Source organism: Pseudoalteromonas sp. SW0106-04 (assembly GCF_001293805.1).
GTDB classification, from domain to species: domain Bacteria; phylum Pseudomonadota; class Gammaproteobacteria; order Enterobacterales; family Alteromonadaceae; genus Pseudoalteromonas; species Pseudoalteromonas ruthenica.
In genome coordinates this window covers 1-101114 of sequence record NZ_BCAI01000015.1, presented here as the reverse complement: position 1 = coordinate 101114, position 101114 = coordinate 1, and the positions used below count along the sequence as shown (strand labels likewise).

Annotated in this window: 92 protein-coding genes and 10 tRNA genes; 45 read left to right on the top strand and 57 right to left on the bottom strand. The window is 47.0% G+C overall.

Annotation, left to right across the window (positions count from 1 at the left end):
- Window positions 1-20 precede the first annotated feature (20 nt).
- From W04_RS15785 to dnaQ, 4 genes are all read right to left on the bottom strand, one after another.
- Window positions 21-97, bottom strand: a tRNA-Asp gene (locus W04_RS15785).
- Between the two features lie 25 nt (window positions 98-122).
- Window positions 123-199, bottom strand: a tRNA-Asp gene (locus W04_RS15780).
- A 100-nt stretch (window positions 200-299) separates the two neighbouring features.
- Complete coding sequence (locus W04_RS15775; RefSeq protein WP_053911555.1) at window positions 300-1670, bottom strand: TIGR03503 family protein; 1371 nt, start codon at window positions 1668-1670, stop codon at window positions 300-302.
- Window positions 1671-1694: 24 nt separating this feature from the next.
- Complete coding sequence (dnaQ, locus tag W04_RS15770; RefSeq protein ID WP_022946716.1) at window positions 1695-2408, bottom strand: DNA polymerase III subunit epsilon; 714 nt, start codon at window positions 2406-2408, stop codon at window positions 1695-1697.
- 66 nt (window positions 2409-2474) lie between these two features.
- On the opposite strand from dnaQ, the gene rnhA reads away from it, so the two are divergent.
- Together rnhA and W04_RS15760 are read left to right on the top strand one after the other, a co-directional pair.
- Window positions 2475-2945 carry a ribonuclease HI gene (gene rnhA / locus W04_RS15765; protein WP_053911550.1) on the top strand — a complete coding sequence of 157 codons (471 nt, stop codon included), beginning with the start codon at window positions 2475-2477 and terminating at the stop codon, window positions 2943-2945.
- Window positions 2946-3035: 90 nt separating this feature from the next.
- The gene (locus tag W04_RS15760) at window positions 3036-3857 is read left to right on the top strand and encodes an MBL fold metallo-hydrolase (RefSeq protein ID WP_053911549.1); all 822 of its coding nucleotides are present in this window, start codon (window positions 3036-3038) and stop codon (window positions 3855-3857) included.
- Here the strand turns inward: W04_RS15760 and W04_RS15755 are convergent.
- On the bottom strand, window positions 3805-4563 hold the full coding sequence (locus W04_RS15755) for a class I SAM-dependent methyltransferase (RefSeq protein WP_022946713.1): 759 nt from the start codon (window positions 4561-4563) through the stop codon (window positions 3805-3807). The genes W04_RS15760 and W04_RS15755 overlap by 53 nt on opposite strands.
- A gap of 54 nt (window positions 4564-4617) precedes the next feature.
- On the opposite strand from W04_RS15755, the gene gloB reads away from it, so the two are divergent.
- Together gloB and W04_RS15745 are read left to right on the top strand one after the other, a co-directional pair.
- Window positions 4618-5385, top strand: coding sequence for a hydroxyacylglutathione hydrolase (gloB, locus tag W04_RS15750; RefSeq protein ID WP_053911548.1), 768 nt, complete (start codon window positions 4618-4620; stop codon window positions 5383-5385).
- 92 nt (window positions 5386-5477) lie between these two features.
- Window positions 5478-7037 (top strand): LysM peptidoglycan-binding domain-containing protein, encoded by a 1560-nt coding sequence (locus W04_RS15745; RefSeq protein WP_022946711.1) that lies wholly within the window; start codon window positions 5478-5480, stop codon window positions 7035-7037.
- Window positions 7038-7077: 40 nt separating this feature from the next.
- On the opposite strand, the gene W04_RS15740 is transcribed toward W04_RS15745, so the two are convergent.
- Genes W04_RS15740 through W04_RS15730 form a run of 3 tightly spaced genes read right to left on the bottom strand, consistent with a single transcriptional unit; the run spans window position 7078 to window position 8624 of the window.
- Window positions 7078-7527 carry a flavodoxin gene (locus tag W04_RS15740; protein ID WP_053911547.1) on the bottom strand — a complete coding sequence of 150 codons (450 nt, stop codon included), beginning with the start codon at window positions 7525-7527 and terminating at the stop codon, window positions 7078-7080.
- On the bottom strand, window positions 7528-8316 hold the full coding sequence (gene truC / locus W04_RS15735; protein WP_053911546.1) for a tRNA pseudouridine(65) synthase TruC: 789 nt from the start codon (window positions 8314-8316) through the stop codon (window positions 7528-7530). It abuts the gene before it with no gap.
- Window positions 8313-8624, bottom strand: a complete 312-nt coding sequence (locus tag W04_RS15730; RefSeq protein ID WP_053911545.1) for a YqcC family protein — start codon at window positions 8622-8624, stop codon at window positions 8313-8315. Before W04_RS15730 ends, truC begins: the two co-directional genes overlap by 4 nt.
- Before the next feature lie 106 nt (window positions 8625-8730).
- Between W04_RS15730 and W04_RS15725 the strand changes: the two genes are divergently transcribed.
- On the top strand, window positions 8731-9765 hold the full coding sequence (locus tag W04_RS15725) for a DUF3549 family protein (RefSeq protein WP_053911544.1): 1035 nt from the start codon (window positions 8731-8733) through the stop codon (window positions 9763-9765).
- Window positions 9762-10061, top strand: a complete 300-nt coding sequence (locus tag W04_RS15720) for a DUF3301 domain-containing protein (RefSeq protein WP_022946706.1) — start codon at window positions 9762-9764, stop codon at window positions 10059-10061. The genes W04_RS15725 and W04_RS15720 overlap by 4 nt, the downstream gene beginning before the upstream one ends.
- A 526-nt stretch (window positions 10062-10587) precedes the next feature.
- On the opposite strand, the gene W04_RS15715 is transcribed toward W04_RS15720, so the two are convergent.
- Window positions 10588-11223, bottom strand: coding sequence for a GNAT family N-acetyltransferase (locus W04_RS15715; RefSeq protein WP_022946705.1), 636 nt, complete (start codon window positions 11221-11223; stop codon window positions 10588-10590).
- Window positions 11224-11293: 70 nt separating this feature from the next.
- Between W04_RS15715 and W04_RS15710 the strand changes: the two genes are divergently transcribed.
- From W04_RS15710 to W04_RS15700, 3 genes are all read left to right on the top strand, one after another.
- A complete protein-coding gene (locus W04_RS15710; protein ID WP_022946704.1) occupies window positions 11294-11524 on the top strand; it encodes a DUF2789 domain-containing protein in 231 nt (76 codons plus the stop codon).
- Window positions 11525-11655: 131 nt separating this feature from the next.
- The gene (locus tag W04_RS15705; protein ID WP_053911543.1) at window positions 11656-11922 is read left to right on the top strand and encodes a hypothetical protein; all 267 of its coding nucleotides are present in this window, start codon (window positions 11656-11658) and stop codon (window positions 11920-11922) included.
- Between the two features lie 3 nt (window positions 11923-11925).
- On the top strand, window positions 11926-12699 hold the full coding sequence (locus W04_RS15700; protein ID WP_022946702.1) for a Zn-ribbon-containing protein: 774 nt from the start codon (window positions 11926-11928) through the stop codon (window positions 12697-12699).
- Between the two features lie 3 nt (window positions 12700-12702).
- Here the strand turns inward: W04_RS15700 and syd are convergent, their stop codons facing one another.
- Window positions 12703-13245, bottom strand: coding sequence for a SecY-interacting protein (gene syd, locus W04_RS15695; protein ID WP_053911554.1), 543 nt, complete (start codon window positions 13243-13245; stop codon window positions 12703-12705).
- A gap of 58 nt (window positions 13246-13303) precedes the next feature.
- Here syd and queF point away from each other — a divergent pair, with 58 nt between their 5' ends.
- Entirely contained in the window at window positions 13304-14152 is an 849-nt protein-coding gene (gene queF, locus W04_RS15690; protein ID WP_053911542.1) for an NADPH-dependent 7-cyano-7-deazaguanine reductase QueF, read from the top strand.
- Here queF and W04_RS15685 read toward each other — a convergent pair.
- The 4 genes from W04_RS15685 to W04_RS15670 are packed head-to-tail and all read right to left on the bottom strand — an operon-like array spanning window position 14139 to window position 21285.
- A complete protein-coding gene (locus tag W04_RS15685; RefSeq protein ID WP_053911541.1) occupies window positions 14139-14990 on the bottom strand; it encodes a peptidylprolyl isomerase in 852 nt (283 codons plus the stop codon). The two genes, queF and W04_RS15685, sit on opposite strands and share 14 nt — an antisense overlap.
- On the bottom strand, window positions 14987-15841 hold the full coding sequence (locus tag W04_RS15680) for a hypothetical protein (RefSeq protein ID WP_053911540.1): 855 nt from the start codon (window positions 15839-15841) through the stop codon (window positions 14987-14989). Before W04_RS15680 ends, W04_RS15685 begins: the two co-directional genes overlap by 4 nt.
- A gap of 3 nt (window positions 15842-15844) precedes the next feature.
- Complete coding sequence (locus tag W04_RS15675; protein WP_053911539.1) at window positions 15845-19555, bottom strand: translocation/assembly module TamB domain-containing protein; 3711 nt, start codon at window positions 19553-19555, stop codon at window positions 15845-15847.
- The gene (locus W04_RS15670) at window positions 19552-21285 is read right to left on the bottom strand and encodes an autotransporter assembly complex family protein (RefSeq protein WP_053911553.1); all 1734 of its coding nucleotides are present in this window, start codon (window positions 21283-21285) and stop codon (window positions 19552-19554) included. Before W04_RS15670 ends, W04_RS15675 begins: the two co-directional genes overlap by 4 nt.
- Window positions 21286-21486: 201 nt before the next feature.
- Between W04_RS15670 and W04_RS15665 the strand changes: the two genes are divergently transcribed.
- Window positions 21487-21810: a ribonuclease E inhibitor RraB gene (locus tag W04_RS15665; protein ID WP_045980333.1), complete on the top strand. Its 324-nt coding sequence runs from the start codon at window positions 21487-21489 to the stop codon at window positions 21808-21810.
- 30 nt (window positions 21811-21840) lie between these two features.
- On the opposite strand, the gene W04_RS15660 is transcribed toward W04_RS15665, so the two are convergent.
- The 3 genes from W04_RS15660 to W04_RS15650 all read right to left on the bottom strand — a co-directional run bounded on the left by W04_RS15660 (window position 21841) and on the right by W04_RS15650 (window position 24342).
- Complete coding sequence (locus tag W04_RS15660) at window positions 21841-23580, bottom strand: DEAD/DEAH box helicase (protein WP_082342264.1); 1740 nt, start codon at window positions 23578-23580, stop codon at window positions 21841-21843.
- A gap of 49 nt (window positions 23581-23629) precedes the next feature.
- On the bottom strand, window positions 23630-23935 hold the full coding sequence (locus W04_RS15655) for an H-NS family nucleoid-associated regulatory protein (protein WP_022946197.1): 306 nt from the start codon (window positions 23933-23935) through the stop codon (window positions 23630-23632).
- 197 nt (window positions 23936-24132) lie between these two features.
- Window positions 24133-24342, bottom strand: coding sequence for a cold-shock protein (locus W04_RS15650; protein WP_022946196.1), 210 nt, complete (start codon window positions 24340-24342; stop codon window positions 24133-24135).
- A gap of 349 nt (window positions 24343-24691) precedes the next feature.
- Here W04_RS15650 and W04_RS15645 point away from each other — a divergent pair, with 349 nt between their 5' ends.
- On the top strand, window positions 24692-25237 hold the full coding sequence (locus tag W04_RS15645; RefSeq protein ID WP_022946195.1) for a DUF4136 domain-containing protein: 546 nt from the start codon (window positions 24692-24694) through the stop codon (window positions 25235-25237).
- Window positions 25238-25255: 18 nt separating this feature from the next.
- On the opposite strand, the gene W04_RS15640 is transcribed toward W04_RS15645, so the two are convergent.
- On the bottom strand, window positions 25256-25504 hold the full coding sequence (locus W04_RS15640; RefSeq protein WP_022946194.1) for a YkgJ family cysteine cluster protein: 249 nt from the start codon (window positions 25502-25504) through the stop codon (window positions 25256-25258).
- 126 nt (window positions 25505-25630) lie between these two features.
- On the opposite strand from W04_RS15640, the gene W04_RS15635 reads away from it, so the two are divergent.
- The 4 genes from W04_RS15635 to W04_RS15620 all read left to right on the top strand — a co-directional run bounded on the left by W04_RS15635 (window position 25631) and on the right by W04_RS15620 (window position 31750).
- Window positions 25631-26308: a DUF1826 domain-containing protein gene (locus W04_RS15635; protein WP_053911537.1), complete on the top strand. Its 678-nt coding sequence runs from the start codon at window positions 25631-25633 to the stop codon at window positions 26306-26308.
- A gap of 54 nt (window positions 26309-26362) precedes the next feature.
- Window positions 26363-27274 carry a GTP cyclohydrolase FolE2 gene (gene folE2 / locus W04_RS15630; RefSeq protein ID WP_053911536.1) on the top strand — a complete coding sequence of 304 codons (912 nt, stop codon included), beginning with the start codon at window positions 26363-26365 and terminating at the stop codon, window positions 27272-27274.
- Window positions 27275-27412: 138 nt separating this feature from the next.
- Window positions 27413-28585, top strand: a complete 1173-nt coding sequence (locus tag W04_RS15625) for an efflux RND transporter periplasmic adaptor subunit (protein ID WP_053911535.1) — start codon at window positions 27413-27415, stop codon at window positions 28583-28585.
- Window positions 28586-28588: 3 nt separating this feature from the next.
- The gene (locus W04_RS15620; RefSeq protein ID WP_053911552.1) at window positions 28589-31750 is read left to right on the top strand and encodes an efflux RND transporter permease subunit; all 3162 of its coding nucleotides are present in this window, start codon (window positions 28589-28591) and stop codon (window positions 31748-31750) included.
- A 307-nt stretch (window positions 31751-32057) separates the two neighbouring features.
- On the opposite strand, the gene W04_RS15615 is transcribed toward W04_RS15620, so the two are convergent.
- The 4 genes from W04_RS15615 to W04_RS15600 form a co-directional block, all read right to left on the bottom strand.
- Window positions 32058-33014, bottom strand: coding sequence for a Shedu anti-phage system protein SduA domain-containing protein (locus W04_RS15615; RefSeq protein WP_053911534.1), 957 nt, complete (start codon window positions 33012-33014; stop codon window positions 32058-32060).
- 103 nt (window positions 33015-33117) lie between these two features.
- A complete protein-coding gene (locus W04_RS15610) occupies window positions 33118-33465 on the bottom strand; it encodes a hypothetical protein (protein WP_053911533.1) in 348 nt (115 codons plus the stop codon).
- A gap of 133 nt (window positions 33466-33598) precedes the next feature.
- On the bottom strand, window positions 33599-34324 hold the full coding sequence (locus W04_RS15605) for a hypothetical protein (RefSeq protein WP_053911532.1): 726 nt from the start codon (window positions 34322-34324) through the stop codon (window positions 33599-33601).
- A gap of 121 nt (window positions 34325-34445) precedes the next feature.
- Window positions 34446-35018 (bottom strand): hypothetical protein, encoded by a 573-nt coding sequence (locus W04_RS15600; protein ID WP_053911531.1) that lies wholly within the window; start codon window positions 35016-35018, stop codon window positions 34446-34448.
- 86 nt (window positions 35019-35104) lie between these two features.
- Here W04_RS15600 and W04_RS15595 point away from each other — a divergent pair, with 86 nt between their 5' ends.
- Window positions 35105-35404 (top strand): hypothetical protein, encoded by a 300-nt coding sequence (locus W04_RS15595; protein WP_053911530.1) that lies wholly within the window; start codon window positions 35105-35107, stop codon window positions 35402-35404.
- A 61-nt stretch (window positions 35405-35465) separates the two neighbouring features.
- On the opposite strand, the gene W04_RS15590 is transcribed toward W04_RS15595, so the two are convergent.
- Window positions 35466-36611, bottom strand: coding sequence for a tetratricopeptide repeat protein (locus tag W04_RS15590; protein ID WP_053911529.1), 1146 nt, complete (start codon window positions 36609-36611; stop codon window positions 35466-35468).
- A 384-nt stretch (window positions 36612-36995) separates the two neighbouring features.
- Between W04_RS15590 and W04_RS15585 the strand changes: the two genes are divergently transcribed.
- From W04_RS15585 to W04_RS15580, 3 genes are all read left to right on the top strand, one after another.
- Window positions 36996-37352 (top strand): hypothetical protein, encoded by a 357-nt coding sequence (locus W04_RS15585; RefSeq protein WP_157576483.1) that lies wholly within the window; start codon window positions 36996-36998, stop codon window positions 37350-37352.
- 118 nt (window positions 37353-37470) lie between these two features.
- Window positions 37471-37806, top strand: a complete 336-nt coding sequence (locus W04_RS18910; RefSeq protein ID WP_157576480.1) for a hypothetical protein — start codon at window positions 37471-37473, stop codon at window positions 37804-37806.
- Window positions 37796-38437, top strand: coding sequence for a hypothetical protein (locus W04_RS15580; protein ID WP_157576477.1), 642 nt, complete (start codon window positions 37796-37798; stop codon window positions 38435-38437). The genes W04_RS18910 and W04_RS15580 overlap by 11 nt, the downstream gene beginning before the upstream one ends.
- A 706-nt stretch (window positions 38438-39143) precedes the next feature.
- Here the strand turns inward: W04_RS15580 and W04_RS15570 are convergent.
- The 7 genes from W04_RS15570 to W04_RS19155 all read right to left on the bottom strand — a co-directional run bounded on the left by W04_RS15570 (window position 39144) and on the right by W04_RS19155 (window position 46923).
- Window positions 39144-39440, bottom strand: a complete 297-nt coding sequence (locus W04_RS15570; RefSeq protein WP_053911525.1) for a hypothetical protein — start codon at window positions 39438-39440, stop codon at window positions 39144-39146.
- Between the two features lie 48 nt (window positions 39441-39488).
- Window positions 39489-40505 carry a S66 peptidase family protein gene (locus W04_RS15565; protein ID WP_053911524.1) on the bottom strand — a complete coding sequence of 339 codons (1017 nt, stop codon included), beginning with the start codon at window positions 40503-40505 and terminating at the stop codon, window positions 39489-39491.
- A gap of 127 nt (window positions 40506-40632) precedes the next feature.
- Window positions 40633-41109 carry a transcription elongation factor GreA gene (gene greA, locus W04_RS15560; RefSeq protein WP_053911523.1) on the bottom strand — a complete coding sequence of 159 codons (477 nt, stop codon included), beginning with the start codon at window positions 41107-41109 and terminating at the stop codon, window positions 40633-40635.
- Between the two features lie 46 nt (window positions 41110-41155).
- Window positions 41156-44374 (bottom strand): carbamoyl-phosphate synthase large subunit, encoded by a 3219-nt coding sequence (carB, locus tag W04_RS15555; protein WP_022946184.1) that lies wholly within the window; start codon window positions 44372-44374, stop codon window positions 41156-41158.
- A gap of 18 nt (window positions 44375-44392) precedes the next feature.
- On the bottom strand, window positions 44393-45529 hold the full coding sequence (gene carA, locus W04_RS15550; RefSeq protein WP_022946183.1) for a glutamine-hydrolyzing carbamoyl-phosphate synthase small subunit: 1137 nt from the start codon (window positions 45527-45529) through the stop codon (window positions 44393-44395).
- A 209-nt stretch (window positions 45530-45738) separates the two neighbouring features.
- On the bottom strand, window positions 45739-46545 hold the full coding sequence (gene dapB / locus W04_RS15545; protein WP_053911522.1) for a 4-hydroxy-tetrahydrodipicolinate reductase: 807 nt from the start codon (window positions 46543-46545) through the stop codon (window positions 45739-45741).
- Between the two features lie 255 nt (window positions 46546-46800).
- Complete coding sequence (locus tag W04_RS19155) at window positions 46801-46923, bottom strand: hypothetical protein (RefSeq protein WP_268838372.1); 123 nt, start codon at window positions 46921-46923, stop codon at window positions 46801-46803.
- Between W04_RS19155 and W04_RS15540 the strand changes: the two genes are divergently transcribed.
- The 3 genes from W04_RS15540 (at window position 46922) to yeiP (ending at window position 49717) form a co-directional block, all read left to right on the top strand.
- A complete protein-coding gene (locus W04_RS15540; RefSeq protein ID WP_022946181.1) occupies window positions 46922-48235 on the top strand; it encodes a Na+/H+ antiporter NhaC family protein in 1314 nt (437 codons plus the stop codon). The genes W04_RS19155 and W04_RS15540 overlap by 2 nt on opposite strands.
- A 78-nt stretch (window positions 48236-48313) precedes the next feature.
- On the top strand, window positions 48314-49108 hold the full coding sequence (locus W04_RS15535; RefSeq protein WP_053911521.1) for a nucleoside-binding protein: 795 nt from the start codon (window positions 48314-48316) through the stop codon (window positions 49106-49108).
- Between the two features lie 42 nt (window positions 49109-49150).
- Window positions 49151-49717 carry an elongation factor P-like protein YeiP gene (gene yeiP / locus W04_RS15530; RefSeq protein WP_045980321.1) on the top strand — a complete coding sequence of 189 codons (567 nt, stop codon included), beginning with the start codon at window positions 49151-49153 and terminating at the stop codon, window positions 49715-49717.
- Window positions 49718-49782: 65 nt separating this feature from the next.
- Here yeiP and W04_RS15525 read toward each other — a convergent pair whose 3' ends face one another.
- Genes W04_RS15525 through W04_RS15515 form a run of 3 tightly spaced genes read right to left on the bottom strand, consistent with a single transcriptional unit; the run spans window position 49783 to window position 51555 of the window.
- Entirely contained in the window at window positions 49783-50199 is a 417-nt protein-coding gene (locus W04_RS15525) for a hypothetical protein (protein WP_053911520.1), read from the bottom strand.
- On the bottom strand, window positions 50189-50752 hold the full coding sequence (locus W04_RS15520; protein ID WP_053911519.1) for a hypothetical protein: 564 nt from the start codon (window positions 50750-50752) through the stop codon (window positions 50189-50191). Before W04_RS15520 ends, W04_RS15525 begins: the two co-directional genes overlap by 11 nt.
- Before the next feature lie 8 nt (window positions 50753-50760).
- Window positions 50761-51555, bottom strand: a complete 795-nt coding sequence (locus W04_RS15515) for a M48 family metallopeptidase (protein WP_053911518.1) — start codon at window positions 51553-51555, stop codon at window positions 50761-50763.
- Between the two features lie 246 nt (window positions 51556-51801).
- Here W04_RS15515 and W04_RS15510 point away from each other — a divergent pair, with 246 nt between their 5' ends.
- Window positions 51802-52995 carry a multidrug effflux MFS transporter gene (locus W04_RS15510; protein ID WP_053911517.1) on the top strand — a complete coding sequence of 398 codons (1194 nt, stop codon included), beginning with the start codon at window positions 51802-51804 and terminating at the stop codon, window positions 52993-52995.
- 30 nt (window positions 52996-53025) lie between these two features.
- On the opposite strand, the gene grpE is transcribed toward W04_RS15510, so the two are convergent.
- Together grpE and W04_RS15500 are read right to left on the bottom strand one after the other, a co-directional pair.
- Entirely contained in the window at window positions 53026-53613 is a 588-nt protein-coding gene (grpE, locus tag W04_RS15505; RefSeq protein WP_053911516.1) for a nucleotide exchange factor GrpE, read from the bottom strand.
- Between the two features lie 49 nt (window positions 53614-53662).
- Window positions 53663-54616: an HrcA family transcriptional regulator gene (locus W04_RS15500; RefSeq protein WP_053911515.1), complete on the bottom strand. Its 954-nt coding sequence runs from the start codon at window positions 54614-54616 to the stop codon at window positions 53663-53665.
- Window positions 54617-54704: 88 nt separating this feature from the next.
- Between W04_RS15500 and nadK the strand changes: the two genes are divergently transcribed.
- From nadK to recN, 3 genes are all read left to right on the top strand, one after another.
- On the top strand, window positions 54705-55589 hold the full coding sequence (gene nadK, locus W04_RS15495) for an NAD(+) kinase (protein WP_022946172.1): 885 nt from the start codon (window positions 54705-54707) through the stop codon (window positions 55587-55589).
- Window positions 55590-55740: 151 nt separating this feature from the next.
- Complete coding sequence (locus tag W04_RS15490; protein ID WP_082342260.1) at window positions 55741-56247, top strand: hypothetical protein; 507 nt, start codon at window positions 55741-55743, stop codon at window positions 56245-56247.
- Window positions 56248-56316: 69 nt separating this feature from the next.
- Window positions 56317-57990 (top strand): DNA repair protein RecN, encoded by a 1674-nt coding sequence (gene recN / locus W04_RS15485; RefSeq protein ID WP_053911551.1) that lies wholly within the window; start codon window positions 56317-56319, stop codon window positions 57988-57990.
- Between the two features lie 91 nt (window positions 57991-58081).
- Here recN and W04_RS15480 read toward each other — a convergent pair whose 3' ends face one another.
- The 5 genes from W04_RS15480 to W04_RS15460 form a co-directional block, all read right to left on the bottom strand.
- The gene (locus W04_RS15480) at window positions 58082-58690 is read right to left on the bottom strand and encodes a LysE family translocator (RefSeq protein ID WP_053911513.1); all 609 of its coding nucleotides are present in this window, start codon (window positions 58688-58690) and stop codon (window positions 58082-58084) included.
- Between the two features lie 141 nt (window positions 58691-58831).
- The gene (locus tag W04_RS15475) at window positions 58832-60247 is read right to left on the bottom strand and encodes an FAD-dependent oxidoreductase (protein ID WP_053911512.1); all 1416 of its coding nucleotides are present in this window, start codon (window positions 60245-60247) and stop codon (window positions 58832-58834) included.
- Between the two features lie 8 nt (window positions 60248-60255).
- A complete protein-coding gene (gene gltB / locus W04_RS15470) occupies window positions 60256-64713 on the bottom strand; it encodes a glutamate synthase large subunit (protein ID WP_053911511.1) in 4458 nt (1485 codons plus the stop codon).
- Between the two features lie 338 nt (window positions 64714-65051).
- A complete protein-coding gene (locus W04_RS15465) occupies window positions 65052-65966 on the bottom strand; it encodes an ABC transporter substrate-binding protein (RefSeq protein WP_053911510.1) in 915 nt (304 codons plus the stop codon).
- 193 nt (window positions 65967-66159) lie between these two features.
- Window positions 66160-66498 (bottom strand): Grx4 family monothiol glutaredoxin, encoded by a 339-nt coding sequence (locus W04_RS15460; protein ID WP_022946165.1) that lies wholly within the window; start codon window positions 66496-66498, stop codon window positions 66160-66162.
- Between the two features lie 354 nt (window positions 66499-66852).
- Between W04_RS15460 and W04_RS15455 the strand changes: the two genes are divergently transcribed.
- The 4 genes from W04_RS15455 to W04_RS15440 all read left to right on the top strand — a co-directional run bounded on the left by W04_RS15455 (window position 66853) and on the right by W04_RS15440 (window position 72431).
- Window positions 66853-67437 carry a superoxide dismutase gene (locus tag W04_RS15455; RefSeq protein ID WP_053911509.1) on the top strand — a complete coding sequence of 195 codons (585 nt, stop codon included), beginning with the start codon at window positions 66853-66855 and terminating at the stop codon, window positions 67435-67437.
- A 231-nt stretch (window positions 67438-67668) separates the two neighbouring features.
- Window positions 67669-69591, top strand: a complete 1923-nt coding sequence (locus tag W04_RS15450; RefSeq protein WP_022946163.1) for a PrkA family serine protein kinase — start codon at window positions 67669-67671, stop codon at window positions 69589-69591.
- A 29-nt stretch (window positions 69592-69620) separates the two neighbouring features.
- Window positions 69621-70907 (top strand): YeaH/YhbH family protein, encoded by a 1287-nt coding sequence (locus W04_RS15445; protein ID WP_053911508.1) that lies wholly within the window; start codon window positions 69621-69623, stop codon window positions 70905-70907.
- A gap of 15 nt (window positions 70908-70922) precedes the next feature.
- Window positions 70923-72431, top strand: a complete 1509-nt coding sequence (locus W04_RS15440) for a SpoVR family protein (RefSeq protein WP_053911507.1) — start codon at window positions 70923-70925, stop codon at window positions 72429-72431.
- Here W04_RS15440 and W04_RS15435 read toward each other — a convergent pair whose 3' ends face one another.
- Together W04_RS15435 and W04_RS15430 are read right to left on the bottom strand one after the other, a co-directional pair.
- A complete protein-coding gene (locus W04_RS15435; RefSeq protein ID WP_022946160.1) occupies window positions 72432-73397 on the bottom strand; it encodes a diguanylate cyclase in 966 nt (321 codons plus the stop codon).
- A 3-nt stretch (window positions 73398-73400) separates the two neighbouring features.
- Window positions 73401-74405, bottom strand: a complete 1005-nt coding sequence (locus W04_RS15430; protein WP_022946159.1) for a response regulator — start codon at window positions 74403-74405, stop codon at window positions 73401-73403.
- A gap of 213 nt (window positions 74406-74618) precedes the next feature.
- On the opposite strand from W04_RS15430, the gene tpx reads away from it, so the two are divergent.
- Entirely contained in the window at window positions 74619-75206 is a 588-nt protein-coding gene (tpx, locus tag W04_RS15425) for a thiol peroxidase (RefSeq protein WP_022946158.1), read from the top strand.
- 52 nt (window positions 75207-75258) lie between these two features.
- Here tpx and hemH read toward each other — a convergent pair whose 3' ends face one another.
- The 3 genes from hemH to W04_RS15410 form a co-directional block, all read right to left on the bottom strand.
- The gene (gene hemH / locus W04_RS15420) at window positions 75259-76263 is read right to left on the bottom strand and encodes a ferrochelatase (RefSeq protein WP_053911506.1); all 1005 of its coding nucleotides are present in this window, start codon (window positions 76261-76263) and stop codon (window positions 75259-75261) included.
- Between the two features lie 100 nt (window positions 76264-76363).
- Window positions 76364-77008, bottom strand: coding sequence for an adenylate kinase (gene adk / locus W04_RS15415; RefSeq protein ID WP_022946156.1), 645 nt, complete (start codon window positions 77006-77008; stop codon window positions 76364-76366).
- Between the two features lie 180 nt (window positions 77009-77188).
- Entirely contained in the window at window positions 77189-77902 is a 714-nt protein-coding gene (locus W04_RS15410) for a SapC family protein (RefSeq protein ID WP_053911505.1), read from the bottom strand.
- Window positions 77903-78070: 168 nt separating this feature from the next.
- On the opposite strand from W04_RS15410, the gene W04_RS15405 reads away from it, so the two are divergent.
- Window positions 78071-78766, top strand: a complete 696-nt coding sequence (locus W04_RS15405) for a DUF6445 family protein (RefSeq protein WP_053911504.1) — start codon at window positions 78071-78073, stop codon at window positions 78764-78766.
- A 17-nt stretch (window positions 78767-78783) separates the two neighbouring features.
- The gene (locus W04_RS15400; RefSeq protein WP_053911503.1) at window positions 78784-80331 is read left to right on the top strand and encodes a tryptophan halogenase family protein; all 1548 of its coding nucleotides are present in this window, start codon (window positions 78784-78786) and stop codon (window positions 80329-80331) included.
- Here W04_RS15400 and W04_RS15395 read toward each other — a convergent pair.
- From W04_RS15395 to pgi, 5 genes are all read right to left on the bottom strand, one after another.
- Entirely contained in the window at window positions 80328-81848 is a 1521-nt protein-coding gene (locus W04_RS15395; protein ID WP_053911502.1) for a tryptophan halogenase family protein, read from the bottom strand. The two genes, W04_RS15400 and W04_RS15395, sit on opposite strands and share 4 nt — an antisense overlap.
- Before the next feature lie 67 nt (window positions 81849-81915).
- Window positions 81916-84564, bottom strand: coding sequence for a TonB-dependent receptor (locus W04_RS15390; RefSeq protein WP_053911501.1), 2649 nt, complete (start codon window positions 84562-84564; stop codon window positions 81916-81918).
- 762 nt (window positions 84565-85326) lie between these two features.
- Window positions 85327-86037 carry a 6-phosphogluconolactonase gene (gene pgl / locus W04_RS15385; RefSeq protein ID WP_053911500.1) on the bottom strand — a complete coding sequence of 237 codons (711 nt, stop codon included), beginning with the start codon at window positions 86035-86037 and terminating at the stop codon, window positions 85327-85329.
- Window positions 86037-87509, bottom strand: coding sequence for a glucose-6-phosphate dehydrogenase (zwf, locus tag W04_RS15380; protein ID WP_053911499.1), 1473 nt, complete (start codon window positions 87507-87509; stop codon window positions 86037-86039). Before zwf ends, pgl begins: the two co-directional genes overlap by 1 nt.
- A 439-nt stretch (window positions 87510-87948) precedes the next feature.
- Window positions 87949-89589, bottom strand: a complete 1641-nt coding sequence (gene pgi, locus W04_RS15375) for a glucose-6-phosphate isomerase (RefSeq protein WP_053911498.1) — start codon at window positions 89587-89589, stop codon at window positions 87949-87951.
- A 488-nt stretch (window positions 89590-90077) separates the two neighbouring features.
- Here pgi and W04_RS15370 point away from each other — a divergent pair, with 488 nt between their 5' ends.
- The 9 genes from W04_RS15370 to gloA all read left to right on the top strand — a co-directional run bounded on the left by W04_RS15370 (window position 90078) and on the right by gloA (window position 98013).
- On the top strand, window positions 90078-91106 hold the full coding sequence (locus W04_RS15370) for a LacI family DNA-binding transcriptional regulator (RefSeq protein WP_022946148.1): 1029 nt from the start codon (window positions 90078-90080) through the stop codon (window positions 91104-91106).
- Window positions 91107-91227: 121 nt separating this feature from the next.
- Window positions 91228-91809 carry an electron transport complex subunit RsxA gene (gene rsxA / locus W04_RS15365; protein ID WP_022946147.1) on the top strand — a complete coding sequence of 194 codons (582 nt, stop codon included), beginning with the start codon at window positions 91228-91230 and terminating at the stop codon, window positions 91807-91809.
- 1 nt (window position 91810) lies between these two features.
- Window positions 91811-92365 carry an electron transport complex subunit RsxB gene (rsxB, locus tag W04_RS15360; RefSeq protein ID WP_022946146.1) on the top strand — a complete coding sequence of 185 codons (555 nt, stop codon included), beginning with the start codon at window positions 91811-91813 and terminating at the stop codon, window positions 92363-92365.
- A 10-nt stretch (window positions 92366-92375) separates the two neighbouring features.
- Window positions 92376-94553 carry an electron transport complex subunit RsxC gene (gene rsxC / locus W04_RS15355; protein ID WP_053911497.1) on the top strand — a complete coding sequence of 726 codons (2178 nt, stop codon included), beginning with the start codon at window positions 92376-92378 and terminating at the stop codon, window positions 94551-94553.
- The gene (gene rsxD / locus W04_RS15350; RefSeq protein WP_053911496.1) at window positions 94550-95608 is read left to right on the top strand and encodes an electron transport complex subunit RsxD; all 1059 of its coding nucleotides are present in this window, start codon (window positions 94550-94552) and stop codon (window positions 95606-95608) included. Before rsxC ends, rsxD begins: the two co-directional genes overlap by 4 nt.
- On the top strand, window positions 95605-96246 hold the full coding sequence (gene rsxG / locus W04_RS15345) for an electron transport complex subunit RsxG (protein WP_053911495.1): 642 nt from the start codon (window positions 95605-95607) through the stop codon (window positions 96244-96246). The genes rsxD and rsxG overlap by 4 nt, the downstream gene beginning before the upstream one ends.
- Window positions 96243-96941, top strand: coding sequence for an electron transport complex subunit E (locus tag W04_RS15340; RefSeq protein ID WP_022944718.1), 699 nt, complete (start codon window positions 96243-96245; stop codon window positions 96939-96941). Before rsxG ends, W04_RS15340 begins: the two co-directional genes overlap by 4 nt.
- Window positions 96942-96975: 34 nt before the next feature.
- Window positions 96976-97614: an endonuclease III gene (gene nth / locus W04_RS15335; RefSeq protein ID WP_053911494.1), complete on the top strand. Its 639-nt coding sequence runs from the start codon at window positions 96976-96978 to the stop codon at window positions 97612-97614.
- Complete coding sequence (gloA, locus tag W04_RS15330) at window positions 97615-98013, top strand: lactoylglutathione lyase (protein ID WP_022944716.1); 399 nt, start codon at window positions 97615-97617, stop codon at window positions 98011-98013.
- Window positions 98014-98184: 171 nt separating this feature from the next.
- On the opposite strand, the gene W04_RS15325 is transcribed toward gloA, so the two are convergent.
- The 7 genes from W04_RS15325 to W04_RS15295 form a co-directional block, all read right to left on the bottom strand.
- A tRNA-Glu gene (locus W04_RS15325) sits at window positions 98185-98260 on the bottom strand.
- Window positions 98261-98427: 167 nt separating this feature from the next.
- Window positions 98428-98503, bottom strand: a tRNA-Glu gene (locus tag W04_RS15320).
- A 167-nt stretch (window positions 98504-98670) separates the two neighbouring features.
- Window positions 98671-98746: transfer RNA gene (locus W04_RS15315), tRNA-Glu, on the bottom strand.
- A gap of 167 nt (window positions 98747-98913) precedes the next feature.
- A tRNA-Glu gene (locus tag W04_RS15310) sits at window positions 98914-98989 on the bottom strand.
- Window positions 98990-99130: 141 nt separating this feature from the next.
- Window positions 99131-99206 (bottom strand) — tRNA-Glu (locus W04_RS15305).
- Window positions 99207-99406: 200 nt separating this feature from the next.
- Window positions 99407-99482 (bottom strand) — tRNA-Ala (locus W04_RS15300).
- A 265-nt stretch (window positions 99483-99747) separates the two neighbouring features.
- Window positions 99748-100554 (bottom strand): class III extradiol ring-cleavage dioxygenase, encoded by an 807-nt coding sequence (locus W04_RS15295; protein ID WP_197275975.1) that lies wholly within the window; start codon window positions 100552-100554, stop codon window positions 99748-99750.
- 269 nt (window positions 100555-100823) lie between these two features.
- On the opposite strand from W04_RS15295, the gene W04_RS15290 reads away from it, so the two are divergent.
- Window positions 100824-100899 (top strand) — tRNA-Val (locus tag W04_RS15290).
- A 32-nt stretch (window positions 100900-100931) separates the two neighbouring features.
- Window positions 100932-101007: transfer RNA gene (locus W04_RS15285), tRNA-Val, on the top strand.
- The last annotated feature ends 107 nt before the right edge of the window (window positions 101008-101114 follow it).

Below are 101114 nucleotides of genomic sequence, written 5' to 3'. Positions count from 1 at the left end.
AATAAGGCTGTTTACTTAACTGGCGGAGTGGACGGGACTCGAACCCGCGACCCCCGGCGTGACAGGCCGGTATTCTAACCAACTGAACTACCACTCCAACGAGTAAGCAAACACTGGATAACTGGCGGAGTGGACGGGACTCGAACCCGCGACCCCCGGCGTGACAGGCCGGTATTCTAACCAACTGAACTACCACTCCGCGATATCCAAACTGCCAGAAGCTCTGCCCTGACAGCGGCGTGAATGATACGAATCACCCCTTGGTGAGTCAATAGTTTTTTTGAATTTTTAGGGCTTTTTTAGTCATCTGACATCGAAAGGTTTAAAATTTCACCTGATTTATCACTTTTTGAGCCATTTTTATCTGAGTTAGCTTCAGAGCTGTTTGTTTCTTGCTCATCACTTTGGGCACTTTTTTTCTTCCAGAACAATAAATTAATATTGCCCAAAAGTGGCTTTTTTTGCACTAACACGCGAATGGCTGCCCATCCAGCGAGCAAAATAAACACATTCCCTAACACCACTAAGCTGTAGAATAACGCATTGCTCATCGCACTTGGCTGATCACTTTGCTCTGCCAATTCGGTAGGCCCTTGGCTCACCGGGGGCGCTATTTCTTCGACCTTTTCTATGGGCCGAGCAATGGCAAATTCATAATCAGGCAGGGCTGCCATAAACTCACGGCCATTACTGTTCGTGCCGTACAGCTCTATTTGCAGCGAATAACGCCCCCATCCGTAATTGCTAATGGTGATCACGCGCGTGTTATCTTGCTCAGCTGGCAATGAAAAGGCTTGTTCATCGTTATTGGGATAAAAGATCTTTCCTTGGAGCAAAACCGATTGCGGATCGAGTAGCTGCTCATCAAGGGTAATGTGTAACTCGTGGCTTTCGCCTTTGGCTCCCTCATGAAGCTCATAAGTGAGCGGCGGCTCTTTGACCACCACTGGCTCTTGCACCACTTTACGTTGGATGATGGGCGTGGTGAGGGCTATCTCTGGCCGCCACTGCCCGGCGGCAAAATCAAGACGAAACTCCCCCGTGAAAATCGCATCACCCGGGCGCTCATCAAAACCTCGGCCATCATCTTTAAAGTTGGCAACATGCTCTGTGCGGGCACCAAAGTTACTGTATTCATTATTATTAGTACTAACGAAATCAACTTGCATGTTAATGACATCACGGAAGCGGCCAATTTTCACCTGCTCACCATCATTTAACACCTTCCCCGTCAGTTTAATAATTTCGCCACGAAAAAGCAGAGGGGGAAGTTCATCAACTTGAAGAGAGATATCGCCAATAACCATAATACGGCTGTCCGGCAAGATTTGCCCAACCACTTGCCAAGGCCCTGGCATCGGTTTGTTGAGCACGATTAAGTCGTAGCCGAGCTCATCATGCCATTGTAGGTTGTCGTCATTGAGTGAGTGGGTGGCATAAATTTTACTGCCATCTGGGCGCACCAACACAACGGCGGGTGAGCCTTGGCGGCGAAAAAAGAGCAGCGTAATCTTGTCAACATCGTGGTCAATCCGAAAGCGGTTATCCAACAGCGGGATTTCATTGCCCTCGGCCAATACGGTCAGCTTTTCCTGCTCATCGCCCAGTGCCGACGCACTGACACCGACACCAAGTAGCAGCACCATACTGATGAGAATTAATTTTGCCATCACCACCCTTTTCACCTTTTATCTCTACTGAGTGCGCCACAAACAATGACCGCCCTCTTTCTCTACCAAGTCTAGACGCTGCTCATGTGCCGCCAACTCTTGTTCGTCGGCACGCAGCACCGTTAAGGCAGGTCTATCTGGGTTTAAACGAATGATGTCACCATCGTCGCCTTGGTTTTGCTGTTCATTATGTTGCGCCAAATTAAGTTTCTTCTGACCGCCGGTCATCGCTAAGTAGACGTCAGCAAGAATCTCAGAATCCAGTAATGCGCCGTGCAACGTTCGCTTTGCATTATCAATATCATAACGGCGGCAAAGCGCATCGAGGTTATTCTTTTGTCCGGGATGCATTTCCCGGGCCATGGTTAAAGTGTCGAGTACTTGGCACACCTGCTCAGTATTAGGGTAGCCTCGATTCAGCATGGCAAATTCGTGGTCCATAAAGCCCACATCGAACGGGGCATTGTGAATAACGAGTTCTGCACCACGGATATAGTCAAGAAACTCATCGGCTATTTGGTGGTATAGCGGTTTATCTTGCAAAAACTCGTTGGTGATCCCGTGCACGTCGATGGCCTCGTCTTCGATGTCGCGCTGGGGATTAATGTAAACATGAAAATTGTTACCGGTTAGCCGGCGGTTGATCAACTCCACACAACCAATCTCAATAATGCGGTGCCCCTCTTTCGGGCTAATGCCTGTAGTTTCGGTATCAAGCACTATTTGTCTTTGCGCCATATCAGTTTACGCTCATATTTGCTATCTTTGCTGCTTCGTTCATTGTACATAATAACAAGGTAAAGCGTGCAAAAAAGCGTAGAAATTTATACCGATGGCTCGTGTTTGGGGAATCCTGGTCCTGGGGGATACGGTGTTCTTATGCGTTACGGAAAGCACGAAAAAACGCTAAGTCAGGGGTATCAAACCACGACCAATAACCGCATGGAATTACTCGCTGCAATTGTCGCTTTGGAATCGCTCACCCGCCCCTGTGACATTGTCCTTACTACCGACAGCCAATATGTAAAACAAGGCATAGAAAGTTGGTTAGCGAATTGGAAAAAACGCGGCTGGCGTACCGCCAGCAAGCAACCGGTTAAAAATGTTGATTTATGGCAGCGCCTTGACGAGGCTTGCCAACGCCACACCATCGATTGGCGCTGGGTTAAAGGCCACAGCGGACATAAAGAAAATGACATTGTCGATGAGCTCGCACGCACTGCCGCAACCAGCACATCGTTGTTAGAAGACACCGGCTATCAACCAACAGATTGACGGTGTTGAGGCACCCACCTTGTCCCTCTTTACAGACGCCGACATATAATATAAGTTTTGGTTATATCATATACCTAAAGCGGATTAACTATGTCTCTCACCGTGGTGCCTTTTTATCATTCTCCTAGTCACACGTTAAGTTATGTGCTGTTTTGTCCAACCACGCGACATGCAGCGTTGATTGATGCGGTCGCAGATTACGATGCGGCAACAGACACACTGAGTTTTGCCAGTGCTGATATCATTATCCGCTACCTTGAACGCCACCAATTAACACTTAAATGGCTCATTGAAACACATGTGCACGCCGACCACTTCAGTGCATGTAACTACGTTGGTGAGCAATGTGGTGGGCAAACGGTGGTCAGTCAACATATCCGCAATGTGCAAAAAACACTTAAACCCATATACCAACTAGCATGTGCCACTAATGGCGAGCAATTTGATAAGCAAGTCAATGATGGCGACCGTCTACCCTTAGGCGATTACGAGCTCAAGGTCCTTGCAACACCTGGGCACACTCCAGATGGCATTAGCATTTACGTTGATGGCCATGTGTTTATTGGCGATACCTTGTTTATGCCCGATTCTGGGAGCGCGCGCTGTGACTTTCCTAAAGGCAGTGCTGAACAGCTCTACCATTCAATCCAAAAGTTGTTATCTCTACCCAGTGACACTAAGGTGTGGGTGTGTCACGACTATCAACCTGAGGGGCGAGCTTTAGACTACCACAGCACCATTGGCTGTCAGCGTGAACAAAATGTGCACTTACAACAATCAGCAGCGCAGTTTATCGCACAGCGTCAGCAACGTGATGCCACCCTCAATAAGCCTAAGTTAATGGATAAAGCTGTGCCATTTAATCTTCAGGGTGCGCGCGTCGGTGCCGCCGACTCACCTCAACGCCTTTAATAGCAGGTTTAAAACTTGGCCGTGCGTGCCATTTAGGCTTAATGGGGGTCAGGGGTGTCACCCGCTTACGTGCCACCAGCATATACACACTGCCCATGGGTTTTAAATATTGACGGCAAAAACTGCGCCAGCGGGCAAAGCGCGATAAACGCGAGCCTCGTGCCAAAGAAGCATGTAAAAAGCGCTCATCAGCTATCAGCTCAAAGCCCAATAGGTCGAGCCAGTCTTTGACTCGGGAAGGAGTAAAGAAGCGCCCGCTCCAAGGCAGTTTTTGACGGCTAAATGGGATCAGGCTAGCAGCGCCACAAAAGCTAAACGGATTAAAGCCGGTAATAACAATGTAACCGCCGGCGATCAGTGTGCGATGGGCCTCACGCAAAATATGATGGGGGTCGCTGTTATATTCCAAACACAGGCTCAGAATACACGCATCCACACTGCCTTCATAGAAAGGAAGCTCATCGACTTCGGCAAGTACGCCAGCTTGTTGTGAACGCGCAGCCACCCCAACTTGATGCTTTATGGGGCTCGCAGATGTATCTAGCTGGACGCTCAGATCGCCTATTTTTAACAGATGATAACCGAACATGCGCTCTAACCACGGCTGCATCTTACGTTCTACGTCATTTTGCAAGTAGTCACCATGAGGAAACTGCTGCCAGGTATAGGGCGCAGGATGTTGTTGAAAGCTTAGTGCTGGTTTCACAGATTTAGCTCGTTATACTAAGGGGCATAAGTTAACGATATAGAGCTATTCGCTATGGTGCAAGTCGACGCAATCAACGCCTTTAATGATAATTATATTTGGGCCCTGGTGCACCCCACCAAACCTCACGTTTATGTAGTCGATCCAGGGGATGCTGAACCCGTAATGCGCTACCTCGAACAGCATGACTACCAGCTGGCGGGGATACTAGTTACTCATCACCATTGGGATCACACAACAGGTGTCGCCGCACTGAAACAAGCCTTCCCAGAGGCACCGGTGTACGGACCACAGAATAGCCCATTCACGGGCATCGAGCACACGCTCGCAGATGGCGATAGCATTGACGTATTTGGGCTCAATTTCTTAGTACGTGCCACCCCGGGGCATACCCTTGATCATATCAGCTACATCAATGAGCAGTTGGTCTTTTGTGGGGATACATTGTTCAGTGGCGGATGTGGCCGCCTATTCGAAGGCACGCCAGAGCAAATGTGGCAATCAATGCAAACCTTCCTTACCCTGAGCGACGATACCTTGGTGTATTGCACGCACGAATATACTCAGGCAAACATGGCCTTTGCCTCAGCAGCGCAACCTGAGGATGCAGAGGTGCAGCGCTACACAAACAAAGTCAATGCATTACGTGAGCAACAACAGATGACCCTCCCTAGCACTATCGGCCAGGAAAAACGCATCAACCCTTTCCTTCGTGCCGATAAAATATCGCCACAAGCACTCCCTACGGCATATCGCCCCGCTACCAGCGGTGAACCCAGTGCAATCTTTGCAGGTCTTCGTGCTTGGAAGGACAATTTCTGAGTCTCTAACTGCGGTACAATTGCGCAAAATTTGTAGGATCTCATCAATTTTTGCTAGTATGCGCCGCAGTTTTGCCCAAAGATTAACAGTTCATGAATAAACATATACTCATCGCAGCGGTGTTATCTGCGTTTTTAAGTGGTTGCCAAACCACCTCTAGGGATGTTCCAATCACTAAACTCCCTAGCAATACTGCGTCCCCGCAAGAGATAAGCGATGCGCTAACAATCGACACCCTAGGCGGCGATGAGGTAGTTGAACAGCTAGAAGAAGCACCTGTATTTGACGATGTCTGGGAGCGGATCCGCTATCAGCTCTCAATAGAAGTTCCGCAAAATCGTCCTGTGGTTGCTGAGCGTAATTACTATGCGCGCCATCAAGCTTATATGGATCGCATTGCCAAACGTGCCGAGCCCTATTTATATTACATTGTTGAGGAAGTCGAAAAGCGTAAAATGCCGATGGAGATTGCGCTGCTGCCGATTGTCGAGAGTGCTTTCGACCCCTACGGTTATTCTCACCGCAGTGCCAGTGGTATTTGGCAGTTTATGCCACAAACGGGCAAACGCTTTGGCTTAAAACAAAACTGGTGGTACGACGGGCGTCGCGATATTGCCGAGTCAACCCGCGCCGCGTTGGATTATCTTTCTTATTTGCATAAAACCCTTGAAGGCGACTGGCTAAACGCAATTGCTGCCTATAATTCCGGTGAAGGGCGAGTCATGCGAGCCATTAAGAAAAATCGCCGTAAGCACCTGCCTACCGATTTCTGGTCACTTGATCTGCCACGGGAAACCACCGCCTATGTGCCAAAACTATTGGCACTGGCAGACCTACTTAAACGCCATGATGAGTTTGGCATTAAGTGGAACAAAATAGTTAATGCCCAAGTGATTGACCGTGTCGATGTTGGCTCACAGATTGACTTAGCTTTAGCAGCAGAAATGGCAGGTATTTCGCTTTCCGAACTATATCGCCTCAACCCGGCATTCAACCGCTGGGCCACCGATCCACAGGGGCCACATCACTTACTATTGCCGCTTGATAGCATCACGCCATTCAAACAACAATTAGCGTCGGCGAAGTTGCAAGACCGCTTACGTTGGCAACAGTATGAAGTGGCTGCGGGCGATAGCTTATCGGTGATCGCTAAAAAGTTTAATACCAGTGTTGGCGCTATTCGCACTTTAAACGCATTAGAGTCAAGCACCATACGCGCAGGGCAAACGCTAATGGTGCCTTTATCTGACAAGGCGGCCTCGCACTTACCAGAAAAAGTGCGTTTAGCGGTCAATGGGACGACATCACTAACACGTAGCCATACCGTAAAGTCCGGCGATACGCTGTGGGATCTCAGCCGTGAGTACAACGTCACCGTAGCACAGCTAAAGGCCTGGAATAATCTTGGTAACAACGCCATGTTACGGTTAGGGCAAAAACTAAAAATTCGCCAATCCACAGGCCAAGCGCTACCGCAAACGACCAACCGCACCATTACCTACAAAGTTCGTCGCGGTGACTCACTATCACGCATTGCTAAGCAATTCGGGCTGCGCGTTGGCGACATTCGCAAATGGAATAACTTAAACGGTAAAAAATACCTCTACCCTGGGCAAAAGCTCAAACTCATTGTGGCTGTAAAACGCGGCTAAGAAAAGCGCTCATAGAGAGCGCTTGTTTTTCGACATTATGCTACTTGGCTATTGCACCAGCAAACTGAGCCAACCAAGGCTGCGCCACCGGCTCGGGATCAAAGTCCTCTAATGCATCAATATCTAAGCGTGGCAGCAGCGGTTTACCTTGAAGCTCCAGCAACAGCTCTTCAACTTGCTTACCCGCGCCACAAAAAGTGTCGCCATAACTGCTATCACCCATGGCAATGACGGCAAACGGGGTGCCACCCAATAAAGGAAACTGGCTTTGCAAAGCAGCAAACAGTGGCATGAGGTTATCGGGAATGTCCCCTTGTCCTGTGGTCGATGTGATCACCAATATATACTCGCTGTTACTAACATCTTCCACTTTCGGGTTATCGATCACTTTGGCTTCATGGCCGTGCTTTTGTAGCTGCTCCTCGGCACTGTCGGCTAGACGCTCCGCACCGCCATAGACACTGCCGTAAAAAATATTAATCTTGGCCATTTAAAACTCCTTCGCATAATAAGCTTGCTCACACACCGGCCACCCGAGGCGCTCAAAAACGGCGAGTGCGTGTTCACCCAGTGGTGCATTAATGTGAATCAATTCTTCGCTGTAAGGATGCCCAAAGTACACATCGGTTGCAAACAGCATTAGCCGCGAAACCTCGAAGTGCTCGGCAAAAAAGTGATTTTGCGTATTATCACCGTGGTTTACATCATTAATCAAAGGGTGGTTAATGCCCTTCATATGGCGACGTATCTGATGCTTACGCCCTGTTTTAGGCCAACACTCCACCAGCGAATAACGTACGCTCGGAAACTTCCCTAAGGCGATAGGCAGGCTTGCTTGCAACAAGCAGCGTATATCAGTGCGCGCTGGTTGTGCTGGCTTGTCTTGTTGCGCGTATTTATCGGCAATTTTATCTAGTTTTTCCTTTAGCGGCCTGTCGATACATTGCTGCTCAGGGGCAAAACCTCTGACTAACGCAAGATAACGTTTGCGCACCCCTCCTTCACTGAACAGCTGTCCTGCACGATTAGCGGCGGCACTGCTAAGCGCAAACAATAATACACCGGATGTGGGCCTGTCTAAGCGATGCAGTGGATACACATGTTGACCGATTTGATCGCGCAGCATCTGCATTGCAAATTGGGTTTCATGCTTATCCAAAAAAGAGCGATGAACCAGTAGTCCCGACGGTTTATTGATAGCGATGTAGTGCTCATCACGATATAGAATATCGAGCGGCTGTACGGATGCAACCTTTGCCGAATCTGTTAAGTCGCTCACTCTCCCCCTCCGAGAGTAATATCTATGCGCTTAAGCACTGTGTGCAATTGCGCATACTGCCCTGACCAATAGATCTCAGCCATGGGTGTTAAGGCTATAGCCGAAGGCAGAGGGTGTCTTGCGTGTATTAGGGCACGCATTTTCGGAATAAAGACGAACTGCAGCCACTGTTCGAATCTCAGGGTATCAACACAAAAGGGTTGGCTGGATTGCAATAAATGCTCAGCAACGGGCTTATCTTGCCATAAGCCTGCATTAGCTAATTCACCTTGCAACTGCGTGAGCAATTGAGTGATGGAATACGACATAACACGGTTATTGCGGTAACTTCAAAAACGCTATATTAGCATTTCTCTTGGGTTGATGACGCAATATGCCTATAATTTGCGGAATTTTATTTTCCAGGAGCCTTGTATGAGCGACAACATCGCCACACTGGCACAATTACTAGATGCCGCCGGCACCACATGGCGTGTATTTGACATTGGTCGTCGGGTGCAAAAAATAGATAAAGCAACCTTTGCCGATATCGAGTCGACAACTATTCCTTATCCATATCCACTGGCACAGCATGCGCTACTGGCGATTCAGTTTTGGGACCCAAAAGCATCGAGTGAGCCTTATGTTTGGTTTTTGAAAATGCCGTTGGATGAGCAAAGTAAGCTGGTAGCAGCGAGTCGTGACCATTTTGCCAATATGGTGCTAGAAGCCATTGGCACATCGTTAACAGGGGCTGAGGGTGAGCAAAGCAAACTCGATAACAACCCTTATGTATTTACTCCCAATGCCAATAAGCGCGCCGCTTTCAATGCCCATATCAAAGTAGAGTTACGGCAAAGCGCATCGCAGTACTATGAGCATGCACAGCTATATTTGAGTGGCGAGTTGGGCTGGCAAGACTGGCAAAGCGTCGCTGTGCAGGGCCTTGCAGATTTTGCCGCGCGCATTGACCATCAAGATAATGAAGCCCTGCTGTGCCAAGCATGGTTGCAGTTACCTGCACAAGTACGCCAACCTCTCGCTGCCCAGCTCGAAAATAGTGAGCTAGGTACTGAAGCAGCGCAAACCCTGCTCACAAGTATCAATCAAGCGATTCAACATCAGGATAAAGCGCTACTTATCGATGCGCTTCGCGCCATCAGCAGTGCACGCGCAGTGGGGCTAGTTGAGCAAGCGCTGGGGCAGGTAATGAACAGTGATTACGGCCAAGATGCTGACATATGCCAGGTCATCGCTGGGCGACTTTGGGCTTATTTAGAAGCACCGCAAACCTTAGTACAGTTCTTAGAGCACTGCTGTCGAATAGACACTGAGCAGCCATTGTTCGCCAGTATTTTTGCCGACTTAGTTGCAATCCCAATACTGCGCCCTCATGTATTAGCTATATTACGGTCTGAGCAGCGTTCTGATGCGCTTTCTCGTGCAATTGGTGGGTTATTTTCGTCGTGAAAACCTTATGGATTCTGCTGCTGTGTGGTGGCGTGATAGCGTTGTTTTGGTATCGCCGTAAAGTGGCAGAAACTGCGCGCTTACATGCTCAGCGTCAAGCTGAACAATTAGGTGTGCAATTTGTTAGTGTTGCTTGCAAACAGTGGCGTTTAGCGATTTTAAGTAATGGTAAGCTTGGGATCCGCAGCCGCTTTATGTTTGAGTTTTCCAGTGACGGCGAAACCTTATACGAGGGAGAGTTGTGGATGGAGAATGAACGTTTACGTAAGGCCGATATCCCACCGCACAGAATCTAAAAAAACTAAGGCGTGACTGTAAGTCACGCCCTAATCTGCATCATCCTTGCGCGGTATCCATCACCGCTGACCTTAAGGTCGTCCCTTTTGCTTTCCTTGCTCGATTACCCTATCTAACCGATGCACATCCTGTGCTTTGTTCCTTGCTTCATCCTGAAGTGTTCCTCTTGCCTCCTTGGCTATTCCTAGGCATCCCGCCTTCCCTGCACTTCCTGTGCTCCTGTCCTTTAACGGCGTCCGTTACCGTCTATTCCGTTACTATTCCTGCATTACTTTGCGTGGTTGGCCTACATCCGTTCCTTAGCCAAGTGCATCCTGCACTGTTGTCGTCCTGACAATGATAAGTTTAGAGAAAAGCCAAAAAGATGCAGCAAGTGCTTTGCAAAAAGTTTTATTGCAATAATGTAGAAACAATGAAGCAGCCTATATAAATCAATAGGTTGAACTTATTATAGAGCTAAAGGTAGGGACATATTCATCGTTAAACCCACACCAATGTGAGAGATCTCTCACATTGAAATTTCCATTAAACGCAATGTGGACTTTTTTTGAATAACAACTCTCCACTGACTTTGCTAAATTGCAATGTTTGCATGGTCTCAAAACCGTGGTTAGCAAAGAAAGTTTGATGCTGAGACTGAGTAACAAACACTGCAAGTCCTTGCGTTTCGTTATCTTCCTCAACAAGATTATCAAGGCCTTTGAGGAGATAGTGACCATAACCTTGGCGTTGATAGTGGGGGTCCACCGCGATAAAGGCTAAAAATAAGTAGCGCCCCATCGTTTTTAAGGCGTTACGAATGGTCTTTTCCTTTTCAATGAGCTGCTGAGTCGTCAAATAACCAGCACTGAGCATCAGTTTCAGTCGCCAGTGCCAATAGCGATCCGCCTGCATGCTGGCGTCAGATTGAAATACACAAGCAATAGCACGCAGAGCATCATCAACATACAAGCCAACTAGTGGTTGTTTGGCCTGCCAAAAACTGTGTAGCTCTTCACGGATGAGCGCACGTAACTTTTTTTCATACTCTTGGGTTTTACTGCTCTCGGCGCTAAATATTTCTCGCATTAGCGGGTCGTCATGATAAGCCTGATAAATCAGGCTCGCAGCTACGTTCAAATCTTCTGGAGTAAGATACCTAACTTTATAGTCGCCGAGCATGGTATTTCCTTGTTATCGTTGTTGTTCTATAGTTAACCATAGCCTTTTATGAGCACAATGGAAACATTATATGGATACCTCAAAACATACGATGACGACCCTTTTTCAACAGCTCGGCCTGCCCAGCAGCGATGAGCAAATTGAACAATTTGTGACTGACCACAAGTTAAGCCCTGAGCTCAAACTCGCTGATGCGCCGTTTTGGTCACAGGCGCAGCGCCACTTTATTACTGAATCTTTGGAGCAAGACGCGGATTGGTGCGAATTAATTGACGAGTTAGATGCCCAATTAAGGCATTAATACAGCGATAAAGCTCGCCCAAGACAGGTGTGGTTCATACTTTCTTCGTTAATATTGCACATCCAAAATTAGGGTCCTTGCGGCCCTTTGCTTTATACTGTTCAGCGATTAAAAAGAAGGAATCCATTTGTATGAACCCTGTGGTTTTTGACGCCATCAAAGCCTTATTAGCACAAAACAAAACACCTACCGTAGCAATGACCAAAGCGATGCTCAAAGAGCCCGTGCCGATGCCAATGATTATTGCCGCTGTGAGCCAATATAAAAATAACCCCGAAGCATTCAAAAACATGGTCATAGAGCCACAATTGCCGAATAACGAACAAAAGTCGACACAACTTGATCGCATTGAACAAAAACTTGATAAACTACTCGCTTTGCTCGAGAACTCAAAATAGCGAATGTTTGTTGTAGACCTCACTTTTGACTGTTACCAAGACACCCAACTCAGCGCTGCCGAACAGGCGATAAATCAGACGGTGGTGGCGCTTCGAGCCAATGGCCAAATCATCGGCGATGAATTTCCAACGGTATTGAAAGAAGGCTTCTTCGTGACTCGGGTAATGTGCCCAGAAGAGGATTCATTGCATCCGCTCAACCACAGTCCGTTTGTGAAGTTTGCGCTTGATAAGTTAAACGATGCCGGGTTGTTAGCACCCAAGGTCAAGGTAATAGGGCAAGATATTCACGCCAATAGTGCAGATAACTGTGCTGCACCGAGCAGTTATATTCTTTACACCACCTATTTGCATACGTGCAGCCCGTTGTATTGTGGTGATGATTTTTTACCGGTGCCGCTGTATCACATTCCTGCTATCGCCAACGGCGATTACAAGACACTAATAAAATGGCAAGAAGACTGGCAGGCATGCGATCAAATCCAAATTAATGGTGCAACACGCTGCGAATTTGCGGCGCTGCATGAGATCAGCGCCTTTGATAGCGACCTGACTCGTCGCGGCTTGGACTTGGCAAAGCGGATCCGTTATCTAACGAAAAAGCCAGTCTACTATTACTTGTACCGTGTCGGTGGCGAGAGCCTGACAGCCGAGCAACAGCGTCGCTGCCCAAGCTGCGATGGTCATTGGCATCTAGCAGAGCCGTGGTTTGGGTTGTTCGACTTTCGCTGTGAGCAATGTCAGTTGGTATCTAATATTTCCTGGGATCATCAATAGTGTTTACAGCACGTCTAATTGCTGTAACAACGAGCTGATATCATCCGCCAAAACATGGTGCGGTTCTTTACCAACATATTCTAAGCAGACTGCACCATCGTTCAATCGCACGCTCAGCAACAAATCATCCTGCTCGGTCAGCCCAATAAACACGGTGTCTTGCTGCTTTAACCGACGTTTCATTAATACATGACCGGTTATATTTTGCTGTAACCGTATAAAGTCGTCCTCGTTCCAAGGTAAAAGGAGCTCTACGCCATGACCGTCGATGCTCGCCGGCAGATTACCACTGTAGTAACTGCCAAATAATTCGCTCAGTTGTTGTGGGAAAGGCACTTCCAGGGCTGCTGCCAATTCATTTAAGTCAGCACTGGGGGTACGCTCATGAAGTTGCCATTGAACTTGCTGTTGTTGTTCAGTGCCGGCAATGGCTGCAGGGCTTGGCGAGTCCGGGTCGAAAAACGCCAGCGGGTTACGGCCATACTGTTGTTGCTCGTTGCTAATGTGTGCCTGTAAACAGCGCTGAAGTTCTGTGCTTACGCTCATGCATGCCTCAAATAATTTAGGTATAATTACGCCATATTGTAACGCCAAATAGCACAGCATGACAGATTACAGCAACGCCCCAGAATTAAAAGCCAGCCTACTCGGCAAGGCAACTGAGTATAAAGACAGCTACGATCCATCCCTACTTTATCCCATAGCACGCAAGCTTAATCGTGATGATTTGCAAATAGATGAGCGTGCCCTGCCCTTTAAAGGGGAGGATATTTGGACCGGTTACGAGTTATCGTGGCTTAATCCTAAAGGCAAACCACAGGTCGCGGTGGCCGCCTTTACCTTCCCTTGTCAAAGCCCGGATATTATTGAGTCTAAATCGTTTAAGTTGTACTTAAATAGCTTCAATCAAAGCCGTTTTGAAAGCATGCAAGCAGTACAGCAAACCATGGCTAAAGACTTAAGTGCAGCGACCCAAAGTGACGTACAAGTAACACTGTATGGCCCTGAGGATTATCAGCGCTTCGCAGCCACAGCGTTACCAGGTCAGTGCATTGATGAACTCGATATCACCGTCGATACCTATGAGTTGACGCCTAGCTTATTGCGCCTAGCCGACGATGCGCAGCAAGTTGAACAAACCTTGCATAGTCACTTATTGAAGTCTAATTGCTTGATCACCTCACAACCCGACTGGGCCAGCGTGGTCATACGCTACCAAGGCCCCGCTCTTTGTCATGAGTCGCTGCTGCGTTACCTGATTTCATTTCGCAGCCACAACGAATTTCACGAGCAGTGTGTGGAGCGCATTTTTACCGATATTATGGCCTGTGCGCCCATGCAGTCTCTGGAGGTCTATGCCCGATACACCCGCCGTGGCGGCTTGGATATTAACCCTTACCGCGCCACGCACAGCGATAAAACTTTATTTGACGTGCGCATTAACCGTCAATAATCGTCGGGACACTCATAGCGCAGGTATCAATATAATCAGGCGTGGCCACAAACCACGCCTCGGGGCGGTTTTTTCGCGCTGCAACGAGCGCTGCAAAGCTGTGTGAGTCGGTACGCATTACTTTAATTACCGGGCGCTGCTTGGCAGGCAGTTGATCAGCAAATTGGATATCAACAATCGGGTTAAAAGGCTGCCCCGGCTTTGGCGAGCGCTGTAGCTGCTGTATATGGGCCATGCCCGCAAGTACGCGACCAAATACGCTAATGTTCTTATCCAAGTAACGCGGTGCCTGACCAAGCACTACAAAAAATTCACTGGTTGCGCTGTCGACTCCATTGCCCCGCGCCATACCTAATGCGCCAGGACAGTGAATTTGCCACGTTTGTGTGCCCTGCTTATTTTGGCCGACGGCAAAGCCATTAATAAAGCCACTGCGCGCGCTGTAACCATCATCTTCGTTGATGACGATATCTAACGGCCGCGTTGTTTCGCTGTGACTGACAAACTCGTTTTTCAGCGTCGGCACATCCGTGTCTTTGTCTCCAGCGCCGCCTTGGGCAACAAAGCCTTCGACAAAACGATACATACTCAGCCCACGATAGAAGCCTTGGCCAGCTAGTGAGCGCAAGCGCTCAACATGCGCCGGCGCCAGCTCTGGATTTACCTCCAGATACACTACCCCTGTCGCTAAGGTAATCATCATTAGGTTTTCATCAGTAACGGCTCGCCATTCGCTGGCATCGGCGTTATCAATAATGGTTGTAGGAGAGGGATTGTCGTCTGCACTGGTAGTCGCGCTTAAAAATAAACTCACAACTATAAGTAGGCGTGTGATCATTGGCGAGTTCCTTGTTTATTGTTATACCAATAATGGGAAATATGTAACGGTGCTGAGGCGGGTAATAACGGATTGGTCAAGCGAATATAATTGCGTGTTGCCAGTTCCGCCGCATCAATATTAGGGACTAAATGGGTGTGTAGTAAGCGCTCTATGGTGCCATCTGAAAATAAGCTTCGCAGCGCCGAGCTCAGCAATTGGTGGCGCTGTTTATCACCTTTTGCAACAAACAAGTACACCGCCGACGGGTAATAAAAGACATTGTGTTTGTCGTACATCAGCCCCCTAGGCAGTGATTGGGGGTCAAATGCTGTGAGCTCCTCAGGCAGAAAGTCGAAGCGGCCTTTTCTCAGCATATGGTAATGAGACGATGATTTAGAAAATGCATCCACCGTGAAACCGTTACGGCTGAACACGTTGGCATCCGGCCAATCTTCACTTAGACCCACTCGTAATGATGAAAAATCGCTTATATACTTTTTTTGCGCCAGGATATCCGGATTATCAGAGCGCACTAGCGCAATGCGATAACCCAGTAAGCCTTTGGCTATTGGGATTAAAATCGCCCACCCTTGTTGCTCCCGCTGCTGCGAAGTCACACCCCAGAATAAATCAATACCGTGCTCATCCCCCAACAGTTGAATCGCTCGTTGCTGTGATGGCAGATGGTCAACATACTGGTATGTGACCTGCTTTTGATGCAAACACTTAATGCGCTCAGCTAGTTTAGTAAATAACGCCTGCATATAAGGATGATCGGCCTGTGCGACACGCATCGTCACCGACTGCTGCGCACCACACTCGCATATCACCAGTAATAAAGACAATGCCCATAGCCAGCATTTAAACATGCGTTAGTCCACATCAAACCGATACAATATATCTAAGGTATCATAAAGCCCGCTGGTTACCTCTATATATAGTTTTTGCAGTATTTGGTAGCGCACAGCCACTTCACTGATAGACTCGAAGACACCAACACTGTATTTTACTTGGATCCCCGGCGCGATATAGCCAGCAATTTCAACCTTAGTATCATCACCACTGCCTTTTGAGTTTAAGGTTATATCGCTAAGGCCAAATGTTTCCCCTACTCGCGATACAAACCCTTCACTGCGATTGAGACCTTGGGCTAGAAGAATCTGCGTGAGCATGGCATCGGTGTTCGTATCACCATCACCAAGCGGCTGCCCGTTAAGCACGTAAGAAAGCGCTTGTGAGCGATCCATGGCCGGCTCCGAGAACACGTTTAATGTCGGTTGTTCAACATTTCCGATTAATTCGATACCCGCTATCACCCCGTTGGCAGTGGTGTCTGGATTACGGATCGCGCGCACATTTAAGTAAGGTTTATCAAGCGCACCACTGAACCCAATTTGCCCTGTACGGATCACTAAATCTTGGCCAAATGCACGGTATTTACCATCCACCAGCTTTAACTCGCCACTTGCCAATGGCGGGCTTTCATTACTAGCGGTTAGCTTCAAGTCGCCCATGATGTAGGACTTCAGGCCAAACGAGTCTATATACACATCATCATGTACGCCCACATCTAACTGCACTTGATATGCGAATGGCGCACTTTGCTGCTTTTGTGGGGCATCTACAATGATTTCATCATCACTGACCTGTACAGCCCCTTTAGGCAACTCTTTGATTTTGATACGTCCGTAAGGAACATCGACGCGACCATCAACCTGCACACTTTGGGCGCTAATATCTATATTTAAATCTGGAGAAATCGCGACATTGACCCCTTGCTGCGGCACCACCATAAAGCGCTCGCCCGAGAGCGAAATGGTAAGTGCCGGATTGTCACTGAGCCACACACCTGAGCCGTCAATAGCAAGCTTGCCGCCATCGGGCGTGAGCAACTCCCCCTCCAAGGTCATACTCTCCCCATCCAGTTCAGCTTCGAGGCGAGAATTAGCAAGTGCTACGGGCAGTGCATCCCCTTCAATTGCCAATTCATGCGCCTTGAGCTCACCGTTGAGGTAGGGCTGCGCTAACGTGCCACTGAGAGTTAGGTTCGCACTTAACCTGCCCGCTAACTTCCTCACATCAGGCACAAAGTGAGCGAACTTACTGATGTCGGTATCTGTTAGGCGCACCTCTCCAGAGAGTTGTTGCGCTTGGGTGATATCCTCTACGGCTAAATCAGCGTCAATACTGCCAACCACTGAGGAGTCTATGTTTAGCTTAGCATTGGCATTTTTTGCGTCACTGCTCAGCTTTATCATTAAGGTTTCCACAGGCAATCGCTGCAACTGCCCTTGGTTTCGATACAATCCTTGTAATTGCTGAGTATGGAGCTCAGCATCAATCTGCATTGCTTGGTTTTCTTGCCATGCCAACTGCGCATGTCCTTGCGCTTGCCCCTCTACACCCAGGTTAGGTCCCAGCAAAGTGGTAAGCGACTGTAAGTGAAAGTAGTCAAGCTTAGCGTTGACGTGTCCCTGCTTGGCGCTGATATCACTGGGCTCTATGCACAAGTGCATGGCATTGCCCTGCAAACAAAAGGGCTTAGTGCGCACGCTCTGCTGGGCCAGATCAATGTCCAACTCGGTACTTTGCTCCAGTGCAACCTGATACTCGTCGCCGCGCAATTCCAACTCGGTAATAGCCAAGCTCAATTGCTGCTGTTGCAGTTCAGACTGAAACGCCAACTGCGCTTGCCCTTGAGCTAATCCAGCACGAACATAGTTTTGTTGGTGATGTTGTGAGCCCTGAGACTGTACTTGAATGCCTTTGATAACTTGGCCATCAAGGCTAACGTTAGCTACTTCTGCATCCAGGTCATATTCTAAGTCGGCTTGTTTATATTGCCCTGTAATATCTAATGTTGCGTCGCTCACTCGCAATCCCTCACCTTGCAGAGTCGCTAGTTGCAATTGCAATTGCAGCTTAGGTGATAAACGTTGCCCTTCGATACTAAACTGAGCGTGTCCCTGTCCTGAATAACCTTGATAAAGTGGCGATGATGATGACAAATTTAATTCGCCGGCTAGCTGCCACTGCTCATCAATGCGGCCATTGATAACCAATGTATTCTCGCCTTGGCGCACACTAAAAGCATGAATATCGCCACTGAGATCGCTATCAATATTCAGTTCGGCATTAAATGTGAGCGGTTGCTCGTTTATCGTGCCTGATAATGACGACGGTTTAAGCTCCACCAACCACTGCTGGGGTGATTCAACACTCACTCGGCCTTGTAACTGGCCCGATAGGTCGCTGCGCACGGTGTCTAATAAGTACTCACTGTGCAAGTTAGTTAGCTGCGCAGAAAAATCGGCGCTAACACCATCGCGCCAGGCTACCGATGTTGTTACCTCAACGTGGCTATCATTCGCTCGCAATTGCAACGGCGCAGCGTTGATGCCGGTAAGGCTTCCTTGAGCCTGTAAAGAAGTGCTCACTTGTGGGTATGCTGCTAGCTGTGTCAATGCATCGATATCTACGCGGTAGTTATCTAAAGTACCCGATGCATTTATGTTGGTGCGTTCTATCTGTAACGGCTGGCCTTGCACCTCAAGCTGCCAAGGTGCGTGTGCAAACGCCAATTCAAAAGGCCAATTTCGCTGTCGTAATTGTGCCTGTGCGTCTAATTCGAAGGCATATTTGCCTTGATTACGCGCCTGAATATTAAGCTCATCTAGACTGCCTGTGAATGAAAGCTCGCTGCGCTCGCCCAAGGCAGCTAATTGCAGCGACATTGTTAAAGGGTTGCCATCAGCAAAAGAGAATTGCCCCTGAGCTTGGGCCTCAAGTGTATCCCCTTCGTTTGTCGCGATATCAGCAGGCAATTGGTAGGCGGCTGATAGTTGTGAAACGCTCAACTGTTGTTGTTGCAGTGCCACAGCCACTTTTAAATCACTGATACGATGGCTTTGCTGCCCTTGAGTGATAATAATGTCAGCAACCTGTGCACTTTTAAGCTGCGTATTGATGCCCAAATCAAAAGCGATAGGCGGTAACGGTGGCAGCGTCTCAAGTGGTGCTGAGGAAGGCTGCTGCTCACTCTCAGGTAAAGTAAGTTCAAGCGAGCGCAGGCGCAACGGCTGCACCTTCACGTCTCGTTGATGCGCCTCAAGCGCTGATTTAAAATCCTGTGCTGACACGCTAAGGCCCGCAGCATGGATATTGGCTTGTCCTAAAAATAGACTTTTGATGGTAATAGTCGGCAATGATATTGGCTCGCTGGCCGGCGGCTGTGCATCAGTCGTTGCCGCCTTATCGTTTTGCTGATCAGCCACTTGCACCGTCAGCGACTCAGCCCCAACTTGGCGAAAGCACAGCCCAGCACAGCCCAAAAGCTGCCAGTCAATACGCACAGCCTCAGCATCGATGCTTATCTGTTCGCTGGTAAAAGAGACATCAAATGGGTCATCATATAAAAACCGCCCCTCTTTGAGCGAAATGCGCAACCCATCAACGCTGTGATTGGCCACATAAGCAATGCCCTTGTTACCCACCTCTGTAAATAACAAACAAAACAAGGTCACTAAAATAGTGCCCACAAGGCCGCCACACCATCGGAGAATACGCTTATATCCTTTGCTCATAATTCCGGCCCCACAGTAATGCTCAAACGAGTGGTGTTATTAGGTGTGGATAATGCCCACGCGTGATCAATACGGATGGGGCCCACTGGGGTTAAATAACGCACTCCGAAGCCGGTGCCAACCGACCATGATTCAGAGAAGTCATTGGTGGCGGTTCCGGCATCAACGAATAGCGCCGCCCGCCAATTCTCAGCAAACTGGTAATTATACTCCAAGGTCCCGGTGGCTAGGTATTTACCACCAATATTATAGCCATTACGCTCAGGCGAGATAGACTCATATTTATAGCCGCGAATACTCTGATCGCCGCCGGCAAAGAAGCGCATAGAAACCGGCACGTCATTAATATCATCCACGTAAATAGCACCCAGATTGACCCGGGTAAAAAACATATGGCGCTGCCAATAAGTGTTTAACCACGCATACTGTAGCTGTACTCTGACTATATCGGTGGTCGACGCCAAGTGCTCAGTGCCCACTTCGGTGCTGATTAACCATTGCTCACCCCAAAACGGCGTGGTGCCTCCTTTACTTTGCTTGCGGGCAAAGCTCACTCCGGGTAGCAACATCTTAGTGCGCTGATGCTGCTCACCAATGCGAAACTCTTCATACTCTCGGCGCAAAAATGCGGTGCGTATCCAATCTTTTCCCACTTTCCACTGCCTTTGCACTAAGCCAGTCAGTGTTTTCGAGAAGATATCCGTATCGACATTATCTTCGAGCTTGTAGCCCAGACTAAAGCGCCAGATATCGTCATTGGGGTCGTCCACCGGCACGGTGTAGGCAAAACTGATGTCTTGCTGACGTTTGGAAATATTCAGGTTACTCTCAAGATAGTGACCGTCTTCGGTGATCCAAGGACGAGACCATTTGAATCTGGCTTTGGGGCCTAAGTCCGTTGAATAGCCGCCCCCCACTTCAAAGCTGTCTTGTGGTTTATGCAAGACTTCCACACGAATCGGCACCTCGCCATTAGTCCGAGCAGGAATATCAGCATAAACGCGGACGCTGCTAAAGTAAGGCGTTTGCGATAACGCGAGATTGAATTCTGACACCTTAGTAGCACGGTAGGGCTGGCCAGTTTTAAAATGCGCCAGAGAATAAATATAGTTGCTAGCTGGTGTATCAGAGCTGATGTTAATCGGCCCATAATCATAACGTGGGCCCGTTTGCACATGCAGCACCACCTCTGCACTGTGTTGAGAACGATTAATCGCCAACTTAGATTGTTGCCACTTAGCGTCAAAGTAGCCAAGCTCTAACAATTGCCTATCTATGGCTGATTTAGCACTATCATATTGGCCATGGTGTACAACCTGCCCTTGCTGCAGAGGTAAGCTATCAAGCACCGCCTTAAGCTGCTGATCGTCTTCTCCGGGACCACTAAATTGATAATCCAATCTAGCGATGCGCGTCGCTTTGCCAGGTATGATGTTCGCAATTACTTGCGCTTTGCCTTCGCTGCGCTCTAAGCTGAGTTCTACTTCGCTATGGTAATACCCCAGTGCGCGCATACTCGCTTTAACTTGTGCGCTTGCATAGCGCTGTAATTGCCTGGAGGGGACCTCGCCTTTTAATTGCACTAAATAAAGCGCAACATTTTCTTCTAACTCTCCTGATAACCCGTTAATGCTGTAGCCGGTGATAGTTGTTGCTTGTTGCACAGCAGCATGTGCAGTGACAGCAGGCCATATTAAAATAGATAGAAGTATGAAAAAGCGGCAGAAAATCAAACGACTAGAACTCCATGATCTAAGAATACTGCAACAATGAATGGTCAGATCACTCATACGTCCCAGAGTGGGTCCATCAGTTTAACAAATGCCACTGACTTCGCGCACCCACTGAATAAATAAAATTTGCCTTCAAGGCTTTTTATTTCTTACAAGATAATAGACAATTTATCGATTCTTAAAAAAACGAGACAAGGTATGCAATTTCCCGACGACGACACCGGACACATGTTACAGCAAATACACGATGAAGGTGTGGACTTGACAGGCTTTCATACATTGGACTTCTTTATTCTATTTGAAAAGCAAGAACATGCTATTAGTTACCAAGAAGCACTGAAAAGTTCCGAACTAAGCGCCGATTCACAATTGGGAACTTGCCCGGACACTGGCGTATTTGAAGTCAAAGTAAGTATCAAAATGGTGCCGCAACATGATGTGATCATGGATACCGAAGCCTATTTGGAAAGTCTAGCTGATAAGCACAATGGTTATGGTGACGGCTGGGGGCTAATGGCTTAAAGCATTCCGTACAGGAGCATTTCACACGCCCTAATACAGGGCGTTTGCCTTTCGAAAAGCGCCCTCATAGTCAAAGAGTTTGTCACTCACCTGCCACCCATATCGTTTCGACTTTCGCGCCACCACAAAATCAGGTGCTTGCAGGCAGTGCTGATGGTCAACCACCTGCTGAGCATCGTGCCAGTTTGTGACTCCGCTAACGGTGTGCCGCTTAGCGTAAAAGCGATTAAATCGAGCCACTACCTTGGCATTATTAAAGTCATAGCTCTCATCGACACTGGCCCCATCTTCATCAAAGTAGGTAACTTTGAGTTTGCTTGGCTGAGTAATTTGACAACTCAAGCCACTACAGCGCAGTACCATGGCTTCTTTTAAATTAAGTGCTTTTCGCAGTTTATCGTCTGGGTCAACCAGCTGATGTTGGCAGGCACTGCATTCGCGCGCAGCAATGTCATTTTCCCTGCCGCACTGCGGGCATTCTTTAAATTTAAAGCGATAGTCACACTGCTGCGTTTGCTCACCATCATCAAGCAGCCCCTGACAGCGCCGACCATGATGCTCAATAACTTGACCACTGGCATCCGTTTTTCCCCAAAAAATATTGGCAAACCCGCACCCAGGGCATACGACTTGAACGGGTTCACTCAATGGGTCGGGGCGCTTCGCTCCCACTTCTGGATAAAATAAGTCAAAGCCATTGGCAGCATAATCGATCACGAGGCAGTCTTTTTTTCCTTCGCACAAACGCAGACCTCGACCCACAATTTGCTGATATAAGCCAACCGACTCGGTGGGCCTTAAAATGGCGATGAAATCCACATGTGGAGCATCGAAACCCGTGGTTAATACCGATACATTAATAAGGTATTTTAGCTCTTTGCGTTTAAACCTAAGGATAATTTCATCACGCTCAGCCGCCGGTGTCTGACCCGTTATAACCGCGACTGACTCACTACTCAAATAGTCAGCTACTTCATAAGCATGTTTGACTGTGGCAGCAAATATCATCACTCCTTGTCGAGCATCTGCTTGCGCTTGAATATCACTGACAATACTTTTGGTTGCCCGGGTACTCGATTGCAATAGTGTATTCATATCGCCTTCACTGGGTATACCTGAGGGGCCGGATGCCAGTGAATTAAAGTCATAATTTTGCACTGCAGCATCAACGCAATTAGGCGGGGTTAAATAGCCTTTATTGATTAAATACCGCAGCGGCAATTCATATATACACTCGCTAAATGGCGCATCTGCCGAGCCACGTACAAAGCCATGATAGTGGCGGTGATATATCCATCCTGATGTTAAGCGATATGGGGTCGCGGTTAGACCTAGCACTTTCAATCTGCTATTTGCTTTTTTTAAATGCTGAATAAGCTGTGAATACTGACTGTTTTCATCGTCACTAATACGGTGACACTCATCGACTATAATAAGTGAGTATTGCCTTTTTAGCTTATCTCTACTTTTAGCGAGAGATTGAATACTGGCAAAGGTGACTTGCTGGTTTAACTCTTTCTCGTTAAGACCTGCAGAAAAGATCCCCGGTGTTAATCCCAATGCTTTATATTTTTCGGCATTTTGCTGTACTAATTCTTTAACATGAGTTAGTACCAAAATAGGGAATCGCGCAAGGCGCGCAAGCTCAGCAATAACTACACTTTTGCCACTTCCAGTGGGAAGCACAATCACGGCTGCACTATCTGAGCGGCGAAAGTGGGCTAAGGTGCTATCAACGGCTTTTTGTTGGTAATCTCTGAGTGTAAACACAACTAACACCCAAGTAAGTAAAAGGCCCGAAACCGGGCCTTGGAGGTTATTATTTTGCGAGGTATTTAGTTAGGTCAACATCTTGGAATGCTTTCGGACGCTTACCACGGCCTGACCATTCAACTACTTTTCCTTCAAACTCGCGACGATACTTAGGTTCAACCTTAGTTCGTTTGTCCTGTTTCGAGTCAACAATATCATCCACACTGAGCCCTTTTTCCTTCATCAGTTCGAGAACTTCCTGTTTCGCTTTTTCCTGCTGTTGCTGACTTTCGAGCGCAGTATTCAGAATATTAATTGCTTTCTCTAACTCATTCATCGATGCCGTTTTGGCAAAGGCTCTGATCTCTCTCACTATGGTCTCTTTTAATTGTTGAACAAGGAGATTAAATAATAATTGAAGATTGATAATATATCAAAAATAAAAAGGCACTATACGCTGGGAGGGCTTATTTTAAATTAATATGACAAAGAAGGTGTAATTTGAGAGGGGAAAAGTGAAGCCGAGTCGACTTCACCAATTACTCGCTCACAGGCGTGAGCAAATAAGCATTAAACGGGTGTTACATTTTCCGCTTCTGGTCCCTTTTGGCCTTGTTTGATGCCGAAAGTTACCTGCTGGCCTTCGTTAAGAGTACGAAAACCGTTACCGTTAATGGCACTGAAGTGAACAAACACGTCTGGACCATTTTCTTGTTCGATAAAGCCAAAGCCTTTTGCTTCGTTGAAAAACTTTACTTTACCTTGTGCTTCTGCTGACATACTTAGTTTTCCTGTAAGTCAATTTGTATCAATCGCCTAAAATTAGGCACTATCCTCCCTGAGCCAGTGTCGCCGCCGATGGGTCAGGTACAGTACTAAGGGCACACTAGCTAAATAGTCACTCTTACAGCATTGGCCGCACAAAACCGTCACATTACACGCCTTAACTCAAGGCAAGTTAAAGACTACCACAGAAAAATATAATTAGCTTTAAATAAATTCGAATTTTCTCTTTACCGGGAACTAACTGCTGCGATAAAAAACTAACAGACTACGCAGTTCTCGCTTTCCAAGAACCTGTGTTATGTTATTCGTAGGACTTACACTTTGCCCAACTAAGGAGCATTCAATGAAAAACCTTCTGCTAGCCGGTTTGGTACTATTACTGGGCGCGTGTGCTTCGCACCCGGATTTTGACTACGACAAATCGGTCGATTTCTCGCAATATAAAACCTTCGCATGGATCCCCAATGCCAGCCTCACCAAAGGCACTAATAATTATCAAATTAGTGAGCTAATGGAACGCCGCGTGCAACAAGCGGTCAATGATGAGCTTCGCGCCAAGGGCATGGAACTGGTATCCCCCCAACAAGCAGATGTGTTAATTAATTACCATGCATCCGTTGATACCAAGGTGGATGTCGATACGTTTTCTACCGGTTACGGCGCTCGCTGGGACTATTGGGGCATTGGTTACAACGTGCAAACCACCACGCGTGAGTATGAGGTAGGTACGTTAGTCATCGATGTCGTTGATAGGTCTTCAAACCAGTTAGTGTGGCGGGCAGCTAAAGAGGGACGCCTGAAAAAGAATCAAACCCCGATTGAGCGCACCGAAGTGGTACGTGAATCAGTGGCAGATATTCTCAGCAACTTCCCTCCTCAAGCGCAGTAAAGCTCAAACAGAGGCGCTTTACGTGAGCGCCTCCAATTGGGTGATGCGCCACATTGCTTGGGCATCAGTGCGACCACACACATCCGTTGTGGCACTAAACTGACTGCATACAGCGGGCCGCGAAGGTTGGTTAAACAACTTACATAAGTTGTTAGTATCCAGTTGAACACAACGCTCTCCCGCTTTCTTGCCGTTCGGCATACCTGGAATGGCGCTGGAAATACTCGGTGCGATGCAGCAAGCGCCACACCCTAAACGGCAATCCATCTATCGCTCACCTCTTCATGATACAAATTCGCAGTATACCATAGCCCGCTTCGAGCCATGACCCTGTCTATGCAGAGCACAACATAAATGCTATGTTATAACAAACCACAAATAACGAGAGATGCTATGCAAGTAACACCGTCCCATGCCCCTGATGCGCCCCCCGTGCATCAGCCAAAAACAGCGAGAGCGTCAAGCAATGTTGATGTATTACCTTCAATTTACCAGCCAGCTCATAACATCGTCATTTGGAAGCGCGCACTCGACTCAACGATACGCGGGCAAATCCAAACCCTTATTCAGGCGCAGCCAAATCTCGCATTGACTTCAACGGTGAGTGCAAAGTCAGTACTTCACACCTTACAAAGTAACTTTGATAACCACCAAGATTATCAGGCTTTGTTCAGCGATATCTCCACATTAGTGGATATGTTCAGCTGTTTGCTTGACTGTGAACACGTTGGTTTACGGCTAAAAGTGCTTAGCCAAGCCATGTGCCCTCGGTTTCACGTTGACCGCGTGCCCGTGCGCTTAGTAACCACTTACCAAGGCCCGGGGTCGCAGTGGCTAGCCCACGCCGATGCAGACTACAGTAAGCTTGGCAGCGGCAATCAAGGGCTCAGTGACGCAAAATCAGGGCTGTATCGCCATGCTGAGCATATTCATCAATTACAGGCAGGTGATGTGGCACTGCTCAAAGGACAACTTTGGCCTGACGGTGAGCACAGCGCATTGGTGCATCGCTCACCCCCACAACATGATCAGCAACCGAGGCTATTACTGACTCTCGATGGCATTTTTTAGCCCTGTATAACTGCATTTAATAACCCCCACACCGACTAACCAAATGAGGAAAAAATGGGCCATTTACCTGATATTACTGCAGTGCAACCAGCAGATACCGCTTTAACGCTGAAATGGGTCGGGATGGAGCACATTGCCCTACCCATACACGTTCCAATTTCCAGCTCGCAGATACAGCAAACTCATGCACAAGCGGATGTTTTTGTCAGCCTAGATAGTAAGCAGGCAAAAGGGATTCATATGTCACGGCTTTATCAAATACTGAACCAGCATTTGAGCAACAAAGCGATGACGCCCCATCGCTTAGAGCATCTGCTTCGCGAGCTTATCAGTTCGCAGCAAGGGCTAAGCCACAGTGCCAAGCTGCAGCTGAGTTTTGACCTTATACTCGAGAAAAAAGCCTTAATCAGCGATAAGAGCGGGTACCAAGGCTACCCTGTGACGCTACATTGTGAATATCACCAAGGCCAGTTTACTATTGAGCTCGGCTTGTCTATTCCTTATTCCAGCACCTGCCCTTGCTCCGCTGCATTATCGCGCCAAGCATTGAGCGACGCTATTGCCTGCGAGTTTACAGACGATGCCATCGACAAGAACACATTGCTCAACTGGCTAAGTAGCGAGCAAGGCTCTATCGCTACGCCGCACAGTCAGCGCTCATTCGCCTATATTCACATGCAGATGCAAGGTCATACCTTGGGCTATATCAGTGATCTTATCACCGAGTTCGAGGCGGTCATTGCCACTGCCGTGCAAACCGCAGTGAAAAGAGAGGACGAGCAAGCCTTTGCCAAGCTCAATGCCGAAAACCTGCTGTTTTGTGAAGACGCCGCCCGGCGTATAAAACAGGCGTTGCAGCACAAACCCAGGCTACTCGGTTATTGGTTTAAGGTTGAACATCAAGAAAGTCTGCATGCCCATAACGCAGTCGTCGTTGACTATAAACGGATGTCAACGCTGGAATAAACAGCGTTGCATTGACGTTACCGCCTATCATTTGCGCGCTGCTGACACACAATTCATGGTTTGTTACATCTTCCACATACCTGTAAACATCATTCACGATAGTATTAAGCTGTCATCGAAATATACGGGAGCAACACTGTGGCTAGTAAAAAACAAATATTTTTGCCGCTAGGGGTATTGGCAGGCGCCATTGGGGTGTTTGTCGCCCTCAGCGCCATGAAGTCGCCACCACCACAAAAAGCACAACAGGATATCGCCCCTCTGGTTGAGGTAACGCCAGTGGAATTAACGGATGTAACATTAAAAGTGCATTCATATGGCGAGGTTATGGCGCAAGAGCAAACGGAGCTTGTGGCGCAAGTAAGCGGTCAGGTAGTCTCTGTTTCTGAGCAATTTGTAAAAGGGGGCTTTGTTGCCAAAGGCGATGAGCTGCTACGTATTGACCCGAATGATTATGAAGCGGCGCTCATTGAGGCGCAGGCAGGTCTAGCTCAAGCTCAATCAGCACTAGAAATTGAACAAGCACAGGCACATGTGGCTAAAGCTGAATGGCAGCGTATTAAAGACAATGCCAATGAGGTGATCCCCTCCGAGCTGTATTTACGCAAACCGCAACTAGCAGAAAAGCTAGCCAACTTTAGAGCTGCACAAGCGCAAGTGAAACGCGCCAAACGCAATTTAGAGCGCACCTCGATTCGTGCTCCCTTTGATGCCTTAGTAACAGCAAAAAATATTAGTTTAGGTAGTGTTGTCAGCCCAGGTAGTAAACTGGGTCAGGTCGATGCCACCGACATTGCCAAAGTGCGTTTACCGGTTGCCAATCATGATATGCAGTATCTTGTCGACGGCGGCGTCGGCGCGAAAGTCAGTTTGCAAAGCGATATTGCTGGCAAAGCGGTGACTTGGCAAGGCACTATAGTGCGTAATGAAGGCGTGGTTGATAAACGTTCACGCATGACCTATCTGGTCGCCTATGTAAACACTCCTTACCAACACAGCGTACCGCTGCGTTTTGGTGCCTACACCAATGCGACTATTACCGGCAAACAACTGCGAAATGCGGCAATAATCCCCAGCCACTTAATCAAAAAAAATCGCGTCGCACTGTTGAATAACGACAATACCCTGGAATTCAGTGCCCTTAATGTTATTCGCGAACAAGACGGTATGGCTTATGTTGACACCGGTTTGACGACCGGAGAGCAACTCATTACCTCAGCGCTTGAATACCCTACTGAGGGCATGGCGCTGCGCTTAAATGATGAGCCAACCCAGAAGCCACACACGCAATTGGCACTGAAAGAGGACTAAGTGATGACGCAGCAAAGAGAAAAAGGCTTAATCGCTTGGTTTGCGCGTAATCCGGTGGCAGCCAACTTATTGATGGTATTCATCATTGTTGGCGGTATCCTTAGCGCCCTATCTATTCGCAAACAAATGTTCCCACAGTTTGAGAATAACTGGTTAAGTATTCAGGCGGTTTATCCCGGTGCCGCCCCTCAAGAGGTTGAAGAAGGGATCACCATCAAGGTTGAGGAGTCTTTACAGGGATTGGAGGGGATCAAACGTTTGATCACCTACTCTAATCGTGGCTACTCACAAAGCTGGATTGAGGTCGAAGAGTCTTACGACCCGCAAGAAGTGCTCGATGAAGTAAAAATGCAGGTCGATGCAATTTCCAGTTTCCCTGCGGAGATGGAGCGCCCTAATATTCGCCGGCAAAAGTTTACTCAGGAAGTCATGATTTTGGCTCTCTACGGCGATATGAGTAATTATCAGCTTAAGGAGCTCGGGAATAAGCTGCATGATGAAATGCTCAGTCTGCCGTTAGTGAACTTAGTCGAATTTAACTCCGGCTTGGATTACGAGATAAGCATTGAAGTCAGCCCCGATAAGCTGCGTGAATATGGCCTTACCTTCCGCGATATCGCCACGGCGGTGCGTAACTTCTCGGCCAATATGTCTGCCGGACAAATCCGCTCCGATAACGGTTACATTTCCATGCGCGTGGAAAAACAAGCCTATCGCGGTAATGAATTTGAGAAGCTGCCATTAATTACTCTTGAAGATGGCGCACAAGTCTTTTTGGGGGATGTGGCCACTATCCAAGACGGCTTTGAAGAAGGCCTACAATATTCGAAATACAATGGTAAAAACTCGCTGATGTTCGAGGTGGCAGCCTCCAAAGATCAAGATATCACCCGCGTTGCTGCGGTGATGGATGACTACCTCAAACGCAAAGAAACCGAGTTACCCGCAGGTGTTAAATTAACGCCTATGGTCGATTTAACCTACTACCTCGAAGGGCGTCTCGATATGATGATCGAGAATATGATTTGGGGCGGTGTGTTAGTCATGCTGATGCTAGCCATGTTCCTGCGCATTCGGTTGGCCTTTTGGGTGATGATGGGGTTACCGGTGTCCTTTCTCGGCGCTTTCCTGATGATGCCCGTGGGGCTAGACATCACCATTAACCTTGCCTCACTGTTCGCTTTTATTCTGGTTCTGGGGATCGTTGTAGACGATGCCATCGTGGTGGGCGAGTCGGCCCATGCGGAGATAGAAAAGCATGGCCAGAGTTTAGATAACGTCGTACGCGGCGTAAAACGTGTCGCCGTGCCCGCCACCTTTGGTGTGCTCACCACTGTGGCCGCTTTTTTACCGCAAACACTCGCTTCCGGCCCAGGCGCGGCATTCAGTAAGGCCATAGGCGGCGTTATTATCCTCTGCTTGCTGTTCTCCTTGGTGGAATCAAAACTGATCCTTCCAGCGCACTTGGCGGCGATGAAAAACCGCCCGGTTAACCCACGCAACCCGTTGCATCGTTTGCGCAGTCGCTTTGATGCGGGGTTAAAGTATGTGATTGAATCACTATACCGCCCTGCGGTTACCTGGTGTATTCACTACCGTTACACCGTCATTGTGGGCTTTTTGGGTATTTTAATTGTCAGTGCGGGGCTATTCGCCGGTGGACTCATTAAGTTTATCGCCAACCCAAAAATCCCGCATGATTTCCCTGGCATTAATATCGAAATGAATCTCGCCAGTTCAGAGAGCGCAACCTTGGCAACGGCTCGCAAAATTGAGCAAGTGGTGCTCGATGTTGAAAAACAAATTGAACAGCAATACGGCCAGCCAATGATCCGCGATATTTCTGTCAACATGCAAGGGCGCACTAACGCTCGCTTGATGATGGTATTGGTAGAGCCGCATTTGCGTCCTATGGATACCTTTGCGCTCAGTGCTCTGTGGCGTGAAAATATGCCGCCACTGCCGGGACTGAAATCAATGACCATCGACGATAGCATCATGAATGGCGGCGGTCGTGATGATGGCGATATCAGCTTCCGTTTAGAGGGTCGAGATAACGAACAGTTGAAAGAAGTGGCCGCCAAACTCAAAGACAAACTTGCCACCATGGCCGGTGTGGGTGATATCAATGACTCTATGCAAAGTGCCACCGAAGAAGTACAGCTGGATTTAAAACCTATTGCCTACAGCTTAGGGCTGACCTTGGCCGATGTTGCATCGCAGGTGAACTTTAGCTTTTACGGTTTAGAGGCGCAGCGCATTCTTCGCGATGGCGAAGAGTTAAAAGTGATGATCCGCTACCCCATTGAACAGCGAAATTCCATCAGTGAAATTAATGATGTGCGCATTATCACGCCTGCTGGCGCAGAAGTGCCGCTGGCAGAAGTAGCCGAGGTAACGCTGGTCGACGGTGTTAACCGCATCCGTCGCGAAAATGCCAAACGCACGGTTAACGTGTGGGCTGCGGTAGACCCCAATCAAGCTGAACCTTTCACCATTGCCCGAGAGATCCGTGATGAATATCTGCCAGCCTTATTGAAGAACTACCCCGGCGTACAAAGCAAGGTTGCTGGACGCGTACAAGAGGAAATGGAAAGCGTTGCCGAGCAAATCCGCGACTTAGTGCTATCACTGATGATTATCTTTGCATTATTGGCGATTCCTTTGCGCTCTTACACCCAGCCCTTGTTGATCATGTCGGTGATCCCCTTTGGCGTGGTCGGCGCAGTTTATGGCCATGTGTTTATGGGCATGACCATGAGTAGCCTGTCATTTTTTGGCATCATCGCCGTGGCCGGTGTGGTGGTTAACGATTCACTGGTCATGGTGGACTTTGTCAATAAAGCGCGTGCCCAGGGCATCGCTATAAAAGATGCGGTGGTCGAAGCAGGTTGCAAGCGTTTTCGCGCTATTTTGCTTACCTCAATCACCACCTTTATCGGCCTTATCCCGATTATCACTGAAACCAGCTTGCAGGCACAGATTGTGATTCCTATGGCGGTTTCCTTGGCTTTCGGGGTGCTCTTTGCAACGGTGATCACCTTGGTACTCATTCCTTGCCAATATGTGGCACTGGAAGATGCCAAGCGTCTGATGCGCAAATGGTTCTCTCACCCTGAGCCAGGCACCGAAGTAAGTGATAAACCAGCTACACAACATAATTAAGCATTGTTACTAACCCAACCATAAAGCCCCGCATCGCGGGGCTTTTTTTTGAGCGAGTCATTTTTGAGAGGTTATAAGCTAATCGCTGCAGGCCAGTTATAACGGTTTTTACTTAAAGGCTGTTAAGAGCGAGGAGCAAACAGCTACTCTAAATCATTATTGGACAGAAACACGTTAGAGTATTTATTCTGTAACGCCCAACTAAGGTGTGAAGCACGCAATGACCAAGCCACCGCATAGCACTTCAACACCGAAATAACCGCATACCAAAAATGCCACGCGTGCTGAATCACTCTTAAATTGTTTGTTAGCAGCGTTTTCCAAGTATACGCTTTGCCCTTTCTAACACATGGTCAAACGTCATAATAGTCAAGTTGTGGTAACTACTATTTAAAACTCGAAATGCCTGCTGCTGCTCTCGATTCCAGTCATTTGAACGACCGTATATTAACGTACATCGAGGCTTAATCGTCTTCACATAACCAACCCTTTCCATGAATTTGACACTATTTGCCTCTAGCTCGATTTCATGTATGTAAGACTGGGATTGTGTAATCGCCTTAATTAAGTCAGAGTGCGGGTAATAATTATTATGATCAAGACCTGAAGCCCAGAACTTTAAACCGCCTTCTGGTCGCTTAATTTCAACAACATCGAGGAAGCCGTCATAACTTTCCATTAGAAAGTCTGAAATGTTATGGATATCTATTGCTCTTTCATCTAAAACTTTGACAAAATCGCTACCTAGAACCCAACTATTAGTTTCAAACCAGTTTTGCCATACGTTTTCAGTAAAGTCAGACTCTAGTAAATATTGAAACTCATCTATTGCACGAGATTTTCGCGCATGCTCTAAGCCCAGTTCCAAGTCTTCCGGTATTACGTCGTTGTCCAATAGAAACTGAAGCATCCCTTGTTTGTCTGGTAAATTTAAAAGTTGTTTGATTTGCTCTGCATTTGATGTGTCGTACGGGTTATCTAAAGGTAAAAAAGCTTTCGTACCCTGTTTGAAAGGCTCGTAATTGGTTGAAATAAAATCTATCAGATTACTGAATTCTTCACTATCGAGAGTGAGTTCACTTTTGGGGTTATCTAATTCTAGTGTTTCACCCTCAAGCCAACCTTTTGGCTTATTATACCGACCAAGCTTCAAGAACACTTCGTCTTCAGAAGTGTTATGAGGGATTTTCCAAAATATTGCTCGGGTCAATACTCTAGGTTTATCACGAATAATTTTAGCTAATCTATCTTTAATTTTTGCCATGATACCTATTTATCTCCTCATAGCTGCTAACGCTTCAATAACCGGCGTAGCTTTGCTGCGTCCGGCGCCGAAGGCGCGTAGTTAATTGACTTGTTAGCATGCTTTACTCCGCACTTAGTTCTGGCAATGATAATTTTTGTTGTAGCCCAGAAAATGCCTCATGCGTATACGGACCAAATACAAATTCTGTAGGCTCTGCAAATTTATGGTCTTTGATGCGATCTATGTAGTAATAAGCACAACTGCCTTCCGGGCAAGCACATACTGATATGAATTTTTCATTTGCATTAATAACCCTAGGCTCATCAATACGTCCGATATATGCTCCATCCCCGATGTTAAAACCAAGACTTTTAACACCGTCTATCCAATAAATCTCGTATGGCCCCTCACTCCACGATGGGGAGCAGCCAACAAGCAATACAACAACTAGTAATGAAACGTGTTTCACAGTATCTCTTGCGTGCTAACGCCCAATTAAGGTGTGAAGCACGCTACCACAACACTCAAATTGGACGCCGTAAACACTAAACTAGACCCAAACCAAAAATGCCAAGCGTGCTGAATCACTCTTAAATTGTTTGTTAGGCATTTGGTTTCTCAGGCTTTACGGTGACAGTGTAAGTTTCAGTATCTGTTGCGCTTTCTATTTGAGAGGCTGTACCAATATCACTGATAGCTCGGCTGGTATAAACGGTAAAGCATACTATTAAAAGAGTAAATCCACAGAATATCTGGTATATGGTGAGAAACTGAACAAGCCAATAGCTAGGAGAAACACTACTATCCGCGAGGGTTGTGATCGTTGCTGCACTATAAAATAACGCATCACTTACACTTACTAAGTCTGACTGACAAACGCTATTGCTAGCCTCACACCAATATGAGGTCGGAGTCAGCATATATATAAAAGCAAAATTGATAATTAGCTCTAGGTAGCTATGCAACGACAATTTTAAGCGTTCAAAGAACTCTAAAGAGCTAGTGCTATCAGTCCTTTTTAGCTTATCTGCGGCATCATCTAAAAATGCAATAAAAATTTCGTTACAGCGCGAAATTAAGAAATACCCCCAAAAAATACGATATCCGAACGGCAATAACTCATACAGAGAGCTAACACTCTCTCCTGCTTTTAACTCCCACTCTGACTGGAAAAACGCAATCGGGACAATCAATATAATTGCGAGCACTAAATAGAAACTATTCAGATTCTTCAACAGAGTTTTCCGTTCATCACCAACTTTCTTAGCTTTGAGTTGTTTCGCCAAAAACCATGTCGGAGATAAAACTGCTTTGAACAATATAGTCATCTAATCTCGTAACTCCATAAAAATGCCTAACGCCCCATTCAGGGGCTTTTTACTGTTGGCTAAAATAACGAACGCAGTGAGGAAAGCCAACTGTTAAAAGTCCCGTCACTGCAATGGCTTGTTAGGTTTTACATCTCGTTCTATTGGTATTTACACCTTTTAGTGTCAGCTGCATGTGTGTTGCCTTATCTAGCGTTTGCAGCCCTTCAATAGGTTCAGTCTGATCTTGGTTCAATATAACCCCTGTCTTAGTTGGGCAAGCAGACCAACTTACAGAGTTAATAAATGAGTATGTTTTATCAGATTCTGGTGTGAATATATATTTTGATGTGCATTCATAGCCATTCACTGGGTGTATTAAGCCGAAAGCTAAAAAAATTGGTTTGTTAGACTTTACTTTTACAGTGGCAGGATTTCCTAATTTTAGTTCTGTAGATACCTCTACGTCACCTACATACCCAAACGAAATGTCTTCACCTTCACCGGTGCATTGTTCGTAAATAATTGCAGTATGAGGGTAAGGTGCGAAACCAAAACCATCTGTTTTTTGCTCTGTTTCTAGGTGTAAATAGGCAATATTGGGTCCTGTTGGCTCAATGTATTCATATGAACCTCCTGAAAAACTAACTCCATTATCAGTACTTGCGCACCCAGTAATAGCAACACAAAAAATGAATAGAATAAAGTTTCTCATAGCGACTCCTTTCTTAACAGTGAAACCTAACAGCTTATTAGTGAGACCTTGCAAGGTATGCTACCTTGTAAGGTAGGAGATTACCTATGTATAGACACACTAATAAAGCTTCAAAAAATTATCGTAAATCATACACTAATCGAAAATTTGCTATAGAACAAGAAAGCTTTGTAGAGCCACAAAACATTCCTGAACTAAGAAGAATAATCGAAATCACCGATTACGATAGTGGTGAACCCATTACTCATAAACTTGAACTGTATAAAACTGATCGGATCGATTGTTATAAAGTTTTAGTCGACGGAAAGCTTTGGAAAAAGCGTATTGGTTGGAGCAACATCTTGGCAGGAATTAGAAAAGCCCTCCCTAGATTAGCTAGAGAGTGACAGTCCGTTTTGGGGCAAAACGAGTTAACGTGCGAAGGTTCGCTTCTCAATTAATTGAGATTCAGTTATTAGCTTCAGCTATAAACTTTTCTAAAAACCTACGATGCCTTTTTTTATGCCATGTGAGCATAGTGTCTGCTATTTTGACTGCATCTTTTTGATACTTAACGGCGGTATCATAGTCGCCCATTTTAGCATAAGCTTTAGCTAAATTGTGGTGACTATATGCATCCAATGGATAGCGTTTGACCATTTCTGCAAAAATCTTGAGCCCTTCCTCTGGAGCTCTTTCCAGCAAGTAAAAACCTAAATTGTTAATCGACTTTTTTGGAGAGACGTCAAACCCATACTTTTGTTTCGATAAATAATCATAATGCTGAACTATAGAAGCAATACCTTGCTGAGATATATCAGACTCAGGAGCTAGACCATTATTAATATCATTGAACATCTTTTCTACTGCAACTATTACAGACAGGAGTGGAAGAGACATAAAATAATTTTCATCGAAATGCTTGTAATGCCAATCCAGTGATTTGGGAGCATGTGATTCTAATACTTCTTTTAGCTGGTAATAAGACTCTACTTGATGCTCCTCCTTTATGGTCGTGCCGTGACTGAATAATAGGAACTTAGGATCATCTTTTATTTTCGCTAACTTTGGTTGTGTCGTAGACAGTATTTTTGCGTAGTCATCTTTAATTTCTGGGCTTATGGCTATATACGCATCGAACATATCGGGTTTGTTTATTAGAGCCGATAGAGTAATTGTTCCGTTAACTCTAAACCCACTCATTATTTTAAAACCATTGGTTCTATATCTCTTATCTATTTCAGGAAGAAGCTGGGTTTCAAAAAAGTCTAATAATGGTGTCGTTTCTCCTGATGGATCAAAAAGCATCCCAGCTCTATTTCCTAGAGCTGGAGTTACAATAATTGTTTGTAACCACGGCCATTCACTATTATGACTGAGCCAATCATGCATACCTCTGAGGTATGTATCTGCATTGGGGTGGAAATCAAACATTAATATGTAAGACTTCTCTTTGTTTTTGCTATAACCGGACGGCAAGGCAACATTAAACTTTAAAGGAGCTTTGAAGTTTGGGTGATTGAGCTGAATCTGATCTTGTGAGCTTTTAGTTGACGCATAGGTGTTAATGCACGATAAAAATATGACTATCGTTAAAAAGCGTATTGAAAACATATCATTCCCTTGACCTTAGTTGACTATCTCAATGCTACCACAGTTGATGATAAAACAACCAACCCAACCTTTAGGAAGTTAATAACCCGCCACGGCATTAAAGTATTCGGTTCAACTATTGCATCGTGAAAGGTATTCGCTCTCGCACCCACTTATGCATTATATATTTTCACTGCCGAAGTCTGCGGTTTTAATCACCCTTCTAAGTTTTGGAGTACCTCCGGCAAGAACTAAGCCTTCCTGTTGTGAATTGTGACTATTTCGATTAGTGTATGATTTAACTATTTTTTTAAGTTTTATTAGTGTATCTATACATAGTTCACCTCCTACCTTACAAGGTTGTGTACCTTGCAAGGCCTCACTAATAATTTGTTATGTGCACAAATGAGTATTCTGAAATATTTAACTTCTCAGCTATCACTGTTAAAAGATGACATCAAATATAGAAAGTTGAATTCAACTTCTTCTGGTGTCTACTTGTCAGAAAAGCTCCTTTTTGAATGGGGAGATGTTACCTATGTTGAAGCTTACAAACGAGACATGGTTACTGAGGATTTAATTTGTCTCGATATAGGTTTGCTGTCTGGTCGTGTTGTAACGCTTCATGAAGAGTTAAAGGGTTATGAAGCGTTCAAAAGTATGATGCACAGTCAATTAGAGCTTATCAATAAAGAATGGATGGCAGACGTAATGTTACCGCCGTTTGAAGAATGCCGCACCAAAGTGTATAAGTGCATATAACAAGGCCATTATGGCAATTGGATGCAAAACGCTTGGCTTGCGCTCATTCTTCGCTAATTTTAGCCAAGCATTTGTGCGCCCCATATGGCGGCGTTATATGCTTGTGGTAGCTTGAAAAATGGAAGTATTTAATAGCAGAAAATGGATGTATTGTGGTGCTGTCCTTGTTTTACCTACAGCAGCTCTTTTTAAATCACTTATAGAGTGGGCTGTTCCGCTATATTTAGTAGCAATTTTATTAGTTTTTCTCGACCCCTATTTTAAGGAATTACGGTCTCAACATACTTCAGCTAATAGATACATAACTGTTATTTTGTCTTCTGGTCTTGTTGCTGGGATTATTTCAAATGTATTTCCACAAGCACATACATGGCTTGTATCTGGTTGGTTTTTATTTTTTGTAGTGTATGGTTGGCCAATAGCAACAAGGATAGATCGTAATAATGGCTCTTAAAGCAGCGCATATAACAACCCAATCAACACACTCATTACGTTCGCTGGGACGCATACATGCGGGGCGGCTTCGCCATTATGCCCCACATGCCTGCGCCCGTTATTGGAAAGTTAATTTTAACAAAGGGAGTTGTATGAAAGTCCAAAGATTATTAATTTTATTATTAGTGTGTTTTCACTCTTTTCTATATGCAAGCGAGAGCCATAACCATAGTCATAAGCAGATAGTTGAGGTTGTTGATGAGTTTATGTTGGCTATCAAAAATAAAGATGAGCAGTCTTTTACTGACCTGTTTTATAGCAATAACGTACCGTGGCTTGGGGTAAACCCTGAAAAGAGAAAAGGAAACCTACCAAGTAACGACGGGATTATATATGCGACTCACCTTGGCTTTATTGGCTGGGTTGCTTCATCCGAAGAGAATATTGAAGAGAAGTATTGGGATCTAACTATAAAATCAGATGGTGAAATTGCTTCGGTATACTTTAAGTACAGTTTTCATATCGGGGATTACAAAATGAACTGGGGTGATGAAACGTGGGATCTGATCAAAACCATAGATGGATGGAAAATAGTGTCTGTTATTTATTCAGCTACATATAATCCAAATCCGCGCTCTGATAAGAACTAACAGAGATTAAAAGTGATAAAACTGCCAAACTATTTTTACCCATTGACCAAGCGTTAGGTGCGCATGATATTAATTGGCAGCAGTGAAATGAACATATTAGCATAAAGCTAAACTCAGAGTTTCCCTCTGATGGCATGGCGCAGGCTGCCGTTAATATGCGAGTGAATGGATTTATAGCGGAAGTATCAGCCTAATTAGATTTATATGCGTTGCAATCATTTCAAAGCTCTTTAACCGTACTTACTCAAAAGCTTAAAGGGGTCGCAACACTCTTTCCTCTTGAAGACTAGTTTACTGTCAAATTAGCGGGAGAGGGTAAAGGTCATATTGCGGTAACTGGGCACGTATTTGCACAAGCCGCATAGGGTTCTTGTTTGATATGAATTTGGCATTGACCAAACATATTTGCCAGGCATACTTTCATCAATAAATGCGTCGTTAAAATAATCAACATTGGTGCACCTAACAAGCGCCTTAAAAAATGGGCGTAAAAGCGCTTGGCTTGCGCTCCTTCGTCGCTAAGCATTTGTGCGCCCCATATGGCAGCGTAACCCCCACCCGTAAATGCCACGAAACTGAGACTGTAAGATCTTCTGTGTAAGTGGCTGTTAATCATAGTGATACACGGTCACTGTACATAATCATAAACTGAGCAGCCGGCCTATTTCCATTGTATTAGTACAACATAAAATTACCGATATAAAGCTTAGTCCTTGTGCGACAACAGTGAATACAGCGCATCGATACGTTTATTAATGCGCTTGTGTTGATTGTGCATGTCAAAGCCCTGAGCGAATATCAAAATCACCAGCACATAGAGTACTGGTTCGCTCAGCACCTCTGGGTACATGGCTTGTAATATCAGTACCACCAGCAAATTGCTAAGCAAACGCGCCACCCAGCTTTTCCATGTTGGCCGCAAATGATTAAACGTGGCTAAGTGTTGTTGTTGACGGCGTTGCTCTTCTAAACACCACTGCGCCATCGCTTTGTCCTTTTGCATTTATTAACTCCTTAAAAAATTATATATCAGCCTTTGTATATCGCGCTGTTAGCGATAGTGCTGCACCAGGCTAAGTTCACCCTGTTTAAATTCACATTCAGTATCGGCACCATTAATCATTACCCAGTTGGGCGCAACATGACCAATATCAGCATCGAGAACAACCGGGCACGTCACCCCTTGAAGGGCGTAATCAAGGGCATCATAGTAGCTAAAATCTCCCTGCCCTAGGCACAACGAGCGCCCGAGAATAATGCCACTGAGATTCTCTAAGCTTCCAGTGGCGCGCATCGCCAATAAGCCTCGAGCAAATTGTGTCGGGCTCAGCTCGGCATTTTCCAAATACAAAATCACACCTTGATTGTGATGTGCTCGCCACTGCTTTAGATCTAAAAGTGAGCTGCATAACAGCGGAAACAATGTATCGGCGCAGCCACCGATTAAACGTCCAGCAAACTGCGCAGAGTGCGACCCTGATAACCCGCGCGTGTGAGTTGGCGTATCTCCCTTAAAAACGGCTTTGGGATGCGTACGGTAGTTGGGGTGTGTCGCCTGATAATATTGGCTACTGCGTTGTTGCAATTGCTGGCCTAAGCTCAAGTTCAGCGCAGTAAATACTTGCTCAACCTGAGCACTGCAGTCATTGATGCCTAATTGCATTAAATTAGCGCAGTGCATGGTTGCCCACTGGCAGCGATAGCTTAATACGGCGCTCATGGTGCTGATATCGGAAAACCCTGTTAACCACTTAGGTGCGGCATTGGCTAAGGCATCAAAATCCAAGTGGGGCAATAAATCTAAAGCGAAATCCCCACCCCAAGGCGGCATAATTGCAGCCACCGTCTCATCCAATAGCAGTGTCATCAGCTCGTTGGCGCGCGCTTCAGGAGAGGCGCTCACTAACCCTTGTTTTCGTAGCGAGTCGCCCTCTCGTACTTGAAAGCCGCGTTGCTTAAGGCCCTCCAGTACATAATCCAAACGTGGCCAAAAAGGCGCATCGACACCCGAGGAGATCGCGGGAACGGCGATAGTATCACCGGGTTTTAACGGTGCAGGATAACGCATGGGAGCTTCCTTGTTGAGTCATTTGCGCAGGCTATGATGCGCAGTACACGGTTTCCCTGCGTAAGAGCATCACTGCCATAAAAAAACCCGCGTCAAGGCGCGGGCTTTTTAGAATAAATACGCTCGTTTAGAGGTATTCAACTTCAATAATTTCGTATTCCACCGCACCATTAGGTGTTTCAATGTTCACGCAGTCGTCGAGCTGTTTGCCGACAAGACCGCGAGCAATGGGTGAATTAACCGAAATCAGGTTATTTTTGATATCCGCTTCGTCGTCACCAACAATGCGATAACGTACTTCTTCGTCGGTATCCACATTTAATATGGTGACCGTGGTGCCGAAAATCACTTTGCCGTTGTTCGGCATTTTAGTGACGTCGATAATTTGCGCATTCGACAGTTTCGCTTCAATTTCTTGAATACGACCTTCACAGAACCCCTGTTGCTCACGGGCAGCGTGATACTCAGCGTTCTCTTTCAAATCTCCGTGTTCACGCGCTTCGGCGATATCAGCGATGATCTTTGGACGCGTTACTGTCTTTAATTCGTTTAACTCTTCACGCAATAGCTCTGCACCGCGTGCGGTCATTGGAATTTTTTGCATAGTTTTCCCACTTACGGTAGGCCGCAGCAACACTGCGGCCAAGCGCTTAGTTTACTCGTTGGTGTAACTCTTGAACTGACGCTACGTGGCCACGATCGTCTGCTGAGTTAGCCGTACAGTTGGCAAACGCAGCATTCAAGGTGGTGGTGTAGTTTGTCTTGTGCATCAAGGCGCCACGACGTAACACTTTGGAATCCTCAATCGCTTGGCGACCTTCGGTGGTGTTTACGATGTAGCTGTACTCGCCGTTTTTAATGCGGTCAAGGATATGAGGACGGCCCTCAAATACCTTGTTTACACGGCGAACTGCGATGCCCGCATCTTCAAGCGCTTGCGCTGTCCCTGAGGTTGCGTCTAGTTCAAAGCCTAGTTCAGTCATGGTTTTAGCAAGCTCGATAGCTCGCGCTTTGTCACCATTACGTACTGATAGTAACGCGCGACCACCGCGTGGTAAAGCATTACCTGCTCCAAGCTGCGCTTTTGCAAAGGCTTCGGCGAAAGTATCACCAACGCCCATCACTTCACCGGTAGAACGCATCTCTGGGCCACGAATTGGGTCAACACCTTGGAATTTAGCAAAGGGTAACACCACCTCTTTAACACTGTAATAAGGTGGAATGGTTTCTTTGCTGATGCCTTGACTCGCTAGGCTTTGACCAGCCATACAACGCGCCGCTACCTTAGCTAGTGGCACTCCCGTCGCCTTTGATACAAACGGAATCGTACGCGCTGCGCGAGGGTTCACTTCAATCAGGTAAACTTCACCATCTTTAACCGCGAACTGAGTATTCATAAGACCAATTACGCCCAGCTCGAGCGCCATGTTGCGCACTTGCTCACGCATAACATCTTGAATGTCTTGGCTCAGGGTATGGGCAGGTAGAGAACATGCCGAGTCACCAGAGTGTACCCCTGCTTGCTCGATGTGCTCCATAATACCGCCGATAATAACGGTTTCACCATCACACACTGCGTCTACGTCAACCTCAATGGCATCATCAAGGAAATGGTCCAAAAGCACTGGGGCTTCATTAGACACCGATACCGCTTCATTCATGTAGCGACGTAGGTCGTCTTCATCATAAACGATTTCCATCGCTCGGCCACCCAGTACATAAGAGGGGCGAACCACCAGCGGGAAGCCAATTTCTTTTGATTTGGCAATCGCCTCTTCTTGCGACGTGACGGTGGCATTTTCAGGTTGCAGCAGGTTCAAACGCTCAACCATTTGCTGGAAACGCTCACGGTCTTCTGCACGGTCAATGGCATCCGGTGAAGTACCAATGATTGGCACACCGTTCGCTTCTAGAGCGCGCGCCAGTTTCAATGGCGTTTGTCCACCGTATTGCACGATAACGCCTTTTGGCTTTTCAACACGGGCAATTTCCAGAACATCTTCAAGGGTGATTGGCTCGAAGTATAGGCGATCTGAGGTATCGTAGTCTGTTGACACTGTCTCAGGGTTACAGTTCACCATGATGGTCTCATAACCGTCTTCACGCATCGCCAGTGCTGCGTGCACACAGCAGTAGTCGAATTCGATACCTTGACCAATACGGTTTGGACCGCCACCAATAACCATGATTTTATCTTTGTCTGAAGGCGCCGCTTCACACTCTTCATCATAGCTTGAGTACATGTAGGCGGTGTCTGAGCTAAACTCAGCTGCACAGGTATCCACGCGCTTGTATACGGGCAGAATATTCAGCTGCTGACGCTTTTTACGGATTTCTTTTTCCGACACACCGGCAAGCTCAGCAATACGCGCATCGGCAAAGCCTTTACGTTTTAAAGCGCGTAAGAAGTCGCCAGTAAGGCCAGCTAGGCCGCCTTCTTTGACTTTTTCTTCGTCTTTGATGATGTCTTCAATTTGCACCAGATACCAGCGGTCAATCTTGGTTAAATTAAATACATCTTCCACACTCATACCATGGCGCATCGCATCGGCGATATACCAGATACGCTCAGCGCCCGGCTCACGTAGCTCGCGAGTGATTTTCTCAATCGCGCCTTTTTCACCAATAGGCAATACCGGGTTAAAGCCAGTCGCGCCTACTTCTAATCCACGTAGTGCCTTGTGCAGTGACTCTTGCTGATTACGACCAATAGCCATTACCTCACCCACCGACTTCATCTGTGTGGTTAGGCGGTCATTAGAGCCGGCAAACTTTTCAAAGTTAAAGCGTGGAATTTTCGTAACAACGTAGTCAATAGACGGCTCGAATGACGCCGGTGTTTTGCCACCGGTGATATCATTTTGCAGCTCGTCCAGGGTATAACCCACAGCCAGTTTGGCAGCGATTTTTGCAATCGGGAAACCGGTCGCTTTTGAAGCCAATGCCGATGAGCGTGACACTCGAGGGTTCATTTCAATAATGACCACGCGGCCGTTATCTGGATTAACGCCAAATTGTACGTTAGAGCCACCGGTTTCTACGCCGATTTCACGCAGTACCGCCATCGAGGCGTTACGCATGATTTGGTATTCTTTGTCGGTCAGTGTTTGTGCCGGCGCTACAGTGATTGAGTCACCGGTGTGTACGCCCATAGGGTCGAAGTTTTCAATTGAGCAGACAATGATGCAGTTATCATTTTTGTCCCGCACGACTTCCATTTCGTACTCTTTCCAGCCCAGTAAGCTTTCGTCAATCAACAGCTCATTGGTCGGCGATAGGTCAAGACCTCGGGTACAGATTTCGTCGAACTCTTCCATGTTGTAAGCCACACCGCCGCCGGTGCCGCCCATAGTAAATGACGGGCGAATAATACATGGAAAGCCAATGCGCGAAAGCACATCGTGGGCTTCATCCATAGAGCGCGCAATTTCCGCACGCGGACACTCAAGGCCAATATTTTTCATCGCGGCGTCAAAGCGTTCGCGGTTTTCCGCTTTATCAATGGCATCCGCCGTGGCACCGATAAGCTCAACGTCATACTTAGCAAGCACGCCGTGCTTATCCAGCTCGAGTGCACAGTTCAATGCGGTTTGTCCGCCCATGGTTGGCAGCACCGCATCGGGCTTCTCTTTGGCGATGATTTTCTCTACTACTTCCCAGTGAATAGGCTCGATGTAGGTGGCATCGGCCATTTCTGGGTCGGTCATAATCGTAGCAGGGTTAGAGTTAACAAGGATTACCCGGTAACCCTCCTCTTTAAGCGCTTTACAGGCTTGAGCACCCGAGTAGTCAAATTCGCAAGCTTGACCGATAACGATCGGGCCTGCGCCTAAGATAAGAATGCTTTTTATGTCAGTACGTTTTGGCATTATTACTCCGGTCTTAAATTAGTTAGATTGCGCTTGCATCAGTTCGATAAAGTGATCGAACAACGGGGCTGCGTCATGGGGGCCTGGGCTAGCTTCTGGGTGGCCTTGGAAACTAAACGCAGGCTTATCGGTGCGGTGGATACCTTGTAAGGTGCCATCAAACAACGATTTATGTGTCGCTCTCAGGTTCTCTGGCAAGCTTGCTTCATCCGCCGCGAAGCCATGGTTTTGCGCTGTGATCATCACTACCCCACGGTCAAGGTCTTTTACCGGGTGGTTACCACCGTGGTGGCCAAATTTCATTTTTGCAGTGCTTGCACCTGAAGCCAGTGCTAATAATTGGTGACCAAGGCAAATGCCGAAAATAGGGATGTTTTTATCAAGGAAGGTTTTAATGGCGTCAATGGCGTAAGTACAAGGTTCTGGATCGCCGGGGCCGTTAGAGAGGAAAATGCCATCGGGATTAAGCTTTAACACCTCTTCGGCCGAGGTTTGTGCCGGCACCACCGTGAGCTTACAGCCTCTATCCACCAACATCCTGAGAATGTTGCGCTTTACGCCAAAGTCGTAGGCAACCACATGAAACTTTTCGTCCTCAGCGCTTAGGGTTTTAAAGCCCTCACCCAGTGTCCAGCTCGTTTCGCGCCACTCGAATGGCTCGCTGGTACAGACTTCTTTGGCTAAATCCATGCCTTTCAACCCAGGGAAGGCTTGCGCCGCTTCCAGGGCTTTATTCTCATCAACCTCATCGCCCGCGATGATACACCCGTTTTGCGCCCCTTTATCGCGAAGGATACGAGTCAACTTACGGGTATCGATATCGGCGATGCCTAGAATGTTACGTTCTTTTAGGTAATCGTCGAGCGATTGTTGGTTGCGGAAATTACTCGCTAGCAGTGGCAAATCGCGGATAACTAGGCCTTTGGCCCAGATACGTGCCGCTTCTTCGTCTTCGCTGTTAGTACCCGTGTTCCCGATATGCGGGTAAGTCAGGGTAACGATTTGTTCGGCATATGACGGATCAGTCAAGATTTCTTGGTAACCAGTCATCGACGTGTTGAATACTACTTCACCCACTGACATGCCGTCAGCGCCGATCGCAGTACCGCGAAACACTGTGCCGTCTTCTAGGACTAACAGAGCGGATTTAGTCAAGTTAACCTCCTAACAGTAAAAAACGGGAGTAAAAATGACCGATTTACTACCCGTTTGCAGCGCTTGGTTATACGCATTATGAAATTTTGGCAAATTGACGATATTCTACACGAGAGTCGGAGAAAGATCTAATTAAAAGTTTGTAAATATAAAAAACAGCACCTATTCAATGAAAAACTCCCGAAACTCGTAAAAACACCCTTAAAGTTCTATAGTTCGAGCACATCTTGCATAGTATAAAAGCCAGGTTGCTTATTTTGCACCCACTTCGCAGCCCTCACTGCTCCTTGCGCGAACGTCATTCTTGAGCTTGCTTTGTGTGTTAATTCAAGCCTTTCACCCATTAATGCAAAGTAAGCCGTATGTTCACCAACTATATCACCACCTCGTAGCACCGAATAGCCAATTTCCTTTTGAGATTTGGCCTGTTCACTTTGTGAGCGGTCATACACAGCGACGTCATCATGTTGCCATTGTTTGGCTTCGGCAATGGCTTCACCAAGGGCTAATGCAGTCCCTGATGGTGCATCAATCTTATGGCGGTGGTGAGCCTCGAAAACCTCTATGTCGGCGTCATCACCAATTTTCTGCGCTGCCGTTTGCACTAAATTAAGTAATAAATTAATACCGACGCTAAAGTTACGGGCAAAAACAATGGGGATATGCTCACTGGCATCATACAAACGCTGCATTTGTTGCTCATCAAGCCCGGTGGTACCAATCACCATCGGCGTGCCTTTAGCAACGGCGATATCAAGGTGGGCCAGCATGCCAGCAGGAAGGGTGAAATCAATCAGCACGTCACACTGACTTTGCTCATCGAAGGCGCTAAAAGCTAAGCCCTCAGCGTGTTCGCTTAGGTCTTTAACTACATTGTTGACGTTGACACCGAGCAGTTGCGAATGCGCGCGTACATAAGCGCCTGCGAGCTGCGTGTCACCATCATTATTGGTTGCAGCTAATAACACTTGCCCCATTCGGCCATTGGCACCGAGTACCCCTACACGAGCAGACATATATTTTCCTTCAATCAATGAAATACTGATAGCTTCTATGCTAACGCAGATGCACAGGGTGCGCGAGTGAGAAAGATTCAAAACAACATCCTGTGGCCATGTCGTGTGCGATTTCATTTTAGGCCTAGGGTAAGCCCGCTAATTATGGCTAAGCGCTCGATAATGTTAATTTTTTGTGTTACTACTGAGTAAAATAACAACAACCACAATGAACGCCGTAGACTTTAGCCGTCCATACGTATAAACTGCCCAAAATTACGCGCCGATTTGGTCTTTGGCTTGCGGGCGCACGCAGGGTTTGATGGACAAATCATGCGAAAGAAATACAGCTAAAAGAAGAACTTTTGGCTGTTGGCGATCATTTTTTGAGGTATTCATGCAGCCTACTTACAACGCAACAACGGCAAAACTGTCGTTGCTTCCATTGCTTATTTTTGTCGCGCTATTTTTGGGCACTGGATTGTATTTGCAATCGCAAGGTGTCGATTACGCGTTTTACCAACTCCCTGCCCCAGTCGCGATTCTACCCGCCATCGTTATCGCCTTTTTGATAACAAAACAAAGTATTAATGCCTCGGTGGAAACCTTTATTCGTGGTGCCGGGCATAGCAACATCATCACCATGTGTTTGATTTATCTATTGGCTGGCGCATTTTCCGCTGTTGCTGGAGCCACCGGCGGCGTTGATGCTGTGGTCAATGCCGGCCTGTCTTTTATTCCTGCAAGTATGCTATTACCTGGGCTGTTCCTAATAGCCGCGATAGTATCGACGGCCATGGGCACGTCTATGGGCACCATTGGCGCCATCGGCCCAATCGCTCTTGCCGTTTCGGCGAAAACAGGCATCGACCCTGCACTTATGGCGGGCACCATCGTCTCCGGCGCCATGTTTGGTGATAACTTATCGATCATTTCTGATACCACCATTGCGGCTACACGCACCCAAGGCTGCGAGATGAAAGACAAATTCCGTGAGAATTTAAAAATCGCCCTGCCTGCCGCCATTTTAACTATTACATTATTAGTTATGCTCACACCGCCGCCACAACAGGTAGAAGTAGCGGAGTTTGACTGGCTCTTAGTGTTGCCGTATTTCTTTATTCTTGTGCTTGCGGTGATGGGACTGAATGTCTTTGTAGTACTCTTTAGCGGCATAATCTTCGCAGCAATAATGGGCTTTACAGGGGACTACCAAGGCGGTGCCTTTGTAAAAGACGTTTATCAGGGTTTCAGTGACATGCAAGAGATTTTCTTGTTATCCATGTTCATCGGTGGCCTGTCGGAGTTTATTCGCCGAGGTGGCGGGCTGGATTACCTTGCCAATAAAATTCAAGCGTTGACCAAAATCATTGCCCGTTTCAATCGCAAGGTGGCTGACCAAATTGGTATTGCGCTGCTGGTGATGACATCGAATTTGTGTATTGCCAATAACACGGTCTCCATTATTGTCGCAGGCCCGGTGGCTAAGAAGCTCGCAGACGATGGCGACATTGCAGCAAAGCGTTCGGCCAGCTTACTGGATATTTTCGCCTGTGTACTACAAGGCTCATTGCCTTACGGCGCCCAAGCCCTGTTACTAGGGGCAACATTTAGCATTAGTCCATGGCAGGTATCAACCTCGGCTTATTACTGCTTTATCTTGGCTGTTACGGCAATTATTACCATCATACTGCGGCGCCATCGCGGTTAAATCAACGCCATGCAGATGGTGGTTGTTCGCCATCATCTGCTATAATTGCGTTGACTTTCCTTTTAGAAACATCTTGTTATGAAAATCAATACACGTAACCTTGTCGCCTGTGCATTGACAGGCTGTAGCTTGGCGACCATGCCAGCGGTCGCGGCCAATTGGAGTCAGACTCAACTGCACGTGAATTATGGCGACTTTAAAAATCCTTTCTCGGGCCAAAAAGCAGATACCAGCGTCGTCTCTTTGCAACACGCGTCGGCTTACGATTACGGCGATAACTTCTTTTTTATCGATGTTATTCATGATGACCTTGATGATGGCTACCAAGACAGTGATTTCTACGGTGAGTGGTACTCCAATTTCAGCCTATCAAAAATCTCTGGCGAAAATATCAGTGCCGGCCCTCTCAAGGATGTCGGTTTTGTAATGGGCTTTAATGCCGCAGGCGATGCCAAAGTATTGAAGTACCTACCCGGGGTGAAACTCGACTGGCAGGTGGATGGTTTTGACTTTTTCTCTACCTTAGTCACGGCTTATATTGATGATAGCGATGGCGTTAGTGCCGGTGGCGCGCCAACCGAAAGCGACAGTTGGATGCTGGATATTGCCTGGGGCGCACCTTTTAGCCTCGGTGAGCAAAAGTTCTACTTTACCGGCCACGTTGAGTACATCGATGGACGCACTAACGAGTTTGGCGAAAAAGTACAAAACTGGGTACTAGCACAACCGATCCTGCAGTGGGATTTGGGCCACGCGCTTAACGCCAAAGAGCGCACCTTGATGCTAGGTATCGAATGGCAATATTGGCACAATAAACTGGGCACCAATACCTCTGAGTCGGTTCCGCAAATTCACTTGGCTTGGACCTTTTGATCAGGTAACTTACAGCTCTTAGATAATCGAGGAATAATAATAATGCCCAAGGCAAGTGAGATAAAAAAACACGCGGCGATTGAGTATCAAGGTCGGGTGATGATTGTACGCGACATTGAGCGCTCTGTGCCTCAAGGCCGCGCCGGTGGAAGCCTTTACCGTATGCGTATGTATGACGTGGTTGATGGCACCAAGGTGGATGAAACGTTCAAAGCCGAAGACATGCTTAATTTTGCCGATTTACAGCGTCGTGCTGCGATGTTTTCGTATGTTGACGGTGATGAGCATGTGTTTATGGATGAAGAGGACTACACCCCCTATCATCTCAACAAAGACAGCATTGCTGAACAGCTACTGTTTATTGACGAGTCGACTAAAGGCTTACAGGTAGTATTAGTTGAAGGACGCCCTGTGTCTATCGACCTACCAACTAGCGTTGAATTAGTGATTGAAGACACCTCACCATCCATTAAAGGGGCATCGGCCAGTGCACGCACAAAACCGGCAACCTTGAGTACAGGGCTGGTAGTACAAGTGCCTGAACACATTTCCAGCGGCGATAAGATTAAAATTAACACCGCTGAGAGCAAGTTTATCAGCCGCGCTTAGCGCTGATTTATTGTAGAGGTGAGCGCTCGCTTACCTCTTTGTTCCAGAGTCCCCTGCCCCATTGGCTATTCATTACGTGTATACACCTGAAGCAGTGGGTGGTCATACTGCGCAAAATCAACGGTAATAGACAAACGTTGTCGTCCCGTAAATAATTGCTTAAAAGCCTCTGGTGAGCGCCGCATACCATCTGCAAAAAGCCCCATGACCTGCTGATGATTCAAACTGCGTTGGCCGCTTTCGGTGTTTTCAATGGTCAGCATCGCCACACGACGCCCGGAGCGACTACTCATAGGCACCACATTTAATACTTTAAAAGCACTAATATCCGGCTCAATATTATTATCGTTGGCAAAGGCCAACGCTAAGCTTGTTGGCAAACTAGGGTCTAGATGTAAAGCGCTATCACTGTCCTTGGCATCGCTAAAGCCGCTATAACTCGCCATGGCTATCAATAGTGTCACTAAGTAATTATTGGCCACAGATTTCTCCTGGTGATGGCAATGCATGGTCAGTGCCTTGCACAAACCATTGTTTATCTCGCTGGACTAACAGCATCGCAGGAAGCCCAGGCTGGCGCTGAACCTCTGTTAAGCGGTAAAAACCCAGTGCTTTAGGGCAATATACATAGAGCGCCTGCATGTAGCCGGGCTCGTTATCATTGTGCTGTTGCGCCAAGATATAAGGGCCAATTTGCTCATAGTGCTTTGATTTATCGATCACACTCTGCATACCCACAAGCAGTAAAATGCCATGTAAGGCACTCATTAGCATGACTGCTTGCGCGGCGATAGTAGCCAAAGGCCTGTAGCTGCGCTTTTCTATCGCCCACCACAAATAGGCGCTCAAACCACCAGCCAGTACTAACTTAACCGAGCTAAACACCACACCGATACGATACATCAGCATGGGGCTGTGCCACTGTATGGCAAATACCGGCGCGCTAATCAAACTATCAATGATAAGCACAAGCGCCAGTAACAGTGGGATAAATACTGGCGGCCTTTGCTTAAGTTTTTTATAGGCGCTGAGCATTTAAGCGACTAACGGCATTGCGGGCGCTTGCCTTGTTTTTGAGCACTGTTATACAAGCTTTGTGCATTGGTCATTTGCTTTTGCAACTGCGTAATGCGACTTGATGGCGCCGGGTGGGTTGATAAAAACTCTGGCTGACGAGCACCCCCTTGCTTGGCCATATTCTGCCACAATGCCACTGACTGTTGGGGCTCAAAGCCCGCTTTAGCCATCAACTCAAGACCGATTTCATCGGCTTCGCTTTCATGAGTACGACTAAAAGGCAACACCACACCAAATTGGGCTCCCAGACCCAAGGCCTGCATAATCTCATTGCGATAGCTCACCTCGCTCATATCCAGTGCCACGGCGCCTAACTGCATACCTGTTTGCAGCAGTTGGCTCTGCGAAACGCGTTCGTTTGAGTGCTCAGCAATCACGTGCCCCACCTCATGACCCAACACCGTCGCGAGTTGATCTTGATTCTGCGCGACATCCAATAGCCCGGTGTGCACACCAATGTAGCCACCTGGTAGTGCGAAGGCATTCGCCGAGGGTTCATCAAACACCACCACTTCCCACTCTTGTTGCGCGTATTGCTGCGGTAGAACGGTGATCACCGCATCAGCCACACACTGCACATAGGCATTGGTGGCCGGATCTTTGTTGATCTTCTGTTCTTTTTTCATTTGTTCAAAGCTAGCACCGCCGAGTTGGCTCATCTCACTGTCTGAATATAAAGCCACTTGGGTGCGCCCTGTGGGCGATGTTTTGCATCCACCAAGCGCGGCGACAAGCGCCAGCGCGATTAAAGCATGTTTCATGATTTGTTCCCTATTTACCGAATGAGGTTAGCATAGCAAAGTGTGATGGGGCTCGCCTAGCTCTACGCAAAAGTATAAAACTGTATAATTAACATTATCTTAATAACATTTGGCTGTTACCTACTGGCAGCGGGTGATATAGTGAACAAACCAAGGTGTTTTATCCGTCTGCGCTGAACCCCAATACGTTAAAAGTATCAAGCCAGCCTTGGTTTCTCCACACTATCAAATTGAAGACTGAATTCTATGTCCACAGACGATATAAGAACGCCTAGCCGGCGTTTATTACTGCCGCTGTTAGCCAGTATTGTTGCTATTACCCCGCTTGCGGTGGATATGTATCTGCCAGCGATGGTGCAAATTGCCGCTGATTTAGGCGCGACCATGCCACAAGTACAAATTTCACTGAGTGTGTACTTAGGTGGTTATGCGTTAGGTATGCTGTTTTTTGGCCCCATAGCCGATCAAATGGGCCGTCGTCGCCTTGCCCGCATTGGCCTTGGACTATTTGCGCTGTGCTCAATGGCGTTGGCATTTTGCCAAGACATCCATCTTTTTTGGGCATTACGTGCTGCGCAAGCCTTTACCGGGGCTGCTGCTACCGTTGTGGTGCCTGGCATTATTCGTCATATCTATCAGCAAAATACCGCTAAAGGCATGAGCTATGTGTCGATGATTATGATGATTGCGCCGCTCATTGCCCCGAGTATTGGCTCGCTGATCCTCGGCCTTGCGCAGTGGCAAGTGATTTTCTTAACGTTGGCGGGCTATGCCGTATTTATTCTTGTGTGGGTGCAAATGCACCTGATCGACATTCCCATTTATCGCAGCGAAAAGCGTGGCTTGAGGCTGTTTTTTGAAAGCTACTCGGTAGTACTGAGCGAACCTAAAGCCCGGGCAGATATACTCTCCTCAATGTTGGCGTCATTCGCTTTCTTTTGCTTTTTGACCTCGGTGCCGTTTATCTATTTAGATTACTTTGAAGTGTCAGAGCAATTATTTGGGGTGTTATTTGCCTTTAACGTAATAGCGTTGATGATAGGCAACTTCGTCAATACCCGTGTGGTGCCAAAAGTGGGTTCTCGGCGCATGTTGTTTATCGGCTTAACTCTGGCTTTTATTGCCGGCGGCACCTTACTTACAGTGAGCCTAATGCAGCAATCACTGTACTTTATCGTCTTTAGTATTGCGCCATTAATGATGAGCTTGGGTATCATTGCCAGCAATGCCGATGCCCTTATTTTAATGGAATTTGAACGCAACTCCGGCACGGCAACCGCCGTGATTGGTACCTTGCGTTTTGGTAGCGGCGCGCTTGTAGGGCCTATTCTCGCCCTGATCCACCCTGAAAATGCGGTGCCATTTTCAAGTATGATGTTCAGTGCCTTAGTGCTTATTCTGCTTACCCAATTTTGGCATCACAAAAAAAATGCCCGCTAAGCGGGCATTTAAAGCATTATCTAAAGGCTATTACGGTGCCTTTGACACCATCACCATAGCCGGGCGCAATAGGCGACCGTTGAGTGTGTAGCCCTTTTGCATCACTGCAAGCACAGTATTAGGTGCTACGTCTTCACTGGGTTGCATACTCATTGCCTGATGTAAATCAGGGTTGAATGTTTCGCCTTGTGGCTCAACCACTTCAACGTTAAATTTGCCAAGCGCTTCGACAAAGCTTTTCGCTGTCATTTCAACGCCTTCGAGCATAGGCTTAATAGCCTCGTTGTCTTTATCAGCGAACTCAATGGCACGTTCAAGGTTATCGAGCACAGGAAGCAGATCACCGGCAAACTTTTCCAGTGCAAACTTGTGCGCCTTGTCGACATCTTGAGCTGCACGACGGCGAATGTTTTCCACTTCGGCAGCAGCGCGAACAACGCTATCTTTTTGATCTTCTATAGTTTGCTTCGCAGCTTCTAATTCTGCGTGAAGCGCAGCGATTTCAGCTTCTGCGCTGTTATCATCGCCTTGAGCTTGTTGCTCACTCGCCTGCTCTTGTTCCACCGCTTCTTGCGGGTTGTCCTGTTCGTTTTCTTTCGCCTTTGTTTGCTCGGACATTTATCTGTTCTCCAAAAACTGCTTAACTGCGTTTCATTATGGGGATGGTTTAAGTGGTTTCAAGGTCCACTTCTTCGATTTGCGCAAATTCTTGAATAATTGCTTCGATCTCTGCTGATTTCGGGGCAATCACACAAAACCGGCTTTGGTATTCGTGATTCGCAAAGTAAGCCAAACTCAATATTAAGAAGTCATCAAATCCTGGCATCGGCACACTGTTACCTAGTAGCACCGACACACCATTGCGAAAGGCCAGCTTATCTTCAACCGCGTGTAAAAAGCGTACTCCAATAGCATATTCTTGGTCGTGCTGGCTGTGAGCGTAGAGATTATTCTCGCCTACCACGATGCTGTTATCAGTTCCCAATTTATTACCCAGCTCTCGCGTCCACTGAGCTAGCGAACCATGACAATAATGCGGTGCAGTGCGACTCATTGCTTTCATGCGGTGGATCCCCTCGAGCAGGTTTTGCTGAGCAAACACCGAATTCAGCCAAGTTGCAAACTGATAGCGAATATCGTCATTGGCTTCGACGGGCTTGGTAATAAGAATATTATGACTTTGCCCGTGCCGGTCAAGCAGCAGCACCAGCCAATGTTTGCGGTCAAAATCAAGTACTTCAACTCGAAATACAACTTGCGTCGTTACCTGTGGTAGACCGACACAAACGCACACTTTAAAGCGCCGCGCGAGGTGATGGGCAAACTCAATCAGTTTGTCCTGCGGGGGCTGCCAATACAAACCGAGTTGGTCAAGGTCGAAATAACTGTCAAACCAAAACGCAAACCCCTGCTCGGTAGGAATACGCCCCGCAGAGGTATGAGGTGAGTACAGTAAACCGAGCTTTTCAAGTCGAGACATGGCATTGCGCACGGTGGCACTGCACACCGCCATGCCTTTTTGTTTGGCAATACGCGTCGAGGCGACAGGGTTACCTTCGCCGTCGCAATACAAGCTCATTACAGCAGAGAAAATCTGCTCGTCACGTGGTGATAATTTCATATAGTTATAATTTAGGCTCTTTGCCTCAGTTTCAACACCCTGACTTTTGCGTTACTCTATAAGGAGTTAGTTCGGTCTTGGCACATTTATGAGCGCATCTTTTAAAACCATAGGCTTAATTGGTAAAGCCAATCATGAAGGCGCGGCGCTGACATTACAACGCCTCTATACCTTTTTGCAAGCACTAGGCTACAAGGTTTTGGTCGAGCGCCACTATGGCGGCCAACTTGAAGACGCGAAAGAAGCCACTTTGGTGGACTTAGTGGAGTTGGGTGAACGGGCCGATTTGGCGATTGTTGTCGGCGGTGATGGTAACATGCTCGGTGCCGCTCGGGTGCTTGCCCGCTTTGATGTTGGGGTGATCGGCGTCAACCGAGGTAACTTAGGCTTTTTAACCGATTTAAACCCCGATAGCTTTGAAGCCTCTTTAGAGCAGGTTCTCAGCGGTCAGTATATCGAAGAAAAGCGCTTTTTATTGGAAGTCGAAGTGTTTCGTCATGCTGAGCTAAAAAGTGCCAACTCAGCCATGAATGAGGCGGTACTGCACGCCGATAAAGTGGCTCATATGATTGAATTTGAGTGTTTTATCAACGATGATTTTGTCTTTTCGCAAAAATCAGATGGCCTGATAGTGTCCACGCCCACGGGGTCTACAGCCTATTCACTTTCTGGTGGCGGGCCCATACTCACGCCAGGTTTAAATGCCATGTCGCTCGTGCCTATGTTCCCACACACCCTCTCCAGCCGCCCACTCGTCGTTGATGGTGACAGTGTGGTGCGTTTGCAACTCAGTCCTAGTAATACCGATAGCCTGCAGGTGAGTTGTGATAGTCACGTGGTACTGGCCCTGCTCCCTGGTGATGAGGTCGTTATTAAAAAGGCTGAAAAGCCTTTGCGGCTGGTCCATCCAACTGACTATTCGTACTATAACGTATTGAGGCAAAAGCTAAACTGGGGTTCACGTCTGTATTAGCCGGCGTTAACTTAGCGTTCAGTTTTTATTGCAATTAGGCCTTATTTACATAAGAATAGGGCATTCGTTGTTTTCGGTTCCCACTCGTATCCTCATGGTTTTCGTCGTCATATTGACACTTATTTTACTTATTACCCTACTTGGTGTGTACATGGTCATTGAACGCAACCGTGAGAAAGCGCGAGAGGCTCAACGACGTATGTTTAACGCTCGGGTCAAGCAAGTTCAACAACGCTTTCAAAGCCATCTGCATGAGTATGAAGAAGCTCGCATTCTACGTCCCAAACATGTGCCGCAACTTAATGCTATCTGCAGCAACTTCTTCGTTGTTCAAGGACACAATGAGGATAACCTAACGTATTTAGAATACATCAGTGAACGTGTGCTGCAGACGTTGGACAGCGAGTTAGCTAAGTCTTATGTGCGTAACGACATAGATACCCTAGCAGAGCGAATCCAATACTTTATTAGTGAATTACCCACACGCGGTATCGAGTTTAATGCTGCGTTTTACCATGACATCCTTCCTACCCTGCTGACGCAGCTTACCTCCAGCGATCTCAGTGACCACGAGCAGCTTAAAGACGAGTCTGATGAGACTGAGGACGACGTCGATGAGCAGCAAGAGCACTCATCAGCACAACACGAAGCTGTTTAAAATTTAATTTGCAAAAACCACAAACACTGTATAGATTAACAGTTATACATAACTGGATGGATGAACAGTATGCTGTGTGGATTAAAAATTACTAATTTTGCTATTGTAAGCGAATTGGAAACCCAATGGCGCAGTGGCATGACCGCCATAACTGGTGAAACAGGGGCCGGTAAATCCATTGCTATTGATGCGCTGTCGCTGTGTTTAGGTGAACGTGCTGACGCTGGTGCAGTGCGCCCAGGGGCAAAGCAAGCCGATATTAGCGCGCGGTTTGATATTAGCCAGCTGCCTAAAGCACAACAGTATTTGCAAGAGCATATGTTAGAGGGCGATGATGACGAATGTTTGCTGCGTCGCGTGGTTGCTAAAAATGGCCGTAGTAAAAGTTACGTTAATGGTATTGCCGTCACCGCTGGACAGCTAAAGGAGTTGGGCCAATATTTACTCTCCATCCACGGCCAACATGCTCATCAACTGTTGTTAAAAAACGATCAGCAACTGCATTTGCTAGACGAATACGCAGGCCACGGAGCACTACTTGAGCAAGTGGCTAGCGCATATCATACCTATACCAATCTCCATCGCGAACGCCAGCAGCTAGAAGCTAAGCACGCCCAACAGCAAGCACAGAAGCAACTGCTTGAATATCAAGTTGCTGAGCTTGATGAGTTTTCCCTAAATGAAGGAGAATACGCTGACATTGAAGCTGAGCATCACAAACTCAGTCACTCGCAGCAGTTACTAGAAGGCTCACAACAACAGCTTTATGCCTTGTATGAGGGCGAAGAACAAACCATTAACGGTGCATTGCAACAAAGCGCCGCGGCTATTGCCGAACTGGCCAACATTGATAACGCTCTTGAGGGCGTAGCGAATATGCTCAACGATGCGTGTGTGCAAGTGGAAGAGGCAAGCCGCGAGTTACGCGCTTATTGCGATGGCGCCGAGCTGGATCCACAGCGCTTACAGTATCTAGATGAGCGTCTTGGCACCGCAGTAACTCTGGCAAGAAAGCACATGGTTGAACCCGAGGCCTTAGTAGAGCACCATCAGCATATTAAGGCTGAGTTAGAAGCTATTTGCGTTGATGACCAACGTTTAGCCCAATTAGATGAAGAAATAGCCTCGGCACTGGCTGCTTATCAGCAGCACAGCTTAGCGCTTTCAGACAGCCGTAAACACGCGGCTGAGCAACTGGGCGAGTTAATTGGCGCCAGCATGCATGAATTATCGATGGAAAATGGCCGCTTTGCCATTGAGCTTGATTACGACAACGAACGAGCCCCCAGTAAGCAAGGCCAAGACCGCATAGAGTTTATGGTTAGTACCAACCCAGGCCAGCCCTTACAGGCGCTTAGCAAAGTAGCATCAGGAGGCGAGTTATCGCGCATCAGTTTAGCGATTCAAGTAATTATCGCCCAACGGGTTACCACGCCTACTCTTATTTTTGATGAAGTGGATGTGGGTATTTCTGGCCCGACAGCCGCTGCGGTAGGTAAGTTATTACGTCGTTTGGGTGAGTCAACACAAGTGATCTGTGTGACCCATTTACCGCAGGTGGCTTCCAGTGCTATGAATCAGTTTTTTGTCGCCAAAGAAGTGGCCAATGATGAGACCTATACACAGATGCAGCCGTTGAATAAGCAAGGACGGGTCGATGAAATTGCGCGGTTACTGGCGGGCGATAACATTAGTAAAGCAACGCTAGCAAACGCCAAAGAGTTGATTGCCGCACACGGGTGAGGAATTACACCCGATTAACTCTATATGAGCGCTCAAAGCACCAACAACTCGATATTAGCCAGTGTACGGTCTTATGGATTGAGGCTGTGCACTAAAGTGCTGTTACTATTTCCTTAAGCACAGGTATCACCGATAACACCAGTAACAGTGCCATTGCCAGGTTAAACCAGCGACGTCTGTTTGCGGTGTTGAGTAGATTTTTAAGCATTGAACCGAACATTAGCCACACGCCCACGCAGGGAAATGACACCAATAAGAAAGTCAGGACGATAACAATATTGTCGCCACTAAACTCCCCTCCAACACTCGTAAAAGCAGCAATAGCACCGCTAGCAACAACCCAAGCTTTACCATTAACCCATTGAAATAACGCGCCATTGATAAATGACAAAGGTCGATGCTGCTCCTTCCTCTCAATGGCAGCGGATGAACAAGCAATAACGAACGCAAGATAGAGTAAATAAAGAACACCTAAACACTTTATGACAAAGTGCAGGCTTGGGTATCTGCTAAACACAAAAGAAAACCCTAGGCCGACAAGCAACAACATAACAGCAAAGCCCACGCAAATGCCTGTCAGTAGCGGCAGACTACGCTTAACGCCAAAGTTAACGCCAGAAGTCATCACTAAAATATTGTTGGGTCCTGGGGTGACGGAAGCCGAAATGGCAAACAGAGTCACCGCTAACACATATTCCATAGCTCCTTACCTCCCTGTCATCATTTTCACTTACGGATGAAAAACCGGTTGAGCGGTTTTTAGCTTATCCTCTTTCAGTCACTGTTGGCTATAAAAAAACGGGCCAACAAGGGCCCGCTTTGATTTTCCCAGAAAAGAACTTTATACCTCGAGGTAATCCATGATGCCCTCGGCGGCGTTTCGACCTTCAAAGATCGCAGTGACTACCAGATCTGAGCCTCGTACCGCGTCACCGCCAGCGAAAATCTTAGGATTAGTCGTTTGGTGAGTATATTCACCTTGCTCAGGCGCAGTGATCCCACCCCAACTATTGATTTCGACACCAAACGGCGATAACCACTCCATCTTGTGGGGCTTGAAGCCAAAAGCCATGATCACGGCATCAGCGGCCACGACATGTTCAGAGCCTGCAACTTCTTCGGCGCGACGACGACCATTTTCATCCGCCTCTGTAAGTTGGGTTTTTATCATTTTCACACCAGTGACGACGCCTTGTTCATTCACCTCAATACCTTTAGGCTGAACGTTGAACATGAATTCTACGCCTTCTTCTTTGGCGTTTTTCACCTCGCGCTTTGAGCCCGGCATATTTTCTTCATCGCGACGATAGGCACAGATCACATGGTTTGCCTGTTGACGCACCGAGGTACGCACACAATCCATCGCGGTGTCTCCCCCGCCGAGCACAACAACGCGCTTGCCTTGCATATCAACAAAAGGCGTTTGGCTTTCGTCATAGCCCATAACGCGATTCGTATTGCCAATCAAAAATGGTAATGCATCGTAGACGCCTTGGGCATCCTCATTGGCTAAATTGCCACGCATGCTTTGGTATGTGCCAACACCTAAAAAGACTGCATCGTATTGATCAATAATACTTTGCAATTCAATATCTTTGCCTATTTCGGTATTCAGTTGAAACTCCACTCCCATCTCGGTGAAGATTTCACGACGACGCTGCATTACTTCTTTTTCGAGCTTGAAAGAAGGAATGCCAAAGGTTAGCAACCCCCCGATTTCCGGGTGACGGTCAAATACCACCGGCTTGACACCGTTGCGTACCAACACATCAGCACACCCCAATCCAGCGGGGCCCGCACCTATAATGGCGACTTTTTTATCGGTCCACACCACGTGCTTCATATCAGGCTTCCAGCCCATGGCAAACGCGGTATCGGTGATGTATTTTTCTATATTCCCTATAGTCACCGCGCCGAAATCTTCATTAAGCGTACAAGCGCCTTCACAAAGACGGTCTTGCGGGCATACCCGCCCACACACCTCTGGCAGGCTATTGGTACGGTGAGACAGCTCTGCTGCCTCGAGTATACGCCCAGTGCGGATCAGCTTTAGCCACTGCGGGATGTAATTATGAACCGGGCACTGCCACTCACAATAGGGGTTGCCGCAATCCAAGCAGCGATCGGCCTGAGAGTCGACTTGGTTTTGCGAAAATGGTTCGTAAATCTCGACAAACTGCTGTTTGCGTGTGGAGATAGGCTTTTTCCTTGGGTCCACGCGCTGCACGTCAATAAATTGATAAACATTCTGACTCATACTTCCTCCTACTGCGCCTGTACGCGCAACTCCGCGCTACTGCGGGCGCGGTGGCCCAATAAACTCTGCACATCACTGGATCTTGGTTTCACCAACTTAAACAGCGGTAGATACAGATCAAAGCTAGCAAGAATAGCCTCGGCTCGCTGTGAACCGGTGAGTTCTAAGTGTTCAGCTATCAATCCACGGAGGTGCTCATGATGTGTTACTAAGTTGTCTAGTTCGACAATTTCCACCAGCTCGGGGTTGATGCGTTTATCAAAGTCTTGGGCTTCGTCGAGTACATAGGCAAAACCACCTGTCATCCCCGCACCAAAGTTCACCCCAACCTTACCAAGCACACATACGACGCCGCCGGTCATGTATTCGCAGCCATTATCTCCTAAGCCTTCAACCACAGCAGTGACGCCGGAGTTACGCACGCCAAAGCGCTCGCCAGCACAACCAGCAGCATATAAATGACCACCAGTTGCACCATATAGACAGGTATTGCCAATAATTGCCGCTTGGTGCGATTGGAAACATGAGCCCATTGGTGGGCGAACGACTAAACGCCCGCCGGCCATGCCTTTACCGACATAATCATTAGCATCGCCAATAAGGGTCATCTCGAGACCACCGGCATTAAACACACCAAAGGATTGCCCTGCGGTGCCATGTAGCTCAAGACGAATTGGATCAGCAGCCATTCCCTGATTACCGTGCTTCGAGGCAATATAGCCTGAGAGCATGCCACCAATGGAACGATCGGTGTTATTGATGCGGCTCACCAAATTTAAACCCGATAAGTTATCAATGGCCTCCTTGGCTTTATCGAGCAGCTCCTCATTCAAGCGCCCCGTATAATGCGAAGTATTGTGCACCGAGCAGTATAAGGTCTCACCGCTGATATTATTGGGCTTCTCCAATAAATGACTGAGGTCGACTTTTTGCTGTTTCGGCGTTTTGCCCTCAATGGCTTCGAGTAATTCGGTGCGACCAATTAAATCCACTAGCCGCGTGACACCCAGCGATGCCATGATTTCTCGCGCTTCTTGGGCAATAAACCTAAAGTAGTTCATCGCCATCTCAGGCAAGCCATGATAATGCTTGGCCCGTAACGTCTCGTCTTGCGTCGCTACACCGGTTGCGCAGTTATTGAGGTGACAAATACGTAGGTATTTACACCCCAGAGCCACCATAGGTCCGGTGCCAAAACCAAAGCTTTCAGCGCCGAGAATGGCCGCCTTAATGATATCTAGGCCAGTTTTTAAACCGCCGTCTGTTTGCAAACGAATGCGATGACGCAAGCCATTTTCGACTAAGGCTTGCTGCGTTTCCGCTAATCCCAACTCCCACGGGCTACCCGCATACTTCACTGATGTCAGCGGGCTGGCCCCGGTACCACCGTCGTACCCGGCTATGGTGATAAGATCAGCGTAAGCTTTGGCCACACCGGTAGCAATGGTGCCGACCCCTGGCTCTGACACCAACTTAACCGAGATCATCGCACTTGGATTCACCTGCTTGAGGTCGAATATCAGCTGCGCCAAATCCTCAATAGAGTAAATATCGTGGTGTGGTGGAGGTGAAATTAAGGTCACACCTGGTACCGAATACCGAAGTTTTGCGATATAAGGTGTGACCTTCTCACCGGGCAGCTGACCTCCCTCGCCAGGCTTAGCGCCTTGGGCGACTTTGATTTGGATAACATCAGCACTGCGCAGATAGTGCGGAGTGACGCCAAAGCGTCCTGATGCCACTTGTTTAATACGTGAATTTTTCTCGGTACCAAAGCGCAGCTTGTCCTCGCCCCCCTCACCCGAGTTTGAACACCCGCCTAAGCGGTTCATCGCAATTGCCAGAGCTTCATGCGCTTCTGGCGATAAAGCGCCGATACTCATGGCGGCAGAATCAAAACGCTGGTAAAGCGCTTCTGCCGGCTCAACATCATCGACACTAATGGCCTTAGTATCGCTGCGCAGCGCGAGCATATCGCGCAAATTAGTGATGGGACGATTGTTTACCAAGGCCGCATAACGTTGATAGTCCCCATAGTCTCCTGAGCGCACTGCGGTTTGCAGTGTTTGGATCACATCGGGGTTATAAGCGTGATATTCGCCGCCATGAACGTATTTTAACAGCCCACCATGGGAGAGCAGTTTACGTGCACTAAATGCCAGTTTGCGCAACTTGCCTTGGTCGTGCTCAAAATCCGCAAAACAGGCACCAGCGATACGACTCGCCACGCCTTTAAAACATAGCTCGACCACTTTATCGGATAACCCCACCGCTTCGAACAACATTGAGCACCGGTATGAAGAAATGGTACTGATCCCCATTTTCGACATAATCTTAAACAACCCTTTGTTGATAGCATTGCGATAAGACAGCGTCACTTCGCGGTAGCTCTTGTCGATCACCTTGTTATCGCTCATCGCCACCAGCGACTCATAGGCGAGGTAAGGGTAAATAGCGGTTGCACCAAAACCAAGTAACACCGCGAAATGATGAGGATCGCGTGCGCTTGCAGTTTCGATAATTATATTGGTGTCACAACGCAAGTTGTTATTCACTAAACGTTGCTGAACCGCACCAACGGCCATTGCCGCCGGAATAGGCAGGCTGTCTTGGGTAATATGGCGGTCGGTTAAAATCACCATCACCGCGCCTTCTTCAGCCTTACGCTGCGCCTCATCACAAACGCGTTCCAACGCCTGCTCTAAGGTCTCATCACTGGTGTAGTTTAGGTCCACTTGGCTGTGGCTATAGTGCTCATCATTGGCACTGCGCAGCTGCACCATATCCGAGTACATCAGCACTGGCGAATCAAATTGCAAGCGCTTAGCGTGTCCTGTGGTCTCATTGAAAACATTTTGCTCACGGCCAATGCAGGTCGTTAGTGACATGACATGGTTTTCCCGCAATGGATCGATAGGTGGATTCGTGACCTGAGCAAATTTTTGTCGAAAATAATCATATAAGGAGCGATGGCCTTCAGAAAGTACCGCAAATGGCGTGTCATCGCCCATTGAACCGGTGGCTTCTTGGCCATTTTCACCCATCACCCGAATGACCTGGTCCAACTCCTCATTGGTGTACGCAAACATTTTCTGATAAATCAGTAGCGTATCAGCGTCAAACGAACGGTTACCGGCTTCTTTGTCGGTCAGCTTCTCAAAAGGTGTGAGGCGCTTAACGTTTTGCTCCAGCCACTGTTTGTAAGGATGCCTTGCTTTGAGGTCTTGATCGATTTCTCCTGAGTGCCATACCTTGCCATGCAGGGTATCAACCACCATCAGTTCACCGGGACCAACACGGCCCTTCTCCACCACCTCATCGGCGGCATAATCCCAAATCCCGACTTCTGAAGCCAAGGTAATAAAACCATCTTGGGTCACCACATAGCGAGCAGGTCTCAAGCCGTTACGATCGAGATTACATGCCGCAAAGCGACCATCGGACATCACAATGCCCGCAGGTCCATCCCAAGGCTCCATATGCATAGAGTTGAAATCGTAAAATGCGCGCAGATCATCATCCATCGCTCGGTTCTTTTGCCATGCCGGTGGCACTAACATGCGCATCGCCCGGAACAGATCCATCCCCCCGGCTAAAAACAGCTCCAGCATATTATCCAAGCTTGAAGAATCTGAGCCACTCTCGTTGACAAAAGGGGCGGCACTTTGCAAATCAGGCAGCAGTGGCGAGGAAAATTTATAAGCACGAGCCCGAGCCCATTGTCGGTTGCCCGTTATGGTGTTGATTTCACCGTTATGAGCCAGATAGCGGAACGGCTGTGCTAAGGGCCATCGCGGCTGGGTATTAGTGGAAAAACGTTGGTGAAAAACACAAATTGCCGAGGTCATGCGGATATCTGCCAAATCGAGATAAAAATTTGGCAAGTCCTCTGGCATCATCAAGCCTTTATATACGGTGACTAACCCAGACAGGCTAGCAATGTAAAAATCCTTATCCTGTTCTAACTGTTTTTCGATACGGCGGCGGGCAATGTATAACCGACGTTCCAAATCTTTTGGTCGCCATCCTTCCGGGGCACTGACGAAAACCTGCATAAACTGTGGCAACTGCTTTAAGGCAATATCGCCTAAGTAACTGGTATCGGTCGGCACTTCACGCCACCCTTGTAGGGTCAGTGTTTCTTGTTCTAGTTCTTTGGTGATAACACGTTTTGCCGCTTCAGCTTGAACCGGATCTTGGCTTAGGAAAACCATTCCCACAGCATAGTTCTTGCCCAGTAACCAGTTGTTTTCTTTGGCTACAGCTCGAAAAAAGCTGTCTGGTTTTTGCATCAGCAAGCCACAGCCATCACCGGTTTTACCGTCTGCAGAAATCCCCCCCCGATGTTCCATACGGGCAAGGCCCGTGATCGCGGTGCGAATCAGTTTATGGCTGGCTTGCCCATTGACTTGGGCTATCAAGCCAAAGCCACAATTATCTTTTTCTAATGCTGAGTCATATAACATTTGCGGACTCCTCTCCCCCTTGCTACTGCGTGCTAACCGCGTTGTAAGCAACCCTTACAGACGGCCTAGCAGACCGTCAACGCTAACGCTTTGCAAACAGAGTGTCAATGAAATCATGAATACATATTCACATTCTTGAATATTTTTCACGCTTTGTAAACATATGCAAAGCAAGGGAAGATGGAGGTATTTTTACTATTTATACTCGTTATTTTTTATATGACACCAGTGTCATATTTACAAATCGTTTAAATAGCGAGTATAAAATCGAACGTTTACGTTAACGTAAAGATGGGGTGTACATGAATAATTATTCATGTTACGAATAAAAATTCACCTTAATATGCGCTCTGAGCTGCACAGTGCTCGTCAATACGCTCAGTAAGCTGTTGGCGCAGTTGCTGAGCACTGGCAACAGGAATGGTTTGATTAATATCTTGCATCAACACTTGCCACTGTGGGCGCGTTTTCGACAGCGCAAAATACAATGGCTGATTGGTTATGCTTGGTTGCAATACTCGGTAGGCAGCGCGGTCAATACCGTTTGCACTGGCTACGGTATGTAATACTAAGGGATCGCCAATAATGAGGTTAACGCGCCCGTTAACCACTAAGTTAAGGTTTTGCGCATCATCTATAGCTTGCTGAACAATGACTTGGCCACTATCGATCACTTGGTCTACCTGGGGGGCATTTTGATAGCCACGAACGATACCAAGAGAGTAATTGGGCAATTCCGATACTCGTGGGGCCTGGGTGATAGCACTGTCAGCTGCAGCCACATAATGCACCGGTGCATGCGCAAGTGCTGAGGACAATGCGAGGTGATTAAGCCGTGTGCTGCCAGGAATGACATCTGAGGGCGCGGATGATTCTATTTCATACTCAGGAGCCAAAATATCCGCATGACCTAATTCAGTCATACGCACCGCCCGGGCCCAAGGCAAAAACCTGAACTCAGGGTTATACCCAGCCTGCAATAGCAATGCCGCCATGTAATGCAATAGCCAGCCCCCCTGACATTGATTACGTTCCAAGTAAGGAGGCCAATCAAGCGTCGCGACGATCACATTACGCTCAAGCCCCGCATCGACAATAAAGGTGCTGCCACGCCAAAAACCTGTGTAACTCTTGGTTGCATCATTTACTTGATAGTCAATCGTAATAGATTGACGCTGCGCGTATGAGTAGCTTGCGGGGATTAAGACCACTGCCAAAATTAAAACGGTCATACGAATATAAAGCATGAACATACAAGGCACGCCCAATAAACTGCTATTAATAACAAAGTTTAACCGAAGTTGTGCAGATAGAAAGTTTTACGGAGGGATTCGAAAAATTGCTTCTTTATTAAGAAATACGTTGCTGCTCGGTGCTATCAATAAAAGCCTCTGAACAGGGCCCTACTGTTAATAAAAAAGCCAGGAGAACCTGGCTTTTTTACTCTTATTCGCTATCAGCGTCTTTGTACTTTGCCGCTGTTTGCTCAATGAGAGGCTGTAGCTCGCCGCGTTGGAACATCTCAATAATAATGTCGCAACCACCAACTAACTCACCTTCCACCCATAACTGCGGGAAAGTTGGCCAGTTCGCATATTTGGGTAACTCAGCACGAATATCCGGGTTTTGTAGGATATCAACGTAAGCAAACTGCTCGCCGCAAGAGATCATCGCTTGCGCTGCTTGAGAAGAAAAGCCACAGCTTGGTAGTTTTGGAGAGCCTTTCATATAAAGCAGAATGGGATTTTCAGCAATTTGCTGTTTAATCTTTTCAACGGTTTCCATGTACAACCTCAATTTCTGTTAAATGTGACGGTAAGTGTTGAAATCCATCACTTTGACCACAATGTCTATCGTTAGTAGTAATTTTAAAGCAAACAGCGCGCTGTTGATACCGTAGCATGACGGTGATGAAGGCACCGGCGATATTTTTTGCTCTGATGTAGCAAAATCGTCGTATAAGACGTTTACTGTAAACGCAGGTTCAGGCACTTGTCGCCGTTTTGGCGTTGCTGTTTGCTAAAACTTGAGTAAAATACTCAGGAATTATAGTACCACTATAATGGCATTCAGTACACTTTGCGCAGTCCGCGCGCAGCTGCTTGCCCTTTTTTCAAATAATGATAGATGGAGAAAAACATGGCATTTGAACTACCGTCACTACCATACGAAATCAATGCATTAGAGCCACATATCTCTCAAGAGACGCTTGAGTATCACCACGGTAAACACCACAACACCTACGTGCAAAAGCTAAATGGCCTTATTGCTGGTACTGATTTCGAAGGTAAATCTCTCGAAGAAATCGTGTGCTCATCTGAAGGCGGTGTTTTCAATAATGCTGCTCAGATCTGGAACCACACGTTCTACTGGCACAGCCTTTCTCCAAACGGTGGTGGTGCACCAACCGGCGCTGTAGCCGATGCAATTAACGCTAAATGGGGCTCTTTTGAAGCGTTCCAAGAAGCATTTAATGACAAAGCAGTAAACAACTTTGGTTCGAGCTGGACTTGGCTAGTTAAAACTGCAGACGGTTCATTGGATATCGTTAACACATCAAATGCAGCTACGCCTCTAACTGAGCAAGGCGTAACCCCAGTTCTGACTGTTGACCTTTGGGAACACGCTTACTACATTGACTACCGCAATGTACGTCCAGATTACCTTAAAGGCTTCTGGTCACTAGTAAACTGGGACTTCGCAAACCAGAACTTCAGCGCTTAATCCAGCCGCTGATATAGATAGGTGAAATTTTTTCACCTGTTTGCTCTGGATTGACAAAAGCCGTGTGCGCACCATGCTCATGCGGCTTTTTTGTGGCTATTCATGGCGCTAAATATGAATAACTAAATTCCTAATATATTTCGCAAAATTTCACTTTACTGTCTACGCTTTAAGTACCGAGTCGCATCTTTCCACCCTTTCATCTCAGCTTCGGGTAACTTGGAGGTCGGTATGACAATTTTCGAGCATTATCAATCACGATTTGAAGCATCCCAGGAAGAAGAGTACAGCATTAGCGAGTTTCTAGAGCTGTGCAAAAAAGACAAGACAGCCTATGTCACGGCACCAGAGCGCCTGCTAACAGCCATAGGCGAGCCAGAAATGGTCGATACATCGCAAGATGCGGTGTTAAGTCGGCTTTTCTCTAACCGAGTTGTACCAAGATACCCGGCATTCAATGAGTTTTATGGTATGGAAGATGCCATTGAGCAGATTGTTTCCTACCTAAAACACGCCGCACAAGGCCTAGAGGAGTGTAAACAAGTATTATACTTGCTTGGTCCTGTGGGCGGTGGTAAATCATCGATTGCTGAAAAGCTTAAGTACTTGATGCAACAAGTGCCTATTTACTGTCTTAAAGGCTCACCGGTGAATGATCACCCCCTGAGCCTTTTTAATGCCATTGAAGACGGCGAACTGCTAGAAAAAGAATACGGCATTAAAAAGCGTTATTTACGTACCATCATGTCGCCTTGGGCAGCGAAAAGATTAAAAGAATACAATGGTGACATCAGTCAATTTAAGGTGGTAAAGCGCTACCCCTCTATTTTAAATCAAGTGGCCATTGCCAAAACTGAGCCTGGTGATGAAAACAACCAAGATATCTCCGCTCTAGTGGGTAAAGTTGATATTCGTAAACTTGAACATTACGCGCAAAACGATCCAGATGCGTACGCATACTCAGGCGCTTTATGTCTTGCCAACCAAGGCTTGATGGAATTCGTCGAAATGTTCAAAGCACCCATTAAAGTACTGCACCCGCTGCTAACTGCCACCCAAGAAGGCAACTACAACGGTACTGAGGGGATTTCCGCCCTGCCCTTTAATGGCATTATTTTGGCCCACTCAAATGAATCAGAGTGGCAAACGTTTAAAAATAATAAGAATAATGAAGCCTTTTTAGACAGGGTTTACATCGTTAAAGTGCCGTATTGCTTACGCGTCACTGAAGAAGTAAAAATCTACGATAAGTTACTGCACAACAGCGAATTAAGCGACGCTCCGTGTGCTCCAGGCACCTTAGAAACCCTAGCGAAGTTTTCGGTGTTATCGCGGCTAAAAGAGCCTGAAAACTCCAGTATTTACTCAAAGATGCGGGTCTACGATGGTGAAAGCCTGAAAGATACCGACCCCAAAGCAAAATCCTACCAAGAGTACCGCGACTACGCCGGCGTCGACGAGGGCATGACTGGGTTATCAACCCGCTTTGCATTTAAAATCTTGTCGCGCGTGTTTAACTTTGATCACAGTGAAGTGGCTGCCAACCCGGTCCATCTTTTCTATGTGTTAGAACAGCAGATAGAACGGGAGCAATACAGCGCCGAAGTGCAAGAACGTTATTTGTCGCACTTGAAAGGCTACCTGATCCCTCAATATGTCGAATTTATCGGTAAAGAGCTACAAACGGCTTACTTAGAGTCTTACTCCGAGTACGGGCAAAATATCTTCGATCGCTACGTCACCTATGCCGACTTTTGGATCCAAGATCAAGAATACCGCGACCCTGACACCGGGCAGCTATTCGACCGCGCCGCACTCAATGCTGAGCTGGAGAAAATCGAAAAACCTGCGGGTATTTCTAACCCCAAAGACTTCCGCAATGAGATCGTTAATTTTGTTTTAAGAGCGCGCGCTCACAACAACGGTAAGAATCCGCTTTGGACTAGCTACGAGAAACTGCGCACAGTGATTGAGAAAAAAATGTTCTCCAACACCGAGGACTTACTGCCGGTTATCTCATTTAATACCAAGACATCAGCAGAGGATCAGAAAAAACACGAAGACTTCGTTAACCGAATGGTTGAAAAAGGCTACACCCAGAAACAAGTGCGCTTACTGTCTGAGTGGTATTTGCGCGTTCGCAAATCGCAGTAACCAGCACGTAGTGAGTTGAGGGAGGTTTTATGGCGCACTTTATCGATAGGCGCCTGAACGGCAAGAATAAAAGCACGTTAAACAGACAGCGCTTTATTCGCCGCTATAAAAAGCAAATTAAAGAAGCCGTTTCAGACGCGATAAATAAACGCAGTGTTACTGATGTCTCTAGCGGGGAAAGCATTTCTATCCCCGCCAAAGACATCAAGGAGCCTTTTTTTCACCAAGGTCGCGGGGGGCATCGTGAGCAGGTGCACCCGGGCAACGACCAATTTAATAAAGGCGATAAAATAAAACGCCCGCCGCAGAGTCAAGGCGGCGGCGCTGGCGAGGGCGAAGCCAGCGATCAAGGCGAAGGGCAAGATGAGTTTGTATTCTCAATTTCAAAGGATGAGTATCTAGACTTATTATTTGAAGATTTAGAACTACCGAACTTACAAGAAACCAGTGTCGATAAGCTGGTACAAATGAAAACGCACCGCGCTGGTTTTTGCAGCGATGGCATGCCAAGCAATATTGATATTGTTCGGTCTTTACAAGGTTCACTGGCCCGAAGAGTGGCGATGACCGCAGCAAAGCGACGCGAGCTCGCTGAACTAAAAGCGCAATTGGTTGAACTTGAGCATGCCCCCGTACCAGAGCAAACCAAAATTAACGCGCTCCTTGAGCAGATAGAAGTGCTTGAGCGAAAAATATCTGCGGTGCCTTTTATTGATAATTACGACTTACGCTTTCGCAACTACGAAAAGCGTCCGCACCCCACTTCTAAGGCCGTTATGTTTTGCCTTATGGATGTCTCTGGCTCAATGGATCAAGCCACCAAAGACATGGCGAAACGCTTTTACATTCTTCTCTACCTATTTCTTACCCGCAGCTATGAAAACATTGAGGTGGTGTATATCCGCCATCATACTCAAGCCAAGGAGGTCGACGAACAAGAGTTTTTTTACTCGCAAGAGACTGGCGGCACCATTGTCTCCAGCGCATTAAAACTGATGCATCAAATAGTGAGTGAGCGATACGCATCCAGTGAATGGAATATCTACGCAGCGCAGGCGTCCGATGGCGACAATTGGGCAGATGATTCACCGCAATGCGCCGATTTGCTGAGCAACAAAATCTTACCCATGGTGCGATACTATGCCTATGTCGAAATCACCAATCGTGCACACCAAAGCTTGTGGCGAGAGTATGAGCAACTCGCGGCTCAATTCAGCAACTTTGCCATAGAGCACATTCGTGCTGTTGATGATATTTATCCTATTTTCCGAGAGCTATTTAAGAAAAACGCCAACAAAACGGCGCGTAGCGCCTAGTAATGAGGGGCGATTATGACTCGAAAGCCATTAAGTGATGGTCCAGATTGGACTTTTGATTTGCTTGAGCAATACCGCGACGAAATAAAACGCGTTGCACAACACTATAAGCTTGATACTTACCCGAACCAAATTGAAGTGATCACCGCTGAGCAAATGATGGATGCGTACTCCAGTGTCGGTATGCCTATTGGCTACAACCATTGGTCGTACGGTAAGAAATTTATCCAAACTGAGCAAAACTACAAGCGCGGACAAATGGGACTGGCCTATGAGATTGTGATTAACTCCAACCCTTGTATCGCATACCTGATGGAAGAAAACACCATGCCGATGCAGGCCCTAGTCATGGCTCACGCCTGCTATGGCCACAACTCATTTTTTAAGGGTAACTATCTGTTTAAAACCTGGACGGATGCCGGTTCCATTATTGACTACTTACTCTTTGCCAAAAACTACATTGGCGAATGCGAGCAAAAATACGGTATTGATGAAGTGGAGAATATTCTCGACTCCTGCCATGCGCTAATGAATTACGGTGTGGATCGCTATAAAAGGCCACAGCAAATCTCTTTGTTCGAAGAAAAGAGACGACAGAAAGAGCGAGCAGACTACTTACAGTCTCAGGTTAATGAGTTATGGCGCACAATTCCAGAGGCTGAGTCGCACAGCAAACAAAAGCGCGAGCGTTTTCCTCGTGAGCCGCAAGAAAATATTCTTTATTTCATCGAAAAAAATGCGCCTTTACTGGAACCGTGGCAACGAGAAATTGTGCGTATTGTACGCAAAATCTCGCAGTACTTTTATCCACAAAAACAAACCCAAGTAATGAATGAAGGCTGGGCTACTTTTTGGCATTACACCATACTTAATCATCTGTATGATGAAGGAAAGGTCACCGACGGCTTTATGCTCGAAGTACTGCAAAGCCACACTAATGTGGTGTATCAACCTCCCTACAACAGTAACTACTACTCGGGGATTAACCCTTACGCCTTAGGGTTTAATATGATGACGGATATTCGCCGAATCTGCGAAAACCCAACGGATGAGGATAAACAATGGTTTCCGGAGTATGCTGGCAGTGACTGGCTGGAGACCCTGCACTTTGCCATGCAAAACTTCAAAGATGAGAGCTTCATCAGCCAATTCCTTTCTCCTCGTATGATGCGGGAGTTCAAACTGTTTTCCATCGTTGATGATGCTCAACAACCTCACTTGGAGGTCGGGGCTATTCACGATGAAGCAGGTTACCAAGCAATTAGGGAAACCCTATCAGCGCAGTACAACCTCAGTAACCATGAGCCTAATATTCAGATCTATGATGTTGATATTAGAGGGGATCGTTCTTTAACTTTACGTTATGTACCACATCAATCGATTCCTTTGGCGGACTCAAGCGATGAGGTGATGAAGCACCTATACCGGTTGTGGGGATTTGCAGTGAGGTTAGAGCAAGAGCAGCAAGATGGCAGTACCCAACTGCTTAGTCAGTGCCCTGCAGCGCAAAACAGCGACGCTTAATTAAGCGCCGTTGTTAGCGATAGAAATGCGGTTTCGCCCTTCCTGTTTCGACTTGTACAGCGCTTTGTCTGCTGCGGCGACCCACTGCTCATGTTGCTCAAAAGCGCTGTCGTACTGAGCGATCCCTACGCTAATAGTCATTTTAATGACTTCCTCGTCAACAACCACTTGCGAACTTTCAACCTGTGCCCGCAAGCGCTCGGCAAATACTTTGGCGCCTTCTGCATCTGTATCATATAAAGTAATAGCAAACTCTTCACCGCCATAACGCCCAGCCATGTCACTTTCGCGCAAGGTGTTGCTTATAATGTTGGCTATGTGTCTTAACGCCTCATCTCCTGCCGCATGGCCATGACTGTCGTTAATATTTTTGAAGTGATCGATATCTAGCATTAACAAGCTATCATGCCCTTGTGAGCGACTCACACGCTTAAACTCTTTTTGCAGACTTTCTTCCCAAAAGCTGCGATTAGGTAATTGCGTTAACCCGTCAGTGCGACTGATTTGCTCGAGCATGCGATTGGCTTCTTCCAATTCGATTTTATTCACTGCCTCGTCAGTTACATCATAAATAATGATGCATACGTGGGTCACATCTCCGGTGGTACTGGTTAACGGGATGAAGGTCGCATTTTGGTACATATGATTCGCTTTACCAGTGATCGGGCGGTAGTTCTTAAAGCGAAAAATATAGGGTTTTTGCTCCCAAATAGTGAATGAGCGGTTTTTCAGTACAAACACTGACTCGGTTTTGGTTCGAAACCACTTCTCATCAATGCTGGGGAACAAGTCGAATAAATCTTTGTCTTTCACCGCACTAGGCAGCAGCCCAGAGTGATTCTCCATAAAGCCATTCCATATGCACACCCGGTATTTGCGATCCAATACCACAAGGCCCACATCCACAGTATTGAACATGTCCATGAGCCAGTGTATTTCGTGCATATTAAAATCAGCTGCAGGCATAAATTAATCTTCCAATAGGTATTCGACTTTGTATTTGAGAGTTTTCAGGGAATCTTCTGTGAACAACAACATGAGGTCGCAATTTATATCGTGGTCCTCGATTCCATAGCTGATTTCTATCGCCAATGTACGTTGCCAACGCGAGCGGTTGGCCGAGACCAATTCTTCAACTTCACGATGCTGACCGAGCACCACTGGGTGGCCTTGGGAAAAACCCACATCAAGCTGCTTCGCTAAGCCGGTAAGTACCGAGCCCACTAAAATATTGCTGACATCCATTAATAGTTCGAGCTCTACCGCATCGGTGATCTCTCCCTCGTAATTCATCAGTGAAGCAATTTCTTTAAAGCTGGAGTCATTAAGCAATAACAACGCCTCGCCCGAGATCCCCCCACCAATAAAGCCCTGACAGATGCCTGAAGTTGCCGCATTTTGGTCGATTGAGCGAAGTGCCATTGCCAGCTCATTCACTTCAAGTACGTTTACATTAGGAATGGGCAGCTTTACGAATACATTAAGTAGCCGCGCGAGCAAGTCACCCGCTTGCCCCATCGCCACATTGGTGATCTCTTGATAAATGTCACGAATATCCGGGTCAAGCTGTTCCCCGAGCTGCAAGGCTAAACGTTGGCGTGCCGCCTTATCTTTTATGCCGTGCTGATCAATAATTTGCTCTAATTTGCTGGCATCGCACGGTTTGGCAATGAAATCAATCGCACCAAGCGCAAGGACACGCTCGTGCGCTGTCGGTTGGATATCACCAGAGACCACCACAACGAGCACCTGAATATTACGCTCTTTGATGGCCTGCAAGACTTGATAACCATCCATGCCTGGCATGTTGAGGTCTAGAAACAAGATTTCCGGTGAGAACGACTGCAATTTGTCTAGGCAGTCTTCGCCGTTGACGGCGTATTCCAGTTTTATTTCCCAATCTTCGGGTAGGGAACGGGCTAACTGCCTGCGAGCAACTGTGGAGTCATCACAAATTAACACTGGTGTTTTCATGACAGGCAGTACCTCACTCGCATGATCGTTGAATGGTGGTTAGTCGTATCGGAATGCGTTGTTATTGTTGTTGATCGCAAACTAGCCTGTATTAATGTTAATAAAAGATAACAATAAACACAATTTAAATATCCACCGCCGCTATATCCTTTTGTACTGGCGTATAGATATAATAGTTCATAGGATTTTGCAGAAAATAGAAAAGAGAGCGTTATGTTTAAGAAATTAGCACTGTGCACCCTGTTGACCTGCAGCACTGTGGCGCTAGCTCAGCAAAGCGAGACTATCAATACCATTGATGCTGGTAAAGTCACAGCCCAAGGAAAGCCTGTCACCCTGTTAGGCAAAGGAGTCAAAGTGGGTGATGCCGCACCAGATTTTCGTACCGTGAATGCCCAATTTGAACCACGCAGCTTAAATGACTACCAAGGCAAAGCAGTCCTATTGAGTGTAGTTCCGAGCTTAGACACTGGCGTGTGCAGTATTCAAACAAAGCACTTCAATGAAAAAGTGGCCAGCGAATTCCCTCAAGTCGCTATGTTAACTGTCAGCACTGATTTACCTTTTGCGCAAAAACGTTATTGCGCCGCAGAGGGAATTGACAAGCTAGAGACTCTCTCAGATGCAGTATGGCGAGATTTTGGTGAGCAGTATGGTTTACTTATCAAAGATATGGGCTTGCTTAGCCGTGCCGTATTGGTGTTGGATAAAGACCACAAAGTCATCTACAAACAACTTGTTAGCGACCTATCCAAAGAGCCTAATTACGATCATGCGATCAGAGCACTGAATAGCTTATAGACTCGGTTTTATTGGTGATAGTAAAAAGGCGCATTATGTGGCGCCTTTGGTATTACCAATTCTGCAATTGCTGCTGGGCTAGCTCAGCCAGTAAGGCGATATGAACCTCACTATCATTGAGTGCGGGAATGTAATCAAGGCTCTCGCCTCCCGCCTCTTTGAACACTTCGGCGTTTTCCACGGAAATCTCTTCCAAGGTTTCTAGGCAGTCTGCAGCAAAAGCCGGGCAAACCACCTGCACTGTTTTCACCCCTTGCTCTGGCAACGCTTCCAAAGTTTCATCGGTATAGGGTTTTAACCACTCTTCAGCACCAAAACGCGATTGGAAGGTCATCATCCATTGCTCATCACTGAGCCCCAACTTGGTTGCTGTATTTTGCGCCGTAGCTTGGCAATGCTCAAAGTAAGGATCCCCTTTTTTAACACAGCGCTTAGGAATACCATGAAAAGAGAAAATCAATTTATCCGCCTCGCCATGCTGAGCGCGGTAATCAGCGATAGATTGCGCCAATGCATTAATATAGCTAGGCTTCTCGTAGTAGTGCTTAAGGAAACGAATTTCCGGTAAGTTACGCACGGTTTTTAGATGCGCCATCAGCTTATCGAATACCGCCGCCGTGGTCGTCGCAGAGTACTGCGGATACAGTGGCAACACCGCTATTTTATCGATGCCGCGCGCCTGCATATCTTTAATGCGGCTAGCGATGCTGGGATTGCCATAGGTCATGGCATAGTCGACGTGAATAGCCTCTCCCGTGCCTTGTTCTAAGTGCTGGCGTAAGGCAATGCTTTGTTGCTCGGTAATTGCACGCAGCGGCGAGCCTTGCTCCTGCCATATTGATGCGTATGCTTTAGCCACCTTGGGCGAGCGAATAGGAAGAATGATGCCATTGAGAATAAAAAACCACACAGCTGGCGGTATCTCAACGACGCGAGTGTCGGATAAAAACTCGCGCAAATATACACGAACGGCTTTTGACGTGGGCGCATCAGGGGTACCAAGATTAACTAACAACACCCCGTAGCGGCTGGCGCTTTGCGATAAAGCAAGTGACATAGCAATGAAGTCCTAAACGCTAAATTAAAAGTGATTATACTTTGAAAACAATCGCTAAGATCAAAAAAAACCGCCGGAAGGCGGTTTTTTTAGTGCCGGGTTAGCCTAGCAATTCGGCTAACTGCTGGCTGACTGCTTCAACAGCTTGGGTACCATCGAGTTTATGGTACTGGGTGTTGCCAGCAGCCGCTTCTTTTTGATAATAATCAACTAACGGCTTAGTTTGCTCGTGATATATAGCAAGACGCTTGCGTACTGTCTCTTCAGTATCATCGTCACGGATGATCAAATCTTCACCGGTCACATCATCTTTGCCATCCACCTTAGGTGGATTGTAAACCACATGGTAAACACGACCAGAACCTGGGTGAACACGACGCCCGCCCATACGCTCAACAATCACTTCATCAGCCACATCGAACTCAATCACGTGATCGACATCGATGCCATTTTCTTTCATTGCATCGGCTTGAGGGATGGTACGTGGGAAACCATCTAGCAAGAAACCGTTTTCACAATCAGCCTTAGCGACACGCTCTTTTACAAGACCAATAATAATCTCGTCAGACACAAGTTGCCCGGCATCCATCACCTTTTTCGCTTCTAAGCCAAGCGGTGTGCCCTCTTTAATAGCTGCGCGCAACATATCGCCGGTAGAGATTTGCGGAATGTTGTATTTGTCCATTAAAAACTGAGCTTGCGTGCCTTTACCTGCACCGGGTGCGCCTAATAGGATGATGCGCATAATTGATTCCTCGTGTCTGAGTTGGGGTTACAAAATAAACTCAAATTTTTTCACATGGGCCGACGTTACTCAAGGGTAAAGAGATAAAACTTTGGTCCAATTTTCATATTCGTGTAATAACTGAACAAGCAGGTACAAAAAAGCCCAGCAATTGCTGGGCTTTTTCACTCTTTATGCGATTTATGCGTCAGCATCACGCTGAGCTTTTAAACGCGCCAGACGACCCACTTGGTGAGTAGACGTTAGGAACGAATAAATAGGCGCTAAGTAACCGCGTTTGCGAAGCTCTAAGAAAGCTTCGTCGCTTAGCTCATTTAACTTTTTCTCATCAATTAGATAGATACCTGAGATATCTTTCTTTTCGCCTTTAATATCCACAGTCAGCGTTTGTGGTACCAGTAGCTCTTTATCTGCAAGATACTGAGTGAAGGTTTCAGTCACACCAGAGAATTCAATGAATGACACAAGTGCATCTTTACGACGCTTCAGGTATTCAGTTTCTTCGCCATTTTCAAACAGCGCATTACCGTCTTCCTCGCCTACCAACGGGCTAGCTTCATCGATAACTACACCGTACTGCTCTTCTTCTGGGTGCTTAACAAGACCTAACGGGTAGCGAGTTACAGCTAATGGGGCAAAACCTGCTACCCACTTATCGCCATCTACAAATAGGTTTTCACCTGGTTCAAGTCCAAAAATCGCTACCGCTTGAAATTTGCCAGTTTCATTATTTTTAACGAATGCCATCGGAAATTCGTTAGCAACACGACCAAACTCGTGAGCAACTACAGGAACGAGGTGCTGAGTTTTCAAAAATTCTAGGTTAATGCCATTTTTGATTTTTGTGTTGGCATGTTTTTCGTTATGCAAAGGCTGCACTTGTTGCTCCGCCATATTACTGCTCCATTAATTTTACGTATTTGTTACTTAGCTAGTGGCACTAAGGCTAGCGGTTTTACTAGGAAAAAGGAAGTGAAAATTTTGTGGCAACGGAACATCGCATTTGACTCCAATTGATTTTGGCTAACATAATGCTGTCTAACCCGTTACAAGCTAAAACCAATGTATACACTGAATTTAGATTACCAAGCGAACGTCATTGCAATTCCTGCAACCAATGAAAGCGTGGTGGTCGTTGATGACTTCTTAGCTAACCCTGAACAAGTCATTCACTATGCCAAAACCACCGCATACTTTAACCCACCGGGAACAGACCGCTCTTTTTATCCCGGTAAACGCAACAAAATGCCTTTGCCTTATAAACGCGCGCTATCAGAATTACTCAATAGTCTGCGCGACAGAGGAGTGTTGCAACTTGATGGTAAAGTAGATATTTACAGAAACGAGTTATCTCTGACCACGGTGAAAGAGTCTCAACTTTCGCTCTTTCAAAAAGCTCCCCATATCGATAGCTTAGATAGTAAAGACTATGCAACCGTGCACTATTTATGCTCTGAGCAACATGGCGGCACCTCCTTTTACTGCTACCGGCCAACGGGAATGGCGCAGTTTAGTGATGACAACGCTGTCAAAAACATGCTTAAATCAATTCAGCATCATGCACATAGTTTTGATGGTTATATTCAGGGCGACTCAGCACTTTTCGAGCGAGTACTGAGTGTGCCGGCGAAATTCAATAGAATCATTATTTATCAAGGCAATATATTGCACAGCGCTGATTTAAAGGGACAACATAATCAGCAAGATGACATAGGTAATGGTCGCCTGAGTGTCGCTTCCTTTTTCTACTTAGAATAAAAAATAAAGGAATAAGAATGAAAGATTTATCACGTGTTATTGTCGTTGGCGGCGGCACTTCTGGCTGGCTTAGCGCGGCCTACTTAGCCAGCAGTTTCAAGCGAACCGGACGGGATATTAAAGTCAGTATTATTGAGTCAGACACTATCCCCACAATTGGCGTTGGTGAAGGCACCTTCCCTACTATCGTCAATACCTTGTATGAGATTGGCCTCTCTGAAAAAGAGTTTATCACTGCGTGTGACGCCAGCTTTAAGCAAGGCGCTCTTTTTAAAAACTGGTTATATAACCCAAGCGATAAACCTCATGCCTATTACCACCCATTTGATCCCCCTGCCAAACCAAAAGGCCTTGATTTGAGTGCATATTGGGTAAGCCGAAAACATCAAGGCACGATGCAGCAAGATTTTGCCCACGCGACGTCGGTGCAGTCATTCCTGTGCGATGAAAACCTCGCACCTAAGACACCTGAGACGGGTGAATATGCTTGGCTTGCCAAGTATGCATACCACCTCGATGCCGCAAAGCTGGGTCAGTTACTCAAAAAGCATGCAATGAACAAGTTACAGGTTGAGCATATTGTTGCTGATATTGAGCAAGTAGAGCTGGATGAACAAGGTTTCATCGCGCACTTAGTTGATAAGCAGCAACGCCAGCATGACGCTGATTTTTTTGTCGACTGTACGGGCTTCTCCTCTTTGCTGTTAGCAAAAGCTTTAAACGTGCCCTTTGTTGATAAAAGCCACTACCTCACAGTTGATACCGCCGTTGTTTTACCTGTGGAATATGCCGATGCCGAGACCCCTATCACGACCCATACGGTGTCCACTGCGCAAGACGCCGGATGGATTTGGGATATTGCCTTACAAAATCGCCGAGGCACCGGTTATGTTTACAATTCACACTACTGCTCCAAAGAGCAGGCTGAGAAAACCTTGTGCGATTATCACGGTATTGCCCATGATAGTGAGAAGCGCTATCGTCATATCAGCTTCAAAACCGGCTACCGAGAAAAATCGTGGGCCAAAAACTGCTGTGCTATCGGCTTTTCCAGCGGCTTTGTCGAGCCTTTGGAAGCAACCGCTATAGCCATGGTTGAGGCGGGAGTGCGCTCTCTTGCCGCCCGTTTCCCTGCAACTCGAGAAGCGATGCTCGAGAGAGAAAAACAATACAATCGTATTTTCACATCCCGTTGGGACAACATTATCGATTTTATAAAGCTGCATTATTGTCTCACCAAGCGCGATGATACCCCCTTTTGGCGAGAGCAGAAAAACCCTAAGACCATTCCTGCCTCACTGCAGGAAAAGCTTAAGGCTTGGCAGCATTACGGTATTACCGATGGCGACTTACCCTACAAATACGACCTGTTTACTCTCGCTAGTTGGCAATACATTCTCTATGGATTAGAGTTTTTACCTGACTACGTTGAAAAAGCGCCAATCAACGAGGAGATCATCGACAAAGCATTTGCCTCAATCGCCGCACAAAAACGCAGTGCTGCAAGCAAGCTCTTGTCAAACAGAGCATTGCTCGAAGCGTTTAGTGCGTCGTGTAAAAGCTAAATTTTCTGCAGCCCATGTTGGGCTATATTGTTAAGCAAGGCTCGGTGTTTAGGCAGCTGCTTTAGTAGCTGCTCACCATAGCTTGTTAGCATAGCAATCAACTCTTTATGCTCAGGCTTGGCAACTAAATGAGCGCATGGCTTAAAATGCATACCATAGAGAATGTACAAGTAGTTCTCTAGCTCAAACACCTCATATTTAGAGTTAAAGTCAGACTTCTTAGGAACTTGGTATTGCCACAACGCAAGACGTTCTTTGAGCACCACAGACATGCTGTCAGTTGACTTCATTGCCCGCCAGAACGCAGAGTCTTGACGATCTGAAAGATAATAGTGCAATTGGATAAAATCGACGACTCGGCGCCATGCATAATCGACAATTTCGTTATACTTCTTGGCGGCTAACGCAAGCGCATGATGCTGCACCGGCAAATTCTCAGCCAATAGCTTTGCACTAAAGTCCGTCAGCAGAATGGAGGTTGCCTCTAAAGGCTCAACAAAACCTTGAGCAAGCCCTAACGCCACACAATTCTTATGCCAAGCCCGCTCAGCGAACCCCGCTTTCATATCAATTTCTCGTACTTTTAAGCCAGACAACGGCTGACCTAAATAACGTTCAAATTTGGTATATGCCTGCTCTTTTGTTAAATAGTCACTGGCATACACAAAGCCGGTCCCACGTCGTGTGGTCAGGGCAATGTCCCATATCCACCCGGCCTGATGTGCGGTGGCCAGCGTGTAAGGTGGAATAGCATCATCTGCAGGGGTCGGGACCTGGGCCGTAATGGCTTTATCAATCGGCAGCTGATCACTTACATCCACTGATTTAACGCCTAAGGCTTGTCGATGTAAAATGCTCGAAAAGCCACTGCAATCAACAAAAAAATCGCCGCTGACTTGGCCACTATCGTCGGTTTGCAGCTCACTGATATGGCCTTCATCATTGCACTTTACCGCTGTAACGTTAGTTTTCAGTAACTTTACGTTGAACCGAGATGTGGCATTGTCCTTTAATAGTTGGGCAAACTTGAGCGCATTGAGGTGATATGCATAACTGGCATGGCCAGTGTATTGCGCTTGAGTTATCGCCTTAGGGCCGACACCCTGCTCACAGAGCATATGTTGAAACGAAACGGTTTCGGCAAATGAAGCGGCAGTTGTGTCACTGAGCCAAGTTTGCGTGACATCTTGATTATTTGGAAAGGGGTATTCGAACAAGTGATGATAATAGTTGTATTCACCATGGTGGTGTTTATCAAGCCAGTTTATGAACTTTATTGATTGTTTAAACGTCGCATCGCACTGGGTAATAAAGGTTTGCTCAGAAATACCAAAACTTTGTAAGGTACTGACCATCATCGGCACAGTGCCCTCACCGACGCCAATGGTTGGAATAGTAGGTGACTCAATTAAGCACACCTCAATATCGCTGCCTAATAGTCTCTTGCCAATGTGATTCGCAGCCAACCAGCCAGATGTACCACCACCGACAATAACGACTTTTCTCAATTTTTTCATTTTCAAACTGCCACTTGCCTAAACAAAAAACCCGAGCATAAGCTCGGGTTTTATCAACAATATCGCTTTAGAAGCGGAATTGTAAACCAACAGAGTAACGCGACTCACCCTGATAATTATACGCTGGGTATCCACGACTGAAGCGTGGGTTATCAGTGTCAGTCCAGTTTTGGTGGTTACCAACCTGGATGCTGTCTTCCTCTAGAAGGTTTGTAACATCGGCGATAATAGTGAAGTTCTCGTTGATATCGTAACTCGCACTTAAGTCCAATGTTCCAAAGTCTTCGTGTAGACGACTACCGTAGAAACCCGTTTCACGAATCATGTACTCTGAACGCCAAGTATAGGCTGCACGTAGTGATAGTGCGTCGGTCTCATAAAACGCCACTGTATTCACTGTGTGCTCTGATGCATCAGAGAATACAGAGTTGCCATCTACGAAGTTCTCTGCATTGGCATCTGAATCAGAGTAAGTGTAGTTTACAACAGCCCCGAAACCGTTATCAAACGTATGCTGCAACTGGAACTCTGCACCATAAATGGTTCCACCGTCACCGTCTGTGTACGTCTCTACACGCCAGTTGTCGGTGTTTGTTCCTGGGTCAACGATACCAATACTTTGACCTGGTTGTTCTGTATTTGTGGTAAAGGTGTCAACGTCTTTCCAAAAGAAGCTACCTGCAATTAAGCTAGACGGAGCGTAGTAATACTCAACACCAACATCAGCTTGGTTCGCTTTAAATGGGCTCAGTGACGGTGTACCTTTGGTGACCGACTGGTTGTTATCGTCGTTGTCGTCATAACCTGCTAATGCAGCGTTACTGAACATGTCATTGTAGTTTGGACGAGAAATAACGGTCGCAGCAGATACACGTAAGATCATGTCTTGAGAAAGGTCATAAGCCAAGTTAAAGCTAGGTAAAACCTCTGAATAGTCATGTTCTTCAGTTGTTAGAGCTGTCGAGTAACCATTATTAAATGCATGCGTTGGGTCGACAAAACCAGGGGCTAAAGCATAGGCTTGCGAGCTTGCTTCAGTTGACACATAACGTAAACCGAAGTTACCACGGAAGTTTTCACCTGAGTAATTAGCCATTACATAGGCAGCAACCGTTTCTTCGTTTAGTGATGCATACCCTGAGCGTTCACGAGCCCAGCTTTCGATGAATTCTTGAGTATAAGCAATCATCTCAGCGCCATCACCATTAGGGATAGAGATATCGCTCATGCCAGCATCAATTCGGCCATCGGTGAAGCGGTCAGCATCAACGATTTCGGCTTCTGCGGCACCATCAAAGTTCAAGTTTGGACGGTTTTTGTCACGAACAACATCGTGATCGGACCAACGTAAACCGGTTTTAATTGACGTGATGTATTCAAAGTCTGTTTCGAACTCAACATCTACCTGTGCATACGTTTCTTCATCCGTACGCGGCTCATTAACAATCGCGCCCGGCTGTAAGCCTTCCCAGCCAACATACTCGCCAGCTGCAGGCAATGGATAAGATTGATCTTCGGTATCAAAAATCCAATTCGTGCCCGTGCCATCAAGTGTGCCTACCGAACCGCCTAGGCCCGAAATGTAAGCAACGTTGGTTTCAAAGTTGGTACCACCCGTGGCTTCTGATGTACCCACTTGAACTTCAACCGTGAAGCCATCGCCTAAGAACTTCATATCTGCGGCAATCAGTTCAGTTTCCATTGTTGCGTTACGTGGACGCACGTCCCAATAGCTGTTTGCACCTAAACCTGTGTCGTCAAACCACTGTTGCGATGAAGTACAACGCTCTGGCACACCATCGGCATTCAGCGCTTCGCAGTTAGACGTATCTTGTGGGATCCATACCTGGTTATTTACGCCATCTGCACCCAACTCAAGATTCATATAGTGTACGCCGAACTCAAGTGCATCAGTTGGTGCGTATTGAAGCTGGATATCATAGGCTGTGCGCTCACGCTCCTGCACAAAAGCAGTTGGCGCAATACGACCACCCCAAATAGGTAACGCCTCATCACCGCGACGCTCCAGTGTATAGTCCGATTGTGCAACAGAAATTAATGCACCAAAATTCTCAGCTTCGTTTTTCCAACTGACTAACCCAGAAACGGTTGGATCAATTTCATCTGACTGGCTAGAACCCGAACCTTTGACGCTACCGAAAATAGTCATTGGCTCTAAATCTAGAGGCTTGCGGGTATTTACGATTACAGTACCGCCGACACCACCTTCTAACAGGTCTGCTTGCGATGACTTGTATACTTCCATATCAGCGATCATTTCTGGTGGAAGCATAGAGTAGTTGAAGGTACGGTCAATGGCTTGTTGTGAATACCAACCTGTAGAGGCCACATTCTGACCATTTAGCGTGGTTAATGTCAGCGAGTTTGACGCACCACGGATAGAGACGGCTGAACCTTCACCAAACTGACGAGAAACAGTAACACCAGGTACACGACCTAGAGCCTCGGCAAGGTTATTATCAGGAAATTCACCGATGTCTTCTGCTGATACCGCGTCTACCACGGCATTAGCAAAGCGTTTGGTATTCATTGACGCTTCTAATGAGCGGCGGATACCGCGCACTTCAATTACTTCAACATCTTCTTTTGCTTGAGTTTGTGCATCAGCCGCTACTGCTGCGCCGGAAAAACCAGCACCCATAGCAAGGCCGATATTCACTGCTAATAAGCTTTTTTTAAAATTTTTAGCTAACACAGGATTCCCCTTGAATCATTTTGTTGATTTTTTTATCACTTCTGCCCAGTGATGATGACAACGCTGTCATCTACTAACAAACCATACACCCTAAATTACAATTTCGCTACATCTTTTTGGCTTTTTTGTTTAAAAAAACCGCGAGTCAATCTTTAACTCTATGATTTAGTGAACATTTAATAGAGGTGAATTTAGCTCTGCTAGTGTGAAATCGAGATGAATATAACACAAATGTGACAACAAAAGTAAAGCCTAATTGGCGACTTGGTTTCTGATTAAGGTAAATAAGGGGGCAGTTTTGATTCTACTTGCCGCTAAGTGAGCGACTAAGTACCTGTAAAAGTAAGAATAATTTTCAAATGCTTAAAGTATTCCCTGTTCTACTCCCAGTTGGATAACTTTAACAACAACTATTCTCATAGCACTATTTTTATACAAAAGATAATAGTTGGGCGGCGCTTTAATACAGAGCATCGGGCAGAAGCGTTTGTATCTTTTCAAGGGTCACAATTAATTATCAATAACAATGACAGCGCTGTCATTGTTATTCTATGCAAATATTCTGCTGCCGTCTAGTGCCCATTGCAATTAAATTTATATTTGCTTACAAAAACTTGGAGGCACGATTTTGCAGCCATTGATTTGCGCCTTCTAGCAGGATACCAAAAGCTAAACTGTCAGCCATTTAGCTTACATCCCTAAAAAACAAAAGCGCGGCTATTGCCGCGCTTTTGTTATTCATTATTGATAGTCGTCATACGGTTAAGGAGCCCAATACACCTCGAGCTCAATATCTGGATGCTGCAATATTGCTCGCAGTGGCATCTCTGCAACATCTCCTTGCTGCTTAGCCGCTTTGTAAGTTGCAAGCTTCTGCTCACCACTGATAAGTAACTTCACGACCTTTGATTGGGCAATAGCATGCACCGTTAATGTCATTCGCTCGGTAATCGCTCCTGTCACCTCACTTTCAATAGCATTAATAGCACATACCAGTTGCTCAGCTTGAAGCCCAGCTTCTAAGCCTTGCGCGTGCGGGAAAAGAGACGCAGTATGGCCATCCGGCCCCATGCCCAAAATGGTTACATCATAAGGGCGATGCACTTGCTGATAGTGCTGCTCACATGCCTCAACGCCTTGCTCAGCAGTCGGGGCTGCGTTTTTCATGGTGATAAAGTTAGCGCGCGCAGCCTTATTTTGTAGCAAGGTATTGTTGATGAAAGTCTCGTTACTTTTCTCGTGGCTGGCATCAACCCAGCGCTCATCAACCATAGCAACATCCACTTTGTGCCAATCAATATCAAGGTTTGATAGGTACTTATAGGCTGGAGCCGGCGATGAGCCGCCAGATACCATCAGCGCTGCACGGCTATTCTCAGCGAGACCTTGGGTTAAGCGCTGCTCTAGTGACTCTGCCAAACTGGCGGTCATCTGCTCTTTGGAATCAAAGAAGTGTTCTGTAATATTCGCCATTACGCGCCCTCCCCGGTATTAAACCAACGGTGGTTATTTGTTGCTAAAAGCTCATCTGCATCATCTGGGCCCCATGAGCCAGCTCGGTATAGGGACGGGATCCCTTTTTCCTGCCAACGTTCGATAATAGGATCAATCCATTTCCATGCTTGACGCACTTCATCACGATGAATAAATAGCGCTGGGTTATTGGCCGCCGCATCCAACATTAAGCGCTTATAGGCATCTGAATGGAAACCCTTTGAGTAGGTTTCTGAAAGCTCGATATTTAACGTAACAGGCTCTAGTTGCATTTCTAGATTGTCCAAACGCTTAGACATCAGCGTAAGTTGGATGCTTTCCTCTGGTTGCAGGCGGATCACCAGGCGATTAGGCTGGATGGGACCGACATCTTGCTCATACACATTGTGCGAGACCGGCTTGTATTCAACAACAATCTCCGCACAACGCTTATGCATACGCTTGCCTGTGCGCAAATAAAATGGCACACCAGCCCAACGCCAGTTATCGATATGCGCTTTGATAGCGACAAAGGTTTCTGTCGCGCTTGAGCCTTCACCCAGTTCTTCTAAATACCCCGGCACTAGTTTACCGTCGAGATCGCCTGGTACATATTGGCCACGCACGATATTTTCATCGACTTGCTCACCCACCAACGGCCTTAGCGCCTCAAGCACTTTTAATTTTTCAGTGCGAATGGAGTTCGCATTGAGCTTATGCGGCGACTCCATCGCCACCAAGCAAAGTAATTGTAACAAGTGGTTCTGCACCATATCACGCAGCGCGCCGGCTTTATCATAGAAGCCCGCGCGGCTTTCAAGGCCCACCGTTTCCGAGATGCTAATTTGAATATTATCAATCGACTTGGCATCCCATAAATTCTCAAACAAAGAGTTAGAGAAGCGCAACGCCATCAGGTTTTGAACCGTCTCTTTGCCTAAATAGTGGTCAATACGGAAAATCTGCTCTTCGCTGAAGAATTGCGCAATTTTCGCGTTAATCTCTTCTGCTGACTTACCACAGTAGCCGATGGGCTTTTCAACCACCACACGCGAGGTGTCAGTAATCAACTCTTTAGCAGAGAGAATTTCACAGCAGGTGCCATACACTGCTGGCGGCAATGATAAGTAGAACACACGTGACTTATCTGCTTCGTGCTCATCTAAAATCGATTTTAGCTCATCCCAATGACTGTCAGCCTCGGTCACATTGACAACGACTGGTACAAGGAACTCAGCGAACGCCTTCCAATCTTTGGCGTTGTACTCACCTTTGGCCAAGTACTCTTTCATTGCTTTGTGAGCGGTATCAATATATTCGTCACGTTTATCTGCGCCACGAACAGTGGGGAGGATGCGTGTCCCTTGCGGTAGGTTCCCTTCCTGATAAGCGCGATACATCGCCGGAAGCAATTTGCGCAAGGCCAAATCGCCACCGCCGCCAAAAATGATAATATCAAAAGGATTTAGCATGATTTACTCTCTACCTGTTTGGTGCCCATTTCGTGTGGATGCAGATTCACACCCTAGGGGCTGCTCTCATCGGCTATCTATCGAGCCAATAATACTTGTTATTATGAGGACAGTATAACCTTTCGCGGCTCTATCCTGTGACAGTTTTCACACTGACATCGATGAATACGAAGTCAGCGGCCAAATCCACCTAAATGAAAATGGCAAAGCTCCGACACAGTTTTCGTGTTATCGGAGCTTTAGAATAAATGAGTCTTAGGGTAACTATACGTCCTCTCACAAACATACAGGCCCTAAAGACTCCAGCGCTACCCGTTCAAAGGTATTCATTTGTGCTGGTCCTTAAAGGAAATAGAGTCTTAGAGGGTCAGTAAAACCACACTGCCCCTCTAAGCCCTCCAGCGCTACTCGGCTGTGCTGCCTAGGCAGCAAATTCTGTTTATCGTTTACTTTGATAATAATTCATTAATCCGGCTGTGGAACTATCGTGCTCGCCGACTTGGCCATCGCTCAGCTCAGCTTCAATGCTTTTAGCCAATCCTTTGCCCAATTCCACACCCCACTGATCAAAAGAGCAAATTTCAAGGATGATACCTTGGACAAAAATTTTGTGTTCATACAACGCAATGAGGCGGCCAAGTCCTCTCGCATCCACGGTGTCTAACAGTATCGAAGAAGTAGGACGATTGCCTTGATGTACTTTGTGAGCAACCAATTGGTCAATTTCCTCGGAGCTGATCCCTTTTGCTGTGAGCTCATCGCGGATTTGCTCAGCGCTGACACCATTCATCATGGCTTCGGTTTGCGCAAAAAAGTTCGACATCAATACGCGATGATGCTCACCCACTTCCACTTGCGGCTTAATCGAGCCAATAAAATCTGCCGGAACGATGGTGGTACCTTGGTGTAAATATTGATAAAACGCGTGCTGACCATTTATTCCCGTCATGCCCCAAATTAGCGGGACTGTGGTGTAATTAACGCGAGAACCGGAAAAATTAACTGACTTACCGTTACTTTCCATTTCCCCCTGCTGTAAATAGGCAGGGAGCATATGCAATGCTTGGTCATAGGGTAAAATAGCTTGCGCCTTATGGTCTAAGAAAGTGGTATTCCAGACACTTAATAGCCCCATCAGCACCGGGATGTTGTTCGCCATTGGCTGGTTTTTGAAGTGTTGGTCAATTTCAAATGCCCCTTCAAGCAACTCTATAAAGGCATCGAAACCTAAATATAAAGCGATAGGTAAACCAATAGCGCTCCACATTGAAAATCGACCACCGACCCAATCCCACATGGTAAATACATTCTCAGGCGCAATGCCAAATGCAGAGGTTTTCTCTAAATTGGTGCTCACAGCAACGAAGTGCTTAGCAATTGCACCCGCTTCGCTCGTAGCATCTTGTAACCATTGCACCGCTGTTTGAGCATTGGTCATGGTTTCAGAGGTGGTAAAAGTCTTTGAGGAAATAACGAACAGTGTGGTTTCAGGGTCAACCGCATCCAGTACTTTCGCAATTTGTACACCATCGGCGTTGGAAACATAATGTACGTCTAGGGTGTCATCAGCAAAGCTTGCGAGGGCCTCAGTGGCCATTTGTGGACCCAGGTTTGAGCCACCCACGCCTATACTCACAACATGGCGAATTGCCTTGCCGCTAAATCCGAGCCACTCACCTGAGCGCACTTTGGCAACAAAGGCGCGCATTTTCTCCAATTCAGTCTCGACTTGCTCGCTCACATTTTCGCCATCAACGATAATCGCCGATTGCTCACGGTTGCGCAGCGCGCTATGCAAAACGGCGCGCTGTTCGGTAAAATTAATTTTTTCACCCGCGAACATCTTGTCGCGCCACTGCGCTAATTCACAGTCCTCAGCCAAACGAAGTAAATCGTCCTTCACCGGCTGGTTAATTAGCTGCTTAGAATAATCGAATAAAATGCCAGGAGCCTGAACGGAGAAAGTGTTGAAACGCGCATCATCGTTTGCAAAAAGCGTTTTCAAATGGGTGTTTTGTAATTCCTGAGCGCGCTTTTCTAGGCTCTGCCAGCTCGCTAGTTGTGAACGACTTGCTACCATTTTATACTTCCTTTAAGTCCTTGCTTATGGGGCTATTGTTACTATCATTAGCGCTAGGTAAAGATACGAAAGGCTCGCTGTGAAAAAGTGAATTGTCAGCGAAGAGACTCTTTTACCTGCAAATATACGAAATTCAACCTAACGGCGTTAACATTAAGTTAAAATGACAACGCTGTCAATCTGCTAATTTGCGATTTTAGTGAAGGGATCATAGCGCATAATTTCGTCTTTGACACCGGTATCATGAGGAAAATTTAAAATTTTCTCTGCTATTTGCATTTAACTTTAGATACACTCATGGAGAAGCATGGCTATGTATGCGTTTTAAGCGATTGTAATTGCTCTACAGCAACGCCAAAGCGATTTTATCGGCAAGGAAATAATAGAGCACGCTTAAGCAAAACAGGTCCACCGCGATAGTGACCTCTGTGTCTGCTACTCTTAATGACAACACCTGTGTGCCAACACAGACATAATAAGAAAAGAACATGAAAGTAACGATAAATGATGTCGCGAAACTAGCTGGTGTATCAATGAAAACGGTTTCGCGAGTAATAAATAACGAGCCGTCCGTGCGCAAGAAAACGCACGATATCGTTATGGCCGCTGTAAACGAATTAAACTACCAACCTAACCTAGCTGCCCGCAACCTTGCAGGAACATCCTCTTATGCCATTGGCCTAGTGTATGATAACCCCAACGCCTATTATGTAATTGATATGCAAAACGGGGTATTGTCTCACTGTCGAAAGGAGGGTTATGAGTTGGTCATTCACCCTTGCAGTTATGCCGATAGCACTATGCAAGAAGAACTAAAAACCATGATCAAGCGCTCGCGTATCGCAGGCCTAGTGTTAACCCCACCCCTTTCAGAACAGCAAGCATTGATTGATATGCTCGATGAGATGGGTATGCATTATGTACGCATTCTCTCTGGCCGTGGTGATAGCGAACAGACTAGCCCGTGTATATATGTAAATGACTACGCTGCTGCATACGAAATTACGTCTCACTTGATAAGTTTAGGACACCGTAACATCGCTTTCATTTGTGGTGATCAGGGGCACAAATCAACCACCGAACGACTCGCTGGCTATGAACAAGCCTTGCAAGATCATAGTATCAAGGTGCGTGAAGAGCTAATTTATCGCGGCGACTACTCATTTGAATCTGGCGTCAATGGTGCTAAAGCCCTGCTTAAAGAAGGGAACCGTTTGGATATCAGTGCGGTGATGGGTGGTAACGATGAAATTGCAGCAGGTGCACTCTTTGCAGCGCGGCTTATGGATATGGCTATTCCCGATGAGTTATCGATCACGGGGTTTGAAGACTCGCCCTTCTCCAAACAAACTTGGCCAAAGCTGACCACCGCGCATCAGGATAACGATGTTATCTCTCAGCATGCCGCACGCTTGCTTTTTAGTAAGACTCGGGGAGCCCGTAATCAAGATAAAGAAATTATTCGCACTTTCACCCCCTCATTAGTGATGCGCGACAGCTCAGGCCCATTGAGCTAGGTAAACGCCTTAAAAGCGGTGCTCGTCACCGCTGTATTGTTCGTATAAGCCCTTACAACTGTTGTGAAATGACCGAGAAATAAGGATAATACACGGGTTCTTTTCAGTTTTTTGGGTAGCTATGACGGAATATCTCTTACTGCTCGTCAGTACCGTGTTGGTAAACAATTTCGTGCTCGTACAGTTTCTTGGCCTATGCCCCTTCATGGGTGTATCAAGTAAGCTGGACACCGCCGTGGGCATGTCTATGGCCACCACCTTTGTATTGACGCTGGCCTCCGTCACCAGCTACCTGGTTAATCAATATATTTTGCTGCCCTTAGAGCTCACCTTTTTGCGTACTATGAGTTTCATCTTGGTGATCGCCGTGGTGGTGCAGTTTACCGAAATGGTCGTACAGAAGACTTCGCCGACGCTCTATCGCTTGTTAGGTATCTTTTTGCCGTTAATTACCACTAACTGCGCCGTACTCGGCGTTGCCCTGTTAAATATCAAAGAGCAGCATAGCTTTGTTGAATCTGCCGTATATGGCTTTGGTGCTGCCGTTGGTTTTTCTCTGGTACTGGTTCTATTCGCTGCTATGCGTGAGCGTTTGGCCGGCGCCGATGTACCTGTGCCATTCAAAGGTGCAGCAATCGCTATGGTAACGGCGGGACTTATGTCGATGGCCTTTATGGGCTTCAGCGGATTGGTAACGTTTTAATATGACCTTATTTTATGCCTTAATCGCCCTGGGTGTACTGGCCCTTATTTTTGGCGTGATCCTCGGTTTTGCTGCTGTGCGCTACCGAGTTGAAAGCGATCCTGTTGTCGAGCAAATTGATGCCATTTTGCCACAAACTCAATGTGGTCAATGCGGCTACCCTGGCTGTCGCCCTTATGCCGAAGCCATTGCCAACGGTGATGATGTCAATAAATGCCCGCCAGGGGGTGAAGCGACTGTTAAAAAGCTAGCCGACTTAATGGGGGTAGAAGCGAAGCCACTCGCCGGTGGCGAGGAAGCAGAGCCAGAGAAAAAAGTTGCCTACATTCGCGAAGACGAATGCATTGGCTGCACTAAGTGTATCCAAGCATGCCCGGTCGACGCCATTGTTGGGGCAACACGACAAATGCATACCGTACTCAAAGATGAGTGCACTGGCTGTGATTTGTGTGTTGAGCCCTGTCCGGTGGATTGCATTGATATGATCCCTCTAGCGCAAAGTAAACAAACGTGGAAATGGCAGCTCGATGCCATCCCCGTGACTCAGATAGATTAAGAGGTGTAGTGTGGACTCTTTATTATCACGTATTCGTCGCGGTGAGTTATGGCAAAGCCCTGGTGGCATTCATCCGCCTACCCATAAATATAAAACGAACTCGCTCCCTATTCACAGCTTACCTTTGCCCGAAAAACTGGTGCTGCCAATCAAACAGCACATTGGTGCTGAGGGGCAGTTATTAGTAAGCGCAGGTGAGCAGGTATTGAAAGGCCAGGCTCTCACTCGCCCCAATGCTAATTGGTCAGTGCCCGTGCATGCACCCACCTCGGGTCGTATAGTGGATATCACGCCTATGCCCTCGGCGCACCCTTCAGCCATTCCTGAGCTGAGTATTATTATTGAACCCGATGGCCAAGAGACTTGGTGTGAGCTTGTGCCTCACCCTAATTATCAGCAGCTTAGTGCCGAGCGACTAGTTGATATCATTCATTATGCTGGTATTTCTGGCATGGGCGGTGCGGGTTTTCCGACCTATGTTAAAACCGCAAGCAAACAGCCAATCGATATTTTGATTGTTAATGGCGCCGAATGTGAACCTTATATCAGCGCTGATGATGTGCTTATGCAAGCGCACAGTGAAGAAATCGTGCGCGGTATCCATATCATCCAGCACTTACTGGGTCCTGAGTTGACTATCATTGGTATTGAAGATGATAAGCCGAAGGCCATCGAGGCGATGACTCAGGCCTGCGCCGACTACGACAATATCATCGTCCGAGCGATTGAAACCAAATATCCTTCGGGCGGCGAAAAGCAGCTTATTCAGATACTCACCTCCAAAGAGGTGCCTGCTGGCGGGATCCCCGCCGATATCGGTGTGCTGGTACAAAATGTGGGCACCTTATACGCGATACAGCAAGCTGTCGAGCTCGGTAAGCCGCTGATCGAACGCGTTGTCACCCTTGCAGGCGAAACTCTTGAGCAACAAGGTAACGTTTGGGCTTTACTGGGAACGGAAATTAAGCATTTATTAGCTTTCCAAGGTTTTAATCCTGAGCCAATGCAACGGGTGATTATGGGGGGGCCAATGATGGGCTTTACCTTGCCCAGTGTGCGCATACCTGTAGTCAAAACCACCAACTGCATATTAGCTCCCAGTAACCAAGAAATGCCGGCGCCCGGTGATGAGCGCGCTTGCATTCGCTGCAGTGCCTGCGCAGATGCCTGCCCTGCTAGCTTATTACCCCAGCAGCTGCAATGGTTTGCCAAAACCAAAGAGTACCAAAAACTCGAAGAACATAAGTTATTTGATTGTATTGAGTGCGGTGCTTGCGCCTACGTATGCCCAAGTGAAATTCCGCTGGTACAGTATTACAGAGTCGCAAAAGCTGAAATTCGCGAACAACAGATAGAGCAAGTAAAAGCTGAGCGTGCACGCGAGCGCTTCGAAGCGAGAAAAGCACGCTTAGAGCGCGAGCAAGAAGAGCGCCGCAACCGCCACAAACGGCCCAGCCGAAGCGCTGCTAAAAGCAGTGAAAGTAAGGAAAAAGTGGCTGAAGCCCTGGCTCGTGTGAAAGCAAAGAAAACAGAGCAAGGTGATAACAAGGAAAAAGTCGCCGAAGCGATTGCCCGCGCCAAAGCCAAAAAAGCGCAAGGTGAAGCCCCTGAGCCAGATAACTCAGAGGTTGCTCAAGCTCGTGCGCAAAGAAAAGAGCAGGCTCGTGCATACAAGGCACAAAAACAACAGCCTGAGCAAGCGCCAAGCGCAACAGCGGATGATAAAAAAGCCGCAGTCGCCGCAGCTGTTGCTCGTGCTAAGGCGAAAAAAGCCCAGCAAAGTGAACAAAGTGATAGCCAGCCCACAGCCGCAGAAGATAAAAAGGCTGCCGTAGCCGCTGCCATAGCTCGCGCCAAAGCGAAAAAAGCGGCAAAAGCCGATGCATCTACGCAGCAGCCCGATGCCCCTGCTGACAGTGCCGAAAGCGAGACCCAGGCATCCTCTGCTGAGGATAACAAAAAAGCCGCTGTGGCCGCTGCCATTGCTCGCGCCAAAGCGAAAAAAGCAGCAAAAGCTGATGCATCTATGCAGCAGCCCAATGCCGAAGCTGAAGGCGCCTCAGGCGAGACTGAGGTCCCCTCCCCTGAGGATAAGAAAAAAGCCGCTGTGGCCGCTGCAATAGCTCGGGCCAAAGCCAAAAAAGCCGCCCGAGAAGCCGATAAAAACGATGATGAGGAGTCATCATGAAGCTCAATATGATGAGTTCACCTTATAAGCACAGCCATAAATCAGTGACGCAATTAATGCTTTTGGTGGCGCTCGCAGCGCTTCCGGGCATTGCCACACAGTGGTATTTTTTCGGCGCCGGTGTGGTGGTGCAATTAGTTTTAGCCTTAGTGTGCGTGAGCGTATTCGAAGCCGCTATGCTGGCGATTCGCGGGCGTAAAATTTGGCCAACCTTACAAGATGGCAGCGCTTGGCTCACGGGGCTTTTGCTGGCTATCAGTATTCCCCCCCTCGCTCCATGGTGGGTTATTGTCATTGGCTGTTTTTTTGCCATTATCTTTGTTAAACAGCTTTATGGCGGACTGGGCTTTAATTTATTTAATCCAGCCATGGCAGGCTATGTGCTATTGCTTGTCTCCTTCCCGGTGCAAATGACCTTATGGGTGCCCCCGAGCGAGCTTATGCAGCACACGCTAAGTTTTAGCGATGAGCTGTCACTCATCTTTACACACTATACCGAAGCCGGCTTTAGCCTCGAACAGATCCGTGTCGGTGTTGATGGCGTTACCATGGCCACGCCACTGGACACCCTACGCACCGATATTAGCCATGGCCTAACTGTGGCCGAGAGCATGGAAAAACCTGTGTTTGGCGAGTACGCCGGGGTAGCTTGGCAATGGGTCAACATGGCCTATCTCGTTGGTGGCGTGTTATTGCTACAACAACGCGTAATCAATTGGCACATTCCGGTGGCGATGCTCAGTGCCTTAGCCGTGTGTGCAAGCATCGGCTATATCTTTGACTCGGGCAACCAACCTGGGCTGGCATTTCATATGTTAAGCGGAGCCACTATGCTCGGTGCGTTTTTCATTGCTACCGACCCGGTTTCGGCATCAACCACAAATCGCGGCCGGTTAATTTATGGCGCTGCCATAGGCGTTATTGTGTATCTTATTCGTAGCTTTGGTGGCTACCCCGATGCCGTCGCCTTTGCGGTGTTACTGATGAATATGGCAGTGCCGCTCATAGATCATTACACCCAGCCTCGTACTTATGGTCACGGAGCAAAATCATGATTATTTCTTCGATGGCGAAAAATGGTGGGATTTTAGCTGCATTCGCACTTATTACTACAGGTGCTGTGACCTTAGTGCAGCAATACACCGCGCCCAAAATTGCGATCCAAGAGAAAAAACAATTACAAGGCTTGTTACAACAAGTGTTGCCGGCATCGCAATATGACAACGACCTTTATTTAGACTGCACCACCGTCAATACCCCGCAGTTAGGCCCGCGTGAGGGCTACACAGTGTATCGTGCTCGCAGGCAAGGCAAGGTCATCGCCTTAGTGCTTCAAAGTACCGCCGCCAATGGCTACAGTGGCAATATAGATATGATCAGTGCTGTTTATCCTGATGGCACCGTCAGTGGAGTGCAAGTTACCAAACACAACGAAACTCCAGGGCTCGGCGATAAAGTAGAAACTAAACGCAGTGATTGGATTTACTCGTTTGCCAATAAGCAAGTGCAAGGCGCAAACGACGAGCGTTGGGCAGTGAAAAAAGATGGCGGCATGTTTGATCAGTTCACCGGCGCAACCATTACTCCTCGCGCAGTGGTGACAACAGTGAAAAGCACCGTTTTATATGCACAACAACACTTTGACACGCTCGCAACAGCAGACAATCATTGCTTAGCTGAGGAGCAATCATGAGCCAATATAAAACCTTATTTAAAGAAGGTGTATGGGGCAACAACCCAGCGCTAGTGCAATTGCTGGGCCTGTGTCCGCTGCTAGCAGTCAGCAGCACAGTCACTAACGCACTGGGACTGGGAATAGCGACATTACTGGTATTAGTGGGCTCAAATGTAACGGTCTCTCTGGTACGCCAATGGGTGCCTAAAGATATCCGCATTCCCGTGTTTGTGATGATCATCGCCGCGTTTGTAACCATTATCCAATTGCTAATGAACGCTTTTACCTTTGGTTTATATCAGTCTTTAGGCATTTTCATCCCTCTGATAGTCACTAACTGTGCCATTATCGGTCGCGCAGAAGCGTTTGCTTCTAAAAACAATGCCTTATTAAGTGCATGGGATGGGCTCATGATGGGCCTAGGTTTTGCCATGATCCTAGTGCTTTTGGGTGCTATGCGTGAACTCATTGGTCAAGGTACCTTATTCGATGGCGCTGACTTACTGCTGGGGCCATGGGCACAAAGCCTACGTCTAGACATTATTCACTTTGACAACCAATTCTTGCTGGCGATCTTACCTCCGGGAGCATTTATTGGTTTAGGTTTGCTGATTGCAGCTAAAAACTTAATTGATGCGCAGCTTAAAGCCAAACACGCGCCTAGCGCTGAGGAAGTAAAAGGCCCAAGGGCACGAGTGACCAGTTTAGATTAGGCTCGTTTTAACGACAGACAATCAAGGGGCAACAATGAACAAAGATAAGCGCCGACTCATCCTTGAGCGGTTGCGCGAAGCTAATCCGCACCCAGAAACCGAGCTGGAATATAGCTCTCCTTTTGAGCTCTTAGTGGCAGTAACCTTATCTGCACAGGCCACCGATGTTGGGGTCAACAAGGCGACCAGAAAACTTTTCCCGCGTGCCAATACGCCGCAAGCTATCTTGGATATCGGTCTTGAGGCGCTGCGTGAGAGTATCAAAACCATCGGCTTATATAATTCCAAAGCCAATAACGTGTACAAAATGTGCGAGATTTTGGTGTCACAACATGAGGGGGAAGTCCCTGAAAACCGTGAGGCCTTAGAAGCATTACCCGGCGTTGGCCGCAAAACTGCAAATGTCGTGCTTAATACCGCCTTTGGCTGGCCAACCATTGCCGTTGATACCCACATTTTCCGTGTCTCTAACCGTACCAAGTTTGCTATGGGTAAAGATGTCGTCGCGGTGGAGCAAAAGCTAGAAAAAGTCGTGCCGAAAGAGTTCAAGGTTGATGTACACCACTGGCTTATTCTCCATGGCCGCTATACCTGCGTAGCGCGCAAGCCGCGCTGTGGCAGCTGTATTATCGAAGACTTATGTGAATTTAAAGACAAGACTGAGGTAGCATAAATGCGTTTATTACACACCATGTTGCGTGTTGGCAACTTAGAGCGCTCAATCGAGTTTTATACCAATGTGCTGGGTATGAAAGAGCTACGCCGTGCCGATAACGAGCAATACCGCTACACCCTCGCCTTCGTCGGTTATGGTGAGGAAAAAGACACTACCGTGTTAGAGCTTACTTATAACTGGGATGAAGATAGCTACGATCTTGGCAATGCTTATGGCCATATTGCCATTGAGTATGACGACATTTACCAGGCTTGCGAGCAAATTCGTGCCGCCGGTGGCGTAGTAAGCCGCGAACCGGGTCCGGTAAAAGGAGGCACTACAGAAATAGCCTTCGTTAAAGACCCTGATGGCTATGCAATTGAACTGATCCAGAAAAAGGCTGATAACAGCTTTTAAGCTACGCTATTGAGTCAAGGTTGTCCCTTGGCTCCCATCCTTTTCCCATAAACCACGCTTTAACGCGCACTTCTGTGACAAGAAAAGAAAAGTAACGGGAATTTTTAATAAAAGATAAATATTAATAGCTATGAAGAGATGGTTCTTTTTCAAGAGAGTACTTGAAGAAAGTGGCGTCCCCTAGGGGATTCGAACCCCTGTTACCGCCGTGAAAGGGCGGTGTCCTAGGCCTCTAGACGAAGGGGACGCAGAATTGGTTCAGCAAAGTATACTTTGCTTATTCTGCGTAAGATGAGCTTGAGCCCGCGAAAGCGAATGACCTTATTCATCTAAGCAGAACTTGTAAGAGCACTAGGCTTATTACATTCTGTGTCACTAGGACTGGTTATTTAGACTCTTACCATACGAGTAAAGTGGCGTCCCCTAGGGGATTCGAACCCCTGTTACCGCCGTGAAAGGGCGGTGTCCTAGGCCTCTAGACGAAGGGGACGCAGAATTGATTCAGCAAAGTATACTTTGCTTATTCTGCGTAAGATGAGCTTGAGCCCGCGAAAGCGAATGGCCTTATTCATCTAAGCAGAACTTGTAAGAGCACTAGGCTTATTACATTCTGTGTCACTAGGACTGGTTATTTAAACTCTTACCATACGAGTAAAGTGGCGTCCCCTAGGGGATTCGAACCCCTGTTACCGCCGTGAAAGGGCGGTGTCCTAGGCCTCTAGACGAAGGGGACGCAGAATTGGTTCAGCAAAGTATACTTTGCTTATTCTGCGTAAGATGAGCTTGAGCCCGCGAAAGCGAATGACCTTATTCATCTAAGCAGAACTTGTAAGAGCACTAGGCTTATTACATTCTGTGTCACTAGGACTGGTTATTTAGACTCTTACCATACGAGTAAAGTGGCGTCCCCTAGGGGATTCGAACCCCTGTTACCGCCGTGAAAGGGCGGTGTCCTAGGCCTCTAGACGAAGGGGACAAAAATTTCGCTATCGAAGTACAACTTCGATAAATTTTTGTAAAGGCTGAGCCGAACCAGTGAGGCGAAGCGGCCTTAGCAAAAACGCTGAATTTAATGTCACTAGGACTGGTTATTTAAACTCTAACCATACGAGTAAAGTGGCGTCCCCTAGGGGATTCGAACCCCTGTTACCGCCGTGAAAGGGCGGTGTCCTAGGCCTCTAGACGAAGGGGACAAAAATTTCGCTATCGAAGTACAACTTCGATAAATTTTTGTAAAGGCTGAGCTGAACCAGTGAGGCGAAGCGGCCTTAGCAAAAACGCTGAATTTAATGTCACTAGGACTGGTTATTTAAACTCTTACCATACGAGTATCACACCTAAACATTCGAAGTTTAGCCTACCGAGATAGAAACGTGTGTTGCACTACAGAATTTGGTGGAGCTAGGCGGGATCGAACCGCCGACCTCTTGCATGCCATGCAAGCGCTCTCCCAGCTGAGCTATAGCCCCAAACAGCTTGAGATAAACTGCCAAACTTGCGGTGTTCATCTCGTTGAGTGCGGGGCGCATTCTATGCACCCCCCTAAACAAAGTCAACACTTTTTAAGTAACTTTTTACTGACCGAAGCAATTTTAGCCAAGACGCGCAAAGGTTAGACAAAAACAGTCAAATATGACTTTTTATTAACCACTTACCTACTTTGATACAGGCAAATATCGGTATCTATTGTGGTTATTTCGTCAGCCAAAGTATCACCTTAATCGCAACGACCACTTATGCCTCTAGTTGCCATAATAAAAAGCTGGCTTGCCACCCCATAATTTCTGTTGAGATATGGGTATCAGGTCGACAGCAAGCTGCTCCATATGCACAGTGTAAAGGCAACAAGTGTTCTGACGTGGGCTGACAATAAAGTGCACCAGGTGCTGTTCGCCACGCAATTAACTGCTGTTGGCGCTGCTTTTCACTCATAGGCGCCTGCAAAGTGTGTTTGAGCCATGCTTCAAACTGCCGATTATACCCCTGAGTATCATCAATCGGCCCTTTTTTAAATGCAGCCATATTATGAAAGGTGAAACCTGAACCAAGTAAAAGTACGTTATCAAGATCAGCAACAGCATTTGCGAGGTGTTGCCCTAACTCTACATGAAAGCGCTCATCTAAACCGCCATGCAATGATATTTGTACACAAGGGACGTCTGCATCTGGATACATTAACTTTAACGGTACAAAGACACCATGATCTAGTCCTCTTTGCTGCTCAATAAGAGTAGGTATACCTTGGTGTTGTAAATAACCGGCTAAGTAGTTGGCAACTCGAGTATGACCCGTGCAAGGATAAGCAATATCATAGGCCGCCCTATCAAAACCGTAATAGTCATACAGCAAGTTGGGCTGTTGCTGGGTATTAATAGCAACTCCCTCCTGTGAAAGCCAATGCGCGCTTATTACAATAACAAGCCGAGGCTTAGGAATTTGAGTCGTTAGTTTTGCTAATGCATCACGCATACCTGTGTGACTTGGTTCCGCCAATAGAGGTAACGGCCCTCCGCCGTGGGAGATAAAAAGACTGTGATTCATAATGCGCTCCATAAATAAGGCCTTCATTATTGCGCTGGTATCGATACCTATATAGCCCTATGAACGCACATCCCTTGTTACCACGCGCACAATTATGACTCACATAAGCGGGAGTGCAGGCTTCGCGTGCGTAGTTGATGAACAGGTTGTTTATAAAACCCGCATATAAAACAAAATGTGCAACTCAAGTGTTGACAGTCTTTCGTCTCTATCTATAATAGCGCCCCACAACAGCGAGAGAGGTTTCCTCACTCTTTGTTATCAGATGTGGGTTGTTAGCTCAGTTGGGAGAGCATCGCCCTTACAAGGCGAGGGTCACTGGTTCAAGTCCAGTACAACCCACCACTTTTAAAGTGACGCATCTGTTTATTCTATATGGGTTGTTAGCTCAGTTGGGAGAGCATCGCCCTTACAAGGCGAGGGTCACTGGTTCAAGTCCAGTACAACCCACCATTTACTCATCTTCGAGTATCGCATGTAGAATAACTTAGACCCGGGTTGTTAGCTCAGTTGGGAGAGCATCGCCCTTACAAGGCGAGGGTCACTGGTTCAAGTCCAGT

What these genes read in the sequence shown, in the direction of transcription:
- W04_RS15775 (WP_053911555.1), bottom strand. Translation starts at nt 1,670, where the DNA reads ATGGCAAAATTAATTCTCATCAGTATGGTGCTGCTACTTGGTGTCGGT.
- dnaQ (WP_022946716.1), bottom strand. Translation starts at nt 2,408, where the DNA reads ATGGCGCAAAGACAAATAGTGCTTGATACCGAAACTACAGGCATTAGC.
- W04_RS15760 (WP_053911549.1), top strand. Translation starts at nt 3,036, where the DNA reads ATGTCTCTCACCGTGGTGCCTTTTTATCATTCTCCTAGTCACACGTTA.
- gloB (WP_053911548.1), top strand. Translation starts at nt 4,618, where the DNA reads ATGGTGCAAGTCGACGCAATCAACGCCTTTAATGATAATTATATTTGG.
- W04_RS15745 (WP_022946711.1), top strand. Translation starts at nt 5,478, where the DNA reads ATGAATAAACATATACTCATCGCAGCGGTGTTATCTGCGTTTTTAAGT.
- W04_RS15740 (WP_053911547.1), bottom strand. Translation starts at nt 7,527, where the DNA reads ATGGCCAAGATTAATATTTTTTACGGCAGTGTCTATGGCGGTGCGGAG.
- W04_RS15730 (WP_053911545.1), bottom strand. Translation starts at nt 8,624, where the DNA reads ATGTCGTATTCCATCACTCAATTGCTCACGCAGTTGCAAGGTGAATTA.
- W04_RS15725 (WP_053911544.1), top strand. Translation starts at nt 8,731, where the DNA reads ATGAGCGACAACATCGCCACACTGGCACAATTACTAGATGCCGCCGGC.
- W04_RS15715 (WP_022946705.1), bottom strand. Translation starts at nt 11,223, where the DNA reads ATGCTCGGCGACTATAAAGTTAGGTATCTTACTCCAGAAGATTTGAAC.
- W04_RS15710 (WP_022946704.1), top strand. Translation starts at nt 11,294, where the DNA reads ATGGATACCTCAAAACATACGATGACGACCCTTTTTCAACAGCTCGGC.
- W04_RS15705 (WP_053911543.1), top strand. Translation starts at nt 11,656, where the DNA reads ATGAACCCTGTGGTTTTTGACGCCATCAAAGCCTTATTAGCACAAAAC.
- W04_RS15700 (WP_022946702.1), top strand. Translation starts at nt 11,926, where the DNA reads ATGTTTGTTGTAGACCTCACTTTTGACTGTTACCAAGACACCCAACTC.
- syd (WP_053911554.1), bottom strand. Translation starts at nt 13,245, where the DNA reads ATGAGCGTAAGCACAGAACTTCAGCGCTGTTTACAGGCACACATTAGC.
- queF (WP_053911542.1), top strand. Translation starts at nt 13,304, where the DNA reads ATGACAGATTACAGCAACGCCCCAGAATTAAAAGCCAGCCTACTCGGC.
- W04_RS15685 (WP_053911541.1), bottom strand. Translation starts at nt 14,990, where the DNA reads ATGATCACACGCCTACTTATAGTTGTGAGTTTATTTTTAAGCGCGACT.
- W04_RS15680 (WP_053911540.1), bottom strand. Translation starts at nt 15,841, where the DNA reads ATGTTTAAATGCTGGCTATGGGCATTGTCTTTATTACTGGTGATATGC.
- W04_RS15675 (WP_053911539.1), bottom strand. Translation starts at nt 19,555, where the DNA reads ATGAGCAAAGGATATAAGCGTATTCTCCGATGGTGTGGCGGCCTTGTG.
- W04_RS15665 (WP_045980333.1), top strand. Translation starts at nt 21,487, where the DNA reads ATGCAATTTCCCGACGACGACACCGGACACATGTTACAGCAAATACAC.
- W04_RS15650 (WP_022946196.1), bottom strand. Translation starts at nt 24,342, where the DNA reads ATGTCAGCAGAAGCACAAGGTAAAGTAAAGTTTTTCAACGAAGCAAAA.
- W04_RS15645 (WP_022946195.1), top strand. Translation starts at nt 24,692, where the DNA reads ATGAAAAACCTTCTGCTAGCCGGTTTGGTACTATTACTGGGCGCGTGT.
- W04_RS15640 (WP_022946194.1), bottom strand. Translation starts at nt 25,504, where the DNA reads ATGGATTGCCGTTTAGGGTGTGGCGCTTGCTGCATCGCACCGAGTATT.
- W04_RS15635 (WP_053911537.1), top strand. Translation starts at nt 25,631, where the DNA reads ATGCAAGTAACACCGTCCCATGCCCCTGATGCGCCCCCCGTGCATCAG.
- folE2 (WP_053911536.1), top strand. Translation starts at nt 26,363, where the DNA reads ATGGGCCATTTACCTGATATTACTGCAGTGCAACCAGCAGATACCGCT.
- W04_RS15620 (WP_053911552.1), top strand. Translation starts at nt 28,589, where the DNA reads ATGACGCAGCAAAGAGAAAAAGGCTTAATCGCTTGGTTTGCGCGTAAT.
- W04_RS15615 (WP_053911534.1), bottom strand. Translation starts at nt 33,014, where the DNA reads ATGGCAAAAATTAAAGATAGATTAGCTAAAATTATTCGTGATAAACCT.
- W04_RS15605 (WP_053911532.1), bottom strand. Translation starts at nt 34,324, where the DNA reads ATGACTATATTGTTCAAAGCAGTTTTATCTCCGACATGGTTTTTGGCG.
- W04_RS15600 (WP_053911531.1), bottom strand. Translation starts at nt 35,018, where the DNA reads ATGAGAAACTTTATTCTATTCATTTTTTGTGTTGCTATTACTGGGTGC.
- W04_RS15595 (WP_053911530.1), top strand. Translation starts at nt 35,105, where the DNA reads ATGTATAGACACACTAATAAAGCTTCAAAAAATTATCGTAAATCATAC.
- W04_RS15590 (WP_053911529.1), bottom strand. Translation starts at nt 36,611, where the DNA reads ATGTTTTCAATACGCTTTTTAACGATAGTCATATTTTTATCGTGCATT.
- W04_RS15585 (WP_157576483.1), top strand. Translation starts at nt 36,996, where the DNA reads ATGAGTATTCTGAAATATTTAACTTCTCAGCTATCACTGTTAAAAGAT.
- W04_RS18910 (WP_157576480.1), top strand. Translation starts at nt 37,471, where the DNA reads ATGGAAGTATTTAATAGCAGAAAATGGATGTATTGTGGTGCTGTCCTT.
- W04_RS15580 (WP_157576477.1), top strand. Translation starts at nt 37,796, where the DNA reads ATGGCTCTTAAAGCAGCGCATATAACAACCCAATCAACACACTCATTA.
- W04_RS15570 (WP_053911525.1), bottom strand. Translation starts at nt 39,440, where the DNA reads ATGCAAAAGGACAAAGCGATGGCGCAGTGGTGTTTAGAAGAGCAACGC.
- W04_RS15565 (WP_053911524.1), bottom strand. Translation starts at nt 40,505, where the DNA reads ATGCGTTATCCTGCACCGTTAAAACCCGGTGATACTATCGCCGTTCCC.
- greA (WP_053911523.1), bottom strand. Translation starts at nt 41,109, where the DNA reads ATGCAAAAAATTCCAATGACCGCACGCGGTGCAGAGCTATTGCGTGAA.
- carB (WP_022946184.1), bottom strand. Translation starts at nt 44,374, where the DNA reads ATGCCAAAACGTACTGACATAAAAAGCATTCTTATCTTAGGCGCAGGC.
- dapB (WP_053911522.1), bottom strand. Translation starts at nt 46,545, where the DNA reads ATGTCTGCTCGTGTAGGGGTACTCGGTGCCAATGGCCGAATGGGGCAA.
- W04_RS15540 (WP_022946181.1), top strand. Translation starts at nt 46,922, where the DNA reads ATGCAGCCTACTTACAACGCAACAACGGCAAAACTGTCGTTGCTTCCA.
- W04_RS19155 (WP_268838372.1), bottom strand. Translation starts at nt 46,923, where the DNA reads ATGAATACCTCAAAAAATGATCGCCAACAGCCAAAAGTTCTTCTTTTA.
- W04_RS15535 (WP_053911521.1), top strand. Translation starts at nt 48,314, where the DNA reads ATGAAAATCAATACACGTAACCTTGTCGCCTGTGCATTGACAGGCTGT.
- yeiP (WP_045980321.1), top strand. Translation starts at nt 49,151, where the DNA reads ATGCCCAAGGCAAGTGAGATAAAAAAACACGCGGCGATTGAGTATCAA.
- W04_RS15520 (WP_053911519.1), bottom strand. Translation starts at nt 50,752, where the DNA reads ATGCTCAGCGCCTATAAAAAACTTAAGCAAAGGCCGCCAGTATTTATC.
- W04_RS15515 (WP_053911518.1), bottom strand. Translation starts at nt 51,555, where the DNA reads ATGAAACATGCTTTAATCGCGCTGGCGCTTGTCGCCGCGCTTGGTGGA.
- W04_RS15510 (WP_053911517.1), top strand. Translation starts at nt 51,802, where the DNA reads ATGTCCACAGACGATATAAGAACGCCTAGCCGGCGTTTATTACTGCCG.
- grpE (WP_053911516.1), bottom strand. Translation starts at nt 53,613, where the DNA reads ATGTCCGAGCAAACAAAGGCGAAAGAAAACGAACAGGACAACCCGCAA.
- W04_RS15500 (WP_053911515.1), bottom strand. Translation starts at nt 54,616, where the DNA reads ATGAAATTATCACCACGTGACGAGCAGATTTTCTCTGCTGTAATGAGC.
- nadK (WP_022946172.1), top strand. Translation starts at nt 54,705, where the DNA reads ATGAGCGCATCTTTTAAAACCATAGGCTTAATTGGTAAAGCCAATCAT.
- W04_RS15490 (WP_082342260.1), top strand. Translation starts at nt 55,741, where the DNA reads ATGGTCATTGAACGCAACCGTGAGAAAGCGCGAGAGGCTCAACGACGT.
- recN (WP_053911551.1), top strand. Translation starts at nt 56,317, where the DNA reads ATGCTGTGTGGATTAAAAATTACTAATTTTGCTATTGTAAGCGAATTG.
- W04_RS15480 (WP_053911513.1), bottom strand. Translation starts at nt 58,690, where the DNA reads ATGGAATATGTGTTAGCGGTGACTCTGTTTGCCATTTCGGCTTCCGTC.
- W04_RS15475 (WP_053911512.1), bottom strand. Translation starts at nt 60,247, where the DNA reads ATGAGTCAGAATGTTTATCAATTTATTGACGTGCAGCGCGTGGACCCA.
- gltB (WP_053911511.1), bottom strand. Translation starts at nt 64,713, where the DNA reads ATGTTATATGACTCAGCATTAGAAAAAGATAATTGTGGCTTTGGCTTG.
- W04_RS15465 (WP_053911510.1), bottom strand. Translation starts at nt 65,966, where the DNA reads ATGTTCATGCTTTATATTCGTATGACCGTTTTAATTTTGGCAGTGGTC.
- W04_RS15460 (WP_022946165.1), bottom strand. Translation starts at nt 66,498, where the DNA reads ATGGAAACCGTTGAAAAGATTAAACAGCAAATTGCTGAAAATCCCATT.
- W04_RS15455 (WP_053911509.1), top strand. Translation starts at nt 66,853, where the DNA reads ATGGCATTTGAACTACCGTCACTACCATACGAAATCAATGCATTAGAG.
- W04_RS15450 (WP_022946163.1), top strand. Translation starts at nt 67,669, where the DNA reads ATGACAATTTTCGAGCATTATCAATCACGATTTGAAGCATCCCAGGAA.
- W04_RS15445 (WP_053911508.1), top strand. Translation starts at nt 69,621, where the DNA reads ATGGCGCACTTTATCGATAGGCGCCTGAACGGCAAGAATAAAAGCACG.
- W04_RS15440 (WP_053911507.1), top strand. Translation starts at nt 70,923, where the DNA reads ATGACTCGAAAGCCATTAAGTGATGGTCCAGATTGGACTTTTGATTTG.
- W04_RS15435 (WP_022946160.1), bottom strand. Translation starts at nt 73,397, where the DNA reads ATGCCTGCAGCTGATTTTAATATGCACGAAATACACTGGCTCATGGAC.
- W04_RS15430 (WP_022946159.1), bottom strand. Translation starts at nt 74,405, where the DNA reads ATGAAAACACCAGTGTTAATTTGTGATGACTCCACAGTTGCTCGCAGG.
- tpx (WP_022946158.1), top strand. Translation starts at nt 74,619, where the DNA reads ATGTTTAAGAAATTAGCACTGTGCACCCTGTTGACCTGCAGCACTGTG.
- hemH (WP_053911506.1), bottom strand. Translation starts at nt 76,263, where the DNA reads ATGTCACTTGCTTTATCGCAAAGCGCCAGCCGCTACGGGGTGTTGTTA.
- adk (WP_022946156.1), bottom strand. Translation starts at nt 77,008, where the DNA reads ATGCGCATCATCCTATTAGGCGCACCCGGTGCAGGTAAAGGCACGCAA.
- W04_RS15410 (WP_053911505.1), bottom strand. Translation starts at nt 77,902, where the DNA reads ATGGCGGAGCAACAAGTGCAGCCTTTGCATAACGAAAAACATGCCAAC.
- W04_RS15405 (WP_053911504.1), top strand. Translation starts at nt 78,071, where the DNA reads ATGTATACACTGAATTTAGATTACCAAGCGAACGTCATTGCAATTCCT.
- W04_RS15400 (WP_053911503.1), top strand. Translation starts at nt 78,784, where the DNA reads ATGAAAGATTTATCACGTGTTATTGTCGTTGGCGGCGGCACTTCTGGC.
- W04_RS15395 (WP_053911502.1), bottom strand. Translation starts at nt 81,848, where the DNA reads ATGAAAAAATTGAGAAAAGTCGTTATTGTCGGTGGTGGTACATCTGGC.
- pgl (WP_053911500.1), bottom strand. Translation starts at nt 86,037, where the DNA reads ATGGCGAATATTACAGAACACTTCTTTGATTCCAAAGAGCAGATGACC.
- zwf (WP_053911499.1), bottom strand. Translation starts at nt 87,509, where the DNA reads ATGCTAAATCCTTTTGATATTATCATTTTTGGCGGCGGTGGCGATTTG.
- pgi (WP_053911498.1), bottom strand. Translation starts at nt 89,589, where the DNA reads ATGGTAGCAAGTCGTTCACAACTAGCGAGCTGGCAGAGCCTAGAAAAG.
- W04_RS15370 (WP_022946148.1), top strand. Translation starts at nt 90,078, where the DNA reads ATGAAAGTAACGATAAATGATGTCGCGAAACTAGCTGGTGTATCAATG.
- rsxA (WP_022946147.1), top strand. Translation starts at nt 91,228, where the DNA reads ATGACGGAATATCTCTTACTGCTCGTCAGTACCGTGTTGGTAAACAAT.
- rsxB (WP_022946146.1), top strand. Translation starts at nt 91,811, where the DNA reads ATGACCTTATTTTATGCCTTAATCGCCCTGGGTGTACTGGCCCTTATT.
- rsxD (WP_053911496.1), top strand. Translation starts at nt 94,550, where the DNA reads ATGAAGCTCAATATGATGAGTTCACCTTATAAGCACAGCCATAAATCA.
- rsxG (WP_053911495.1), top strand. Translation starts at nt 95,605, where the DNA reads ATGATTATTTCTTCGATGGCGAAAAATGGTGGGATTTTAGCTGCATTC.
- W04_RS15340 (WP_022944718.1), top strand. Translation starts at nt 96,243, where the DNA reads ATGAGCCAATATAAAACCTTATTTAAAGAAGGTGTATGGGGCAACAAC.
- nth (WP_053911494.1), top strand. Translation starts at nt 96,976, where the DNA reads ATGAACAAAGATAAGCGCCGACTCATCCTTGAGCGGTTGCGCGAAGCT.
- gloA (WP_022944716.1), top strand. Translation starts at nt 97,615, where the DNA reads ATGCGTTTATTACACACCATGTTGCGTGTTGGCAACTTAGAGCGCTCA.
- W04_RS15295 (WP_197275975.1), bottom strand. Translation starts at nt 100,554, where the DNA reads ATGAATCACAGTCTTTTTATCTCCCACGGCGGAGGGCCGTTACCTCTA.